The following is a 110,398-nucleotide window of genomic DNA, read 5'->3' on the forward strand; positions in this document are numbered from 1 at the left end:
CCGAAGGTATTGAAGACAAGTACGGCTAGCGCATAGTGCTTCCATGACATTTCAGCGGCCGGGTCCACGCCGGCGAGCTTGTACAGCACGGTCTCGATCGGCCGTCCGATGCGACGAACCACAACCGATGAACCGTCCACCACCGCTGTCATGTAACGGCCGAGCGGAATGGCGAGCGCGATCAGGACGACGATATACAGGCCGGTCTGAAACAGGTTATTGAAGTTCATTCGAGGGCCTCCGCGCGCAGCAACGCATACACGAGGTAGGCGAACAGAATCAGCGTCGAGGCCGCCGCGAGCCACGTCATCCAGGTAGTCATGGCCGGCCCCCTGGGGCACGGCGCAGCTTGTCGCAACCAATCACGAACGCGGCAACAATACCGCCGAACGTTGCGATTGCGATGAGGTAGAGCAGATCCATGGCTTCGTCTCCCACAGCGGACTCCCGCACCATGGAATTTAGGAAAGGCCGCGTAAACGCAGCGTTAAGACTTGGTGGAGTTTTGTAAAAAATGAGGGTGTGGTCCGCGAGATCGCTGGACCGTGTTCGTCATGGCAGCTCCGTCAAAAGATCATATGTGACGCCCATCACAATAACCCGCGCGCCCACTCAACCCAAACTTTGACTTCCCCCCTCGCATACACTAGATTCGAACCACGCTACTCGTCGCGGAGCACAAGGAGAACAACCATGACTCCATGGGAAATCCAAGGCACCGAACTGTTCAACTGCAATTGCTCGTACGGTTGCCCGTGCCAGTTCAGCGCACTGCCGAACAACGGCTTCTGCGAAGCGCTGGGCGCCATCTCGATCAGCAACGGCTACTACGGCGACGTGCGACTCGACGACCTCAACATCGCGGTCGTGTTTCAGTGGCCGGGACCGATCCACGAAGGCAAGGGCAAGTGCCAGCCGATCGTCGACGAACGGGCCAGCCCGGAGCAACGCGAAGCCATTCTGAAAATCATGACGGGGCAGGACACCGAGCCGTTCGCCACGGTGTTCTCCGTATTCGCATCGACGCTCGAGCAGGCATTCGATCCGATCTTTACGAAGATCGACTTCGATGTCGATGTCGATGCCAGACTCGGTCGGATTCATGTCGAGGGTGTATTCGACGTCGTCGGCGAACCGATCCGCAATCCGGTGACGGGCGACGAGCATCGCGTTCGAATCGACTTGCCGCACGGCTTCGAATACGAGCTTGCCGAGATCGGCTCCGGCACCAGCCGCTCGCACGGAAATATCGCACTGGATCTCAAGGGGACTTACGCGCAGTTCGCGCGACTGCACATGAATAACAAAGGACTGATCCGGCATCGCGCTGCCGCATGAGTAGCGTCGAAAACATCCTCGGACGTGAGCGCGTCATCACCGCGCTCGGCATCGTCGCCGTCATCGCGTTGTCGTGGGCCTACTTGTGGACGGGCGCCGAAATCGGCATGTCCGCGTTCGAGATGACGGCCGTCGCGCTGTTCCCGCATCGACTGGCGGACGGCGGCGGGGGAATGGATCCGTCGCTGCCGACCGTGATCCTCATGTGGTGGGTGATGATGATCGCGATGATGACGCCCAGCGCGGCGCCGCTCGTCCTGTTGTATCGACGCGTATTGCGGCACCACGACGCGATCGAGGCCAGGTCGGCCATCCCGTCGTTGTTTCTCCTGGCCGGTTACCTGAGCGCATGGCTGGCATTCTCGATCTGCGCGGCATCGCTGCAGAAGGTGCTGCAACCGACCGGCCTCATTTCGGAAATGATGTTGTGGTCGAAGAGCGCGCCCCTTTCCGCGATCGTTCTGGCCGCGGCGGGCGCCTATCAGTTCTCGCCGCTCAAGCGCGCCTGCCTGACGCAGTGCCGTTCACCAGTGAATTTCCTCACCGCGCACTGGCGCCCTGGCGTCGCAGGCAGTTTCCTGCTCGGAATGCGTCATGGCATTTACTGCGTGGGCTGCTGTTGGCTGCTGATGGCGTTGTTGTTCGTGGGCGGCATCATGAATCTCGTCTGGATAGCCGCGCTGTCGCTAATCGTTTTCGTGGAAAAAATCCTGCCCGGCGGTGAACGTGTCGGCCGCGTGCTGGGCGTCGTGCTGATCGCCTGGGCAGGCGTCACCCTGCTGGTGTGATCGGCTTTTCTCTTCTCACTCGGTCATTCAAATGACCGAACGAAGCCTCACTCAGCTTTTCAACTCTCTCGCTTCGATCATGGAGCAACCCGCACGCTTCGCGGCATGCGGTATTTTTCCGCTATCGCGAGCAACCAACGGTGCCACTGACCTCTCATTCGCCGCCAGAGTCGTGCCGGAGCCCCTTACCGCGCGAGCGGTTTAGTCCATTCGGCCAGAGCTGCCGCTGGCGCGACCATCGGGCAACGGCGGCTATGGTCAGCTTTGCTGACGTCAGACCCGCGACTGGTTCGAACGGTGGCTTTACTCCAGTTGGGAGGACAGCAAGTGACCCAAACCCGTCCTTCGAGTCATCACCCGCAGAGTGGCCGCTCGCGACCATAAAGCGGCCACCCGGTCTACTGCCGGGGCCGGTATCTCGCCGGCACAAGGCACCCATTCTAAATCGCCGATCTCGTTGCTCTTGTTGCCAGTCCACCCACCATGTCGGTTTGCACTAGTACACCGCCGTCATCATCGGAAGTATTTCGTATCGCATACCAATGTCCGCCACCATCGCCGGATCGGCGTCGCGCATCGCTTCGACACTGGCCTCGTCCTTGGCGCGCACGATACCCACACCCCAGACGCCCCTTGGGTCAAGCACCGGCCCGAATGCGACGACAATGCCCTCCTGAAGCTTCCCAGCCCAGTACTTGGCATGTTCGCTCATCGCCGACTTCTCCAGCGCATTTATCGTCTGGGCGAAGTCTGGCCGCGGGGGGATCAGCCGGCACAGGAAATGAGAGAGCTTACCCTCTTCCGATGCGTACGCCGTGAGCCACCCGAACACGCGCTCCCAGCCATGTGCGTGTCCGGCACAGGATTGTGGACGGCCGGCGAATCCTTCGTGCCACAGCGTCAGTCGCGTGCCGCCATCGATCGGACTGAGTTCGTAGGTGAGCGTCGTGGTGTTGCCGCCGTCCCAATCCGCCACCCAGGTCTGCACAAGTCGCGTTGGCGGCGACACTTCCAGGTACTCTCCCCGCACGCTGAAGGAGCGGCCGTCTGCACTCACGCCACCCGCGCGCCATTTGCCGCCTGGTCGAACCTCGGCCTGCCACTCGGTGGTCTGATAAGTATCAGGCGACCCCCACCAACGGGTGACTTCGCTGGAAGTCAAGGCGTCGAAAATCTTCTGCGCGGCAGCCGCGATTTCCACGACGGCCAATATCGTGCCGCGGTTGACATCGGCAACAGCGCGGGCTCTGCTATTGGGCGAAGCGCTCATGATTTCTCCATCAGTTCCTTGAGATTGTCCAAACTGAGCTGCCAGTGCGTTCGGTAGGCGTCAATCCAGCCCGCCACTTGTTGCAGCGGCGCGCCTTGCAGGCGATACACCCGTTCGCGCCCCGCTGGCTCCGCAATGACAAGTTCCGCGTCGCATAACAGCTTCAGGTGCTTCGAGATGGCCGGACGGCTTTGCTCAAAGCCTGCAGCGAGGTCTTTGACCCTCACGGGGCCCTGGCGCAGCCGATCGAGAATCGTACGTCGAGTGGGATCGGCGATCGCGTGAAACACGTCGGCTTTCCCTGCGCTTCGCGGCATCATGTCGAGAGTATTGGTAACCGTATGGTTACCAATATAGGCTCAACAGGTCGGCGCGTCAAATGAAGGCGCGCATGGGTGCACGCATCATAACGACAAGGCCATGCGGCAATTCAGAGGACTCGAACGGTACGCCGCTGAACGAGTTCCCGTGATCGATTGACGATCTCGCTCTGCCGGACTTCCTCGACGACGAACTCGACGAACGCCGCGACGCGCGGCGGTAAGTGCTTCCTCGCTGCGTAGTAGATGCAGATGTCGCTGCGCCGTGACACGAACTTCGTCAGTACGCACTTCAGCTTGCCGGCGGCAATCAGCGCGGCCGCATGATGTGCACCAAGCAGCGCGATGCCGCACCCGCCTAGGGCAAGCTCTGTCAACGCTTCCGTATCGGATACGATGAGGTGCGAGCCTGGCTGGAATACGACTTCCTTGTTCCGCGCCTGCAACTTCCACGTCTGGATTCTTCCCGAACTGGGAGAACGGAACGCGATAAGTTCGTGATGCTCGAGGTCTTCGATCGACTGCGGTTCGCCGTGCTGCTCCAGGTACGCGGGCGCCGCGCACAGAATGAGCGTCAAAGGAGAGAGCGTACGCGCGACCACACTGGAATCCGTATCGTGCAATTGTCCGATCGCGCAGTCATATCCTTCCGAAATCAGGTCCACGTGGCGATTTTCGAATCGCAGGTCGAGAGTGACCTGGGGGTAGCGCTCGCGGAACCGGCTCAACACCGGCAGCAACGCGACGCGGCTGAAGGCGATCGGCAAAGATACCTTCACCGTGCCGCTCAATTGGGTTTCGTCAGACGACAGCGCCGCGATCGCATCTTTGATCTGTTGCGCCGGCTCGTGCACCATCGTGTACAGGCGCCGCCCCTCGTCCGTCACCGACAGGTGACGTGTCGTGCGCTGGAATAGCCGGCACCCGAGCAACGTCTCCAGCATGCCGATCTGTTTGCTCACCGCGCCAGGTGTGACGCCAAGTTGACGGCCGGCCGCCGAGAAATTTGTCGACTCGACGGTTGCGGCGAACGTTTTCAGGGCCCTGAACAGGTCAATCGATCCGCCTGCGTTCGTTTTCATCTTGCACCGTCGCTCACAACTGTTTCACTGCTCCGTAGCATAGACCGGTCGCGAAAGCGCGCCGAGAATCGACGTCACCGTATGAACCAAGAGGAGCGCGACCATGAATCAGGAACCGGTGCGAATGCCGCAGCGCAAACCATTGGCGAGCGGACAGCTTCTGATCGACGGTAAATGGCGTGACGCGTCGGACGGCGCAACCCTACCGACGGTCGATCCCACCACCGAGAAAACCATCACGGAGGTTGCGAAGGCGACCCCCGAGGACGCCGATGCGGCGGTTGCCTCGGCGCGCAGAGCATTCGAAGCGGGCGACTGGTCGCGCCTGCATCACGAAGCTCGCGCAAGAATCCTGTTTCGCGTGGCCGATCTGCTCGACGAGCGGGCGGAAGACTTCGCGCTGCGCGAAGCAATGGATATGGGCATGCCTTATCGCGACTTTCTCGACGTCATCATGCCGCACTGTTCCGGGCTATTCCGCTTTTTCGGCGGGCTTGCCATGCATGCGATGGACGGCGCCTATCGCACGTCCTACGAACCGCATACCCGGATCCTCACGTGTCGCGAGCCGCTCGGCGTGGTGGCCGCGATTACGCCCTTCAATTTTCCGCTGGCGCTCACCTGCTCCAAGGTCGCCCCAGCATTGGCCGCCGGCAACACTATCGTGCACAAGCCGGCCTCCGACACGCCGCTGACGGCGCTGGCCCTCGCCCAGGTGATGCTCGATGCCGGTGTGCCAGACGGCGTATACAACCTCGTCACGGGCCCCGGCGGCACGCTGGGCGACGCGCTGGTGAAACATCCTGCCGTCGACAAGATTGCCTTTACCGGTTCCACGGGCGTGGGGCAGAACATCGTTCGCAACGGCGCGGCAACGCTCAAGCACACGACGATGGAGTTGGGCGGCAAATCGCCGAACATCATCTTCGCCGACGCCGATCTTGATGCAGCGATACAGACGGCGTTCTGGGGCATCTTCTGGAACAAGGGCGAAGTCTGCGTCGCGGGCTCGCGGTTGCTCGTCGAACGGCCGGTCTACGATGAAGTCGTCGAGCAGGTCGCCGCAATGGCCAAGGCCGCGGTGCTGGGTGATCCACTCGACCCGCGTACCCAGGTGGGGCCTCTCGCTTCGAAGGCCGAGTTCGACAAGGTGCGGCAATACGTCGAATCCGGCAAGGCATCGAGCGCGCGCCTTGTCGCTGGCGGCGATGTGCGCAAGATTGATGGCAAGGGCCTCTTCGTCGAACCCACCGTCTTCGCGGACGCGACCAACGAACTGAAAATCAGCCGCGAGGAGATTTTTGGGCCGGTCCTGCCGATCATTCCGTTCGATGGCGACGAAGAAGCCGTGCGCATCGCAAATGACACGCCATACGGCCTCGCTGCGGGCATCCAGACCCGCGATCTGGGCCGAGCGCTGCGTCTCGCGGACCACATCGCGGCCGGCACAGTCTGGATCAACACCTGGCATAAGTACCACCCCAACGGGCCCTTCGGCGGCTACAAGATGTCCGGCTACGGGCGCGAACAAGGTGCGGAGGCGCTCGAAAGCTACACGCAGTACAAGTCCATCTGGGCAAACATTGCGTGAGCTCGAGTTCATGGAAGGAGACCCGATCGTGAACATTGGAATAATCGGAGCAGGTAACGTCGGAACCGGCCTCGCGAAACATCTCATCCCGAACGGCCATGCCGTGATGCTGAGCTTCAGTCTCGACATGGACAAGCTCAATGCGACCGCCGCCGAGCTCGGCGCGCGCGTCGGCACGGTCGCCGAAGCGGTGCAGTTCGCCGACATGGTGGTCCTGGCCACGCCTTGGACTTTCACCTCCGACGCGCTCGGACAGACCGGCAGCGTGCAGGGTAAAAAGATCATGTGGGATTGCACGAACGCGCTCAAACCCGACCTGAGCGGTCTTGCCATCGGGACAACTACATCCGGCGCGGAAGAGATCGCGAAACTCGCGCCGTGGGCGACCGTGGTCAAGGCAATCCCGCCATTCGCGCAGATGCTGCACGCGCCCAGCATGCTCATCGGCGAGCACCGACCAAACGTGTTTGTCTGCAGCGACGACGTCGATGCGCGGGCGGTCATCGCGAGGCTCGTCGACGAGATTGGCGCCCAACCGGTCGACGCGGGGCCGCTTGCCCTTGCGCGTTACGCCGAACCTGCGGCGATGCTGTTGGTGCAGCTCGCCTATCAACAGGGGTTCGGCGCCCGGATCGGGCTGTCGTTGCTGCACGAGCCGCGGCGCAGCGCTTCTGAAGGCTCCCGTTCCTGAGCATGGGCATCGCCGCGGCTGCATGACGTAGAGGAGGTTGAAATGAAAGTGGGCGTATTGGGATCAGGAGTGGTCGGCCGGGCGCTTGGCGCGGGCTTTGTCAAGCACGGCCATGACACGATGCTGGGCACGCGGGATCCGCAAAAGAGCGACGTGCAGGACTGGGTGCGTGACACAGCCGGAGCGCGAGCCGGGACATTCGAGCAGGCTGCGCAGTTTGGCGAACTCATCGTGTTGGCCGTGCTTGGCCGCATCGCCGGGAGCGTGATCGCGCTTGCAGGTGCGGAGAACCTTTCCGGCAAGACTGTCATCGATGCGACCAACCCGCTCGCTGACGAGCCGCCGGTCAGTGGGATCCTGAAATACACGACGGGGCCAAACGAGTCGCTCGGTGAGTGGATTCAGGGACAGCTCCCGCAGGCGCACGTGGTCAAGGCTTTCAATAGCGTCGGCAATGCCTTGATGGTGAATCCGCACTTTTCGCAGGGCACGCCGACCATGTTCCTGTGTGGCAACGATGATAATGCAAAGGCTCGGGTCAGCGCGATCGCACGGCAATTCGGCTGGGAACCCTATGACTGTGGGAGCATCGTTTCAGCGCGGGCGCTCGAGCCCTTATGCATGCTGTGGTGCCTGCCGGGGTTTCTTCGCAACGACTGGAATCACGCGTTCAAGATGCTGACTGAGTAGAGGCCGCTATGGAAGCTTACCGAGCACCGCCCGACGGCGACCCGGGATTCACTCTGGAAGAGATGAAGCAGTTCGTTACGAAACACTTCGACGAATTCGTGAACCGCAAGAATCCGGAGGTCGCACGGGAGAACTTCAGCGCGGATTTCCTCAACCATGACGAACCGTCGGGGCCCCAGGTCGGCGCGGAAGCGGCGATAACCATGATGAAGGCGGCTTATCAAAAATGGCCGGACCTTCACGTCACGATCGAAGACATGCTCGCTGAGCGTGACAAGGTGATGGTGAGAAACACGTGGCGCGCGACCGACGCGGCGACCGGACATAAGATCGAATTCCACGGCTTTGTGCTATGGCGATTTGCGAATCGCAAGATCGTCGAGAGATGGGCCACTCTAACGGCACCACGCAAAGCAGACGACTGAACTCAACGCAAGCGTGCCCCTTCTGCCGGATGGCCCCGCGCTCCCGGGCCGTGTCCGGAGTGTGTCAAGACCGCCCGCATCGCGTGGTCCGGCCGCGCCGGCTCGGCAGATCCCAAGTCGAAGGTCCGCGGTCGACCCTGAACTGCCGTTTAAGATCGCGCCACCGCGATGGCTGCTTCGAAGGTGCAACCGCCATTCGACCAATCAAGCTGGCCGGCGAGCAACCGGTCCCTTTACGGCCACTCGAGCCCCCGCCATATCACTGCTGAATGACCGGTATCCTGAGAGATCGAGGAGAAACATGCGTGAAGTCAATCAACGCTGAGTAAATCTGCGAGCGGCTTCCTGATCAGCCGCCAGTGTGGCCGGCATCGTATCCCTCAGATAGTCCACCCAGGTGCGAATCTTCGCGTCCACGTATTGTCGCGATGGATACATCGCGTACAGACCCATCTCCTGCGACCTGTATTCGGGTAGTACCCAGGCAAGTTCACGGTTGCGCAATCCGCTGATCGCCGAGTAGATCGGAATCAGGCCGATTCCTAGTCCTTCCCGTACTCCAGTGGCAAGAGCCTCCGGTGTGTTGACTTCCAGCAACGCTGGCCGGAATCGAACGGACTCCTTTCCGTTTGGCCCATCGAAGGTCCACACGTTCATTGGAAATTCGGGTGTGTTCAGGTGGATGCACGAATGCGCTTCGAGGTCGTCTGGCGTGTGTGGGACGCCATGGGCCTCGATGTAAGTACGTGATGCGCAAACAATGCTGAATGCACTACCGACTTTCTGTGAAATGAGCTCAGAATCCAATAATGCCAACGCCCCGACAATTGCAACGTCGCAGCCGTCTTCGATGAAATCCGGCGTGCCATTGGCGAGCGTCAGCTGGACTTTCACTTCCGGATATAGCTTTTGATACGCGCCGATCCCCTTGATGAGGTAGTGCTGTCCAAACCCGACGGGAGTGCGGACCCTCAGTTTCCCAAACGGACGTGCATGTGCGTCGCCCGCTTCCGCCTCAGCCTCTTCGATCAGGGCGAGGATCTGCATGCAATGCTCGTAATATCCCTCACCCGCTTCGGTCAGCGCGATGCGTCGTGTGGTCCTGTTGAGCAGTCGGGTTCGAAGATGTCCCTCCAGATCCGAAACGGCGCGTGAGACCTGGTCAGGTGCGATGTCCATGCCGTTCGCCGCCGCAGTGAAGCTCCCGGCTTCGACGACGCGCACAAAGATGCGCATGCTTTGAAGTATGTCCATGCAGAGCTCCAGATGCGAGTCGGAACGGCGAAGCGCGATAAATGACGTTTCGCTACATCCCTTTGCAGGCGCAACAGTGTGCGCCGGCCGACCGGCGCTTACGTTAAATCATCTCGATGGCCATGGCAGTGGCTTCGCCACCGCCGATGCAAAGGCTGGCAATTCCGCGGCGTCCGCCCGTCAATCTGAGGGCCGCAAGCAAGGTGACCAGAATGCGCGCTCCGGAAGCGCCGATCGGGTGACCGAGGGCGCAGGCGCCGCCGTGTATGTTGACCTTGTCGTGATCGAGAGCCATGTCCCGCATGGCGGCCATGACAGCGACCGCAAACGCCTCGTTGATTTCCCACAAATCTACGCTGGACGTCGCCCATCCAATCCTGGACAACAGTTTCTCCATCGCGCCCGCGGGCGCGGTGGTAAACAGTCTCGGCTCTTGAGCGTGGGTGGCGTGCCCGACGATAGCGGCCAGAGGCTTGATCCCAAGTCTGTCGGCGCTTGAACGACGCATCAGCACCAGCGCGGCGGCACCGTCGGAAATCGAACTGGAGTTGGCCGCAGTCACCGTGCCATCGGTCTTGAAAGCGGGTTTCAAGCTACCGATCTTGTCGAGTTTGGCCCTGGACGGTTGCTCGTCGTGCTCCACGAGGACTTCGCCTTTTTTGCTGGAGGTCATCACGGGGGCGACTTCCCATGCGAAGGCCATGGCCCGAATAGCGGTCTGGGCACGGGTGGTGGATTTGATTGCATAGGCATCCTGATCGCCTCGGGAGAAACCGTAAGCCTCGGCGCACTCTTCGGCGAAGGTCCCCATGGGACGGCCATTATCGAAATAAGCATCTTCCAGGCCGTCGAAGGACATATGGTCGAGGATCTGTCCGTGACCCAGGCGGAAGCCGCCGCGCGCCTTCGGGATGAAGTATGGAGCGTTAGTCATGGACTCCATGCCGCCCGCGACAATAACCTCGTTGCTGTTGGCCATGAGTAGATCATGAGCCAGCATGGTGGCTTTCATGCCGGAACCGCACACTTTGTTGACAGTGGAGCAGCCCACCGACAGGGGCAGTCCGGCGGTGATTGCCACCTGGCGCGCCGGGGCCTGGCCGAGGCCGGCAGGCAGCACACATCCCAAGATGAGTTCCTGCACCTTGTCGGCGCTAACGCTGGCTCGCTGGATAGCGGCCTTTACGGCAACGGCGCCGAGCTGCGGCGCTGTGCAGCTGGAGAGATCCCCCTGGAAGCTGCCAATAGGGGTACGGGCGACAGATACGATAACTACGGGATCTTTGGACATGGTTTATTCGCTGAAAAGATGGTTGCGGTTTATTTGGCGGCCATACGGATGGCGCCGTCGAGGCGGATGACCTCGCCGTTCAGGTATTCGTTCAAGAGGATGTGCTCCACCAGAGCGGCGTATTCCGCTGGCTTGCCCATTCTGGCTGGAAACGGCACCGTTTTGCCCAGCGCCTCCTGTACTTCAGCGGGCATGCCGAGCAGCATTGGGGTTTCCATGATGCCTGGCGCAACTGTCATGACCCGGATGCCGTAGCGGGAGAGTTCCCGCGCGAGTGGCAACGTCATTGCGACGACGCCACCTTTGGAAGCGGCGTAGGCTGCCTGCCCCACCTGTCCCTCAAACGCGGCCACCGACGCTGTACAGATGATGACGCCGCGCTCGCCGGAGGTCTCTGGCGGGCAGGCGCTCATCATCTCCGCCGCAATGCGGATCATGTTGAAACTGCCAACCAGGTTGATATTGATCGTTCGAGCGAACGAGTCCAGCTTGTGGGTTCCTTCACGGCCGATGACCTTTTCGGCGGGAGCAACGCCTGCGCAATTGACGAGTCCCCGGAGGACCCCCATTTCCACGGCCGCTGCAAAAGCTGCCCTGGCGCTGTACTCGCTGGCGACGTCTGTGGCAACGAATCGGGCATCCGGTCCTAGCTGTGCGGCGATGGCCTCACCCGCTTCGTGGTTGACGTCCGCCAGGACCACCTTGCCGCCCCGCTCGACGATCAGGTTCGCCGTGGCCGCCCCCAACCCGGAACCGGCCCCGGTCACTACAAATACGTTGTCTCTGATCTGCATGTCCGTTTTCCTTTCATGTGACGCTGCGCTGATGCATTCGGTACGCGGGCCGCTGACTCGCGTCTGGATTCGCTTCCGATGCGCGCCGCTACTCCGAATAGAACGTGGTGAACGAGCCAACCTCCGCTCTTTCCGTAACGAGGCTGTTCTCGATGCGTGAGGCATCCGCAAATCCGAGACTCATGCCGACAACAAACCTCTCACTCGTCTCCAGGCGAAGTTGATCGGCAATGACCTTGTGGTACTTCATAAATGCGGCTTGAGGGCATGTGCTCAAGCCATGGGCACGAGCGGCGATCATGATGTTTTGCAGGAACATGCCGTAGTCGAGCAGGCTTCCCTGCTGCATGACGCGGTCGATCGTGAAAAACAGGCCGACGGGCGCGTCAAAGAATTGATAGTTGCGGCTGTGTTGGCCTTGCATCCGTTGCCTGTCGCCCTTTTCGATTCCAAGCAACCCGTATAGCTTCCAACCCACAGCTCGTTTTCTTTCCAGGTATGGCGATATCCACTCGCGCGGGTAGTAGTCCCACTCGTCCGTGCATGTCTCGTCTAGTGCCGAATCGTCATTAGCCCGCTGGATCGCGGCGCAGATTCGGTCTTTGGCGTGCCCCGTGACGACATGTACGCGCCAGGGCTGGATATTGACGCCCGTGGCCGCGAACCGCGCCACGTCCAGTATCGATTCCACCGTCTGTCGAGGAATCGGCGTGGGCAGAAACGCCCTGATGCTGCGACGCGACAGGATGGCCCATTCGATGGCCTTGCGCAGCACATCGGCATCCATCGCCGGGGGTGTGTCACTTCTCTTCATCTGCCACTCCATCTGTCTCTAATGCCAGCAAACCCGCGCAACTCCGTTGCACGGCAGCATTGCCTGATGAGCAAGATTAGCGGGGCAGAAAAGGACCGGTTGTCTCGAACATGACAATTGACACCGGTAACCCGTCGTCCCCTACGAACCGCAGGAGTGTCTTGTTCGGGACAGTTTCGGGCCAGCGCAACGTTTAGATTCGGTGTAGTACAGCAAGGTTTGAGCGTGCCGATTCAGAGGTCGTACCCTGGCACCGCTTGTACCCGGACAGTTTTCACATCAGACGAGGAGACATAACATGCCCACCCAAATCTACGAGCACGGACTCGATCGAAACGAAGCTAACCATGTTCCGCTGACACCGCTGCACTCACTGGATCGATGCGCCGAATTGTTTCCGGAGCGGATCGCTATCGTGCATGGCGCGATGCGCCAGACCTGGGCGGAGACGCGCAGCCGCTGCCGCCGGCTGGCCAGCGCGCTCGTCCGGCGGGGTGTCACGCGCGGCGACACCGTATCGATCCTTGCGCCTAATACGCCCGCGCTGGTGGAGGCGCATTTCGGGGTGCCACTGAGTGGCACTGTGCTCAACACGATCAATTGCAGGCTGGATGCCGACGGCATTCGGTTCATTCTGCTTCACGGGGAATGCAAGGTTCTTTTTGTCGATCGTGAATTCGCGGCCCTTGCCGCGGACGCGCTCGAGCACGTTCCCAATAGGCCACTCGTGATTGACATTGCCGATCTCGAAGCACCGCCGGGGGCATCGATAGGTGACCTCAACTATGAGCAGTTGCTCGGAGAAGGCGACCCAGACTTCGAAGGCGTGTGGCCCGCGGACGAATGGGACGCCATCGCGTTGAACTATACGTCCGGAACGACTTCCGACCCGAAAGGGGTCGTGGTCAGTCACCGTGGGGTTCACCTGATGAGCATGCTCCAGTTGATTGACTGGGGCGTGCCGCGCGGGCCGGTGTATCTCTGGACCCTCCCAATGTTCCATGCCAACGGATGGTGCTTCGCCTGGGCGGTCACAGCAGCGGGCGGCACCCATGTCTGCCTGCGCAAAGTCAATGCCGCAGGAATATTTAGAGCCATCCGCGAATACGGCGTCGATCATTTTTGTGCGGCGCCAATCGTCCTGGCCGCATTGGCCGACGCGCCTGCCAGCGAGCGCAGCCCGTTACCTCGCGCCGTTCGCGTGCGCACGGCGGGTTCACCACCCCCGGCCACCGTGTTGAAATCGGTAAGCGAGCTGGGATTCGAGGTCGAGCACGTATACGGCATCACCGAAGCCTCCGGCACGCCGGTCAGTTGCCTCATCCAGGCAGACTGGCGCGCACTGGCCAACGAGGAGCAGGCGCGCCTGAAGGCGCGGCAAGGTCAGCGGGCCGCCGGACTTGAAGCCATGCGAGTCGCAAATCCCGCCACGCTCGAGTCAGTTCCTGCGGACGGCAAGACCGAGGGAGAGATACTGCTGCGCGGCAATGTCATGATGAAAGGCTATCTGAAGAACGAGGACGCAACCCGAAACGCCTTCGAGGGTGGCTGGTTCCACACTGGCGATATTGCCGTGGTGCACCCGGACGGATACATTCAGATCACAGATCGTTCCAAAGACGTCATCATTTCAGGTGGAGAGAACATTTCATCGGTAGAGGTGGAGGGCGTATTGCACCAACACCCGGCAGTCCTCATCGCGGCAGTGGTGGCGCAGCCCGATGACAAGTGGGGCGAAGTGCCTTGCGCATTTGTCGAATTGAGACAGGGTATCGATGCACCTTCTGAACGGGAGCTAGTTACGTTCTGCCGAGAGCGGCTCGCTCACTACAAGTGTCCTGTGAGGATCGTGTACGGCACACTGCCAAAGACAGGCACAGGAAAAATTCAGAAGTTTCGACTTCGAGAGCAGGCTGGCAGCCGGGAAGCCATTACGAAGCTGTCTGACGCATAGTCACGTCTCGCGGGTGTATCGACGCTTACTATTGCGACACGATTTGCACCCACTGCACAATCAATCTTCGGCGTGTGCAAAATCGCGAAGCCCTGCCAGGTCAAGAATGCGGACTGAGCCATACTCGATCATCAGAAGCCCCGCATCGGCGAGCTCGCGAAGCGCCCGGTTGGTGTTCTGCCTGGAAAGGCCGGACAAACGTCCGATTTCTTCTTGTGAAAGACCCAGCGTTAGGTCAGTAACACTAAAGAGTTGCGGATTGAACAGTTCAGCGAGACAGAAAGCGACTCTTGCAGATGCTTTGTGCAAACGGAGGTTTCCAACCAGACCGACGTAGTATCCACACCGTGCATTGAGTTGATCGATGACAAATCGACTGAACGAATGGCTATTGTCAAGCAGCCACTCAAATGTGCTGTGCGGAATAAACCCGACTTCGCTGTCGCGCAGCGCTACCACCGAGTATGGGCGAGGCTCATCTTTTAATAGGGCTCCCTCACCAAACCAGGAACCCGCCGGCACGCCGGCGAAGGTCGTGGCCCGCCCACCTTTCGAGACCGTATCGACTTTGACTAACCCTTCGATCACGCCTATCCAATGATCCGCAGGGGCTCCGCGATGACAGACCAGGGCGCCGGCAGAATACGACCGTTGAAAGGCATCTTTCTGGACGCGAGCGAGTTGTTCCTGTGTCAAATTAGCCGACCAGGCGGAGCGCGATATGAAGCACTGCAACTCAACTGACAGGGGCATAGCCAAGTTTGGTTCGAAGGGTCCAGAGGCTCTAGTTTAACCATTTGCCGGCCGACGTTGCCCAATGACCGACCGGCTGATATCTGCTCGAAGGTCCGGTCCGGAGCAGCAGCCGACGTTCGACCGAGCACTTGATGGCGTGGGCCAACGTCCGTAGATGGCCGGGTGCCGTCTCATGCAATTGGCATACGCGGTCTGAACCTCGCACGGCGGCGATCGGCAGCACGCGACCCGTAAGAGTCGATCGATACCAGCGCTGCTATGTCCGCTACCGAACGACAATCGGACAACGTCCGGCGTCCCGGCGAGGGCAGGACACGTATTCGCCAGGCACGAGGGCACTACGTCGGGCTTTTCCTCATGAGGATCGTGTAGTGAACGGTGCCGAGAGTTCTTCCGCTCTCGAAAGAAAGAGCTTCAGGACTGGAGAGGTGTTCGACCTGCTGTAGCCAATGACGAGATCAACCGTCGGTGCATCGCCTTCAAGGGGCCGGCTGACGACCGACCATGGCAGCAGATTGTTCGCGTACTCCGGCATCAACGCGAGCCCACGCGTGGACGCAACGAGCGACATCGCCATCGCGAGATTGTCGACGCCGTGTCCGGGTGTGATATTGACGCCGCTCCGTTGCAGATACCGCTCAATGACGTCGTGGAGCACCCTGGCTTTGTTCGACGCCATGATGAACGTCTCGCCCACGAGATCCGCCGGGCGGATCGCGGTTCGTGCGGTCAGCCGGTGGTCGCTCGGCATCAGCACAATGAGCTTCTCCCTGCTGACGACGCGATAGTCGAGATCGAATCCCGGTTCGGCCCGCAGAAACGCGAGGTCGAGCCGGCCACGCGCTAGCGCATCGGCGAGGTCCGGCGAATAGCTGCTCGATACGGTGACGTCGATATTCGGCAATTCATCGCGCAGAACCTGCATGGCGCGCGGCAGCCAGGTGATTTCCTCGCCGGTCTGAAAGCCGAGCGCGAAGACCTGCTTCGCCGGCCGCACGGCGCGGCGCGCAGCCTCGGTCGCGGCGTCGACCTGCGCGAGCGCCAGCAGTGCATGGTCGAGGAACGCCTTGCCCGATGCAGTCAGCTCGACACCGCGCGCACTGCGGCTGAACAGTTCCGCGCGGACCTCGTCTTCCAGATCGCGAATCTGTCGGCTAAGAGATGGCTGCGACGTATGCAGGCGCTGTTCGGCCGCAACCGTGAGGCTACCCGTCTCCGCGACGGCAATGAAATACCGCAGATGTCGAAGTTCCATATGCTCCTCGCCCGCATCCCATGCCTCACAGGCATGCCCACCAGCCTACAAAGTCTTTTTGCTTTTCGCAATCGACCACTAGATTAGCAATCAGGCAGCCGCATAGCATCTACCAGCAACCCCCAACGGACTGACACCCGCCTTCGCCCCATACCTCTCATCTATATCACCCGGAGAGTCTGAATGGACATCCCAGTTGTTGTAATTACCGGTGCGCTTACAGGCATCGGCCGCGCCACGGCACTGGCGTTCGCGGACAGCGGCGCGCATCTCGTCGTTTCCGGCCGCCGCGAAGCCGAAGGCAAAGCGCTCGAAGCCGAACTTCGCGAACTCGGCGCAGACGCCGTCTTTGTCCGTGCCGACGTCCGTGATGACGATGATCTACGCGGCCTCGTCGATCAGGCCGTCGCCCGCTTCGGCCGCATCGATGTTGCTGTCAACAATGCCGGCACGGAGGGAGAACCCGGCTCCGTCGTTGACCAGACGGCGGAAAGCTACGCCGCGACCTTTGACACCAACGTGCTCGGCACGCTGCTCAGCATGAAGCACGAACTACGCGTGATGCAGGCACAGGGGCACGGCAGCATCGTCAACGTGTCGTCGAGCTACGGCCATGAAGGCGCCGCTTACGCGTCGGTCTACGCCGGCAGCAAGCATGCGGTCGAAGGCATGACCAAGTCCGCCGCGCTCGAAGTCGCCGCGTCAGGCGTGCGCGTCAACGCAGTAGCGCCGGGACCGACCGAAACCGGCATGCTCGACCGCTTCACCGGCACGGCGGAGCGCAAGAGGGCGCTTGTCTCGACGGTGCCGCTGGGCCGCATCGGCCAGCCTGACGATATCGCCCGCGCGATCCTGTTTCTCGCATCGGATGCCGCGTCGTTCGTGACGGGCCAGATCGTCTCCGTCGACGGCGGCAAAACGGCGGGCTGATGACGAACCTACAGCGATCAGGAGCACTGTCATGAGTCACCTCGCCGGAAAGACCGCGCTCGTCACGGGCGCCTCACGCGGCATCGGCCGCGCCAGTGCGCTCGCACTCGCGAAAGCAGGCGCACAGGTGCTCGTTCACTACAGCAGCGGGGAAAAGGCGGCGGATGCTGTCGTCGCCGAAATCCGCGCGGCCGGCGGCAACGCCCAGAAAATCGCCGCGGATCTGCGCGACGCAGACGGCCCGCATACGCTCGCAAAACGCGTTCGCACTGTCGTCGGCCATCGTCTGGACATTCTGGTGGCGAACGCCGGCATTTCAAAGGCCGCAAGCATTGAGGAAACGACCGTCGAAGATTTCGACGACTTGTTCGCCGTGAATGTGCGTGCGCCTTATTTCCTCGTGCAGCAGTTACTGCCCGTGATGTGCAAAGGCAGCAGCGTTGTCCTGCTCTCGTCGCTCGCGGCGCATGCCGCGGTCGGCAAGTTCCCCGCATACGCGGCTACCAAGGGGGCGGTCGATACACTCGTCAGACATTTCGCTTCGGCACTTGGTGAACGCGAGATTCGCGTGAATGCAGTTGCGCCCGGCGTCGTCGAAACCGACATGTCGAACTTCACGAAGACCGCCGCGGGACGCGAGGTCACGCTCGGCATGCAGGCGTTAAAGCGCGTCGCGCAACCTGATGACATCGGCGGTGCGGTTGCGTTTCTCGCCTCGGACGCAGCGCGCTGGATTACCGGTGAAACGCTGCGTGTCGACGGCGGCTCGAAACTCTAGATCAACCCGATTCACACCCGTTTCCAGTGTCTTCGAGAAGCCCGATTAATCAGATATCCATATTTATACGAAACATCAAAGAGCACGATTCAAATGACAACCGCTACACCCATCCTGTACGAATCGAAAGGCTCTCCGAACGCACGCCGCGTGCGCATCTTCATTGCGGAGAAGGGAATCGACATCCCGACGAAGCCTGTCGACCTGGGCGCCAAAGAACAGTTTTCCGATGCCTACCGCGCAATCAACCCGCGCAGCCAGGTGCCGGCGTTGGCCCTCGCCGACGGCCCCGTCATCGCAGAAGTGCTCGCCATCTGGCGTTATCTGGAAGAAGCGTATCCGCAGACCCCATTGCTGGGCACCACGGCAAAGTCGAAGGCCCTCGTCACGATGTGGGAACGCCGCGCAGAACTGGACGGCTTCGCGCCGGTCATGGAAGGCGTGCGTAACGCGGTCGCGGGCCTGAAAGGCCGTGCGCTGTCAGGTCCGCATGCCTATGAGCAGATTCCCGAACTGATCGCGCGAAGCAAACAGCGCGTAGCCAACTTCTTCGCCGACTTCAACGAGCGGCTCGATACAGTCCGGTTCGTCGCCGGCGATGATTTCTCCGCGGCGGACATCACGACGCTCGTGACGGCCGACTTCGCCGCCAACGCGCTGAAGATGCCGATTCCAGTCGAACACACCGCGTTTCAGCGATGGTACGACGAGGTATCTGCCCGGTCGAGCGCCGCCGCATAACGCATTGCACCGGCGCTGACTGGCTGGCGGGAACGAACGCCCCTGAAGCGCCAACTCAAGGAGAAACCCATGGTCAGCAACACCACTCCCGCCGCCCGGCCAGTGAAGACTCCGGGCAAGGACCATCCGATCACCATCGAACGCAATCCGTCGCGGGTGGTGGTCACGGTGGCCGGCAAGGTCATCGTCGATACGCAGGATGCGTTGACGCTGCGCGAAGCCCATTACCCGGCAGTCGTCTACGTCCCGCGAAAGGATATTGACATGACGTTGCTCGAGCGCACCGACCACGCGACGTACTGCCCATATAAGGGCGATTGCGCGTACTTCTCGATTCTGGCTGGCGGCGAGCGCGCGGTCAACGCCGCTTGGACCTACGAGAACCCGTACGAAGCCGTCGCACGGATCCGCAATCACCTCGCGTTCTATCCGGACCGCGTGGATGCGATCGACGAGCGGCCGGCCGCCTCGACCAACAACTGAGCGCCCGCAGTCGCTCACCATCGCACGCACGACGCTCGACCTTTCACGGAGATTGACATGACTGTCACCTAGCCCGAACAGCACAAGGCCCTCAGCCAGAGGGCATGAACCGTTGCCCCCACGCGCCAATAGCTCTTTGGAAAATGGTCCGGACAGCGACAACAGTCAATCATTAACTGGATTAGTGACGCGGTGAACCGCTCACGGAAACCTTAGGAAACCACATGTCTAAGTTAGCTCAAAAAGTGGCACTTGTTACCGGCGGTTCACGCGGCATCGGTGCGGCAATCGCGAAGCGTCTCGCCGCGGATGGAGCGCGGGTGGCCTTTACATATGCGAAGGACGCCAGCGCGGCTTCGGCCGTAGTCAAAGAGATTGAACTCAATGGCGGAAAGGCTATCGCGATCCAGGCGGACGCTACTGACGTCAAAGCTGTCGAGGCTGCGGTCGAGAAAACTTTTGCGACCTTCGGCCGGCTGGATGTGCTGGTGAACAATGCCGGCACGGCCATTCCGAAACCGTTCGAAGACACGACACTGGAGGAGATGGATCGAGTGATCGACATCAACATCCGCGGCGTGTTCGCTACGACCAAGGCTGCGCTGAAGCACCTGGATGATGGTGGCCGCATCATCATGATCGGTTCGGCGGTGGGCGAGCGTGCCATTGCGCCCGGGCTGGTGCCCTACGCGGCCACGAAGGCAGCCGTCAGGATGTTCACCCAGGCGCTGTCTCGAGAGTTGGGAGGCCGGGGCATCACGGTTAACAACGTCCAGCCGGGTCCGATCGATACAGACCTGAATCCCGCCTCAGGCGATTGGGCGGTGCCGCAGAAGGCGGCCACAGTACTCGGTCGCTATGGGCGCGTTGAGGAGATCGCCGCAATGGTAGCTTTCGTCGCCGGCCCGGAGGCCTCTTACATTACCGGCGCGAATCTTACGGTGGATGGTGGGATGAATGCCTGAGCCTGGGCACATGTTCGGCCTACGGATTTGAAGAAGGGCGACGTCCGTGCGGGCGCGACGGGGAGTCGATGAGTTAACGGGGTCGACTCTCCATTAACGACTTTGCACAGTCACCTGGCCGCCCCACGCGGTTCGCAGGCGCGGCCAGTGTCTGGCTCGCTAATCGCGAGATATGATTGGCCAACGCCCAGGAATATCAATTTGGTGTGCGGGATTGCGCGCTTGCCCCTCCAATGGATTTGTCGTCGCCCGATTGTCGACGATCGAAGCGGCGCAGTCGAATGGCTCCTGTTGGGCCGGCCTCTGCCGGACGCCACGGGCTCCTGTTGACCCCACGACCGCCGTTGGGGCCGGTGCCACGTCAGCGGCAGCTTCGAGGTACAAGGGTCATTCATTCCTTTGAGTCTATCGACAAATCCTCGGTCGGAGCGGATCTTCGAGCCTGGGCCGTTACCTCTGTTCAGAGGAGTAGTGGCCAATCTTCATTTGCATAGAAAAGAAATGGTGACGAGTTCCCTTGTTCCAGGCCGGCCAGGACCTGGTATCCTGCACCTAGTCTCCGACTTTCAGAAGAACTTTTCCGCCTCGCTCCTGATGGGAGATTGCGGCGCCGATTTCCTCAAGCCGATAGGTCGCTGCCACTGGAATTGCAACTTCGCCTGCGGCCACCATTTTTGACGCCTGCATGATGGCGCCAGGAATTTGTCCGGCAAAGTCCGGATTGCCTAAAGAAAAGCCACGAATGGTCAGGTCATTGAAGATGACCTCGAAAGGGCTAACTGCTATGGCCGCAAAGCTCGGAGCAGCGTACGACACGAGGGTGCCACGCGGGCCCAGCAGCGTGGCCAGACGGCCAGCAGCCTCTCCGCTGATAGCATCCAGCGCAAGCCGCACGCGCTTTCCGCCCAGCGCCTCTGTCATCTTCGTCGGCGCGTCATCATCGTCCAACAAGACCAGCTCGCATCCCGCTTCTCGCGCGGCATTCATAGCCTCGGCGCGGCGCACCAGTCCGAGAGTCTTGACACCTTTTTGCCTGGCGAAGCCGACTATCCAGTGCGCTATGGCCGAGTTGGCCGCGTTGATTGCAATCCAGTCGTCCGACTGAAGGTGCACGTATGTCTCGAGCAGCAAATGCGCGGTGGGCGGATTGATAGTAAGCATCGCCAACTGATGAGGGTCGGCATCGGCAGGAAGCGCAACCAGGCCTTCCGCGTTGACGACCATCCGCTCGCGCCAGGTAAAGCTGCCCATTGGGAGAGTCACGCGATCGCCGACCCTGACGTTGCCAACTCCGGCACCAACCTCCAGCACGCGCCCCGCACCCTCGTTGCCGATAACAGATGGCAACTCGGGATGCAGCGGATACAAGCCCCGCGCGACGAGAGTGTCGCTGAAGTTGATCGGGGCATACTCGACACCGACCATCACCTGGCCCGCGCCCGGACTGGCGGGCTCGGGCAACTCACGGAATTCAAGTCCCGTCGCAGGTTCGCCATATGCGGTGAGCACAATACCTTTCATGATGAAACTCCTCTTCGATGGACGCCTGAGTAGACACGGCGCCCGGGCATGCCTTATGGGGCATCGGATTGCGGAATGTCGTGTATTGCCGCTGCATGCCGGGGCCCCGTCAGATTCGGAAGCTCGACAACCCCATCTTCAGCGAACAAGGCAGCGGCGTCCTTCGGAGCGAATCAAGCGACGATCAGATCTGCGCTCTACCGCCGTCCACGAAGAGCTCGATACCCGTGACGAAACTGGAGTCATCCGAAGCGAGAAACAGGGCCGCTTTGGCAACTTCGTCGGCTTCCCCCATGCGTCCCATCGGGATGGTCGACAAGATTCTCGCTATAGCGTCTGGAGGCTGCTGATCAACGATCGGGGTATCGATTGGGCCCGGGCTAAGGACATTTGAACGGATGCGACGGTCCTTCAGCTCCACGGTCCATCCTCGCACGAAATTGCGGATGGCCGCTTTGGTCGCGCCGTATACCCAGAAGGCGGGTGTCCCTTTGGCGCTCGCGACGGAGCCCGTGAGAATGATCGAACCGCCGTCATTCAAGAGCGGCAGAGCCTTCTGGACGGTGAAGAGCACTCCCTTCACGTTGGTATTGAACAGTTTGTCGAAATGCGCTTCAGTGATGTTGCCCAAGGCGGCGAACTCAGCGATGCCAGCGTTGGCGAAGACGATGTCGATTCTTCGCCCTGTCGCGTTGACGTTCTCATAGAGACGATCAAGATCATCCAGATTGGCGACGTCTCCCTGGATGCCGGTCACATTGTCTCGGATGGCCCTCACGGCTTCGTCGAGCTCCTTCTGGTGACGGCCGGTGATAAAGACGTAGGCGCCCTCGGCGACGAAAAGCTTCGCGGCGGCGAAGCCGATCCCCGACGAGCCGCCGGTAATGACGGCCACCTTTCCCTGCAACTTATCCATAGCGACTACTCCGTTGATTGCTAATTGCGATTGGCAGCGCCTCCGGGCTGGCGGTCAGCTGCCAAAAAAAAGCCGAGCGCCCATGCGCGGCTGCATTCGAGGGTGGTTTGCGCGTACCAACCAACGCCGGTCAGTCAGCCGATCATCTCCCTGGTCGTCCGGCGGCTAGACCTCGAGCCGGAACGCCGCCCCGTCGCGCTTCACATGTCCAGCTGTCGGCGCGGCATAGTGGGTGCCGATGACCAGGATCGGCTGGTCGGCCCATTCGGCGAACATCTTCGCGCGGGTGGCCGTCGCGGCCTGGGTGTCGCTGTCGAGGCTCGTGGCCCAATCAGGGTGCGCCATCTGGCAGGGATGGTGGGCAATGTCGCCGGTGATCACCGCGCTCTGCCCTTCCGATTCGATCACCACGCTGACATGACCCGGCGTGTGCCCAGGTGTTGGCCTCAGGTGGACCTCAGGCGAGACGCGGTGGTCCATCTCCACCAGTTCGACCAGGCCGGCGTCGAAGATCGGCCGTACGCTGTCTCCCATGATCGCCTGCTGCTCCTCGTCGCCCTCGTTGCTCCAATGCTCGAATTCGCGCTTGCCAATCAGGTAACGTGCCTTGGGGAAGGTTGGGACCCACTTGCCGTCCACCAACATGGTGTTCCAGCCCACGTGGTCTAGGTGCAGGTGAGTGCAGATCACGGCGTCGACACTGTCGCGGCTCCAGCCCGCACCCGCCAGGTGTTGCAGGAACGGCGTCGCGAGCGGGTTTCCGCCCATCAAATGACGCGGCTTGTCGTTGCCGATGCACGTGTCGACCATCAGCCTCAGCCCCGGCGCCTCCACTAACAGGGCGTGGACCGACACGTTGAGCGAACCATCTTCGTTGACGAAGTGCGGATAGAGCCAGGGGCTGGCCTTCAGCACCTCCGGCGTCGCGTCCCGCAGGAAGAAGCCCTCCGGATCGTGGGGCAACGAAAACAGCATCTCGACCACGCATGTGATCTTCACCGAGCCCACCTGCCAATTCAACATAACGACCTCCTCATGGTTGCATCGCGTCGAGGAAACCTCGTCCGCTCATCGCCTGACCTGCTTCGTCAAAGGCACAGGGATCGCACCACAGGAACAGGCGCGCGTGGGAGCTGTGAATATCCGCTTGTCATGCCGGTCACATCGTTAAAATGACTTTGCCAAACGGCCGATCCTCTATCAGGTGACGCAGGGCTTCGCCTGCTTCGGCAAGAGGGTAGATGCTCTCGACGATCGGCTTGACTGATCCGCTTACGATTAACGGGATGATGTCCTGCCACGCAGTGGCGATCGTGGCCGGTGACTGGGCGAACAGGGAGAAGCCAGCCATCCGCGCCCGCTTCCAGATCAGGTCCGTGACATCGATCGTGGTTCTGCGGCCAGCGGAGTAGCCCAACGTGATCAGGACACCGCCGGGAGCCAGGCTGCTCAACGCCTCACTCGTCACAGTGTTGCCGATGCTTTCGATGACGATATCGACGCCCTTGCCGGCCGTTATCCGACGAACGCCGTCGGCGAGACCTTCCGCGGTGAGGTCAATCACGTCCTCGAAGCCAAGTTCGCGCGCTCTCGCGGCTTTCGCCGCGCTGCCAGCCGTAGAGATCACCTTGCCGGCGCCCTGCGCCCGTGCGAGCTGATAGGTCGCGTTGCCGACCGACCCGCCGATTCCCGGAGCCAGCACCGTCATGCCCGGCTTGAACCCGGCGTCGGTGAGGCTGACCTGTGCCGTCAGCCAGGCCACCGGAATGCTGGCCGCGATAACGTCCCCGATCGCGTCAGGCACCAACGCCAGATGTTCCGGCCTCACCAGCAGCCATTCCTGCCATGTGCCATTCTCACCAACGCCGTAGGGTCCCGTGAACATCACGCGGCTCCCCACCGCGAGTCCGGAATCGCCTGCGTCCTCGATGACACCGACACCCTCGTTGCCGAGCACCAGCGGCGACTTGGCTCGAGGATGTCCACCCGACAGGACCGTGTATTCGAGCGGCGTGACGCCGGCGGCAGTCACGCGAACCAGCACCCGGTCCTTCGCCCGTTGCGGCTTGGGTAGTTCGATCTGCCGCAACCCGTCATAGCCCGAAAAGGTTTCCGCTTCGATCACACGCATTGGTATATCCTGTAAAGTAACAAACCTGTACGTAACTTTCATAGTAGGTACCGATCTGTTACTTTGTCAACCTAAAAATTCGAATCAAGGAGTTTGCGGATATGAAGGCAGGAGCCCGACCCCGGCGGGGAGCCCCGCCAAAGGGCGAAGTGAGCGCGCGCGAGCGTATCCTCGCGACGGCAAGCGATCTGTTCTACCGCGAGGGCATCCGTGCCATCGGCGTCGACACGGTCGTCGAGCGATCCGGGGTGTCGAAGACAAGCCTCTATCGCGTATTCGACTCCAAGGACGCTTTGATCTCTGCTTTCGCCGCCGAGAAAGATCGGTTGTTCTGGGCGTGGTGGGATGACGTTGAAGAGAAGCACGCTGAGGACCCGCGCGCTTTGCTGGACGCGCTGCTATCTGGAATCGCGAAGCGGATTGCGCACCCTGCCTTTCGGGGCTGCCCCTTTCTTAACCTGATGACGGAGTTTCCCGACGACAACCATCCTGGCCGGGTTATCGCCCGAGACAACAAGGAGGAAATGCGGGCGAGGCTCGCAACGATCGTTGCCAGGCTGGGCGTCGGTGATCCCAACCGTACCGCGTCTCAGATTGCGCTGCTCATCAACGGCGCGTACGTCACCGGCCTAATGGCAGAATCGGCCGATCTGAAGGACGACCTTGTCGATGCCGTCATGAAGTTGTTGGCTTAGTGGTTCGGCGAAGCACCTCACCAACGCGAAAGTGCCGAGCGCTGGCAGCGCCAGGTTGAAAGAGAGTGCGCGAGGCAGGTCGATTGCCTCATCGCGTATCAGGCTAAGGAGCACTGCCGCCCAGCCTGGCGCTGTCACGGCAAATAGGGGAGGAGTACGAACGCGATCATTTGCCGGAATCGGTTCTTGCCTCGAGTGCGTGGACGACGGCCGCGATGTCGGACTGTCCGTGCCCCAACGCCAGCCTCTCACCGAATAGCGCATAGCAGACATCCAGTAGCGGTGACGCGACCCCGGCTTCCCTAGCCGCTTCCGCAATCAATCGATTGACCTTCTGCGCATTGGTGATCGACCCCCGGACATCGAAGTCACGCATCACCAGTTTGAGAATTTTCACGCGTGAGATCTCGCTCGCCATCTGACCGGCGTCCACGACGGCGCGGAACTGCTGCATGTCCAGACCATGCCGCTCGGCAAAATGGGCCGCTTCCGCAAGGCCGGTGACCGTCGTCATCAGAAACAGGTTCACCGCGAGCTTCATGAGAAGCCCCCTCGGAACCGGGCCGCACACAATCGTCTGATGGCACATTGGCTCGAGCAGAGGGCGGACGCTTTCGACGGCCGCGTCTTCGCCCGCCAGCATCGCCACGAGCTGGCCCGCCTCGGCGGGCTTGCGCGAGCCCGAGACGGGTGCTTCCACGTAACTGCCACCGGCGTTGCGAATGTCGGCTTCGAGTCCGCGCGAGTAGTCGGGCGAGGTCGTCCCCATGTGGACGATCGTGTGGTGAGCAACGTTCGCGCTGAACTGCGGCGTGCCGCGGCCGAGAACCGCGTCGACTGCGTCGCCATCGACCAGCATCAGGAATACCACGCGGGTCCGTTTGAATATCTCGGCAGGATTCGTCGCGACGGTTGCGCCCGCCGCTCGCAAAGACTCACTCCTGTCAGCGGTGCGATTCCAGACAATGAGTTGTGTACCCGCGCCGGCCAGATTGAGGGCCATGGGTTGTCCCATGACACCTAAGCCGATGAAACCGATGTCCATGTTCACCTCCATCCCAAGACGGTTGGCGCTTGTGGCGACACGGTCGGATATGTTGCCGCGAATACCAGGAGCTGGTTTCGAATGCGGAGCATGCGGATATGAAGGCAGTTTATGATCGACTTTTACTGCGTGACCTCGCCTTGGATGACATCCCGTTGCTCGCTTGCTGCGGCAAAGAGCTGACATAGCATGGCGGCAAGCGCGCTTTCGGCGCCCCCCGCGACGAAGGCAGCTAGCGCGCTCGAAGTCCTTTCGGGGTCCACAATTTCCATCATGAGCATTCTTCTCCGGCAATCCCGCTTCGCGTTGTCAACACGAATGTTGTTGACGGCGCGGCACGACCATGTTCACGACATGCACCAGTACGGCCTCGTCGTCCTGGTTCAGCGTAGTCGTTCGGAGCTTGATCAGGCCCTGCTCCGGACGGGACTTTGACGGTCGCACCTCAATCACCTCGCACTCGACGCGCAACTCGTCACCGGGGCGCACTGGCCGGGGCCAGCGACACTCGTCGAGCCCAGCACCGACGAAGCCGCCAGCCGGCTTGAGTTCGGTCTCAGTCATCAACCGCATCGTCACGGCAGCGGTGTGCCAGCCGCTGGCGGCCAGTCCACCGAAAATCGAGCGGCGCGCCGCCGCCTCATCGAGGTGAAAGGGCTGTGGATCGAACTCGGCAGCGAAGGCAAGGACCCGCTCCTTGTCGATGCGCAACCGCCCTGAGCCGAACGTCTGCCCCACTGCAAAATCTTCTAGATAGTGCTCGTTCAACTGATTCATGATCCCGTCCCAGCCTTATGCAATGGTATCGAGCACGAGCCCAATGTCTTCCCCGCCGCTGACGCAAAAGGTGACGATGCTCCGCTCGAAACCATCACGGCGCATCGAACGGATGAGGCGGGTGGTGAGCGCGGCCTCTGTTGCGCCGATCGGGTGGCCAACGACGATGGCGCCACCTTCGACATTGACGATGTCTTGGGACAGCCTGAGAAAGTCTCTGCTCCTATCACGCGCATCGCTGCTCACCACAAAGTGACTAACCTGTAACTACCTTTGATAGTACGGACAGGTCTGTTACTTTGTCAAGCGAGAAATCGGAACGGGAGGAGCATGCAGCCGAGCTTGGAAGTTTCCAGCGCCGCTACGATTTGCACTTGTGGAAATATTCGTCCAATCCGGTCTTCGTTTCGCAATTGCGGATGCTAAGAAGTCTCGCATACGACCGTGAGCAGCCATTCGCGATCCAGCGCGGAATGACTGAAGCTGGCCGTACCCTGCCGGATGCGGTCGGCCGAGTTCAGACTCGAAGCGGCCCCGGGGGGCTGCTTTGGCGCGCGGGTACCCAGGTCGACGCGAGACAGATAATCAGCGCATGCTTCTGCGCACCACCGCTTCAGATAGCAGGAGCGAATCATGGCGCCCCGGCTCGCGAACTTTCTCGTCCTGGCGATATTGCTGGTGGGGGTGCTCGACGCGTTGACCGGCTGTGGGGGGAACGCGGTCGCGCCCCCGCCTTCCGTAGACACGCCTCCGCCTGGGATGATCCCCGCCGGCGGGGCCCCCCGCTGGATTCTTCCAGATCTGTAAGGGGCAGACGCACGCGCTCTGCGCGACCGCCAGCTGCACGGTGCTGAACAAGGTGGCGTACTGCAAATGCGACGTTAAGGAGGGGGAGAGCATCAGCTAGCCGCTGCGCATCGATGGCGAGGACGTCTGCTCGATAAACGCCAACGGTGCCGACAATGGGTACATGGTGAGCACGTTCAGTTTGCCGGAGTCCATAGTCGCGCCGAACGGCCATCGCGCGCTCTATACCTGCCCCGCAGGGTCCACCGGCGGCTACGGGCAATGCGACGGCGGCATCTGCTTCACCAGCAGCAACGGCAGCTCGTTTCCTGGCTTCGAGAAGCCGCTCGGCAGCGCCGACATCATCTGCGCGTGCCCGATAACCCAGACCCCGGGCTCACCCGTCGGGTTCCAGATCGCCGGGCCTTATCCTTGCGACGATTCGTATTTCCGCTACTGCGACAGCCAGACCGCCAATACCAGCACGGGCTCGACGGTCAAGGTCGGCGCGCCGACAGGAACGGCCAAGTTCCTCACCCGGCAGTTTACCGGAAGCGTGCCGCCATTGAACGAGTGCTTTGCTCCCTCCCGATAGGCGTGAGCGGCCCTTCGCCGCAGCGCCCTCCAACTGCCTGTTACGGTACAGGTCGCGATGACCGTTCGCGATCTCCGGCACCATGGACGAGACAGCCAACAAACTGCCCCGGGGATACGTCAAGACGAACGATTTGCGTCCGGCGCCAGCCTGGGCTGACGTCCTCCGCTATAGCCAGCGCGCCGCCGTTCAGCGTGAGGCTGCAGACGCGATTGCGTCCCGCCGCTTTCGCGGCGTTCAGCTGCCCGTCAGCGGCTTCCATTAGTTCATCTGCGCGGAGAGCGCAGGGTGGCTCGCATGTGACGCATCCGGCGCTGACCGTCAGGGTGCCGTGTCCGAGTCCATGCGTCTGGATCCGCATGTCCTCGACCCCACGCCGGATGGCCCACGCCAGGCGTTCCGCACGCGCGGGCGAGACGTTGCCGAGCACGACACCGAATTCGTCGCCACCGTATCGCGCGACAAATCCACCCGCTCCCGCAACGACAGCGGAAATACCTTTCGCAACCGTTCTCAGCACCTCGCCGCCCACCTCGTGGCCCAGCGTGTCGTTGAAGCGCTTGAAGGAGTCGATGTCTATGAACAGGACGGGCAGCGGGACGCGTTTTCGTTGTGCCGCGCGCCATTGCGCGTCAGTCGTGGCAAGGCTACGCAGTCGACGATGGCTAACAATTTCTTCGCGATGGGCGAGCCAGGCGAGGCACGCCGCGGCACCAGCAAGCGCAACGACGGTAACGCCAAACCCGGTGATCACGGCGTTGGTGACGCCCTGACGGATCGCTTCGAACGTGAGAAAGGCGAAGACCAGTGCGACTGCCATTCCCGCGACGCCGGCGAGAACAGGGTGTTCGCTGAACGCGCGCCTACGCCACGAAAGAGCGAACACGCAAGTGCGGGGGTGGTCCAGGCATCCGGCTCGCAAAGGGCCGAATTGCCGGCCAAGTCCAGTGTTTTTCGAAGCTTCGCTTCGACGAATTGCGGCCTAAGCTTTGACTCAATTTTCTGCACCGAAACAACGAGAAAACAGCGATGTCCACACGACTTCACCGGGTGTCTCGCGCGGTCGGTTTTGCCCTTGCCGCCGCGACATTCGTTATATCTGGCACGGTGCTAGCCAGACATCCCACGCGGTTTTCCTCGTTTTCCGCCGACGATCAGATTTTCATCAAGTTGCATGACGCCGCCCGCGACAACGATCCCGCGCGTGCCGCGCAACTGGCGAGCCTGATCCCGAATTATCCGGCGCCGGCTTATCTCAGCTATTTCCAGATCAAGCCGCGTCTGTTCAACGGCGCGGGGCATGCGAATCTCGACGCGCCGGACGCACCGGTGCTGTCGTTTCTGCAACGCTACGACGGACAGGCGATTGCCGACCGTCTACGCAACGACTACCTGCGCGTGCTGGGGGCGCGCCACGACTGGCACGATTTCGATTCGCAATATTCACAGTTCGTCCTGGACGACGACACGCAGGTGAAGTGCTATGCGCTCGAGTCGCGCGCCGCGCGGGGTGAGAACGTGGCCGACGCGGCGCGCGCGCTGCTCGTCGAGCCGAAGTGGTACGGCGACGGCTGCGTCGATCTGATCACCGCGCTCGACCGTAACCAGCAGTTCACTTCGGAGGATGTCTGGCAGCAGATTCGCCTAGCCTATGAACAGGGCGCGACGACGACGGGCGGCAGACTAGTCGATGCGCTGGGCGCGGCGCGCCCGGATCCGCTGCTCTTCGATCAGGCGACGAACCAGCCGCGTCTGCTGCTCGCGAAAGGCGTCCAGATGGATGCGGCGTCCCATCAACTCGCCCTGCTCGCCATCACGCAGGTGGCGGCCAGCGATCCGGCGGCGGCCCCGGCCATCTTCACCGCGATCGCACCGTCGCTTACCCTGGCGGAACGCGCTATAGGCTGGGGCACGATTGCCTATCAGGCGGCGACCCGGCAGCTGTCAGGCGCGGTGGACTGGTACCGGCTATCGGCGAACGCTCCCCTGTCGAGCCAGGCCTATGAGTGGCGCACGCGCAGTGCGCTGCTGGCAGGAGACTGGACGATGGTGCGCCAGTCGATTGAGCAGATGCCGGCCGCGCTGCGCGCGCAACCCGCATGGGTCTACTGGTGCGCGCGCGCCTTGAAGCAGAGCGGCGAGGTGGCGGCAGCCGACCAGGAATTCGGAAAGATCGCGGGAACCTACACCTTCTATGGCCAGTTGGCCTCCGAAGCGCTCGGCCAGCAGATCGTAATTCCGCCACAGACCAAAGTGACCGACGAGGAAGTTGAGAAGGCCGGCCAGACACCGGGCTTCGAGCTGGCAAAACGTTTTTATGCGCTGCACCTGCGCACGGAAGGCAACCGTGAGTGGAACTGGCAGTTGCGCGGCATGACCGACCGGCAACTGCTCGCAGTCGCCGAGTACGCACGCCGCATCGAGCTCTATGACCGGGCTGTGAGCACCGCCGACAGGACGCAGACCGAGCATGATTTTTCGCTGCGCTACCTGGCGCCGTTCCGCGCGATTGTCGAGCGCGATGCGCAGTCCACCGGGTTCGCTGTCGAATGGGCGTATGGCCTCATTCGCCAGGAGTCGCGCTTCATCATCAATGCGCGCTCGGACGTTGGCGCAGGCGGCCTGATGCAGGTGATGCCGAGCACCGCGGAGATGGTCGCGAGGAAGATCGGGCTCGGTACCATCTCGCAGGCGAGAATGAATGACATCGACACGAACATCCTGCTTGGCACGTATTATCTGTCGATGATTTACAATCAGCTTGACCGTTCTGCCGTGCTCGCGACCGCCGGCTACAATGCCGGCCCTGGGCGCCCGCGTAAATGGCAGGCCAACCTGCCACGTCCGGTGGAAGGCGCGATTTTCGCGGAGACGATTCCGTTCAACGAAACCCGCGACTACGTCAAGAATGTGTTGTCGAACACGGTCTACTACGCGGCGCTGTTTGATGGCCGCCCGCAATCGCTGACGGAGCGGCTTGGCCATATCGAGCCCCGATGACATCGTGCCCAACGCTGCTGCGCTGACCGCACGGGCGCGGTGGTCGCGGGTACATATGCGACACTGAACCACGATCCATCTATATCTGGATGGCCTATCAACGGGGAACCGAGAAAGTGAAGGTGAATTCCGCGAGCCGCGACGTTGCGATATTACCGACATCATGTGCAAGTTTGCCGGCGGGTGTTATGTCAAAACGGACCCATCCGACCCGCGTTACTGCCCTCACCGGCGCCGCCCGATACGCCCGCTGATCGGCCAATCCCGTCATGCGCGACCGGTCAGATCTGTCGGTCGCGAATGGCCGCTATCGAGAAAATCGAATGCTCCTTGCCGACCCACTTCGGCCATTCGACGCAACTAGAACTCAATGACGGCTTCTGAGTGTCGAGCGGTCATCCGGGCATTCATAGCCCCGCCGGCTGTTCAGGCGGATCTTGCCAGCCGCCACCGAGCGCGCGATAGAGCGAAACGGCGCTCAGTGCGGCGTCGGTCTGGGCCTGAACCAGGTCGCGCTGCGTGTCGAGCAGTTGGGTGTGGGCGTCGAGGACGGACAGAAAGTCTGCCTCGCCTGCCTCGTACAAGGCCTGCGCGAGCGTCGACGAACGCCGCGCCGAGTCGACAGCAAGCGTCAGGCGCGCACCGCGCTCCCGTTGTGCACGCACATCGGTGTAGGCTGATTCGACGTCCTGCAAAGCATTGAGCAGCGCCTGATCGAACGCGTATTCCGCCTCGTGCAGTGCTGCGTCGTGTGCGGCGATGTTCGCGTGAATGCGCCCTGCGTTGAACAGCGGCCAAAATATCCCCAGCCCGAGATTGAAGAGGTGGTCCGTTACCGGCGGCATGCCGCGATAGGCGAGGCGATCGATCGATCCGCCGAAGGACAGCGTGAATTTGGGCAGCAGATCGGTTTTCGCGGCGCCCAGATTGGCCGCGGCCGCGTCGATGCGGCGCGCGGCCCCGCGCAGATCGGGACGTCGTTCCAGCACATCGCCCGGCGCGCTGCGCGGCAGCGAGGGCGACACCGGCGGGATCGCCGCCGCGTCGAGCAGCGTGCGCTCGATCGATTCCGGCGTGTCCCCGCTGAGCACGGCCAGCGTGCCCAGATGATCGTCGATCTGCTGCTGCACCCCAGGCACTGCGGCCTGGGCCTGCTGCAGCTGTGTTTGCGCCCGGGCCACGTCGAGGTCCGTGGCCAATCCGGCCCGATAGCGCACTTGCGTCAAATGTAGTGTGTCTGCGCGCACCGCGATGTTTTCGTCGAGGATTGCGCGCTGGCGTTGCAATCCGCGCAACTGCATATAGGCAGTGGCGACGTTCGCCATCAGCGCGACTTCGAAATCGCGCCGCGCCTCATCCGTCGCTTCGGCCTGCGCGGTCGCAGCGAGCGCGGCGAGCTGGTTACCGCCAAAGATGTCGACGACCCACGTTCCACTCACGCCGACACCCACATCGGACGCGATCCCTACGGGCGGGGGCAGGTGCGATCGTTGTCGGCTCGCGTTAGCGCCGACGTCCAGTTCGGGGAACAGGCTGCTGCGGGCGATGGTGCTCTGCGCGCGCGCCTCGCGCGTGCGCTCGATGGCGGCTTTCAGATCGTAGTTGTGCGCCAGCGCCTTGTCGAGGAGCGCGCGCAGCGGCGCGTCCGCAAAGTTGTCCCACCACTGGGCGAGGGCGGCGGTATCGTCGCCGGCGTTCGACGCACGCCAGGCGGACGGCAAACGCGACGCTGCGGCAGCGACGGATTCATTCTTCGGCATGCTGACGCAACCACAGAGCGCAAGCAGCGCGAAAGCGGCTACGAGCCTTGGCGAAATCACGGCGCGCTCCCCTGGTCAATTAAAGGCGCGGTCCCCCGCGGACGCCGTGGAGGTGCCGGTACCCGTCGGACGGATCGGCATCGCCGGCGCATCGATATACACGTCCATCAGTTCGCCGTCGTAGACGATCTCGGTGCCGGCGATGCGGTAAATCACCTGCAGCACTCGCGTGTCAATCCGTTCGGCGGTATCGCCAGACAGGTTGCGTTTCGGTATCAGGCGCGGCTCGACCCGGACGAATTCCAGCGGGATGCGGCGGGTGGCGTCGCCACGCGGCGACGCATAAGCGCTCCGGTCCGGCGCGAAACGGGGCGCGTCCTCTTCGGCCACGTCGACTCGCACGTGCATGGCCGATGTGTCCCCCATCACCACGAGCGGAGATGGGGCTGGCACTGTCGCGTATTCGCCAGGACGAATGTTGACCTTGAGGATCTGACCGTCGATCGGCGCAACCACTACCCGCCGCGTGAGGTCGCTGCGGGTCTCGGCCACCGCCGCTGTGGCGCGCGCCAGTGTGGCGCGGCTTGCCGCGAGCAGTGCTTTGGCGGTATCCACTGCGATTCGGCGGCGCTGCAGGTCCTCCTCGCGGATCGCGCGGCGGTCGCTGACGCTTTCGATCAATGTCAGCTGGACGCGTGCATCCGCCAGCGCCGCGTCGCCGACCGCCACCGCGGCGCGCGCGTTGGTCACCTCGGCCTCGCGCACCGGGATTTGCGCGGCAAGCTCGCGGCTGTCCTGCTCCCACAGCACGTCTCCGGCGCGAACATGCTGTTGCGCCTTGACTCGTACCGCGATCACTTGTCCGGGCACGACTGGCGCCACGCCGATGTCCTCAGACTTCGGTTCGACCAGGCCCTCGGCGCCGATCGAGCGCGCGAAGCTGCTCGCCGGGGGCGCGGCCGGTGGCGCGGCGTGCTGTTTTCCGTGAATGTTCTTTGCCACGAGAATGCCGCCGACGACGAACGACGCGATCGCCACACTGGAAAGAATCATTTTCAGGCTGGGTATGCGCAGGGACATGGCGAGCTCCTGACGGGCTTCACTGCATGGAGTCGGGAATCCCCGGCGGCCGGCCGCCGGTGGTCCCGTTGCCGTTAGCGCGGCGTACGATGCGACCGTCTTCCATGTAGGTGATCGAGTGTGCGAACTCGAAAATACGGTTGTCGTGGGTGACGATCACCACGGCCCGGTCGGGTGAGATCGCCACGCCGTGCAGCAGCTCCATGACGGCGCGGCCGGATTCGGCGTCGAGTGACGCGGTGGGCTCGTCGCACACGATCACGCGCGGTTCGTTGATCAGCGCCCGCGCGATGGCGACACGCTGCAACTGACCGCCCGACAGCTCGACCGGCATCGCGTCGGCGCGCGCGCCGAGCCCAAGCTTCTCCAGCAATGCACGGCCGCGCCCGGTGGCGGCACGGCGCGGCACCCCTGCAGCGAAGAGCGGCACCGCGGCGTTCTCCGCGGCGGTCAACGCCGGCAGCAGGTTGTACTGCTGAAATATGAAGCCGATGTTTTGCAGCCTGAACGAATTGGCCCGCGCCCCGCGCAGCGCATGCAACGCTTCACCGAGGATCTCCACGGTGCCGGCAGTCGCGTCAAGGAGTCCCGTGAGGACCATCAGCAGCGTGGTCTTGCCGCAGCCGCTCTGTCCAACCAGCATGCTGATCTCGCCAAGCGGTACATCCCAGTCGACGCCGCGCAGCGCACGCACGGACGTCTCGCCAGCGCCAAACACCTTCTCGAGCTGGCGACAACGCACCGCGTATTCGGTAGCACTCATGGATTCAGGCCCGGAACACGATGGCAGGCTCGAGCAGCAGCACCTTGCGGATGCTAAGCAGGCTCGCGAGGATGACGACCACGAAGATGACCACACCGACGCCCACCGCGCTCTGCCACATCAGAATGATTCCGCGCGTCGCGGTCTGGTGCAGGGTCACTTCGAAAAACGCCGCACACAACCCCAGGCCCAGCCCGTACCCGATGGCCGCCACGATCAGTGCCTGCAGGACGATCAGCCCGACCAGGCGCCGGTTGGACACGCCGATCGCCTTGAGCGCTCCGAATTGGCGCAGGTTTTCGATCGTGAAAATGTAAAACGTCTGGCCGGCGACGACCGTGCCCACGATGAGCGCAATGGCAATCGTGATGCCGAAGTTGACAGGTATGCCGGTATTTCTCAGGTAGTAATGCATTGTCTGCCAGAAGAAGCCGTCTTGTGTCGCGGCTCTCAGGCCGGTCGCCCGGCTGATGCGCTCGGCGAGCTGCTCGGGGCTGACGCCCGGCTTCGGTGCGGCCAACACGACGGACAGATATCGGCTCTCGCGCCCGATCAGCTGAACCGCGAGGCTATAGCGCGCGTAGATGACAGGGAAGGTGGTAAAGGGTGCGCCCGCATCGGAAATCGCGCCGATGATCACGCGATGGTCATTCATCTCGAGCGTGCGACCAAGCTGCAGCGGCTGCCCGGGAAAGAAGAAGCCATAACCGGCCTTGTCGAGCACGATCGTGTCGGGCTGCCGTAGCGCCTCTATCGAGCCGAGCACGATTTTGCGCACCGCCCCGGTCAGCGTCGCATCGTCCACGCCCAACAGCACGCACTGCCGAAACGTACCGTCGGCCGCCTTGGCACGGGCCGAGCCTTTGTACAGGGGCACCGCCCAGCTGACGGCGTCGACACCGCGCACCCGGAACAGCTGGTTGTCGGTCATCGGCGCAATCTCGTCGGCGTACGGCGTCTTCGGGTCCATGACCCAGACCGGGGCGTCGACGACATCCAGGATCTGGCTGCCGGTGCGCGCCATGATGCCGGCAAAGATCGAGGTCTGGTTCATCAGCAGAAACGACGCGAACGCGAGCGAAAAGACGAGCCCGAATAGCTTCGCGCGATCTCCGAACAGCATTTGCACGGCGACGTACTTCATGATGGCGTAATCTAAAATATGACAAATGTCATAATCTGCATCAACAAAGGCCGCTACGGGTGAATGGGTCAGTCCCGGGAAAAATTCGCGGAGAAAAAATTGCGGGCTGCCGCGAGCAAAGCGTCGCTTCTGGTCCGGTTGACGAGCACGCGGGACATCATTAGCACTCCAGACATCGCGGAGAGCATCAAGCCCGCTTTCTGCCATTGCTCACTGGCGCTCTGGCCTGGCAGGTAAGGTGCAATCCGGTCAATCAACCGGGTCGCACTTGCGGTGAAATCCTGACGGGTCTTCCGGTCTCGACGTGCGACCTCGCTTGCCAGCGCAGCCATCATGCAGCCCGCTTCGGGATGATCGCGATGCCAGGGGCTGAGGTACGCGTCGATGAACGTCTGCAACCGCTCTTCCGGCGCAGCGGCGTCTACATGCTCGAGGAGCCACCGGGTCATGGTTTCGAACCCGTCGCGACTGGCTTCTGCGAGCAGCGCGTCCTTGTCGGAAAAGTGGAAATAGAAGCCGCCTTGCGTCAGCCCAGCGCGCTGCATGATGTCACGCATGCCGACGCCGTTGATGCCGTGTTCGCGATAAGCCGCAGCGGCCGCGCTGATAATCTTGCGGCGCGTCCTTTCGCTCTTGCCTTCCGGAATTTCGCGCCGGTTCTTCACGACAATGCCCCGCTGTGCGTCGCTTCAATTCTAGGACAAGAGAAAAATATTACAAGCGACCGATTTTAATCACCGGCAGGTTGTACCAGGTCGTGGCACCGCTTGTGCCGCGACGGCGCGAGATAACCCGATCGGTCGCCAATAAGAACCGAAGTGAAGACGTTGCTCGCCGGGAAAAAGTGCCAGCCGTAGCGGGCAACCGGGTGCTCTACCGCGACGGCGTGCGCAATCGGGTTGTCGCTGCTCCTTCACCTGCCACTTCTTGCCGGCATGGTGGTGACGGGCATCGTCACCTACGCCATCGTCACTGCCGAACGGCAGGGATTCCGCCCGCTCGAACTGATCATCGGCGGCCTCATCGGGGCGATCGCGCTCGCGTACGTGGCCGAACTGCTGATTGTGCCCGTCAACTTCGGCTCTGCCGCGAAGGGCTCACTCGTACCTCATCTGTCCGATTCGGGTGCGCTCGCCGTCGCGGTAGGCATACTCGGCGCCACCGTGATGCCGCACGCGATCTATCTGCACTCGGGCCTCACGCAAAAGCGCGCCCCGGCGCGTACCGATGCCGCCCGCCGCAAGCTGGTACGTTTTTCCAACGGCGAGGTCATCATTGCGCTGTCGCTTGCCGGCCTCGTCAACATGGCGATGGTCATCATCGCCTCCGGCGCGTTCCACGCGGGGCACCAGGACGTAGCCGAGATCGAGACCGCGTTTCATACGCTTACCCCGCTCTTCGGCGTTGGCGCGGCGGGTATCTTTCTCGTCTCGCTGCTCGCTTCGGGCGTGTCGAGCTCGGTGGTCGGCACGATGGCCGGGCAGATGATCATGCAGGGCTTCACGGGCTTTCGCATCCCCGTCTGGGTGCGCCGCCTCGTGACGATGGTGCCTGCCTTCGTGGTCGTGGCGCTCGGCGTCAACGCAACGGATGCGCTGCTCTATAGCCAGGTGGTGTTGAGCTTCGCGCTGCCGATGCCGATGATCGCGCTCGTGATCCTCACCAGCCGGCGCGACATCATGGGGCCGTTCGTGAACAACCGCCTCATGACGGCCGTAGCTGTGCTCGGCACCGCCGTGATACTCGTGCTCAACGTGGTCCTGCTGTTGCAGACCATCGGCGTCTCGTTACCGGGGCTGCCCGCTGCGTGAGGTGAGCAGGCGAAGGTTTCCGCTGTCATCGAGCAGCTCACCCACAGGTGGCTTTCCAGTGTCCATGTACACCAGTACCAGCCGGCCGGCACTAACAGCATGTCGCTCGGGTCAACTGTCACGTCTGCGAACGCTGCCTGCGCGAACCGCGCAAGGCGCTGGAGGTTGGGCGCCGAGGCATTCACGTGACAAGGCTGCACGGTGTTGAAGGCGTCCGACGCGTAGAGCAATACTTGCTGTGCGGGCGCGAAGAGTCGCATCTGCAGGTGCCCCGTGAGCGGTGTGACGAATTCGTCCGTCATCGCCGCGTACAACGGTTGGGCCGGTATTGAACGATCCACGCGTACAGCATAGCTGTGCAGAGCCGAATGGTGCGTCGGGCAAATGCGGTAACGGGAGCAAGGCGGCGGGCGTGGCGGGAAGCCGCCATGTACTCGCGCCAGGCAGCGTGCTCATGTCGGGATGCCGCGTGTATATCCGCGCTCCGCCTTGAACGCTGCCGCCACTTGCATGAGCACAGTCAACGCCTTCGCCCCGCGTTTGTAGGACCTCCAGCATCTCGCCCAGCCGCGCCGACGTTCGATCGACGGTGCCTTGCGCAAGCATGTCGCCATAGCGGCCCTTCCATAAAACGAGGTCTCATTGCAGCGCGGATCAGTTCAGCACGCGACGCAGATGAAGTGGCACGCAAGCGCGCAACACGTGCGCAAATGAATAACCGTTTCCAGGCAAGGCGACAGGCGCTTGACGACCCGTTGCTGCCAGTCACTCGCTCATTCCGAGGGGCCGAAGACAAGCGGCAAGCGGCCGGTCAGAGCTCTTCTTCAGTCGGGCAGGGTTTGCTTAACAAATGTCAGCGTTCTGCTTTGTTCGGTAGCGGTGCGTCGCCGGGACTGACGCACCGTCCCCCTCGCAAGCTAGCAGACGACTCCTTTCACACGCAGGCGGAGCTATGTCCGCCGTGCCGCTGCGTCTGGATGACACCGTGGGCTCATCCAAGCCAGCCCTTGATGGTATCGGCCATGACGTTGGTCGAGATGCCATAGCGATCGTGCAAGGTCGGCAGCGCGCCCGCACCGAGAAACTCATCGGGCAGTGCGATTTGACGATACATCGGCGTGACGCCTGCCGTGAGCAGCGTGGTCGCGACCGCTTCGCCAAGCCCACCGATCACCGAGTGATTCTCGGCGACCACGACCATGCGACCCGTGCGCCTGGCTTCGCGCAAGATCGTCTCGGTGTCGAGCGGCTTGATGGTCGGCACGTGCAATACGCCAACTCCCACGTTGTCCGCTTCCAGTAACTTCGCCACCTCCAGCGAGCGCATGGTCATGATGCCGGACGAGATGATTAGAACTTCGGCGCCGTCGCGCAGCAGCTTGGCCTTGCCGAGCTCGAACTGGTAATCGTATTCGTCGAGTACGGCCGGAACGTTGCCACGCAGCAGGCGCGCATACACCGGGCCGTTATGCGCGGCAATCGCGGCCACCATTTGCTCAGTGTCGAGCGCGTCGCACGGATCGATGACTGTCATGTTCGGCATCGCGCGCATCAGGGCAAGATCCTCGGCCGCCTGATGGCTTGGGCCGTAGCCGGTCGTCAGGCCAGGCAGTGCGCAGATGATCTTCACATCGAGGTTGTCCTCGGCGATGGCCTGGTGCATGAAGTCATACGCACGGCGGGTCGCGAACACTGCATACGTCGTGACGAACGGCTGGGCGCCTTCATGCGCCATGCCCGCGGCCGCCCCCATCAGCAACTGCTCGGCCATGCCCATCTGATAGTAGCGGTCTGGAAACTCCTTCCCGAAGATATGCAGGTCGGTGTACTTGCCGAGGTCGGCGGTCATGCCGATCACGTTCTTCTTCTCCCGGGCCAGTTGGGCCAATGCATGGCCGAACGGCGCGGAACGCGTGACTTGTCCTTCGCCGGCAATAGAAGCGATCATCGCCGAGGTCTTCAGGCGCGGCTTCTGGGTGAGAGTGGTGTCGCTCATGCTTGTCTCCCTGCTTCGAGTGCTGCGAGCGCCAGTTGCCACTCATGGGCATCGACGCGGATGAAATGGTTCTTTTCCCGTTCTTCGAGAAACGGCACGCCGCAGCCCATGCGGGTATCGCAAACGATAATCCGTGGCTGCTCCTTCGGATGATTGCGTGCAGCATCGAAGGCCGCCTTCACTGCGTCAATATCGTTGCCGTCCACGCGCTGCGTGAACCAGCCAAATGCTTCGAGCTTCTCGACGAGCGGCTCGAACGCCATGATCTTCGAGGAGGGACCGTCGGCTTGCTGGTTGTTGACGTCGACCATGGCGATCAGGTTGTCCAGCTTCCAGTGAGCGGCCGACATCAGGCCCTCCCAGATCGCGCCTTCATCGAGTTCACCGTCGGAGAAGAGCGTGTAGACGAAGGCGTTTGAGCCCTTACGCTTCAGTCCCAGGCAGTGGCCCACCGCGATCGTGAGACCGTGGCCGAGCGAGCCACCGGACATCTCCATGCCGGGCGTGTAGCTCGCCATGCCGGACATCGGCAGCCGGCTGTCGTCGCTGCCGTAGGTTTCGAGTTCTTCCGGTGGCAGGAAGCCGGCTTCGAAAAGCGCGGCGTAAAGCGCGATCGCGTAGTGGCCGTTGGACAGCAGGAAGCGGTCGCGGCCTTCCCAGTCGGGGTTGTCGGGTTGGTAGCGCATCGCGCCGAAGTAGGCAACCGCGAGTACATCGGCGATATCGAGTGCCTGGCCGATATAACCCTGGCCCTGCACTTCGCCCATCAGCAAGGCGTTTCTGCGGATCCGGTAGGCGCGCTCGGCAAGCGTCACTCCATCTGATGACGGACTGTTCATGATGTCTCCTTGATTTAAAAAGTGAGTCTTTGCAGCGAACGGTGTCAGCGATTGACGGTTTTGGCTGGCACGAGGAAAACAAGCCCAGCGCCGATGACGATAGCGACGGAGATAAAGATGAGCCCAGCCGTCGACTTACCGGTCAGGTCGTTCAACCAGCCGACGATGGCCGGCGAGAAGAAGCCAGCGAGATTGGCGAAACAGTTCACTGCGGCGATACCCGCTGCCGCGGACATGCCCCCGAGGAGTGCGGTCGGCAGTGACCAGAACTGCGACGACGAAGCAAGGATGCCGGCGGCGGCCACGCTGACACACACCAGCGATGCCCCGACTCCGCCCAGCATCGGCAGCGTTGCAAAGCCTGCCGCCGATACGAGCATGGGGATTGCAAGATGCAGGCGACGTTCGCGATGGCGGTCAGCGCTTGCTCCCACCAGCGGCAGCGCAATGATGGCGCACAGGTACGGGACGGCCGTAAAGATACCTACCCACAGCGGGTCGGCCACGCCGGACTTGCGGATGATCGTCGGCAGCCAGAACGTCAGCCCATACTGACCGAGCACGACGCAGAAGTAGATGGCAGCCATCAACCACAGACGACGATCGCCGATGAAAGACCTGATCGACACATGGGCGATCTTGTGGGCGTTGTCGTTCGCCACGTTGCGTGCGAGGAGCGCCTTCTCCGGATCAGTGAGCCATTTGGCGGCAGCGATACCGTTGTCGAGATAGAGCAGGATGGCGACGCCAAGGAGCAAGGACGGCAGCGCTTCGAGGATGAATAGCCACTTCCAGCCGGCGAGACCCTGTACGCCCTGGAACGCATGCAGGATGTAACCGGACAGAGGCCCCCCCACAATGCCGGCAAGCGGAATCGCCATGAAGAAAAGGGAGAGAGCCTTGGCGCGCCGCGCCGACGGAAACCAGTAAGTCAGATACAGGATGACGCCTGGCGCGAACCCTGCCTCGGCCACGCCCAATAGAAAGCGGAGAACATAGAACGTTGTGGGCGATTTGACGAAGACCAAGCAGGCCGAGATCACAGCCCACGTCAGCATGATGCGAGCGAGCCAGTTTCGTGCGCCAACTTTGTGCAGCATGAGATTACTCGGTACTTCGAAAAGGAAATAACCGAGGAAGAAAATACCGGCGCCGAAGCCATACACGGTTTCGCTGAATCGCAGGTCGTTGAGCATCTGCAGTTTCGCGAAGCCCACGTTGACACGATCGAGATAAGCGCCCAGATAGCACAGCATCAGGAACGGGATCAGGCGTCGTCCGACTTTCGCATACGTTTTTGATTCGAAGCTCGCCGGATCGGCGAGCGATGTAACATCGCCCGTCATTGACGGCGCGGTGGCCTTCGTTTTCATGGTTGTCTCCTGCCATATCGCCCCGGGTTTTACCGCCGGGTGCATTGACCCATCCGCCGCAATCGCGACAGATGTCGTGCTTAGTGGATCAACATGCCGCCGTTGACGTCGAGCGTGATGCCGGTGAGGTAGGCCGACAGGTCGCTCGAGAGGAACAGGCAGGCGTTCGCGACGTCGGCGGCATCGCCGAGCCGGCCGAGCGGAATGCCCTTGATGATGTCGGCGCGCATCTCCGTCGTGAGCTTGTCGCCGGTGATATCGGTCTGGATCAGGCCCGGTGTGATCGAGTTGACGCGGATGTTGTCCGCCCCGAGTTCACGCGCCATCGCACGAGCGAGACCGAGTACGCCCGCTTTTGCAGCGCTGTAGTGAGGACCACCGAAGATGCCGCCTCCGCGTTGCGCGGAAACGGATGACATGCAGACGATGCTGCCGCTCTTTTGCTCTCTCATTTGCGGAATGACCGCTTGCGACATGTAGAGCGTACCGCGCAGGTTCACGTCGATGACCGCATCGAAGTTGTCGGCTCCGATGTCCATCGTCTTCAACGGCTGGGTGATACCGGCGTTGTTGATCAATCCGTCGACACGACTGTACTTCTCGATGACCGCCTTGGCGGCAGCCATGCATGCGGCCTTGTCGGTCACATCGCAGGCGAGGCCGAGGTGTTCTTCGCCGAGGTCACGCGAGGCACTCTCGGCGTCCTCCTTGCGAAGATCCAGAATCACCACCCGCGCGCCTTGGGCGGCAAGCGCTTTTGCGGTTGCCTTGCCAATGCCACGCGGCGAGGCTGCACCGGTTACGATTACGACTTTGCTGTCGAGCAACATGTTTGTCTCCATCGATTACGTTAGTTGGTAGACGCAGTTTCAGCGCTTCAACCATCTCGATCAATGCAGTCTGGCTCAACTATTGCTGAAGAATTTTCAGGTGTCGTCGCACCGTGGAGTCACAGGCATCAGAAAACAGCCCTTTCGCATAAGGCAGGGTGCCGGCGTCCCGCCTGGCGAGGCCTGGCGCTACACGGCGTCACGGCTGATCTCTTGCTCGACCCAAGCCAAAAACTTGGCCACGCGCGGCAAGTCCGCGTTCTGGGAAGGGTAAACGAGGTGATGGGCGCCGACCTCGACCGCATACGCGCGATCGAAGACCGGTACGAGCGAACCTCGTTTGAGATGGACCGATGCGAGCATCGTGCTTTCGAGCGCGATGCCGTGTCCCAATGCCGCGGCCTCGAGCGACATGTACGAGCGATCGAATGCGAAATCGAATGCCTTACGCGACACCGGGACGCCGAACTTGCCGAACCATTGCTTCCACTGCACGAGAGGCGTCTCCGAGAAGATCAGGCGGCGCTCGAGCAGATCCTCGGGGGTACGCACCGGATGTCTTTCAAGGTATTCCTCCGACGCAAGTGGCGCGATGAACTCATTGCGTAGCGTTTTGATCTCGCCATCGGTCCAATGTGCGTAGCCATGCCGTACGTCGATGTCGTAGTAGCCAGAGGTGAACGACACGTCCTCATACGAGCACGCGAGATTCAACTGAATGTCGCCGTTCGCTTCCTGGAACAAAGCCAGCCGCGGCAGCAGCCACATCAATCCAAAGCTGGGACTCGAGTGAATGCGAAGAATCTCGACACCCGACTGGCTCGATGCGCGCTCCGTCGCGCGGCTCAGATCGGCGAGCGATCCGGTGACATCGGCCAGATATTGCTGACCCGTCGGCGTCAGCACCAGGCCCCGCCCCAGTCTCGTGAACAAGGACCTTCCCACCATGGATTCGAGGTTGGCAATTTGGTGGCTGACCGCCGATGGCGTTAACCCTAATTCGTCAGCCGCCCGATTGACGCTCTTTGTCCGGGCGACACTCTCGAACGCGACGATGGCTTTGAGTGGAGGGATGCGCATTGTTCCTGGGTGCAGAAGTTACGAGCCGTCCTGGATCAGGGTGTTCTGCTTCGCTACTGTCAGCGAGGTGGTTCCAGAAATGTCGCGTATCCGGGAGGTAAAGGCAAGCCGGGGTTCGGCCGATACGCAATCAGCTCACAGGGGCGCGAGACGGTGTGCGAATGCGAGGGCGAGCCCGACTACCGAACGCCTCCGGTAGTCGGGAAGTGGCAGACATGTGTCTGTTGGCGAAGCGCCACAAAACGAATCGGTGCGTACTCTCATTCCTTTACAGAAGTGACTTCAACTTGAAGTTCAAATCGGAGAGCGTTTCGGGTGCCGGTGTTGCGCCTCGATCGACCAGCATGCGTGCGAGTTTCATCTCTTTCACAAAACCGCTTACGGGCCCGAAACCACTCGCTCCAACGAGCCGACCGTTAGCATCCAGATTGAAGTGAATCTCCGCCGCACCGGGAAGTGCCCTGGTCACGCATTGCTCTCCAAGCACCGGCTCGCCAGCCACCTGTAGTTGATGATCGTATTGGTCGGACCAGAACCACGGAAGGTCCTGATACTTTTCCCGGGCGCCCAACATGTTGCGAGCTGCAATACGCGCTTGCGTCTCCGCGTTGTGCCATGTTTCTTGCCGGATCAGTTGACCTGAGAGGCGGCTAGGAAAGATGGCGACGTCACCCGCCGCGTAGATCCCAGGCGCCGACGTCTCGAGCTCAGCATTGACGACTACACCGCGTTGCACCTTAAGTCCGGCCTCTCGCGCCAACTCGTCCGCCGGATCAATGCCGATACCGATGATGACTGTGTCTGCTATCAACACGTCGCCATTTGCGAGCGAAACAGCCAACGCTCCTTCCGGGGTATGCTCGATCGTCGTCGGTGCCGTGTTGACGCGAACCTCGACGCCCTTGCTCTCATGCAATGCGTGCACCCGCGCGGCAATGGTTGCAGGCACTGCACGTCCAAGCAAACGCGGCGCGCCTTCGAGCACGCAAACATGGCAGCCACGCTGACGCGCCGAAGCCGCGACCTCGAGGCCGATAAATCCACCGCCAATTATCACCACGCGAGCATCAGGCACCAGCCTTGGTTCGATCGCTGCCGCATCGTCGAGTGTGCGCAGGGTCGATACACCATCGAGACCGGCACCCGGGATCGCGAGACGTCGGACGTGACCTCCCGTGGCAAGCAGCAACGCCTCGTAGGGAATGGTCCTGCCATCCACAAGCTGAATTTCGCGGGTATCCGGCGCGATTGCTTTCACCGTAGCGACGATGTGTTCGACGTTGTCCTGCTGCCATGCGTCGCGTGTTCGTAGCTGACATTGCGCCGGCTCCCGCTCGCCCGTCAGCAATCCCTTCGACAGGGGCGGCCGCTCGTACGGCAAGTGTGGCTCGGCGCCGATGAGCGCGATGACGCCCCGCCAGCCGGATTCGCGCAGCGTCTGGGCAGCGCGGCCACCGACGTGACCCGCGCCGACGATCGCCATGACACGAACAGTTGTCATCGCGTCAGACCTCGATCAGGATGCGGCCGGCTTCGATCTTCGCCGGGTAGGTCTTGAGCTTTTCGCACACGGGTGCGCAAAGCGGGCGGCCATCACGGATGTCAAAGCGGCCATTGTGCTTCGGACATTCGATCACATGGTCCATCACGAGCCCATCGCTCAGGTGCACATGTTCGTGCGTGCACAATCCGTCGCTCGCATAGACGTTATCGTTGACGCGATAAATTGCGTAGGTATGTCCCGCGTGATCGAAACGCATCACGTCTTCGTCTTCGATATCGCCCAGCGCGGCAGCTTCGACCCATTGTGACATGGCGGTCGTCTCCAGGTTTTGTATTGATTTCTCTCAGGCCTGCTTGACGGCTGGAACCGGACGCACGATGTGGTACGACGGATCGCGCGTCTGTCGTACGAGTGCCGGAATGATCTCAGCGTAGGCGGCAAGGCTGCTGCGATACGGCGGCGGCATATCACCCTTCACCGTATCGTGTAGCTGCGGCAATGCATGGAACGGAACCATCGGGAACATGTGATGCTCGGCGTGGTAATTCATGTTCCAGTACAGGAACCGGAAAACCGGATTCATCAAAACGGTACGGCAGTTCTGACGGTGGTCCAACACGTTTTCCGGCATCCCCGCATGCTGGGTAAGACCAAAGTACAGGTAGAGCCAGCCCCCGTACAGGCTCGGAAGTCCAATATAGAGGAGCGGCAGGATCGTGCGGAAGTAGACGCTTGCACCAATCACTACGACGTAAATGGCCAGAGAGATTCGGGCCTCACGGAACACTTTCGGCCATTCCGACGCCGGCACGAAAGTCCGGTCTTCCTCATTGATCCGGCCAAACGCCGCAGCAATCATCTTTGGCAGTTCATTCCACACGTGCTTTAGCGCGAAGATACTCAGTGCCAGGCCCAGCCAATCGGTTGGCCGTGGCGCTGCGATCTCGGGATCACGTCCGACCACGAGGGTGTCCGTGTGATGACGGGCGTGACTCCAACGCCATACCGTCGCACGACGGAACACCTGAAACGACGCCGCCTGATACAGCGCGTTATTCATCCAGCGCGTCTTGAATGCCGTTCCATGCCCCGATTCATGCCAGCGCGAATCGGCCGGGCTGCAGTAGAGTGTGCCGTAGAGAAAAAAGGCTGGAATCGCCCACAGCGAGTGGGCGTGCCAGGCGAACCCGGCAAGCACGCCGCTGCCAATTATGGCCGCGTACCAGATGAGCGTGTCGCGAATCGCGCGGGCATCACTGCGCTGCATCAACTGCTTCATCACCGGGCGGGGTACCGAACATTTGTACCACTGCGCATTGACTAGACCGGCAGCCTGCGCGCGCTCACCCGCTCCGCCGACAAGCCGATACTCCTCGTGTCGTGCGGACGAGGAAGCTTCGCGCGCACGGTCGGTCATGTTTGCCACGTCTGTCTCCGTTATGTCCTTCTCTGCATGATGCAGAGAGTCTATGAATCAAAAATAAGCCCTATTCGTGCATCGCTCAACGGAAAGGTTGACGATTTATCGTCAACCTTCTAGCGTAGGAAAACGGCGATGAAAATAATGAACAGCACAAGGAGACAAGCGTGGCAAATAGCGCAGCACCCCCTCGGCGTAAGCGCTCTGCGCGGTTCATCGAGATCGCACAACTTGCCGGCGTCAGTCCGTCTACCGTTGACCGTGTCCTGAACGAGCGCGGCAGCGTATCGGATGCAGCACGCAAGCGCGTCGTGGCGGCCGCTCGGGAGTTGGCCGTGCCGCGCCTGTTGCCTGAGACCCGTCACGGACTTATCCATGTCGACGTGCTGCTGCCCGACAGCGAGGCGCCGTTCTTCAGCCGTCTGAATCAGGCGCTGCAACGCGCCATGCAGATGCTGGATCGCCGCGTTGTCGTGCATCGCATGGTACTGTCGGCCGCCGACGACGACGTGATCACGAAGGCGATCGGCCCGTCCCGTCGTCAACGCGCGGCGCTCATCATCACGACGCACGATACGACGCCGGTGCGCGACGCACTCAGATCGGCGATCGCGCGCGGGGAACAGGTGGTCACCATGGTCACGGACATTCCCGATACCGGAAGACTTCACTACGCCGGCATCGACAACGTGTGCGCGGGCCGCACCGCCGGCTATTACATCGGTCGGCTGGCGAGGCAACCGGGCCGGGTGTTGCTGCTGTGCGGCCGTATGGACTACCGGGCGCATCTCGATCGCATTGGTGGCTGCCGTGCGCAGATCGACGAAGCATTCGCGCATCTGACATGTCAATATGAGCCGATCGAGACGCAGGACGAGGACGACCGCTGCTATTACGCCGTGGCTAAAGCGCTCGAGCGAGGCGGTCTCAGCGCGATCTACAACAGCGGCTACGGCTCGGCGGGTGTCGAAGCGGCGTTGCGCAAGTTCGGCGCGGCAAATAAGGTGGTGTGGGTCGGCCATGAAATGCTCGATCTGCATCGCGATTTCATCAAGGCGGGCAGCATGGATATCGCGATTGACCAGGATCCGGACGGACAGGTCATCGCGGCATTGCAGCATGCCCTCTATGCGTGCGGTATCGTCGATACGGCACCCCGGGCCGAACCGGTCGAGTTTCGCGTGTTCTGCTCGGCCAACGTCAGACACAGTCCTTACCTCAGCGAATGAACAATGAAGCGGGGCGCCATTTCGAGAGTGACCGCCTTCGCCTAGTAAAGAACGACCGAGCGGATCGACTCACCCTTCTTCATCAGGTCGAAGCCTTCGTTGATGCGCTCGAGCGGCAGATGGTGCGTGATCAGGTCGTCGATATTGATCTTGCCTTCCATGTACCAGTCGACGATCTTCGGCACATCCGTGCGGCCGCGTGCGCCGCCGAACGCCGAGCCCTTCCACTCACGGCCCGTCACCAGCTGGAACGGACGCGTGCTGATCTCTTCGCCCGCCGCCGCGACGCCGATGATGAACGACTGACCCCAGCCCTTGTGCGTGCATTCCAGTGCCTGACGCATCACCTTCGTGTTGCCGATGCATTCGAACGAATAGTCCGCGCCACCGTCGGTGAGTTGCACGATATGGTCGACCACATTCTCGACTTCGTTCGGGTTGACGAAGTGGGTCATGCCGAATTTCTTCGCCAGCTCAATGCGGCCCGGGTTGATATCGACGCCGATGATCTTGTCCGCACCAACCATCTTCGCGCCCTGAATCACATTCAGGCCGATGCCGCCGAGACCGAACACCACCACGTTCGCGCCCGCCTCGACCTTCGCCGAATACACCACAGCGCCGACACCCGTCGTCACGCCGCAGCCGATGTAGCAGATCTTGTCGAACGGCGCGTCTTCGCGCACCTTCGCGACCGCGATTTCCGGCACCACGATGTAGTTCGAAAACGTGGACGTGCCCATGTAGTGAAACAGCGGCTTGCCGTCCAGCGAGAAGCGCGACGTGGCATCGGGCATCAGGCCCTTGCCTTGCGTCGAACGGATCGCCTGGCAAAGATTGGTCTTGCGCGACAGACAGAATTTGCACTGACGGCATTCCGGCGTGTAAAGCGGAATGACGTGATCGCCCTTCTTCAACGTGCCGACACCTGGACCCACGTCGACGATCACGCCAGCACCTTCATGGCCGAGAATCGCCGGGAAGATGCCTTCCGGGTCTGCGCCCGACAACGTGTAGTAGTCGGTGTGGCAGATTCCTGTCGCTTTCACTTCAATCAGCACTTCACCGGCGCGCGGACCTTCCAGATCGACTTCTTCAATCGTCAGCGGTGCACCTGCTTTCCATGCGATGGCTGCTTTGGTTTTCATACTGCCGTCCTCTGCTGAAGCGGTTGTTATTCGGGAATTGCGCTGCCCGTGAGCGTTGCAGCGAGCTGCAATTCTTCCCATACCTCGCGTATCCAGTCGCGCAGCAGCAGTGACTCTGCCCACCGGTCGGTCGTGTCGTTGCCATCGCGCCCGATAATCGCGTACGGTTTGGGGCCGAGCTCACAGGTGAACGCCAGCGTGTCGTCAGGACCCGCTCGCCGGCGCCACGATGCAAAGCCATAGCGCCACCAGTCGAGAAACAGGTCGACCCACATCCGATGCGGTTCGAACGACAGCTCGATCTGCACCTGCTCACGGCTCGCGACGCGTCCGTGAAATGCCCATGAGTGGTCGAGGATGCGGTGCATCAGCGCGTGGTTTTCGTCGGACACGGGCCATGCAAATTCACGCCCCACGAGGTAATGCGAAATGTCACCCAGCAACTTAAGATCGGGCCGCGCGTCGAGCAGATCGAGCGTGAAATGCAGGTCCGTGGTCATCCGGTCGCGGTGCGTTTCAATGTAGACCGGGAAGTTGACCTGTTCCGCCAGCCGCTGCCACCCATCGAGCAGTGTCACGCATTCTGCGACTGTGCGAGGACGCACGTCGGGCTGCAGATCAATGTGGTGGACCCCAAACTCAGCGGCATTTTCGAGCACAGGCTGCAAGTCGTCCACCGTCCGTGGGAAGCACTGGCCTTCTGCATGCAGTCCATGCGGCCCGCGCAACTGCGCCAGCCGCTGAACAGACGCCCGGTCGGTATAGTGCGCACTCACGCCATCGAAGCCCGCATCGGCAATCATCCGCAGGTTCTCTTCAAGCGTGCGTTCGCAGCCGTCGGTATGGCGACGCTCCATCGCCCACACTGACTGAAACACCAGCAGGCGTTGACTCATTGGACCTCCTCGGCAAGCAACTGGGCTTAACGGTAGCTGCCAGCCAGCGCCGACACCTTCTCAATGTTCTGCGGCGTAATGAAGCCCGGTCCCGAGCTGATATTGCGCGCCTCGTAGACCGGCTTGAGTCCATAAGACTCCAGGCGCTTCATGAACTTCGGATCCTTTTCCAGCTCCGTGCGGGCGGCTACGACATCCGTGTTGTGATTCTTGTGCATGATCGCCAGCATTGCGATGGGAATGTAGCCCTGCAGATAGGGTTGCTGATCGGTGCAGAATTTGATGGTGCCGTCCTTGATCGCCTTGGCAACGTCAGGATCAATGTCGAACGTCGCAAACCAGATCTTGCCGGCGAGCCCCATTTTGGTCACCGCACGAATGGTGGGGTCGGCGGACGTCGGTCCCAGCGTCAACACGGCCTGCGTATCCGGGTGAGCACGCAAATAGGCACTCACTTTGGCTTCGATACCGGTTGGATCGGTGCCGACATCAAGCGAAGATGCCTTCGTGTCCGCACCGATGGCTTCTCCGAATCCGCGGCAGCGCTCGAACGAGAGCGGATTAGTCGCATAGTGGTTCACACACAGAAACGTCTTGATGCCGGCCGCCTTCGCACGCAGCCCCGCTTCCTTGCCTGCCAGGTATTCCGGCTGACCCACATGCATGATGGCGCCGAGGTCGGCACTCTGCTGCTCCGTACCGGTATTGGAGGTAATGAACGGAATATTCTTCGCCTTCAGCTTCGTGACGGCCCCTTTGAGAAGGTCGTAGTCGGCAATCGTCAACACCACGCCATCGTAGTTGCGTGCGGCCGCCTGGTTGACCAGTTGCACCATGTCGGCGATGTCCCCGTTTGGCGGATTCCGGTAGTCGGTCTGTACGTTGAAATCCTGATCGGCCTGTCTGATGCCATTCTTGACCGTGTTCCACCACGCATCCGAATCCGGCGCGTGCGTGATGAAATCAAAATGAGCGACGGGGTCCGCGAAAGCACCGGTACATAGTCCCAGGCTCAACACTGTGGCGGTCAGGCAAAACGCCTTCCCTATGGTGGATTGCATAGCTGTCTCCGTAAATATCGTTCTGTTGGCCGGTATGACGACACGGGCCAGGTGGAGCCGCGCCTCTCAATCGAGGCGCGGCAGTCAATCGCTTGCTAACCCGATGAAGACCTTGTTGTCCTCGATCTTCACTGGATGAGTAAGCAGATTCACGCAAACGGGCGCACCTTTCGCCGCGCCCGACGGAATGTGAAAACGGCCCATGTGCATCGGACATTCGATGATCTCGCCGAACACAAGACCTTCAGTGAGGCGCGCCGTCTCGTGGGTACAGAGACCGGCGGTTGCGTAAAAGCCGCTCGACGTGTGATAGATCGCATACAGCTTGTCGCCGTGACGAAACTCGATGACGTCCTCTTCGTCGATGTCATCACACGCGCAGACCTGATGCCATTGCAGGATATTCATTGCATCTGTCCCCGGTTAGCGTACCTGGGCCGCAAGCGGCGCGGCGGTGTCGTGTTCTGCCGCGACGTACGGCGACTTGCCCGGTACGCACGGCGTAATCATGTAGTCCGGATCGTGTCGTTGCATCCGGAAGACGTGGAAGATTTCGCCCCAAGCGTTGAAGAGCCCTTCGTATGCCGGCGGCAGATCGGCCTCGATCGCTTTGCGCAGTTTCGGCAGCGCGTGGAAAGGCACGTTGGGGAACATGTGATGCTCGACGTGGTAGTTCATGTTCCAGTAGAGGAACTGCAGAGCGCGATTGAGTTTGATCGTTCGTGTCGAGAAGCGGTGGTCGAGTTCGTTCTCACGTAATCCCGTGTGCTGCGTAATGGCCAGCAGTTCGTGGAGCCAGGCACCATAGGAGCGAGGCAGCAGCAGGAAAATGACCGGCAACCAGCTGTGGGCCACGATCGCCCATGCGGCGACGGCAATGTACAGCGCCAGAATCACACGCGAATTGCGGAACATTGCACGAAATTCGGTGGGCGGAACAACGGCCCTGGCGCTCTTCGATACGATGCCGAAGCTATGCAGGACGATGTTGCCCAGGTGATGAATGCCGTGCGAAACACGCAGAAAATCTGTGGCGAGCTTCAGGTAATTCGGTGGCCGCTTGACCGCAATTTCAACGTCGGCGGGGAGAGTTGCGGTGAGATGCGTGTAAGTGTGATGTTGCGCATGCGACCAGCGGCTATAAATCTGCTCACGCCAAGTCATGAAGCAGATCAGCCAATGCACCGACTCGTTCAGCCATTCGCTTTTGAATGGCGTGCGATGGCGCAGTTCGTGTTCCATCGCCTCGGCGAATGCATACAGCGTGCCGTAGAGAAGAAGCGCCGGTATGCACCAGAGCGAACCGAGCGAGAACCATGCGAGCGCGCCGCTTGCCACCACCAGCCCAATGAATCCGCCAAAACGAAGAAGCGCGGCGGAGTCGTTGCGCCGCGTGACTTCCTTGAGCACCTTTCTGTCGAGCCGGCATTTATACCAGTCGTCCATGGTGATCGTTTTCCTGCTGTCTTGCTGGTCGGACATGAGTCGCACCCTGTACGAGAAATCGGTTTGACGATGAGATGTGAGATGAAGCATTGATCACAATTGAGCTCATTTAAGGCTCTTTATGAGCCATCGTCAAAGACTAATATGCCTCATATTGAGCTATTCAGGGTATTCCATGACCCCCGTCCTGCCGTCTGCATTCCTCTGGTTGCCCGATTGCGTGGTGTTGCCTCACGCCATGTCTCATGAAGACTCATTTTTTGAGGCAAAATGCCAACCATGCGCTGGTTCCGCACTTCGACCCATGGGAATGCACGATGAAAGGCAAGCCGACCCTCAAGCAATTGATGGAGATGACGCAGCTCAGCCGGGCGACGATCGATCGCGCGCTGAACAACCGACCGGGGGTGCACCCACGTACGCGCAGCGCCGTCGACGCCGCGCTGCGACAACTCGATGCGGGAGCTCCGGCACATTCGACGGTTCCTGTCGCGCAGCGGAATTACGCGTTCAGATTGCTCGCGCAGGCTGGGGACGCTTTCACAGAGGAACTGATGCGATGCGCGGCCGAACTCGAAGATGACTTCGCTGCGGCAGGAACGCGGCTTGAGGTCGTGAACTGCGTGGGTGTTTCCGACCACGACGTGGCAGCGCAAGTGAGCGTTGCAGCTGACGAGGCGGACGGTATTGCAATCATCTGCACGAACACGGCGGCCACAACCGCAGCCCTGCGCAAATGTATGGCCGTTGGCAAGTCGGTCGTGACGCTTGTTACGGATGTCGATGCCGATGCCCGTCACACCTACGTAGGTGTCAATAACCGCGCTGCAGGGCAATCCGCGGCGTTTCTCATCGGCCGGCATTTGCAGGCGCACCCATCGCCCGACGTCGCGGTGGTCGTCGCAACGTTTTCCTATACCTGCCACGAGGACCGCGAGATCGGTTTCCGTTCTCTGATCAGGCAGCGGTTCCCGAACGTGAACCTCGTGGAGGTCATCAAGGGCGCTGATTCGGGCGCTGCGACTTATGAGGCAACCCGGCGCTTTCTGGACGAGCACGGCAAGCTCGATGGAATCTACAACGTCGCGGGTGGCAACGAAGGGCTGGCGGCCGCGCTGCGGGAATACAGCCTGGCGGGCCAGACGGTCTACGTGACTCACGAAGTTAACCGCATCACGGAGCCGCTCTTGCGGGCCGACGCGATTGACTATTTGCTGACCCAGGACCTTCGACTCATGCTGCGAACAGCTGTCGAGCACTTGATAAGTGCTTGTGAAGCCCGACCGGTTCCTGCCCAAGCGATCATCCCGATAGAGACGTATTCGCGTTACTCGTTGTACTAACTATGTTTTCAGGCTTCTATCGCACACTTCCGGACGGGACGTAACACAGATTCCATGCGGGCATCGTTACGGAAGCGGGTCAAGCCGTTGAAGCCCGATGACTCTTGTCAGCCGGAGAGCGGACGTTCGACCGAATTTGCCGAATGTCAGTACCTGGGCGATCCCGGAAGTACGTGGCGGCTCCCGGCGCGTTTTCCCGGCCTATGACAGGCTGGCCGCGGTCCGGCAGCAGTGCGGGACCGGTGTTGGCCTCCGGTCGGTCGTACGGGCCTTGGGTGGTTCCGGTGGCGTCAGGATCGCAGCCCCCCTCCCCGCCTGCCCTCCTCTTGGGTGGCTCGTTTTGATGCAGTTGGCCGCAGGCCGGCGCAGCGCCAGTCTACGCGGGATTCGGGGCGATTTCAGGGCCGGCCGAGCGATGCAGTGTGATACGCGCGGCCGGTATTTTTTCGCGTCGCCGGAGCGGCTTGAATGCTTTTCGCTGTGTATCGCTCATCTCGCCGCTCTCAGGATTGACTTATGGTTTTGAGTCTTTTTGCACGAGCTTCTGGTGCAACTCGGCGGTCAGCGTTTCGACACGCTCGATTAGTTTCTGGGTAAGTTCGGTCAGATCCGTATTCCTCTGCAACAACTCCAGCAATTGAGCCGCGTTTTGGGCGGCAATTGCCTGCCGCTGCTCGTTAGCGACGGCAAGAGCCTCCCTGTGTTGCGCGTCAGCTTCGGCGTGTGCGTTGTCTCGTGCTGCCTGTCGCGTCTGAGCAAGCAAAATAAGCGGCGCGGCATAAGCTGCCTGGAGACTGAACGCCAGATTAAGGAGAATGAATGGGTAAACGTCGAATTTCGTGAAACCGAGGGCGTTCACCCCAATCCAGATGGCGACGATTACCGTCTGTGCCCCTAAAAATAGAGGCGTCCCAAAAAACCGCGCGAAGGCTTCGGCCTTGAGCGCGAACCTGTCATTGCCAAACGCCGTGGCAAGGTGTGCGTGAGGCCGGTGGAAGCGAAGGTGATCCACGTTCGGAACGTCGAACGGAGCGGCGGCGGAGCCGGAATTCGGTGTTTTCATACATTCCCCAAGTACGTAATCATTCGAAACCAGACTGCAACGACGTCTGCGGCATCATATCGAGGGAGATACGACGCAATGAACAACGGAGGCCTATCGCCAGACGATTCCTCACGGCAGGCAGTGCGACGTGGGAACAAGCAGAGTGTAGTGCCCGTTCGGGGTTGCGTGAATGCCCGCTGCTTGTTGGTTTCTGCCTGGCATGTCTGGCCCTAGTCGACCAAAGGAGCCGGTCAAACAGCATTTTCGATCGGCGGCTGTAGAGCAAATATGAGCCGTTCGATCCCTAGGCGCGCGCGAACCCCCAGGGCCTGATCCGGGCAGCTCAAGCAGCATCCTGTTCACGGCGACGGGCGATCGAGGGATGGAGGAAAGCGGAGCGTTCCGTGGAGTTTCTTACTTGCGCACAGGCATCTCGCTCATAGCGGGCATAGCCCTTCTGAGGACACGCCCGAAGGTCGTTCCTTGCACGAGTATGGAAAAAATGACGATCACGTAGGTCGCGGTGAGGATCAGCTCACGCTCCGGACCCGCCGGCAGCAATAGCGCCAGCGCGATCGACAGGGCGCCTCGAAGCCCGCCCCAGATCAGCAGCGGGATCGTGCCTGCCGGAAACTCGAAACGCGCGCGGATCGTCCAGATTGGAATCGCCACACTGATCGCACGACCAAGCAGCACGCATCCGATACCGATCAGTCCGAGCAGCAGATATGAGCCAGCGACCTTGATCGCGATCATCTCCAGGCCGATCAGGACAAAGAGCACGCCATCCAGAATATCGTCGATCACCTCCCAAAACACTGTCAGGTACTGGCGAGTCTGTTCCGGGAATGCCGTCTTCCATCCTTCATTGCCCAGAAACAGCCCGGCAACCACAACGGCAATGGGCCCTGAGAAGTGAAGCAGCTCTGCCAGCGCGTATGAGCCCATGCATAAGGCAATCGAGAGCAGGACCTCGACATGATGATTGTCGCCAGCAAAACTGCAATGGCCGCCCCTTTAGCCTCGCGCCGACTCATACCAGCCCCGGCCGCTTTCAACGCATTTATAGGCCGCTCCAGGTGAGGCTAGGTCGATTCTGGCTACAGTCGGATGCGCTCATGGCTCCAGCCCCCCCGACGCGACAGCGTTAGGGGGAGACGCCGATTCAGCGACTGCAGCCGGAGTAATGCGCAACCACTTGCCCTGGCGCCCATCACAGAGCGTCGTCCTTCAGATCTGGTTGAACCCGACGCGGGATAGCAGTTCAGAGAATCTGGGATCGATGCGAGCGCTGTCGAAGGTAGGTTCTGTCCTGAGCTCAATGAAGTCAGGACTGTGCTCTTCGTAGGCTTTTTCCAGCCAGCCGAAGGTCTGCTCTTTGTCCCCGAGCGAACCAAACACTTTCGCCATGTGGTAGGGGTGGACGTAGTGCTTTTCGGATTCCGTCTCCAGCGCATCCACGATCTGCTGCATGGCCGCTCTCATGTCGGCGGCAGCGTAGGTCTGGGCCAGCCCCGTCAGCGCCTCCGTGCTCCTCCCGGAAAGCGTTACAGCCTTCTGCATCTCCTCGATTGCGTCATCGAACAACTTCTGTTGCTGGTAAACCAATCCCAGCCTGAAGTGAAGCAGAAAGTGGTTTGGATCGATTTCCAGGGCTTTACGGAGTTCTTCCCGTGCCTGGTCGTATCGCCGAGCAAGGTACAAGATCATGGCAACAGATGAATTCAGCATTGAATTCAACGGATCCATCTGTTGGGGCTGCCTGACCCTGGCAATGGCTTCTTCGGCTCTGCCTGCCATCATGAGATATTCCGCGTACCAATAATAGGCGATCGCGTGTCCTGGATTCAGTTCAATGGCGCGCAGAAAATCCTGTTCCAGATCGACCCAATCCCAATCGTGCAAACGCACATGGGCCAGTGACGCATAAGCCTGACCCAAATCAGGTTCAATCTGCAGCGCTTTCCTGGCTGCCATTCTTGCTTTATGAAACGTTTCGCGCGCAGGGCTCACACCGCGACATGCAAGCATCGTGTAAGCATCGGCCACTCCATCATAGGCGGCCGCAAAGTTCGGCTGGTGTCCAATAGCGAGCTGAAAATACTCAATGCTCTTTCGCATTCCTTCTTCGGTGCGCGTGGACCAGAAGTGACGCCCCTTGAGATACGCTTCGTGCGCCTGCGCATCAATGGCAGGAGTACGGTCTAAACGCCCTTGCTCGTGCGGCGTGAGCTTGATCTCAATTTCGCGGGCAATTGCCTTGGCCACCTCGATCTGGAGTGCCAGGATGTCATGTCGGTTCCCCTCGTAGGTCTCGGCCCAAAGGTGCGTTTCGTCGCTTACCCGGATGAGCTGCGCCGCAACCCGTACCCGATCTCCGGCACGCCGGACGCTTCCCTCAAGCACGTGGGAAACCCTGAGGTCTTGGCCGATCTGATGAATGGTCTTGGTCGTGGATTTGTAGCGCATCGCCGAAGTCCGGGCGATTACACCCAGGCGCTCCGGGCTGAGCCGGGCAAGTTGGGTGATCATATCCTCAGTTAAGCCCTCACTGAAGTAATCATATTTGTCGCCGCCACCGAGACTTTCGAACGGAAGCACGACCAGTATCACTCGCCCCTCCGATAGCGATGGATTATTTGGGAGCGGTAATGCTTCCGGTTCACTCGGTTCGCTTTCCACCAGCGCCCTGCCGTTAGGTTGCAAACGCCCCGCTCCATCCTCAGTGAGCGGCGGCCTTCCTGGGACAGCAGTGACCGGTCGGTGCCGGTTCCGATACAGCGCATCAGCCACAATGATTGCGATTCCAACAAAGACAATCACCGGCCGGGCATCGAGCGCCAAGCGCGACAAATGCTCCACCCTCTCTGGCGCCGCAATATAGCGGAATAGTCGAGCGATGAATTCCTGCGGCGCGAAGCCGGTGATTGCCACGAGGACGCCCCCAATGAACCATTCGCTAACCTGCGCTCGCAACATCGCCCACAGGTGCCTCGGTATTCGCTGTGGGGTTCGTCCGTCTTTTTCATCTTCCATGGCGTCCCCGCATAGAGTCGTGTCGACCAGGCGTTACGGTCCCTGACGCGGCACAGGAAGTTGGGAGGTGGGCTAAGGCGTACACGCCGTCGCAATCTTCGCGCGGCATTCTCTAGCCTACACAAACAGCGCTCATTGTTTCTGTGGCGAGAGGTAGCGCAGCGCTGCGGTCCGCTAATAGCCTTCAAGTGACTCGAACGATTCGTGCGCGCGGGAGGATCAAGAAGATTGCAATTCGTACCACGCCAACATAGCTACATTAATAACTATCTGCTTTTCTCAGAAGAAAATCTACGCACCACCGCGCAGACCACCCAGCCCCTCCAGTGGATTCGCCCCCTCGGAGGGGAGGCGTCGCGGAGAAAGGAATTTCTTTCGAATGTAAGAATCGGGGCTACCTGAACAAAGGCGCAAAGCAATAGCCGACGCCGTGCTCACGGAAAGTGACCCGTCTATGCGCCACCGGTCAGCATCGAATACCAGAACGTCCACTTCTGGCCGACTCCTGGCCGACTGCCGCCGAACGCGGCCGGCCGTAGCCGACCCTGAGCGGACCCTGAGCGGACCAAGACTCGCTGCAAACGAACGTCCGAATAGCGGCTATTTGCGGCCACCGTCGTCGGACCAGCGCCGGCGGCCCGCCGCGCCGGCACTGCACGGTAATGACCGGTGGTCACCTAAAAATTGAAATAAACCGGCTATTTTCAGAGACCGCCTGAAAGCCTGATCTTGCTCCCGCCGCGCGCAACATCGCGCATCATCCCCAACTCAGGAGCTCATCATGCAACAACGACTCGACTTCTATAACGCAAACCCTAACGCGGTTATGGCCCTTCTGGCCGTTGAAGAGCAAATCGCCGAGTCGCCCCTCGAAAAATCGCTGACGGAACTGGTGCGCCTGCGCGCAGCAGTCTCTCGGGCCTCACCGCGCTGGTTCGCTCGGGGCAGGCTTACGCCGTCCTCACGCAGACTGCCGTTCCCGCGGATCTACAGGTACTCAATGCCGACCCTGAACTGCCATCGTTACCCAGCGTCGGCAACTTCCTGAAATTCGCGCAGGCGCATCCATCTCTTTTGACCGTCTCATTTGCGGAGCACATCAGGCTCAGTCTGCCTTTGCTGTGATCGACGTGTCGTGTTCTGGCTGAACTCGCTGAGACGCCGCATTGCCACCATCAACTTGAGGCGCTTGGACTGCGTAAGTCGAGTCCCAGCCGCCGCCGAGCGCCTTGCAGAGCGTGATCAGATTCGCGGCAGCGATCGCCTCGCTTTGCTCGAGGTTGCTCTGGCCTTCGAGCAGTTGCTTCTGAACGTTCAGCACGTCGAGATAGTCCAATGCCCCAGCCTTGTAGCGCTGCTGCGCCACGGCGAGTGCTCGCTGGTTCAGCGCCACCACCTCCTTCAGCTTGCCGCGGCGCAGCTGCTCGGCATCGTAGGCAACCAGCGCATCATCCACCTCGCGCCACGCCTCGAGCACGCTTCGCTTGTAGATGATCGCGGCCTCCTGTTGTTGCGCCTCGCGTAACTGCAGGGTGCCCTTGAGCCGCCCGCCTTCGAAGATCGGCATCGTGATGGAGGGGCCGAGAATAAACTGCCCCGACGCCCAGCTGGCGAGGCTGGAGAGCTGAAGACTCTGAAAACCCGCACTGCCATTGAGTGAGATGTGCGGATAAAAGTCGGCTTTTGCCACACCGATCGACGCCGTGGCCGCATGCAATTGCGCTTCCGCTCGCCGGATATCGGGTCGGCGTTGCGCGAGCTCCGACGGAAAGCCGATGGGCACCTGTGCAGGCAGCTCGGGCACGTCATGCGGCTCGGCGAGCGTTTGCTTGAGCGCTCCCGGCTCCTCGCCGAGCAAGACGCCAATCGCGTTGATCTTGGTCTCGCATTGCGATTCGAGTGTCGGAATCAGACTTTCGATCGACGCTGCCTGCGCGGAAGCGTTGGCCACGTCGAGATCCGTCGTCACGCCGTCACGCTCGCGGATCTGCGTGAGCTTCGTGGTATCGCGGGCAATCTCGAGGTTTTGTTTCGCGATGGCCAGCAGCGATTGGCTGTCGCGCAACTCGATGTAGTCTCGCGCGAGTTCGGCGCGGGCTGACAACAACGCGGCGTTTCTGTCTTCGTAAGAAGCATCCGACAAGGCGGACGCCTCTTCGACGCCGCGTCGCACCCCGCCCCAGATATCGAGTTCCCAAGAGGCGTCGAAGCCCATTTGATAGAGGTTGTAGGCCGGCGCCCCCTTGGAGCCCGGTACCGGCGCCACGCCGAGCGGCGATTTCCCCGAAGCGGATTGCGATTGGGGGGCGAGCGACGGGACGCCGAGCAGCGACAGAATGCCGTTCGGGCTGCCGCGCTCGCGGTCGTAGGACGCAGCGCCGCCCAGCGTGGGTAATTCCGCTGCCCCCGCAATGCGCTGTCCGGCGCGGCTTTGCCGCAGGCGCGCCGACGCCGCGGCCACATCGAGGTTCGCATCGGCCAGTTGCTTTTCGAGCGCGGTCAACGTGGGATCGTTGAACAGCGTCCACCATTCGGAATCGAATCCGGCTTCGACGGCCTTGCTCGGCGCTTGCGCCGCTTCGGTACGTTCAAAGACTTGCGGCGGCGCGGACGTCGTGGGCGGCACGAAATTCGGTCCGACCGTGCAGCCCGCGATCACGAGGCATGCCAGGATTTCCAACGCCAACGCGCGGATCGCGCGCAATGTAAAGTCGTGCGTCCTCATTTTTGCTCTCCCGTTTCGGCCCGCGCATCGCCATGCCGGCCGGTGGCCACTTCGGTTTCGACAGACAGCCCCACGCTCAACGCGGACGCTGCCTCTTGACCTTTGTCAATGTCGATCTTGATCGGCACGCGTTGGACGATCTTCGTGAAGTTGCCCGTCGCGTTGTCGGGTGCGATAGGCGCAAAGCTCACACCGGTTGCGGGCGCGAGACTATCGATCCGGCCGTGAATCACCACGCTGGGAAGGCTGTCCACCTTGATGCGCACGCTTTCGCCGGGCCGCATCCTGGTGATTTGGTTTTCCTGGAAGTTGGCGACGACATAGGCTTCGGACAGCGGTACGATCGCGAGCACCGGCGCGCCGGGCGTCACGTATGCGCCAACCCGCGCGGAACGCCGCCCGACCTTGCCGTCGATCGGCGCGCGAATCTCCGTGTAGGACAGGTTGAGCTGCGCCTGCTCGAGCACCGCCTCGGCGCGTTCGAGCGCGCCGGCCGCCTTGTCGCGCTGGGTATTCAGTACGTTCAGGTTCTGCTCGGTTGCCTCCAGCGCGGCTTGGTCGTGAGCCTGCTGCGCGAGCTGCTCGGCGAGCGCGCTCGAGGCGTGCTGCTGCTCCTGAGCCGTGCCTGCGCCGGTTTGCGAGAGATCCTGGTACCGCGTGGCGTTGTCGCGCGCAAACGCGATCGCCGCATCGTCGGATTTGAGCGTCGCGCGCACCTGATCGACGAGCGCGGGCTGCCGCGCGATTTCGGCGTCGAAGTTCGCGACGGCCGCCTTTGCCGCAGCGACGTCCGCTTGAGCGCTCATCAAGGCGGCCTTGTAGTCGCGGTCGTCGATACGCACCAGCAATTGCCCGGCTTTGACCGACTGGTTGTCGTCGACCGGGACTTCGGAGATCTGGCCGGGGATGCGCGGCGCCACGAGGGTGAAATCGGCCTCGACGTAGGCGTCGTTGGTGGACTCGGTAGTCGAGCCGCCTGACAGGCTTGCATAAGCCCATGCGCCTATACCGACTGCGACGGCGATAGCGGCCGCGGGAATGAGTTTGCGGGGAGATCGAAGAGCGGTTGACATGATTGCGTTCCCTTAATGCTTGAATGACTAATGCGAAGAGGGCGGCGTCGTGCTCCACGGCGGGTAAATGCGCACGGGTAACACTGGCACGAGGAGAAGAAGCGCGATGGCGACGCCCGCCATCACGAGATAGAGATCCGCCGATGTCAGTACCACTGCTTGCTCGTGGATCCGGTGTGCAAGTTCGCCGAGGCCGTGGGCCGCGTCGATGCTCTGGCTCGTGACCAGCGCGTGATTGCCTAATTGGTCGACGAGCATGTTCGAATGAAGACGTTCGCGATCGGTGCCCAACCCTTCGATGAGACCCGTCGCCACAGCCGCCGAAAATGTCTTGAGCGAGTTGAACATCGCTGAAGCAAAGGGACCTTCCGTCGGGGGCAAGCCCGTCGTCACACCCATCAGGATCGCGAGGATCACCATCGGCTGCGCGACGATCTGTATCGATTGAAGCCAGTAGAAGTTGTCGCGGACCCACTCGGACGTGATGAAGCTCCCCATCACGCACGTGGTGATCATGAGGCTCAAGCCGATGGCCATGACCCACCGGTGGTCGACGCGCCGCAGATTCAGGAGTGCGGCCGTCAAAGGCAACGTGATCAAGAGCGGCAGCGCAACCAGCAGCGACAGGGGCGCGGTTTGCAGCGGCCGGTAGGTGTGAACGTTGGCGAGAAATTGGCCGGGAATCGCCGCCACGCCAACCAGCAAGATCACCGCGCCCGCCAGTGTCGTGAGCCCGTGCGCAAAGTTTCTGCGCGCCAGCAGCTGCAGCTTAAAAAAAGGATGCGGGTGAAACCACTCGTTGAGAAGGAACGTCACCAACATCAGCCCGCCGCCGATCAGCATCACGCGAATGAACGCGGAATCGAGCCAGTCGAGACGATCGCCTTGCAGAAGGCCGATCACGAGCATGGCGACGGCCGGAAAGCCGGTCAGAAACCCGGTCCAGTTGAAGGCCGCGAGCCGTTCGAGTTTGAGCGGATCGGCCGGCAGCCCCCACTGGATCGCCGCGCAGCTCGCGATGCCCAGCGGCACGATTTGCCAAAAGGCCATTTGCCAGCCGACGTACTCGGTCCACAACGCGGCGAGCGGTGTGCCGAGCGCCGGCCCGAAGGTCGCCGTGAGTGCGTACCCTGCGAGTCCGTAGAGCTTCACTTTGGGCGGGAGATAGCGCAGCGCCACGATGATCAGCATCGGGGGAAGGCATCCGCCGGCCATCCCCTGCAGCACGCGCAGCCCATCGAGCGTGAGCAGGTTCGGCGCGAAGGGGCAAAGGAACCCGAGGATCATCGTCGCGGTCACGGCGCCGATCGTGAATCGCTTGAGCGTGAAGGTGATCCCGAACCACGGGGCAAACACCATCGTCGCCACATTGGCCGCCTCGAACAGCGCGGTCAGCCAGGTTCCATCGTCATGACCAATCGAGAGCGCGCCCTGGATGTCCGCCATGGCCTGCGCCGTGACCTGCTCGTTGAGAATGGCCAGGAGAGACGCCAGCAGCATCCCGACGAGGCCGGCGGCGAGGCGCAGCGTCAGGCTGGACTGCGGGGGCGTCGGCTGTGCGGGAGCCTCCTCCCTCGGTGCAGGAGCGGGTGCCGGCGCCTTCGCGACGCTCAATCGTTCCGCTCCGGTGGTGAAAGGGTCGATGGTGGTCATGGGAACCTCGTTGCTACTCGCGTTAGATAGGAAATCTAGCTATTTCCTATCGAGCCATATCTATGACTGAGCGCAGCTGAACTACTGCGTGCGTCGTGCCTCTGCAAAATATTGCGGTGCTTCGCGGCGATCGAACATGCCGTACGCGCGGATGATGCGGACGTTTCGCCGGCGCGAGCCATCCGCTGCCGCTGCATCGCGTTCGAACGCTTCAGCCGCCGCCTGGTCGCGCCACGTCACCACCGCGATCACCTCGCCCGGCGTCATCAGTGCGTCGAACACGTCCCAGGCAACGAGGTCAGGCGCGTTCATATCGACGCCAAGCGATTTCGTCACCGCTTGCGCGCCAGCTTGCTTGACCCAGTCCGGCGCGAAAGTCCCTTCATGCAGCGTCACTGCCGTGCCGCTGCCCGTCTCGGTGACGTCCAGGCGTTGCTCGATCAGGACCTGTCCCGCAGGCAACTGGTTGTCGCTGACGACTTGGCCAATACGCAGGCGATAGTCGGAGAACACCCGGTCACGCGCGGCTTGCATGATCTTGTGGTGGGCTGCCTGGCTGCGCCAGCGCACGAGCGCCTTCTCGTCGCGCCAGCTCGACAGCGACAGAAGCCATCCTTCGCGCGTGAGGCTTGCGTAGCGATTGTTATGGATGAACCCGTCGATCTTCTCGAGTTCGGGGCGCAGCATCTTGGCCATGCCGAGATACGCGTTGAACTGTTCGGGCTTCGGATTGACTTCAAGCATTGCGGCAAACATGTGCACCTCTTTCGGTTGGTTGGTGATACGACGTGCAGTGATTGTCGGGGAAAGCCCCAATTCATAGGGGCCCAAGCTAGTTGCTATTGGGCCAATGAGTTTGCAATTTTTGCCAACCGGGCAATCGACGTTCCGATAACCATCGCAGGCTGAAAGAGTCCTTTGAGTACTGATCGAATAGAATCACCGCGAGTGGACGCGGCGATCAGGGTGGGAGGCGGAATGGACAAATTGCGCGAGATGGAGATCTTCGTCGCCATCGTTGACCGAGGCAGTTTTACCGGCGCGGCCGACAAACTCGACATGTCGGCCGGCGGGGTCTCGCGAGCGGTCAATTCGCTCGAATCCCGTCTCGGCACGCAACTGCTCGCCCGGACAACCCGAACGGTTCGTCCGACGGATGCAGGCATGGCTTATCTCGAAGCCTGCAGGAAGGTGTTGGACACCATCACGGACGCGGAAGCGAGCATTGCGGCCGATCCACTCAATCCCGTAGGGACGTTGACCGTTTCCGCACCGGTCCTGTTCGGCCAGCGATATGTGGCGCCGCTGATCAACGCCTTCGCGCTGCGTTATCCGGACGTCACCATCAACGCGGTATACGCTGATCGAACCACGCGGCTCCTAGAGGAAGGGGTGGATGTGGCGCTCCGTATCGGCCACCTCGGAGACTCTTCGACATACGCCATTCCGTTGGGTTTTGTGCGGCGCCGGACCTACGCCGCGCCCTCCTATCTGGCCGAGCGTGGAGAACCCGTTCACCCCAGGGATCTGATCAATCACCACTGCGTGTCTTTCACCGGCGTCTCGCACCCACTCGAGTGGGTGTTCAGCGAAAACGGTTCGAGGCTGCCTGTCAGAGTGCGGCCGCGGATGGTGGTCGACCTCGGCCCCGCTGCCATTCTCGCCGCCGCCGAAGGTGTGGGCATCACTCAGCTGCTGTCGTACCAGGCGGCGCCGGAGGTGGCCGACGGCAAACTCCAACCGGTCCTGACGTCATTCGAGCCCGAGTCGGTGCCGGTGAGCCTGCTGCATGTCGAGCGGCGCAGCACCAGCGGCAAGATTCGCGCTTTCGTGGAATACGTGACCGAGACGCTACGCCGGAACCCGCACCTTCAGGCTGCGGACGCTACCGCAACGCGAACTTCGCGGTAAGCGGTCACCAGCGCATCGAGGTCGAACGCCCTATTCAGTCCGCTTGGATTGGGGACGACCCACATGCGTGCGCCGCCGAATGGCTCTGTTTGTCGACCCCAGTCGATATCGCGCGTACTGGAGATCGCCGAAAGTGCCATCTTTCCGAGGAAAACGATATGCCGCGGCGCGTATCGCTCGATCTTTCGGCGGAAAGCATTCCCGGCCAGTTCAATCTCCGATCGCGAGAGCTCGGCGGCTTGCGCAGTTGGTCGAGGGACCACGGTAGTGAGACCGCAGCCATATCGAAGAATCGTGTAATCGTCTTCGGGCCGAATGTGTTCGGGGGTAAACCCGGCGAGATGCACGACCCGCCAGAATCGATTGCCTCGGCCCGCAAAGTGGTGACCTGTCGATGCCGCACGGATACCTGGATTAATTCCGCAAAATACCACCGACAAGTTCGGTTCTAGGAGATCGGGAAGCGATTGAAGCGAATCGGCGTCAGTCACGAATGAGCGAGTGCTTGAAAAGAGACCTGCGTGCCTGCATCGCCGCGGAATCGTTGTCGATATTGTTTCGGCGTGACTTCCAGCCGCCGGGAGAACGTCGTGCGCATATGCGTGGCGCTGCGGAAGCCGCATTTATACGCAACGGTCTTCAGCGGCGCATCGGAGTCTTCCAGCAACTTCCTCGCGCTGTCGACGCGAACCTGCTCCACAAACGCGGACGGTGTCACTTTCGCGTACTTTGCAAAGACTCGCGAGAACGTCCGCCGGCTCACGCCCACTGCGTCCGCGAGCTGCTCGATCGAAAGCGCGTCGGTTATATGCTCGGTCACGTACCGGTGCACCTTGCCGATAATCGGATCTTCGTCCCTGCCTGTTCCCATATACGGGCTGTACTGCGATTGACCGCCTTCCCTTTGGATATACACCACGAGACGTTTTGCGACACGCACCGCCAACTCGTGTCCAAAGTCTTCGGCGACCAGCGACAGGCACAGATCGATGCCGGCCGTCACGCCCGCCGACGTAATGAGGCGCCCGTCGCGAACGAAGATCTTGTCGGGCTGCAAACGCGCCTGCGGAAATTCGTGGGCCAGACGGCCCGCGTCCGCCCAGTGAGTCGTCACTTCCTTGCCATCGAGCAGTCCGGCATGGGCAAGCACGAATGCCCCATTGCAAATGGAGCCGAACCGTTTCGTGTCTCGTGCCTGAAGTTGCAGCCACGTCAGAAATTCATTTGACGGTTGAACGTCGGGCAATTGCGGGCCGCCTGCGATCAGCAGCAGGTCCCATTGCGTGTTGAGATCCGCGTAGCTATACGGCACGGAAAGCCCCATCCCGTTCGAGCAGGTCACGGTGCCGGCCTGAGGGCCTACGAGCGTGACTTCATATTTCTGCTGCTCTGTAAGGTTCGCGCTGGCTTCCGCGAACACATCGAGGGGGCCCGCAACATCGAGCGCTTGGACACCATCGAATATGACAATGGCGACTTTCATGCCGTGACCTTCTTGGAGTGAATCGTCCCGTTTCCGATACCGGCGACCCGATTGGCTTGACCCGAACGGCCGGACCCAACCTGCGAACCTGCAACGACGGTTGGCGAGTGAGCTTACCGCAATGGCTCGAAAACAGGGACGTACTAGGCTGAAACTGTCTTTTGAGTGCGAGTCATCAATGGATTGGACTGGGGAGATGTCGAACGCACGTTGGCCCAAATCTCAAGTTGATTGGCCCAGCATGACGACAACCGCGTGTTTCCTCGCCCGTGCCGGCTGAATAGACTGGGTCTCGTGGATTCCATTCGCGGAGTGGGGGGTATGCAAGTAGCGATGATGCTGTATAAGGGATTCCGGCTGCTCGAGGTGACGGGCCCGATGGACGTGTTCCACGAAGCGAATCGTCTGAGCGGCGCCACGCTGTACGAGCAGCATCTCGTAGGGCCGTCTCCGGGGCCCGTCGCGTGCTCGAATGGCGTAGCGGTGGGGACGACGGAGTCTCTGTTGGATGTGCGTATTTCATTCGACATCGTCGTCGTGCCGGGCTCCCCGGCCGTCGGCCCGGGGTCTGAGCATCGCGAACTGGTGGACTGGCTTCGTGATGCCGGAAGCAGGGTGCGAAGGCTCGCGTCGGTGTCCAACGGGGCGTTTTTAATCGCGCGCGCCGGCCTTGCCGATCATCGCGCGTTGACGACGCATAGGCGCGACGCACAACGTCTGTCCACCGAGTTCCCCCTGGTACACGTCATCAGCCATCAAAGCTATTTGAAGGATGGCAACCTGTACTCGTCGCGCGGTGTGAGCGACGGTATCCGGGTGGCCTTGGCTCTCGTCCGAGAGGACCTTGGAGAAGCGTTCGCCAGAAGCGTGACAAAGTCATTGTCGAGGCAGCGCTCGTGGCCCAAATGTAGCTAAGTTTGGCCCGTGCGCCATCACAACGAAGGGACCGCGCGGTTCCGATCGTTGGCAGAATCGTGGTGTCTTTTCTCGCCGTTGTTCGAGCAGCTTATTTCAGCTGCGAGTGCCCCTCATGTTCGACCGCAAGCCAGCCATGACTCAATACCCAAACATTGCAACACCCGCCGATCCGACGCCAACGCATACGAGCGAGATGCTGTCGGGCGCCGACATCATTCTGCGCGTACTTGCCGAGCAGGGCGTCGACACGATGTTCGGGTATAGCGGTGGCGCGATTTTGCCGACCTACGACGCCGTGTTTCGTCATAACGAAATGAACGCGGCGCATGCCAAGCGTCAGATCAAGTTCGTCGTCCCCGCCAATGAACAAGCCGCGGGCTTCATGGCCGCCGGTTATGCGCGGGCCAGCGGAAAAGTCGGCGTCTTCATGGTGACGTCCGGCCCGGGCGCGACGAATGCCGTGACGCCGATCGCCGACTGCAATGGCGATTCGATACCGGTTGTTCTCATCTGCGGGCAGGTGCCACGCGCCGCGATCGGCAGCGACGCGTTTCAGGAGGCGCCCGTCTTCAACATCATGTCGGCGTGCGCGAAGCAGGTGTTCCTGGTAACCGACCCGGCGAAGCTCGAGCAAACCCTGCGAACCGCATTCGAAATTGCCCGCACCGGCCGGCCGGGCCCGGTCGTCGTGGACGTGCCCAAAGACATCCAGAACTGGAGGGGTCCCTATCATGGGCGGGGCACGCTGCATTCCCGCGGCTACGCCGATCGTCTGCGAATGGTGGCGCAAGGCGCGCGTCTTGAACGAGAAAAGGCCCACGCCTTCTTCGAGCTTCTGCGCGAGAGTCAGCGGCCGCTGCTCTATATCGGCGGCGGCGTGATCACGGCTCGCGCGGCGGCTGAGCTACGCGCGTTTGCCGAGCGCAACCGCATTCCGATCGTGACGACGCTCATGGGTCTTGGCGCCATCCCTGCCGATCACGAGCTGTATCTCGGAATGCTCGGCATGCATGGCACTGCAAGCGCGAACTACGCCGTTGAAGACTGTGACTTTCTCATCGCGGTGGGCGCCCGGTTCGACGATCGGGTTGCCGGTGGGCGGCCTGAATCATTCGCCGCCGGTGCTCGCCATGTCGCTCATATCGATATCGACGAGGCGGAGATCAACAAGGTCAAACGCGCGCACTGGGCTCACGTGGGCGACGCGAAAGACGCGCTGCTGTCTTTGATCGAGCACAGTCCGGCGACGCCATCGCCTTCGACATGGCTCGAACGCGTCGCGGAGTTGAAGCGCACGTTCGGGCAGAACTACGACCGCAACAACCCCGCGATTCAGCCGCAGTGGGTGGTCGAGAAACTCAGCGAAATCACGTGCGGACGAGCGATCATCACCACGGGCGTCGGCCAGCATCAGATGTGGGCCGCGCAGTTCTTCGGGTTTGGCGAGCCTCGCAGCTTTCTGACATCGGGAAGCATGGGAACGATGGGTTTCGGACTGCCCGCCGCAATCGGCGCGCAATTGGCGCGACCGGACGCCCTCGTGATCGACATCGACGGCGACGGAAGCATCCGGATGAATCTCGGCGAACTGGAGACGGCAACCACTTATGGCGTCCCCGTTAAGGTGTTGCTGCTCAACAATCGCGGTGACGGCATGATCCGGCAGTGGCAGCGCCTCTTTTATGAAGGACGGATGTTCGTCAGCGACAAGTCGTTGCATAGCAAGGACTTCGTGATGACGGCCAAGGCCGATGGCTTTAAATTTGCGCGCTGCGTTCAAGCGGTGGATGAACTCGAGGGCGCGCTGAGGGCGTTCGTGGAATTCGACGGGCCTGCCTTTCTCGAGGTGATGATCGACGAGAACGCCGATGTATTTCCGATGGTAGGCCCGGGACAAAGCTACGCGAACATGATCACAGGTCCCTTCATTCCGTCTCGCACCAGGCAGGAAACACACATTCAGGGCGTGGGACGCCAGAGCGCCACGGACATGTTCTAGCCGTTCAACTGCTATTGAGGCGCTTGTCGAAGTCCATGATTGACGAGAACTTGATTCATAAGGCACTGGCGAACCCGTTCCGGCGCGAAGTCTTGAGGTGGTTGAAGGCCCCTAAAGAGCACTTTGCGCAAGGCCACATCGATCTGGCTCGCGGGGTGCCGTCGAATGCCATCCTCGCGCGCAGCGGGCTGGCGCAATCGACCGTATCGGCACACCTCGCGGCATTGGTCGGCGCGGGACTGCTTGATTCGACACGAGCGGGTCAGTGGATGTTTCTATCGCGAAACGAAGACGTCATTCGCGCCTTTGCGGAACAGATCAAATCGCATTTGTAGCCGCGGGTACTATCGATAGATGTGTGGGCGCTGTCTCGCATACCGACTGCCGGAATCGCATTGCGATTTCCTTCCGCAGGATACCGGGTTGAGGGTCGAGCAGCATAACCGTTCTCGTTCAACCGCCTTGGGGCGCTTGGCCTTGGCGCATCATTCAAAGCCCGGCTCGGGCGGCGACAATGGAGTCGGAAGCTGCCGCTCGTCCCGCCGGGCTGAACGTCAGCAACTGGCCGGACGGAGTCGGATGACGACCGGCTCAGGTCGACCCGTTGCCGCCTTCCGGATCACTGCCAAGTCAACGGCGGCTTTCGGGCCACCTACGGTCGTTCGATCACGTGGTGGGACAGACGCCCTGAGAGCGTCTTCACTCGCATAACGGATCCTTTGCAAACCGGCCATGACCCTCGCGTACCGACCACAGCGTCAACTGTCAATCCAGTCTCGTGACGGCAGCACCAGTCTCACTCATTCCGCCTCCCTGCAAGGCGGTCGGCGGGTCGGTTGGCACAATTGGTGAAACGTCCACCCGGATATTCAGCCTCCGAAAAAGCGCCGTAGTCTCACTAACTCCGTTTCCCGGCAGCAGGTGCGGGGAGCCGGAATTCGTTGGAACGTTAGAACGCACCGCCTGGACAATCAACAGCTTGCGATCGTTTTTCGGTCCACGGCGGCGCTACATCCCACCGAAATAGTTCAACTGTATTCGATAGAATGAGTACACGCGATGGCATTGCGGAGTTCCAGGTGAAGCGATGCGCCGCGCAACACTGTGCCGTAACCCTGCAGACCTGACTGGAAATGAGTACGGGCAAGATTCTGTCCGGCATCGCGATGGCCGCGCTGTCCACGGCATGCGCCGCTGCGGGGGTGGCCGGTGCTTGTTTGCCGTCGTTCTCCGAGGTCGACGTCAAGGATGGACTCGAAGTGCGGACCCGCTGCGCTGTCTCCGCGCCCGCGCTCGCGCGCCTCACTGAACGCCTGAACCGCGCGGTGAAGAGCGACGGGCTCTCCGCCACGCAACGGGTTGCGCTGGCGACAGCGGCCAACGTGATGCTGCACGCGGTCTTCTCGCAGACAGACCACGGCGAACCCACAAACGACGCCGCGTTCGTCAACCTCGAACCGCTCTTCGAAAACCTCGCATCGCAGATCAGGACGCGCACCGATATCGACCTCGCAGCCGAAGCGTCGAAATGGAACGCACGCTATGAAGATCTGCTGCGCAGGATGTCGATCACACGCAGCGCGGATCGCACCGAACTGCAGATCTACGAAGCAGCGAGGCGCCTCGATCTGGATAACGCATCCGCGCTGCTGATGCGGCTCGTTGCTAACGCACCTGGCACCGCCCAGCTATCCGCGGCGCGCAACTACGAAGCGGCGAGCATCGAACTGCTTCGCTTCATGCCATGGAACGCGCTGCCGTACCTAGAGAAGGCCCATGCACTGCAACCCAACGATATGGACATCGCCACCGCATTCGCCGACACACTGCTCGTGCAGCACGAGCCCGAGCGCGCGGAGCCGGTGTATCGCGCGCTGCTGACCCAGTATCGGACGCTTGCGCAACAGAAGCCCGCCGCGTGGCAGCCCGCCATCGCGCGTACGCTCGGCAAGCTTGGCAGTCTGTATGTGATGCGGCAGCAGCAGAAGGAAGCCGAAGCCGCATGGCTGCACGCGCTCGAAATCTACTGGGCGCTCGCGCGCGTGAACCCTTCGGGCTACGGTCCCGCAGTGGCTAACACCTTTGACAGCCTCGCAGCCTTGTACCGCGACACGCGACGTCTGCAGGAAGCAGCAGACGCGTGGCGCGAAGCCCTCGCCGTCGACCGCGCGCTGGCCCGACAGGACCCGGCCATGTACCGGCCCGCGGTCGCGACGACGCTCAACGACCTCGGCATCCTCTACAGCGCGACACAGCGCGCGCACGACGCGGAACTCGCCTATCGCGAAGCGCTCGGCATCCAGCGCGCACTCGCACACGACAATCCCGCCGCCTGGCGTCCGGCGCTTGCGCGCACGCTGAATAACCTCGGGAACTTCTACATTGCAAGCGAGCGGCTGCCGGAAGCGGAGCACGCCTACCGGGAAGCTCTGAAGATCCGCCAACAGCTCGCCCGCGAAAGCCCCGCGCTTTACCAGCCCGACTTGGCGCGTACGCTCGGCAATCTGGGTGTGCTTTACCGCGCCGAACAGCGGCCGGCCAAGGCACTGCAGGCGTATCAGCAGGCGCTGCAGATCGTTCACGCCCTCTCGCGCAATGCGCCTGGCGCGTACCAGCCTGACGAGGCGCGGATACTGAACAATCTGGGCGTGCTCTACAGCCGCACGGGCAGGCCGCGCGAAGCGGAAGACGCGTGGCGCCGTGCGCTGGATCTTTACCGCAAACTCGCACACGACGATCCGTTGACCTGGCGGCAGGATGAAGCACGCACCTTGCGGAATCTGGGCACGCTGCTCAGCCGCACGCAACGTTCGGCTGAAGCCGACGAAATGAAACGCGAGGCGGATGAACTGACCGATTCGACGCGGGCGCAATAGAGCGCGGACAAGACGATTGTTAGCGCTCGATGCTCGCAAGTGCAGTCGATTTAATCTGATCAACGCGCGAAGGTCGGTTGTCTAAGCGAAGCGGTCGCCCAGATGTCCGAATGCCGGCAGAGGCGAACGACGCTTCATGGCCGACTGCTGTCTGTCGTGAGCAACATGACGGCACTATGACGGGCGGAATACGCGGCAAGGGGATATTTAGAGGCAACGCATGCAACCGGAGCTACCTGTCGCTTGGCCATGCCGTTTCGTCGACAAACGCCGTCGCCGGCGCGCGATGAGCGACGCGCCAGCCCGCTCGAGAGGCCACATTGATGCGCCGCTTCTTGTGGCTGTCGCGACAAAACGATTAGCATCGCTTTAGAGGAGCAACGCGTTTGTGCACCTTTAGGCGCCAAACCTTTAGGCGCCAATTTATAAGGGCGGGTCATGCCCTCAAGCAAATGACCATCGGGATCGTCGAAATACACTCTCCGGCCATCGTTGTGCAGATAGGTGCCGGCCCGTTGTTTACCGGAAACGGGCCGCATCCTTACGGTTGCGACCCAGCAGTCTGAGCCCATCGGAGCGCCGCCGCAAGGTGGTTGGCTCCTATCGGTTGCCGTCATGCGCTCCAGTCGAACTCGGTAATCTCCGCGTGCCCCAGGCTGTCCCATTGCCGCATGTCGGGATCGCGCCAGTAAGTGCCTTTGCCGTTGGCAAGTCCAATGTCGTTGCGGAAGGCGGCTGCGCCGTGCAGCAGGCGCGTGAGCTCGCCGGTGGCACCGCGCAGCGGTTTGGCGAACGCCACGCCGATTTTACCTACCGTGATGCGCGTCTCGTCCGAACCGCTCTGGATGTCGATCGGCGCCTCCTGGGTCGGCAGCCATTGCTTGACGAGTTGCCCGACGACTTCGTAGACGCCACCCCGCTGGCCCTTGAACAGCGGCTCGAGCGTGGCCCGCTGCGCCGCCGAAACGGCGGGGTCGAAGTAGATGCGCCCGACGCCCTCCCCGCCCAGGAAGCCTTTGGGCCAGTCAGCAACCCACGCCAGCTTGGCGCCGCCCACGTCGACGCCGTCGACATCGCCGCTACCAATATGGACCCACTGGCCGCCCGAGCACCAGACCTGATCGCCTTCCATCTCACCCAGCATGCAAGGGCAGCCGACCTTGCAACTGCATGGTGCATAGTAGGTTCCCACGATATGCCAAGCCATAGCATGCCTCCTTAGGTTCGCTTGTTGTCGAACGCGACACGGCTCTCGCTCGCGAGCCGTGTCGCCGCCTTCCCTTCCGGCTACGGGATGCCGCCGAGCCAAGGCATCGCCAGCATCGCGAGCCCGCCCGCGATCAGCGCTGCTCCCAGGGGCGGAGCGACGCGGTGGCCGCCGGGCAAGGTTTTCTCGATGAAAATGATGACCGCCGCCGTGAGCATCCACACCATATTCATTGCACCGAGCGCGACCAGCGCGACCATCAGGCCGGCACAGCAACCGATGCAGTCGGCCGCATGCAGCACGCCGAGACGCAAAGCGCCGCGCGCGCCCGGCCGCCAGTGCTGCATCAGGAAAAACAGCGGGTTGCTGCACCGCGTGTGGCAACTGCGTTTGAGCCGCGTGAACTGATAGACGCCCCCCGCGATCAGCAGCAGGCCAGGGACAATGGCCCCCCCTTCACTCATGTGGTCGATGATCCACGGATACGCGTACACCGGCAGCCCGGCAGCGGTCCAAAGCACCACATAGCCCATGAGCAGCGCGGCCATTCCTGGCCACGCACCGGGGCGTCCTGGGCGCTCGCGAGTGGTGGCCCGATAAAGCAGCATCAGAGGCAGCGCGGCGGGGAGCATCATCGCGACCATCATCACTGCCCAGGCCACGAGAAAGAACACGATGCGGCTGTCCATTTGTCCGGCCATGCCCATCTCGTCCATGGCGCGGCCTTGCCGGACCGTGTAGGCCCAACTCGCCGCCGTCAGCAGCAGGAGCACGGTGCCCGGAAGAAGGTTCTCCCGCTTAGCCAGGACTGCCCATCCGACGGCAACCGGTCGGCCGGACGCCTCCGAAGCGCGAGGGTGGGACATGGCGTTCTCTTTGCGATGCGCTTACGCGGGCATCGACAGCCCGGGCGTGGGGAAAGATAGGTACGGCGCCTCATGGTCGGCGCGAACTGGGCGGGAGGTGCGTTACAGCAACTACGTCACGTACCGATGCCCGACTCGAAATCGGTCAAGCGAAGGACTATAGACAAAGATATATGCAAAGAACCCGGGAAAGTCCATGCGTATTTCATCTGGGCCGGGATCGCGCCGGTTTTGCCGCCTTGGGAGTCCATTAGATTTTCGCGCGAATACCAGGGTAGCAGATTCCAGAGCTCGGGCCCTATGCGGGCTTGCGAATCGACCTTAATTAACTATCGAGCTACAGCAAACATTTTATGTTTGGGGCATTTCCCCGTGGCGCCGCGCGATCCGAACGCGGAAGTGGCCGGGCAGGGCTTTTGAATCCGAACCTCAGTGACAAGTCCGGATAGTTCGGGAGGATAACGAACTACGTTGATTGGACCAACCGCCCGGACCTCGACAATGTGCTCCCCTGTTATGAAGCTATCGATTCGGATCTGAACCGAATCCCATTGCCGGAAATTTTTATTCGCATGCAAGAACCGATCGACGCGCCATTTCCTGTCGGAGCAGCTCTCGCTTGTGAACATCGCGGAGAGCGCACGTCGGAGGATCGGACCGCATCCCGTCGGCGCAGCTCTCCCGTCCCTCTAACTCATGCCTTGACGAGCTGCAGGCCGCCGAAATTCTGGATGGTGGGAATATCGACCTTCGTGTACGTGTCGGTCTGGGTGACCGGCGCCACCACGACGGCCGGGCTGGCGAAGCCGCCACCATACGCAGCGTTGACGTTTGCGACGTTGTAGTTGCTGCCGCCGCGTACAGCGGAGAGGGCCTTGACGGACAGTTCTTCGGCGTGTGCGAGGTCTTTGATCATCAGCGAGGTCATGGTAAATCTCCTGGGTTTGCTTCGGTTTGGGAAAGAGCACTATTCGTTGCGCTCACAGGCACAAACGCATAGGGTGTGCCACTCTCAGATCGCGGGCCGCGAAGAATCGCCTAACCGCATGAAAACAAAGAAAATAAATATTTGGCATGAGCTATTGCGAAGCATTCCGAAGGGCTGGAGAAAAAAAGATGTCCTGCTATGACAAACATATCTCCCAGTGACTGTTTGTTTTCGAACAACAGGTCTGCCCAGGTAAATCTCAGATGACATGACGGCCGTTCCCGGTCCGCCCGGCCAGCGTCGCGCACACGTCAATTGCCGATGCGTGTCGGGCATGCGGCCCGCCGCGCGGCGGCGTCATGAACGCGGTTCATGTCGCCCATTTTTGTCCTGAATTTGACCGTCTTTTGTCGCGCTCATATTGTTCCGACATGCCTGCCTGGTTCGCATGCCGCACCTGCCGATCTGTGTTGTCGAGCGGCTGGACCTCCAACTTCGTGCCCTGCCAAATGCCATGAATCCTGACGCGACAGCTACCCTTGCTCCCCTATCCGACTTGCGTCCGACCAGCACAGTTCGCCGCGCGGTAACGACTGCAGTGCTCGGCCAAATCCTCGAGTGGTACGACTTTTTTCTCTATGGAACTGCCGCCGCACTGGTGTTCGGCCGGCTGTTCTTCCCCGTAGGCAGCGATCCGCTGACGGGGACAATTGCGGCGTTCGGCGGCTTTACGGTCGGCTTCATCGCCCGTCCTATTGGTGGGGTGCTCTGCGGCCATATCGGGGACCGGTACGGCCGCAAGGCGGTCATGATGCTGACGCTGTTGATGATGGGCAGCGCGACCGTCTGCATGGGTCTCCTGCCGACCTATCAGCAGATCGGCATCGCCGCCCCAATCATGCTGGTCCTGCTGCGCATCGTGCAGGGTCTTGCAGCGGGCGGAGAATGGAGTGGCAGTATTTTGCTGATCCATGAAAACGCGCCCGCATCGAAACGCGGCGCACTGGCTGCATGGAGTCCGTGCGGCGCGGCATTCGGTTTCGTTCTTTCCACCGTTGCGTTCCTGCTCGTCCAGACGCTGTCGTCTTCCGACTTTCAAAGTTGGGGCTGGCGCGTGCCGTTCGTGTGCAGCGCCGTGTTAGTCGCGCTCGGACTGTGGATGCGCCGCTCCGTGGACGAAAGTGCCGAGTTCGCCGAGATCAAGGCCACGCGCCGGGACAGTCGCATGCCGATTATCGAAGTGCTTCGCCAATGCCCGCGTCAGGTGCTGACTGTTTTCGGCCTGCGCTTTGGCGAAGGCGCTGCGTCGTACATCTTCTTCGCCTTCTCGATTGCATACGGCCAGTTTATCGGCCTGAAATCGAGCTGGATGCTGGGTGGATTGACTGTGTCGATGCTGCTGATGATCCCCGTTTCGCTCGTGATGGGCCACGTGACGGACAAAATCGGCAGGAAGCCGGTTTATCTCGCCGGAGCAATCGCCATGGTTCTGGTCGCCTACCCCTACTTCCTGTTGCTCGGCTCGGGCGTGCTGTGGAAAGTCATCGTGGCCCTCCTCCTCGCCAACAGCATCACGCTGGGTATCCTCGAAGGCGCTCAGCCTGCTTTCATCAGCGAATTGTTGCCCGTTCATCTACGTTTCTCCGGTCTTGGCATCGGCCGCGAGATTTCGTCGGTACTCGGCGGCGGCCTGTCGCCGATGATCGCTACCGCGCTGCTCGCTCACTACCGTAGCGCGACGCCAGTCGCCATTTACCTCGTTGTTCTCGGACTGATCACCGTGCTGGCGACCTGTCTTGCACCCGAGACTTTCCCGAAGGCTTTGAGACTTCAGGCGAAAGAAAACGCTTAACACCGTCGAGCGGCAGCGCAGAGGCGCCGCCGCGCCAGACGGATCGATTAATTGATTCCTACACCTTATCATCATGCAAAACCTCCAAAGTGCCAGCCTTTCCACGTACGCCTATGAACCTCGCGTCGTCGGTCAGGCCGATCTGTATCCGGAGTACGCGGGTCCCATAACGCTCGATGTCCTGATCGAGGAAATAGAGCGTCGCAGGGATGAGTTCGATCAGCTGTCGCATGTTCCGCGCGACATGATTGCGAAGATGAAGCGCGCGGGCATTTTTCGGGCGAGTACTCCTCGCCGCTTTGGTGGAGACGCGCTGCCGCCGCCGCGGTTTCTGCACATGCTCGAGCGCATCGCAATCGCCGACGGCTCGACCGCCTGGGTCGCCGCATTCGGGTCGGCGAATACCTATCTCGCGTCACTCTCAATCGAAACGCAGCAGCATATCTATGCAACAGGACCGGATCAGGTCTTTGCCGGGGGCCTCTATCCGCTGCAGCCTGCAGCCAAAGTGCCGGGTGGTTTTATGGTAAGCGGACAATGGCGATTTGCAAGCGGCTGCAAGGGAGCGGACTGGATTGGCGTAGGGATCGGCGGCACGCCCGCCAATTCGGGTGACACTGGGGCAGGAAGGCCGTTCACCGCTGTATTCCCCGCGCACGAGGTCGAGATCGTCGAGAACTGGAACGTCGTCGGTATGCAAGGCACCGGCAGCCATGATCTGCGACTTCGCGACAAATTCGTCGATGCGCAATGGACGTTCGTTCGCGGTGGGCAAGCGCTGATCGACGAACCGCTGTACCGCTATCCCGCCGTCGCGTACCAGGCGCAAGTGCACGCCGCCGTCAACATCGGCCTCGCGCGCGCAGCGCTCGACCTGCTCACCGGCATGTCCGGCTCGACCAGAACGACCACCGGCGCCCCGCGTCTCGCGGACCGCGGTTACTACCGCTCCGGTCTCGCGAAAGCAGAGGCCAACTGGCGCGGCGCTCGCGCGTTCTTCTACGAGTCCGCGGAGTCGGCGTGGCAGACGATCGTCGCCGGCGATTCTGTTACACAGGATCAGGCCAATCTGATGCGGCTCAGTGCGACGCACGCCGCCCAGCTGTGTGCAGAGGTCGTCATGCACGCGTATCAGTTGGCCGGCATCGCAGCGATCTACCGCGAGAGCCGGTTGCAGCGATTGGTGCGCGACTCGATTGTCGTGACACAGCACGCGTTCCTTGGAGAAGGCACATACGATGCATCGGGTGCGCTATTTGCGGGCATCGCCCCGGTTACGCCGTACCCCTGATGCCGTTCACGCCCTATGAAAGCGACGGGACAGACATGACTATCGAAGACACTAAAGAAGACTTTAAGCGGCGTTTCCGTGACGCTATGGCGTGCCTGCCGGCGGCCGTCAACATCATCACCACCGACGGACCGCGCGGACGCTGCGGAATTACCGCAAGCGCCGTCTGTTCCGTGACGGATGCTCCGCCGACGATGCTCGTATGTATCAACCAGGCCAGTTACGTACACGATGTTCTTCATCACAACCGGAACGTGTGCATCAATGTGCTGACTGCGGAATGCCAGGACCTCGCGCGCGATTTTGCCGGAATGACAGCCTGTCCGATGGACGAGCGGTTTGCACGTCATGCGTGGACGATCGGGCATCACGCGGCACCCGTCCTCTCGCATGCGATTGCAAGTCTCGAAGGAGAGATTGTCGACCTCAAGAGTGTCGGATCGCATTCGGTCATGTTCGCGGAAATCAGACACGTTTCGATCAGATCGGGCGGCGACGGACTCATCTACTTCGGCCGGCGGTTCCACCGCCTTGCGCGGCCAGAAGTAGCGGCGCAGTCCGTCGCCGCAAGTGCTGCGAGGTGAACGTGGAAGTTTGCCTGTTTCTTATCGGCCACCGCAATGACACGCATCGGGAGCGGCGCGACATTGATCTATCGCTGATCCATGCGGCGTCCCAGAACGTGGAAGGACTGCGGCGCTTCGTGATCCATCGCCCCGTCGAGTCAGCGAAGCCGGCGCAGTCGGCGCAGTCGGCAAATAGCGATCCTCCATCAACAGAACATGCTTTGAGCCCATGCTGTGTGCTGCAGTGGTATTTCGATGATCTCGATCGCGTTGAAACGGTGCTGCAACGCGGCGGTGCGATACACGGGATCGTGGACCAAACGATAAATGCCGCCCACGACCACCTTGCGTTCGAGCAGCAACTCATGGCGGTGAGAAAGTTCGCCATACCGAATGTCCACGAGTCCAGCAATCAGTCTGAAAAATGCACGTATCTCGTCGGTTATGAAGGAGAAGCGCAAGATTTCGATGCATGGTTGACGCACTACATGACGCATCATCCGCCGCTCATGGCACAGCTCCCCGGCATTCGCGAGCTGGAAATCTATACGCGGGTCGACTATCGAACCGGCTTAAACATTCCGCGGGCGGTAGCAATGCAGCGGAACAAGGTCGTATTCGACGATCCCGCGGCGCTGGCCGCGGCATTGGCCTCGCCGGTACGTGCGCTGATGAAGAAGGATTTTGACGCATTTCCGCCGTACAGCGGGCCGGCCTCGCATTTCCCTATGCGCAGCATTTACGGTAACCTGAAGTGGACGTAAAAGCCGGACGCAGATACTCCTAACCGCCCCGATGCTGCGACATCCTGCTCCGCGAACCGGATGTTGTCGCGGCGAGTGTCGCGTGTCCGTTTTAACAGCCAGACAGGTCTGACGCAACGCGATCGTCAGACGCCTTCACTGCCGCGATCCGAACGTCATGACAACGTCGCACTCTGGCATTACGGATTTGAATCTGCTGCGCGTGTTTCTGGCCATCTCGGATCTGCGCAGCCTAACCGCCGCGGGCGAACGCCTCGGACTCACGCAACCTGCAGTCAGCCATGCGCTCCGCCGGCTGCGTGTGTTATTCGACGACCCGCTCTTCGTCCGCACACCCAGCGGCATGGTACCCACGGATGCGGCACAGCGTTTGCATGCGCCGCTCATGCAGGCGTTCGGCATCATCAACGTGGCGGTACAGCAGCTCGCGAAATTCGACCCCGCGACGGCCACGCGTGTATTTCGCGTGTCGATGTCGGACATGTCGGAGTTTTATTTCCTGCCTCCGCTTCTCGCGATGCTCGACCGTACTGCACGCGGCATCCGGATCGAGATTGCCAATGTCTCCGTCGACTCAGTCAGTGCCGCAATGCGCAGCGGCAAAATCGATCTCGCGCTCGGCTACGTTCCGGGTCTGGATTCGGGTTGCGTGAGCAAGACGCTATTCGTCGACGAACACGTCTGCGTCGTGCGAGCAGGTCACCCTTTACGTAAGCTGAAACCGACCAGAGAAGACCTCGCGGGTTTGCGCTACATCTACGCAAGCACAAACGCAACCGGACACCGGATGGTCGAGCAATGGCTGGAGGAATTGAATCTGCGCCGGGATATCGTGCTGCGCCTGCCTCATTTTGTGGTAGCGCCCGAGATCGTTCAGAACACCGACCTCGCCGTCATTTTCCCCAGGAGCATCGCGCAACGCTTCAACCGCAACAAGTCTTTCCGCATCCTCCCGTTGCCTTTCTCGTTGCCACCTATCGAAATTCAGGTGCATTCCCACAGCCAATTCTCGGCAGATCCGGGAATCGCATGGTTGCTCGACTCCATCTACGATATGTTCCATAAACCTGCCGATGACGGTCAGGTTCGGCGTCGGACCTTTGGCTGAGCGGCAACGCCGCCGTCTGTCGGCTTCATTTGCTTGCGCCCGAATCGCCGACGAGTTGCCCTTTCAACAGCGTCTCGATACGGTAGGCAAGGTGTTGAAGAAGCCGTTCGTGGACATCACGGAGGCTGAGTACGATAAAATGACGGCGGTAAATTCCAAGTCTGCATGCTTCTTCCTCAAAGAAGCAGGCAAGCACGTCAATGACAACGGCAAGATCGTCACGCTCGTCACGTCGCTGCTCGGCGCGTTCACACCGTTCTATGCCGCCTATGCGGGCACCAAGGCGCCGGTCGAGCATTTCACACGCGCGGCGGCCAAGGAATTCGGCGCGCGCGGCATCTCGGTGACAGCCATCGGACCCGGCCCCATGGATACGCCGTTTTTCTATCCCGCCGAAGGCGCGGACGCGGTGGCTTATCACAAGACCGCCGCCGCACTTTCACCGTTCTCCACGACTGGTTTGACCGACCCAGGGGATGTGGTGCCCTTCATCCGCCATCTGGTCAGCGACGGGTGGTGGATTACCGGGCAGACCATTCTGATCAACGGCGGTTATACGACTAAATAAGCGATCAGGTTAGTAAGCGACTGGAGCGGCATTCTTCTAATGGAAGCGTGGCTCCCACAACGAACGTTGGCGCAGGTAGTGAGGTGTCAGGTAATGGCCGGCAAGCATCGCGTTGCTTGCCCGGCTCTCACTTCATACAACAAGAACGTGTATTGATCGTCAACCGCGTTTCAAGCTCGATCGATGGACCCGCTGCCGTTGAACCATTCGCATCTGTCATATACGCACCTATTGCCTCAGAAGTGGCGTGACAACGCGCTGCAAGCGCTCAGGTGTCCAAACGGGATATTTGTCATCCCACCCGTTGTCCACCAGGAGGCCCGTTCGCCCGATCGTGAAGCTCACGGGAATACGCCACATGCGCCCATAGTCGCCTGCCCAGGCGCTGCCCAGCAGGCCCACCGGAAAGCTCAGGCCGGCGGCAACCTCGCGGACCGCAGACAGATCGTCGGCTCCATCCAGACTGAACCCAAGCACTTGCAGACCCCGATCTGCGTTGCGCGCGGCGTAGGCGGACAACAGAGGCAGTTCGTCACGGCACGGTTCGCACCAGGTGGCCCAGAACGTCAGAATAACCACTTTGCCAAGCAGATCAGTCGTGCTTATGCTCCGGCCATCGAGCGTATGAAGGACGAGGGGCGGAGCAGATTGACCAACGGCCAGCGTGGCAGCGCGGGTCGCCAAGGGACAGCTCAGGCCGCCCGCACCCAGAGACAATGCAAGCACCGCACGCAACCACGTGCGCCGCGCAGTCGATGTTGCGGATGCGAGGTCTGCATGCACCAGTGGCGCTCGCGATACGTCAGAACGCATAGCTCATCCCCACATTACCGGTCCAGCGTGGAAACAACTGATAACCGTCGAGCTTGCTGTATATCGCGCGCTGCACGAAGCCATACACCTCCAGGTTTTTCCATACGTTAACCGTGATGCCTGGGCTGAGATAAACGACCGTTCCCGCTGTGTTCGCCGTATCCGCGAGCGTGCCCTGGTCATGGCTCTTGCGGGTAACGTTGATTTGCAACTGCGGAACCCACTTCGGATTCGCCTCGTAGCGCAGGCCGACGCTCATACTGGCCAGATTTCCGGGGCGGTAGGTCGCGCCTGCATGATCGAGATTTTCGACGATTGCGGACTGGAATTGGCCGTTAATGAACGCGTCGAAGTTCTGGCTGATCGCCTGGTAATAGTAGGCGCCTACGATCAGGTCAGTACTGTCGGTGCCGGGCTGCAAGCTGGTGTCGAGCGCCTGGCCTGCGGTCGCATTGGGGCCGCTCGAGAAGAACACCGGGTTGTGTCCAACAGTTGCGCCGGTGTCGACGTTCTGACCGCCATATCGCCCCGTGGGTAACTTGACACCAACCTGCAATCCAAGATTGTGCGTAGGCAGAAAACCCTGATAGCTGGCGATGAGCTTGATGTCTCCCAGGCCTTTACTGGTTGCGCCGCTCACGTTGTCAGGAGTGAGCTGGTCCGTCGTCGCGTTGCCATATGTCGTGTGGCTACGGTAAATGTAGGGAATGAGAGCACTGAAGTTCCAGCTCGCGCTGGGGCTATAGCTGATGCCGAGATTGATGTATCGATTGATCGTCTGGCGCTCCACCTCCTGGCTACCACCGGCGCTATTGATACTGGCGGGTTGTGTGTTCGACACTGAACCGGTACCGCTGCGCAACTGGTTCTGGTTGATGAAGTCGTATTCGATGTTGATTCGCCAGCCCGGGGTGGCGGAATAGCCCATTGCTGCATCGGTGCTCAAGGAGCAGCCGCAAGTGGCACATGCATGGGCCGCAGCGGGCAAGATCACGCCCATGACAAAAGGCAGCGTGTAGCGCAATAGCGCGTTCTGGTTAGTAGACATGGTTTCCTCTCCGCTTGATACGGATGCGCGCCGCCCCCCTTCTCGGGTGGAAGGACGTGCGTGTTTTCCTGAGACGAGACAGACTGCCGCGACGGCCTGATCACGAAGCAAGCTGAAGCAGCGGTCGGCAAGAACGACGACTAGGAAAGGACGGGAGGATCGCGAGGCCGGCCAGCTGGAAACGCGGCGGCGTGAGGGACAAACGGGGGCGGCGCCGATACTTGCGCATCCGCCAGCAGTATCGTTGCAAAAAGGCCAGCCGGAGGGACGCTCAGAGCCGGTACATGATGAGCGAGGAGATCGCAGTACCCACACGCCGCGAGCTTGTCCGGAGACGCATGGTGTGCAGCAGGCGCGTCACTGTCGACTGCCGAACAAATGGCACTGACCGGCTCATCGGCGCGGGACGCAACGAGCAGCTGACTCACGAGCGGCGCGAAAACGACGAGCCACATGGCGATGAGGCCAAGCCATGCGACTGAGTGTTTATGGGCGCGGAGCTTCATGGGTCGTCAAAAATTTTTCAGGATTCTATCCATCGGAAAGCGGGCCTGTATAGCACTTTCCTTATGCGGGCCATCAGATGGAAGGGGGCGGATCGGCTGGGCAGGTACTTCGTCGGGTAACTGAAAGGCAGGACCGTTTCGCGCGGAACAGAAAGCGCCCGCGCTCAGATCCACACGTTGATCGGCCGAAAGGGTTTGCGAGACCGGCGGTGCGAGCATTGCCATCGGGATTGCAAGCAATCTGAGAATGCCGCCAATCTTCGAATAGAAAAGGCTAGGCATGACCTTGACGGCGTTGCCGACCGGCTAGTGTGTTATACGCGATTATCGCGCGCGCCTTTGGCGGCTCAGATGGGTAGATGCCCTACAAAAGAGTAGGGAAAGAACGGGTATGCTGCGCTCTCGGATATGCAGCACCCAGGAATGCCAAATGTTTTGTTAGCGGGTCCAACCGGCCCTGAGTTCGTGGATCGGACTCAGCTCCGCGACAGCTTATCCTCGATCGCCGGCGCAGCGACAGCCAGGCAATCCCACACGCTCATAACGCTTTTAAGCCCGCCCGCAAGAACAGGAGCAGTTCGTCGAACTGGGTGATCAGTTCAAAACACAAAAGAAACGCCAACGTGTAACCTGGCCCGGGAGACCTGTTCATCCATTGCAGGATTGGCGCCGCATAACGCGCCCTGACGGCATCCCGGGTCGCTATATAGGTGATGGCTATGCCGAGTGCCGCGCCCGCGAGTACATCGGTCGGATAGTGCAACCCTAGATAGACGCGCGGCAGGCATATGAAGACGGCCGTGTAAAGCAGCGCGAGCGCGCCGACACGGCGGCTGATGAGAAAAATGCCCGTCGCAATCGACATCCACAGCAGCGCATGGTCGCTCGGAAAGGAGCTCCATGTGCGTACTGCGGCTTCCTGCAAACCGACTGACGGAAAGTTCAAGTGCAGTTCGGCGTTATAGAGTGGCCGCACCCGAAACGGCAAGTAGTACGCAAGAACCCTTCCGCCGGCAAGCGACAGAAGACCACTCACGATCGTTGCGACGATCATTTCACGCTCCCATTCAGTACGCTGACTGGGTCTGAACCACAACCAGCACAAGATGGGTATGAGTATGAGGCCCTTGAACATAATCTGGCCCGCGACCACCCTGATTGCGTGATTCATCGCCGCCGAGTGAAGAGCGTGGTCCGTCAGGAAAACCTGGATCCATGTATCGAAACTGTTCATTTCAACACCTCCGTTTCGATGTGCAACAGTCAGTCCGCCGGGGAAACCGACTTGAATCGAACTGCTCGATGTGTGTCACGATCCACTGGCGTGGATCGCCTACTTTGATGCATCGCCATCAGGCAATGTTTATGATTAGAACAACTACAAGTTCCATCGCGACTCTCGCGTCCTGAGTGACGAGACGGAACGCAGAGACGCGACGCCGGGTTAGCCGTCGCCTGATTTCGATCAGATTTATACGAGCGCGCGATCTTGGCGCGGGCACACGCCAATCAGCGAGTATGCAGACGCGTGCAACTCACAGTGCTCCGGGGGGCAGGAAATACTGGACAGCGCATGCGGCGTCGGAACGACTGGCCCGCCAATGGAAAAACTCAGCGCAGCACAGAAACCTGCCATACCGCCATGCAGGTCGATCAGGAACGGTCCAGCCGGTTACCGTCAATCCGCACGCGGTCGCCCGGACGGAGATCGCCGGGGTTGGACACGTCGAAGGAGCGCGACGATCCGTCATTGAGTTGAACAACGATTCGGTAAGCGCTCGCGTTCGAACTACCGTACTGCTGCGCGATCTGATTTCCGGCCACCGCGCCGCCAAGCGCGCCCACTACCGTCGCAACGTCGCGGCCATGTCCGCCGCCAAACTGATTGCCGACCACACCACCGACGACCGCGCCGACCACGGTGCCCATTACGCTTCCCGGGCTCAGCGAATTGGCGGAGGCAAGAGGCTGAATTGCCGAAATGACGCCGTACTGAACGCCGTAACCGGAGTTCGCAGGCCCATAGGCGTTTGAACTATCGACTGGCTGCGAATAGGCGGGCTGCGCATAAGCCGGCTGGGAGTACACAGGTTGCGCGTAGGCTGGCTGCGCGGGATTCGAACCGTACTGCATGTTGGGTCCAGGAACCACGCACCCACTCAAAGGCAAAGCTGCGCACAGCGCGATGTAGAAGATGGGTTTGGCAAATTGAGTGTTGTACATGATGCTCTCGACGTCCTGACGCCGCATGTCAGCTGGCGAAGTTGAGGTTCGGCATGGAGTATAAGCAAGTGTTGCCGAATATTTTCACCGCGCCTCGTAACAGTGTGTAAATTGTTCCGCTGCGAGCGCTCAACGCAGTGGGCGCTGTGGCGGATGCTGCAGCCCGATACGTTGTGCAAGGACCAAGACCAGAAGCGAAGTCGCCTCGACAGCCGACCCATACGGTCGACTCACCTGATGATAAGGATTCCTTCTGTAATAAGGCAGGCCTGGGTGCGTGACGAATGGACGCCGGCTGCGTCGGCATGCTTTTGCAGTTGCTGGTAGTCCGGTTTCATCATGAACCACCCGCCTTTGAAACCGGCCGGCGTACGCGCGGTGGACGGACTTACGTCATTCCTCGCGGCTGCATTCCGAAACGCAGCTTAGCACTCGCCCTTTTTCGCGTGCCCCGGCGGACAGTGATCGGGCCCATGCCCGTGATGGTGACGATGCTCTTCCCATTCGTCGCGATCCCAGTAGCGGCGACCGTCCCAGTAACGGTCGCCATGCCAACCCGGCGACACGACGACCACCGGCGCAGGTGCGACCACGACGGGCGGCGGTACGCCAATGTTGATGCCAACCCCTACGTCGACAGCATTCGCAAGTCCTGACGCTCCGATTCCGAAACCCGCGAACGCGGCGACAATAAAGAAACGTTTCATGTTATCCCCCTAGACAAAGCAGCAATACGCTGCATGCTGACCACGTTACGCGTAGCCGTCGTTTGTTGATCGAACTCAGTGTGGATCATTGCCACGCCTGCTTCAACGCGAACTTGTAACAAATACACCACCCCCGTGGGTTATGCCGGGCAATAGCGCCGTATCGACCTAACCCAATGTCCGAATCGAATTGCTGATCCCACGAGCGCAATCGATCACCGCCGGCGCCAGGCGTTGCTCCGCATCGGCAAGCGTCCAGCGGCTGGTCGGCGCGACCACATGCACCGAGGCTACCGGCCTTCTCTCGCCATCCAGCACCGGTGCGGCGATCGTCATGTCGCCGATGAACAGTTCCTCGCGATTCGACGTATAGCCATTGCGCCGCCCCTGCGCAAGCAGCGCCTCGATTTCTCCAATGTCCGTCACCGTGTACTGCGTATGCACCACGCGTTCACTTGCTTCGAGCAGCGCGCGCGCTTCGTCGTCGGCAAGCGCGCCGAGATAGGCACGGCCGGAAGCGGTGCAATACATGGGAATGCGGCTGCCGATGGGCATGTGGATCGGCACGAATTTCGTACAGACGAAGCGCGCGACATACAGCATCTCGACGCCGTCCGGTTCGGTGAGACTCGTGGTCTCGCCAGTCAGGTTCGTGAGTTCGGATAGAAACGGATTGGCGACGTCGATCAGGGTATCCGCGGCGACATAGTTAAAGCCGATCTGCATCACACGAGGCGTGAGTTGATAGCGCTTCGTGCGCGGATGCTTGCGCACATAACCCAGCTTTTCGAGCGTGTAGATCATCCGCTGCGCCGAGCTCTTCGTGATCGAAGTCGCCTCGGCCACTTCCGGCAGGCTCATCGTCCGGCGTTGCGCGCTGAAAGCGCGCAGTACGGCAATGCCCTTTTCCAGCGACTGGTTGAAAAGCGCGTCCGGCGCTTCCAGCGCTGCCGCCTCATTCGCGTGTTCCGCGCCTTTGCCGCTCATGGAAATACCCAATTGTGAATAGTTATATTCGACACTAGCATATCGAATATCGATACGCAAATAATGTTATTCGATATTTTTGACTCGAATATGATTCCTGCACGCTGTCTACCGATACCTCAACTGTTGTCTCTTACCGTCGCGGAGAGTCTCATGATCCAGTTTGTCAAGCGTATTGCCGGCGCCGCCATTGCCGGATTGGTCATCGCAGCAACGCCGGCGCTGGCGCAAGCCGCGCCGTCGTATACGGTCGGCGCCACCGCCACCGGCGTGCCGTTCACCTTCCTCGACGTGAAGAGCAATTCGATCCAGGGCCTGCTCGTCGATGCGATCACGGCCACCGGCAAGGCCGCCGGTTTCGACGTGAAGGTGGAACAGACAACCTTCGCCGCGCTTATCCCGTCGCTCACCACGAAGAAAATCGACGTGATCTCCGCCGCGATGCTGAAGACGCCGGCCCGTCAGCAGATCGTCGACTTCTCGGACACGGTCTATTCGTATGGCGAGGGGCTCATCGTGCGGGCCGACGACAAGAACACCTACACGTCGATGGACGATCTCAAGGGCGAAGTCGTCGGCGCGCAAGTGGGCACGGCGTTCGTCGACGCGCTGAACAAGAAAGGCATCTTCAAGGAAGTGCGCACCTACGACTCAGTCGCGGACATCATGCGAGACGTCGCACTCGGGCGCATCAAGGCGGGTTTCGGCGACCATCCGATCATCGCGTACCAGTTGCAGAAGAATCCGAATCCGCAGTTGCGTCTCGTCGATGGCTATCAGCCGTCCGTGAAAGGCCAATTGTGCTTCGTCGTGAGAAAGGGCGACAACGAGACGCTCGAGAAGCTGAACGCCGGCATCCGGAAGATCAAATCGGACGGCACGCTCACGCAGATCATCAAGAAATGGCAGGTGGAATGACACGGTCACCTGTTTAAGGGGGACACGTCATGTTCATCCAGAACGCGCTCGACTTTCTGCCGATCCTGCTCAAGGGCGCGGTTATCACAGTCGAGATCACCTTCTGCTCCTTTCTTCTGAGCACGATCCTCGGCCTCGCGCTCGCGCTGATGCGCGTGTCGGAGAACAAGGTGCTCTCGCATGCCGCGGCCACCGTCATCAACGTGATCCGCGGCCTGCCGATCATCGTGCAGCTGTTCTACATCTACTTCGTGCTGCCCGATCTCGGCATTCAATTGAGCGCGTTTCAGGCGGGTTTCATCGGACTCGGCATCGCGTATTCGGCGTATCAGGCGGAGAACTTCCGCGCCGGGATCGAGGCGATCGATCACGGGCAGATCGAAGCCGCGCAATCCATCGGCATGCGCGGCGCGTTGATCATGCGCCGCGTGATCCTGCCGCAAGCATTTCGCATCGCGCTGCCGCCCTACGGCAACACGCTCGTGATGATGCTGAAGGACTCGTCGCTCGCGTCGACGATCACCGTCGCGGAAATGACGCGTGCAGGTCAATTGATCGCGTCGTCGACCTTCCAGAACATGACGGTATTCACGCTCGTCGCCCTGCTCTATCTCGCGCTCAGCCTGCCGCTCGTCTATGGCTTGCGGCGTCTCGAACGACGCCTCGGTCTCAAGGGAAGACGATGATCGAAGTTCAATCCATTCACAAGCGCTTCCACGATCAGGAAGTGCTCAAGGGCGTGAGCCTCAGTGTCGACGCGGGCCAGGTGGTGTGTCTGATCGGGCCGTCGGGGTCCGGCAAGTCGACACTCCTGCGCTGCATCAACGGCCTCGAAACCTACGATGCGGGCACGATCACCGTCGAAGGCGAGCGCGTCGACGCGAAGTCGAAGCTGATTCACGAATTGCGCACGCAGGTCGGCATGGTGTTCCAGCGCTTCAATCTGTTTCCGCATCGCACGGCACTCGAAAACGTCTGCGAAGGACCGCTCTACGTGAAGAAGGAATCGCGCGACGCGGCACGCGAAAAGGCGCGACACCTGCTGGACAAAGTCGGCCTCTCGCACCGGATCGATGCGTATCCGGCGGAGCTGTCGGGTGGCCAGCAACAGCGCGTCGCCATCGCGCGCGCGCTCGCCATGGAGCCGAAGGCGATTCTGTTCGACGAACCCACCTCGGCGCTCGACCCGGAACTCGTCGGCGAGGTCCTGAGCGTGATGCGGCAATTGGCCGACGACGGCATGACGATGATCGTCGTCACGCACGAGATGGGTTTCGCCCGCGAAGTCGCGGATCGCGTGTGCTTCCTCTACGACGGCACGATCTGCGAACAAGGCCCTGCCGCCGACCTGCTCGAGCGCCCCGATCACCCGCGCACGCGAGATTTTCTGCGCCGCATGCTTGCCCCTGCCAACGCAGCCGCGTCGAACTGAACAGCACGATGAAAATAGTCGAAGCCAGCAAGCCGTTGCCGCCCTCGCTCTGGGCCGCGACCGCCGAACCCGCCGTGGAGACGCCGCCGCTTGGGGCGTCGAAGTGTGTCGATGTCGCGATCGTCGGCGCGGGTTATACGGGCCTATCCACCGCGCTGCATCTCAGCGAACTCGGGATCGATGTCTGCGTCATCGACGCGAACGAGCCCGGCTGGGGTGCATCGGGCCGCAACGGCGGACAGGTGATCCCCGGCCTGAAATACGATCCCGCCGAACTCGTTCGGCGCTTCGGTCCGCGTGACGGTGAGACGCTCCTGGACATGGCTGGCGGCGCCGCCGGCACGGTGTTCGGTCTGATCGAGCGCCACGGCATTGCGTGCGATGCCACACGCGCCGGCTGGATCCAGCCCACCCATTCGACAAAGCTGCTGGACACGCTGCATGCGCGGGCACGCCAGTGGGAATCGCGGGGCGCGCATGTCGAATTGCTCGACCGCGCGCAAATCACGCAGCGGCTCGGCACGGAGGCATTCGTCGGCGGATGGGTGGACCGGCGGGCGGGCAGCGTGCAGCCGCTCAGTTACGCCCGCGGTCTCGCACGCGCAGCGATTGCGCGCGGCGTGTCGATCCATCGCGGCACGTGCGCGCGCAAGCTTGAACAAAGCGCGAACGGATGGCGCATCCACACCGCAAACGGGCCGGTCATCGACGCGCGGCAGGTACTCGTCGCGACCAATGGCTACAGCGATTCGCTCTGGCCCGGCCTCGCGCAGTCGATGATCGCGGCGAACAGTTTTATCGTTGCGACCCGGCCTCTCCCCGCCGATATCAGCGCGAGCATTCTGCCGGGTGGCGAAGTGGCGTCCGATTCGCGGCGTCTCTTGCTGTACTTCCGGCGAGACGCCGAAGGCCGTCTGCTGATCGGTGGTCGCGGCCCGTTTCGCGAACCGCGCGGCACGTCGGACTGGGCGCACCTCGAACGCGCGGCGCAACTTCTCTACCCGCAATTGAAAGAGGTCGAATACGAGTATCGATGGGCGGGGCGCATCAGCATCACGCGCGATTTTCTGCCCCATGTGCATCTTCCGGCGCCGGGACTGACGATTGCACTCGGCTACAACGGCCGCGGCATTGCCATGGCGACGACGCTCGGCAAACATCTCGCCGCGCACCTGGCGGGCACGGCGCGGGGATTGCCGCTGCCGCCGACCTCCATCAAGCCGATTCCGCTTCACGCGCTGCAGCGCTTTTACATCAGCGCAGGCGTAGCGTGGTACGGACTGCTCGACGCACTCTCCTGAAACAGATCGCGCGAAGCGGCTTATATAGCGCCGCGCGGCCGGTTATCGTCCGCATCCACACAGCACACCAATACTTCGGCATCCTCTTTACTCAGGCTCAAATACACATGCCCAAGCGAGCTGTCGAAGTAGAGACTGTCGCCAGGCATCAGCTTGAACGCTTTGCCATTCTCAAAGCGCAGCTCCAGTTTTCCACTCAGGAGAAAAACGAATTCCTCGCCTGAATGCCGGATGAATTCCGGAAAATCGGATACCGCGCGTGCGCGGATGTGAGCGCGCATAGGCACCATCCGCTTGCCGGTCAGATTGTTCGCCAGCATGCCGTACTCGTAGTTCGGCGTGTCATAGATCGCCTGCTTGCCGGATGCCGTGAACGTTGGCTTCAGCGGCCCTGCAGCCGCTTTCCTGCTCCGGCCGAAAATCGCGTCGAAGTCCAGCTCCAGTGAATGCGCAAGCGCCGCGAACTTGTCGTAGGTCAGCGCGATATCGCCGCGCTCCGCTTTCGATATGGTCGACACAGCAATGCCCGAGCGCTCCGACAATTCCGTAAGCGTCAGCCCGCGCTTCTTGCGCGCCTGGCGAATGTGCGCGCCGACTGTTTTGTGATCGAGCGCCGGCGGCGCGGCCTGTACGCCCGCCGCCACTTCCGCTACCGCTGCTTTTGCCATCGCGCCTGCTTCCAAAGTTCGATTTTTGTCGGATACGAGAATTTTATTTTTTCTCGTATATGATAATTTACATCGATCCCACCCTTTTCGACGGGGGCATATTGTGTCTACGCTCGTACTCGGCAAGTCCGGTCTGACGAAGAAGTACGTCATCGCGGCCACGACCATCGGCACGGCCCTCGAATTCTACGACTTCACTATCTACAGCTTCTTTGCGATTCAGATTGGACAGTTGTTCTTTCCGGGCGCATCGCCGGTGAATCAATTCCTGCTGTCCATCGGCGTATTCGGCGTGGGGTTCGTCGTGAGACCGCTCGGGGGAATCGTGATCGGCGCCTACGCGGATCGCGTCGGACGCAAGAAGGCGATGGTGCTCACCATCATGCTGATGGCGCTCAGTTGCGCGATGATCGCCTGCGCGCCGACTTATGCCGTCGCCGGCCTTGCGGCACCGTTCATCGTTTTGACCGCGCGGCTGATCCAGGGATTCGCGGCAGGCGGCGAGTTCGGTCCAGGCACCACGCTACTGATCGAATACGCGTCGAACCACACGCGCGCCTTTTTCGCCAGTTGGAACTTTGCGGCCACCGCCGCGGGTCTCGCACTCGGCGCGGCCGTCGCGACGCTCGTCAACGTGTCGCTGCCCAAAGAGGCCGTGCTCGAATGGGGCTGGCGCATTCCATTCCTGCTCGGCATTGTCGCTGCGCCCGCCGGCATGCTGATTCGCAAGCGGCTCGAGGAAACACTCGTCAGTCATGCCACCGATGCAACGCGGCCACAAGGCGCGCTGAAAGCGGCGCTGACCACTCACCTCAAGCTGACGATTCTCGGCACGTTCGCCGAACTGGGCGGTTCCGTCTCGGTGTACATCGTCGCGTTTTTCCTGCCGAGCCATGCGGTCCGCGCACTGCATTTATCGCCCACCACGGCCGTGACTTCGGGTATTGTCAGTTCACTCGCGTTATTCGTCGCGGCGCCTCTCGCGGGCATCCTTGCCGACCGGTTCAGCCGAAAGCGCGTGCTGGTCACGTCGCGGGTAGCGATGCTGCTGCTCGTCTATCCGGCGTTCACGTTCCTCGGCACGCATCCGTCGGCTATGTCATTGTGCGTTGTTTCCGGCGTACTTGCGGCGCTCGTGGCTGGACAGATCGTACCGGTGCTCGTGATGATCCCCGAACTGTTCCCCAAGCACGTTCGCGCGACGGGAATCGCGTTGACTTATGTGGTCAGCGCATCGTTTTTCGGCGGCTTCTCGCCGTTTATCGCAAGCTGGCTGGTCGCGCAGACGGGCAATCCGCTGGCCCCAGCGTGGTATGTCGCCGCCGCCTGCCTCGTGTCGCTTGTCCCGGTGATCTGGCTCAAGGACCGCACGGGCGAAGCGCTCGGCTAACACGGAGATGATGCAATGAGTCGTAACGACGAACTTGTCGGCCAAAGCGCTATGGAATTGCGGCGGATGATCGGCGCCAAGGAGATCTCGCCGGTCGAGCTGCTGGATGCGTGCATCGAACGGATCGAGGCGATCAATCCCGCCGTGAATGCCGTGACGGCAACGGCTTACCCCGAAGCCAGGAAAGCCGCGAAGGAAGCGGAAAGGCAGGTTCTCGACGGCGCGCCGCTCGGCTTGCTGCATGGCTTGCCGCTCGGCGTGAAGGATCTCGAAGATACAGCGGGTCTGCTCACCACCTATGGCTCGCCGATGTCGCGCGGCAACGTGCCCACGCGAGACGTCGTACTGGTCGAGCGCCTGCGTGCAGCAGGCGCGATCCTGACCGCCAAGACCAATGTTCCTGAACTGGGTGCGGGCGCGAACACGCGCAACCCGGTGTGGGGCGCGACCGGCAATCCGTTCAATCCGGAACTGAATGCGGGCGGGTCGTCAGGTGGCTCAGCGGCGGCGCTCGCGTGCGACATGCTGCCCGTCTGCACCGGATCCGACACGGGCGGCTCGCTGCGGATACCTGCATCGAAGTGCGGCGTGGTCGGGTTCCGGCCATCACCCGGACTGGTGCCGAACTCACGCAGATTGCTGGGATGGACGCCGATCTCGGTAGTGGGTCCGATGGGCCGAACCGTCGCCGAGGCCTGCTTGCAGCTTGCCGCGACAGCCGGTGTTTCGGCGGGCGATCCGCTGACCTGGCCGCTCGATCCGTTGAGTTTTGCGTTGCCTGCCGCCATCGATCTGAGCACGCTGCGCGTGGGCTGGACCGAAGACTTCGACAGTTGCGACGTCGATCAGGACATCAGGCAAGTCTTTCGCGAGCGCATGGCGGCACTCAAGCCGATGTTCCATACCTGCGAGGAAGTGAGCTTCGATCTGGGCGACGTGCACCGCTGCTTCGACGTCATTCGCGCCGAGAGTTTTGTCGCGGGATTGCGCGATGCCTACATGCGCGATCCGAGCCGGCTCGGACCGAATACACGAGCCAACTATGAACTTGGCGCAAGCATGAGCCTTGCGGACAGCGCATGGGCGCAGGCCGAGCAGACGCGCATCTTCAAGAAATTTCAGCGCGCGTTCGAACACTACGATGTGATTCTTTCACCAACCACGCCGGTCTCGCCGTTTCCGTGGCAGCAACTCTACGCCGAGCGGATCGACGGACGCGAGCAGGAAAATTACTATCGATGGCTCGCGCTGACTTATGTGGTCACGCTGACCACGCACCCGGCGATTTCACTGCCGTGTGGCGTCGATCGCGCCGGCATGCCGTTCGGATTGCAGATTATCGGGCCGTTTCAAGGCGACCGGAAAACGCTCGCCGTCGCGCATGCTCTGGAACAGGCCTTCGAACCCTCTCCCGTGTTGCGTCGGCCACGGCCGGATTTGTCGAAGCTCACTCACGCGAATCCTTCGCTGACCTCCATTGTTACGGCGCCGCCTCTCTTCAATCAAGCCGGCGACAGCCATGCTGGCACCTCAACGGTCTAGGAACGTGACCGGGAGCCCAATGAAATTCGATACCGTCGTACTCGGCGCGGGTATTGTGGGTGTGTCAGTCGCCGTGCATCTTCAGAAACGCGGCCGCAAGGTGGCCCTCGTGGACCGCAAGCTGCCAGGCAACGAGACCTCGTTTGGCAACGCCGGGTTGATTCAGCGTGAAGGCGTCTATCCGTATGCATTTCCGCGCGACCTCGGCACCTTGCTACGCTATGCGCGTAACGAATCGCCCGACGTCCGCTATCACGCCAATGCCGTGCTCAAGGTAGCGCCATTCCTGTGGCAATACTGGCGCAATTCACACCCGGCGAAGCATGCGGCTATCGCACGGTCTTACTCGACGTTGATCGAGCACTGTGTGAGCGAGCACCGGGCGCTGGCGGCCGAGGCAGGCGCCGGCGAATTGTTGCGTCCCATCGGATGGATGAAAGTCTTTCGCACCGCGGCGAAGCAGGACGCGGAAACAAGGCTCGCCGAACAATGGCGTCAGGAATATGGTGTGGCGTTCGAGTCGCTCGATGCAACCCGCTTGCGGCAGGCCGAACCCGACCTCGATACCGCTTTGCTGGGCGGATTGCGCTATACCGAATCGGACTCCGTCAGCGATCCCAATGCGCTCGTCACTGCTTACGCGAAGTATTTCGAGCAGCTTGGCGGACGCTTTTTTTTCGGCGATGCCAACTCGCTTCGTCCTCTTTGGGAAGTCGATACGGACGAGGGGACGATCACGGCTTCGGAGGCGGTGATCGCTTTGGGGCCGTGGTCGGATCAAGCGAGTTCGCGACTCGGGTATCGTCTGCCGCTTTCCGTCAAACGCGGCTATCACATGCACTACGCCCCGCGAGGGGAGGCGCGCCTGAATCATCCCGTGCTGGATGTCGAAAATGGCTACCTGCTCGCACCCATGAGGCAAGGAATCCGGCTGACCACGGGCGCTGAAATCGCCGAGTGCGATGCACCCAAGACACCTACGCAACTCGCTGCTGTGGAACCGATCGCGCGCAAGCTGTTTCCATTGGGCGAGCGTCTCGACGACGAACCGTGGATGGGCCGTCGTCCCTGTACGTCCGACATGATGCCGATTATCGGACCGGCGGGGAATCACAAGAATCTGTGGTTTGCTTTCGGGCACGCTCATCACGGACTGACGCTCGGCCCCGTGACGGGCCGGCTGATCGCCGAAATGATGACCGGCGAGCAGACGATTGTTGACGCTCACCCGTTCAGGGTGGATCGGTTTTAGCGGCCTTTTCCAGCGGCGCTCTGCAAAGCAGATAACGCAGCGGCACATGCAAGGTCGGCACTTCCTTTTATCCCGCCGACTTGCCGAAGAGGGAAAAATGTTTGGACGGTTTGCGCGGCACGTCATCGCCGATCTGACCGAACTCGATCGGAAAACGCACGTAGAAAACGTGCACGTTTTCCGCGCGCACAAGGTCCAGTAGCCGCTCGGCCTCCTCTTCGGTCACGGCAAGAATGATCTGCAACGGCTGGTCGGCAAGCTTGAACATATGCGCCGCGTGATGCACGCCCGCGTGACCGATGCCTTCGGCGCAGTTGATAACTGTCGCGCCTTGAATGCCCAACTGGCGAACCTCATGCAACAACCATTCGCATACGGTCTGATGGCCGTGCTTCCGGTTCTGCTCGGTATAGAACGTCAGTTGATAGCCTTGCATCGCCCGCCCCCACCTTCGCGGCGCCTCGCGGCGCAGTCATCGCCCCACCTGATTGATTCTAGTTCACGGAGGACCGCGAAGCGCGATTGTGCGGCGCAATACGATCGGTACGAGTGCTTCAGTGCAGCCGGATGCCGTTGAGGTCCACTACTTCGCCCCCTCCGCTCCAAGCATTTCGTATTCGACGGGACAGCGCGTATAGAAGAGTTGAATACCTCCGCGCTTGAGGCTGCCGAGCAGCGCATCGATGTGCGCGTCGTCGGCGGCAATCATGACCGCAACCGGCTGGTCGACCAGTTCAAAGAAGCGCGCCGCGTGATACTTGCCGCGTGCGTCAATGGCTTCGGCCGCTTCAATGACCGTCGCACCCTGAATGCCGGCCTTCTTCGCCTCGTCCACGATCCAGTCGGCCACCGACATATGATTTTTCCGGTGGCTCTGGTTGGCCGCAAACACCGTCAGATGACTGCCTTTCATGAGGACCTCCGCCTGGCCCGGGAAAAACGCCAGGTATCGCTCGCTGTGCGTTCTGGCCAAAGTGTACGGGCCAGCGCACGAGGGGGCGATATGCAGCTTAATTGGCCCACCCAGTCAAATCAAGTTCCATAAATATGGTTCCTGCGACCGGGTTGAACGTGTAGGCAGCAACAGCCTTGAAACCCAGTGACACGTAGAGCTGCTGCGCCGCTTGCATGCTGGGAAGGGTATCGAGAACGATACGCGCATAGCCGGCCTCTTTCGCGATTCGACAGATGGATTCACCTAACCGCCGTCCAAGCTGTTGGCCACGTCCGGCGGGTCGTACATAGAGGCGCTTCATTTCGCAAGTCGTTGCATCTAGCGGGCGCATCGCCACACAGCCGACGACGTGCCCATTGCTCGAAGCGAGAAGAATTCGACCTTGGGGCTCGGCGTACCTTCCGGGCAGATCGGCCAGTTCTGCCTCAAAATTCTGGAAACATAGATCGATACCGAGGCCGTCCGCGTATTCGCGGAAGATCTCCCGAACAATGTCAAGGTGCTGCGGGAATCCGGCTGTTTCAATTTCAATCATGTTGAAAATATCCGCTAATGTACAAACGAGTCGAAGCACGAGGTGAACATGAACGACACATGGCTATTCCAGATCAGGATCAGCGTCTCGGCCGAGCTTGCAGCCAGCTTGCGCGACGACCCAACGTGTACGGTACACGACCCGCTTCACGATGTTATGCGAAGACACAATGCATCCGTGAAGTGCCAGTTCGACGCTTTCGCCGACTACGTTAGCGAAGCTCAACGACTCGGCACGGAAAAGTATCCGCTGTATCAATGGACCAAAGACACGATTGAGAACCCGGAGAAAAAGGCCAAGTACCTGCAGTCCTTCACTGTCTATGTAGACGGCAAGGAAGTCTACGGCAAAGACATTGCCGACTTACTGCAAGCGGAGCTATCCGCGCTAATCGGCAACGCTGGAATCAGAAGCGTCATCAGGTTCGACACTAACCCGGCGAACAACCCGCAACCACCTGCGCGCGGGCAGTAACACACGTAGTCCCCCGGTTCGCGAAATCAGAGACGGTCAGCCGGCAGAGCGGCACGTCGTACGTGGAACGTCGCAAAGCGTTGGGCTATCGGGCCGTCGTCGCCAGGCCGATTTCGCACGCTTGCCACGACTTCCCATGTGGATCAAGATCAAGTCGCCTCATCAGCAATCAGCTATCCCCATGACAGACAACCCCAACCCCGATTCCGACCCCGACAAACTGAAAGGTCCAAGCGGCCTGACGATGCGCGAGATCCACGAACAGGTGCAAAAGAGCGTCGAGCGCGACCGGGAAGCACAGGCTGCGCGCCGTTCACTCGCTCCGCCGCAGAGCCGGTGGCAACGTTGGGTGCGCTACGTGTGGGGCCGCAGCGGACGTCGCTAGTGTCGGCTGACCAGCGACATCATCATTCGACGCCGCAGCGCGCTCGCGCAGCCGACTACCCGTTCGGGTGGTGTGCACCTATCTTCGTTCTGTCATTCTGAGTTCGTTCGTCACCGCTTGACTTGCCCAAGATTCGTGCGCAACGGGCGGCGTGAGGCACGAGTGGTTCGTGTCGCGAACGACCGGAGCAGGCAGGAGAAATCACATGGAAACCTCAACATCCAGCGGCAATCCGTTACAGGATCTCTCCGACAATCTGGCGGCAATCGTCGAGCGGGTCGGGCAGAGCGTGGTTGCGGTACACGGACGGCATCGCATTCCGTCAAGCGGGGTAATCTGGCGGCATGGTGTTGTCGTCACGGCTGCACACACGCTCAGACGCGCGGAAGGAATCGACGTCACGCTGGCCGACGGCCGTACGGTCCCCGCAGTCCTCGCGGGCCGGGATACCGGCACCGACGTTGCCGTGCTGAAACTGGACGGCGTGGACCTGGACCCAGTCGAGTCCGGCGATGCCCGCTCGCTCAAGGCAGGCCATTTTGTACTCGCGGTCGCGCGAGGAGACGGATTTGGCACCAGTGCCGATTTTGGCGTGATCGGCAATGCAGGCGGTCCCTGGCGCACCTGGAGGGGCGGTCAGCTCGATGCGTTCGTGCGGCTCGATGGCGGCCTGCGTCCGGGTTTCTCCGGCGCCGCCCTCGCGGATGTGCGCGGGCAGGTCATGGGCATTTGCACGTCGGCGCTTGCACGTGGCGCGGGCATGGTGATCCCCGGGGTGACCGTGGAGCGCGTCACCGAGGAATTACTGGCTAAAGGGCGCGTCTCGCGAGGCTACCTCGGCATCGGCACGCAGCAAGTGAACCTGTCGGATGCGTGGGTCGAGAAAATGAGCCTGTCTTCCAACCATGGATTGCTGGTCAATTCACTCGCGCCGGGCGGTCCTGCGGAGCAAGCGGGCGTGCTGCTGGGCGATGTGCTGATCGAACTGGACGGCAAGCCTTGCCGCGATGTGGACGACGTGCACACTGCGCTTGGTTCCGGGAGCATCGGACAACAGTTGAAGATCGCGCTGATCCGGGGCGGCGAACGCGCCGAGTGTTCGGTCACCGTGGGTGAACGCCCGCAACGGGATTCGTGCCGGTGAAGTCCAGGAACCGGTCAAATGTCGGATGGACAGATGGCACAGATGGGCTCAGTCCGGGTCGCGATCATTGCTGATTCGCCGCAGGTGCGCGCAAACCTGCAAGCGCTCGTCGAGGCGAGTCCGGCACTCACATTCTCCGGCAGCGCAGCCGACGCCAGCATGCTCGCCGACAATCTTGCCGGTTCAGTCCCGGATGTGATCGTGATCGATGTGGAACCCGGAGCAAGCGACGCACCCAAAGCCGGATTCGACTTAGAGCACACGTCATCGGCGCTCGTCATGCTGACCGACGAGGCGGACAGCGAGTGGATCCTTGAAGCTTTGCCGGGCGATGCGGCGGCGATTCTGCCGCGGAACGCGTTGCCTGGCGAGATCGTCGCCTCCATCGAAGCGGTGGCCGCGGGCCTTTACGTACTCTCGCCGGATATCCTCGGGCGATTGCTCGGTGCACGGACACCGCCGCGGCAGGCGGCGTCCGGTGCGCCCTTCGAAACCCTGACGTCACGCGAGATCGAAGTACTGACGATGCTCGCCGAGGGGCTCGGCAACAAGGATATCGCGCGGCAGCTCGATATCTCGGACAACACCGTGAAATTCCACCTTGCCTCCATTTTCGGCAAGCTGGGCGCGACCAACCGCACCGAAGCGGTGATGCTCGGCATGCGGCACGGATTCATCATGGTGTAGCGCGTCGTTTATTTGCCCAGCCACTTCGCGCTCAATTGCGCATATTCGCCATTGGCTTTGCTCAAGTGCAGCCACGGGTCGACAAAGCGTTTGAATTTTTCCCAGGAATTCCCAGAATACCGCGCGACTGTCCCGAGCACGTACACTCACCGTTCTTCCCTGCGCTGAGAGAAACCGTGCCCGCCATCACCTGCATCGAGGATTTACGCGTGCTTGCCCAACGGCGCGTGCCGCGCATGTTCTACGACTATGCCGACAGCGGCTCGTGGACCGAGAGTACCTACCGCGCGAATGAAAGCGACTTCCAGCGCCTGAAGCTGCGCCAGCGAGTGGCGGTCAACATGGCGGGCCGCAGCACGCGCACGGAGATGGCCGGTCAGGAGGTCGCCATGCCCGTGGCGCTCGCGCCGACGGGGTTGACCGGCATGCAACATGCCGACGGCGAAATTCTCGCGGCGCGCGCGGCCGAGAAGTTCGGCGTCCCGTTCACCTTGTCCACGATGAGCATCTGCTCGATCGAGGACGTTGCCGCCGCGACCAGCAAACCGTTCTGGTTCCAGCTTTATATGATGCGCGACCGCGATTTCATTGTGCGGTTGATCGAGCGGGCGCGCGCGGCTCGGTGCAGCGCGCTGATGCTGACGCTGGACCTGCAGATCCTCGGTCAACGCCATAAGGACATCAAGAACGGGCTATCTGCGCCGCCCAAACTGACGCCCGCGAACCTCGTCAATCTGGCGACCAGGCCGCGCTGGTGCCTCGGCATGCTCGGCACCCGGCGGCACACGTTCGGCAACATCGTCGGTCATGCGAAGGGGGTGGGCGATCTGTCCTCACTGAGCTCGTGGACCGCCGAGCAGTTCGATCCTGCGCTGAGCTGGGCCGACGTCGAGTGGGTCAAGAAGCTGTGGGGCGGCAAACTCATTCTGAAAGGCATCATGGATGTCGACGATGCGCGCCTTGCCGCCGACAGCGGCGCCGACGCGTTGATCGTCTCCAATCACGGCGGCCGTCAACTCGACGGTGCGCCCTCTTCGATCTCGGCGCTCCCCGAGATCGCACGCGAGGTCGGCTCGCGCATCGAGGTGTGGATGGACGGCGGGATCCGCAGCGGACAGGACGTGCTGAAAGCCGTTGCGCTCGGCGCCAAGGGCACGCTGATCGGCCGCAGCTTCCTTTATGGCCTGGGTGCGATGGGAGAGGCGGGTGTCACACAGTGCCTGCAGATCATCCACAAGGAACTGGACATCACCATGGCCTTTTGCGGCCACACCGACATCCGTCAGGTAGACGAACGGATCCTGTTGCCTGACAGGCGTTGAAGACCAACGCGGGGTGCCACGCCTCGCGCGGTGGATGGTGTTCAGCCAGATGTTCGGCGGATGCCGTTCGCCGCCTCTTCTTGCGGGCCGCAGTCTTCCAAGGCCTGCAGAAACGTCGAACTCCACCAGTGCACGTCGAACTTGCGGATCCGCTGAAGAAGCGCCTCATGCCGGTTGATCCGCTCGTCGAGCGACATCGTTAGCGCCCGCTGAATGGCCTGCGCCGTACCTTGCGTGTCGTAGGGATTGACCAGCAGCGCTTCCTTCAATTGCTCCGCGGCTCCGGCAAAACGCGAGAGCACCAGCATGCCTGGGTCGGCGGGATCCTGTGCGGCGATGAATTCCTTCGCGACCAGATTCATGCCGTCCCGCAAGGGCGTGACGAGCGCCACCCGACTCGCGCGATAGAGGCCCGGCAGACGCTTGCGGGCCACGTTGCGATGAATGTAGCGCAGCGGCATCCAGTCCAGTTCACCGAAGTCGCCGTTGATCGCACCACACAGGCTATCCATCTGGCGCCGCAGATCGTCGTAGGCGCCGACGTCCTCGCGGCTAGGAGACGCAATCTGGATCAGCGTCGCGCTATCGCGGTTTTCCGGGTAGTAGGTCAGCAGTTCGCGGAAAGCATGAATGCGCTGCGGGAGCCCCTTTGAGTAGTCCAACCGGTCGACACCCACCAGCAAGCGCCGCCGCGAATATTCGTCGCGCATCCGGACAAACATGTCCTGTCCTTCCTTCGAATTGGCAAGACGCATGAAGTCGTCGACGTCGATGCCGATGGGATAGGCTCCGACGCGCAGCGTGCGATTGAATGCCCGAAGGCGATCCGGACTTAACCGTTGCGCCTGCGCTTCCGATTCGACGTAGTGAGAAAAATGCGTCAGGTCCGCTTCGCTCTGGAAGCCCACAAGATCGTACGCGAAGAGCGAGCGCATCAGCCATTCGTGTTCCGGAATCGCTGCCATGATCAGTGGCGGCGGCATCGGAATATGCAGAAAGAAGCCGATGCGGTTGGTACATCCCATTGCGCGCAATTCCGCGGCGAGCGGGATCAGCTGGTAATCGTGAACCCAGATGAGATCGTCCGGCTTCAGCAGCGGCAGCAACTTGTGCGCGAATAACTGGTTGACCCTGCGATAGCCCGCTGCGAATCGCGTGTCGAAATTGGCCAGGTCCAGCCGGTAGTGGAATACCGGCCACAAGACGTCGTTGGCATAGCCCAGGTAATACGTGTCGTGATCTTCCCGGCTCAGATCAAGTGTCGCGAGCGTGACGTTGCCAGCCGTTTGGACGTGAACGTCACCATGACCGGCTTGTGCGGCATCCGCTGCTTCCCGGATCTTGCCGCTCCAGCCGAACCAGAGCCCGCCGGTTTGTTGCAGGCTTTCTCGTAACGCTACGGCGAGTCCGCCGGCTGCAGGCTTGCGAGGATCGGCGGTGCGATTCGAAACGACGACGAGACGACTCATGAGGTCCTTGTGCTGTTGCGTTCACATTGCGATACCGGCACGGCAAAGGGCGACATCACGTCCCCTGCCGGCGCACGACGAACGTGCCCGGCTTTTGCCGAGATCAGCGCAGTGGGGCCGCTCGTTCCTGAAGCCTCGAACTCGCGGAGCGACCGGCCATGCCGGACAAGGGTCACATTCTGAATGAGTCAGTTTACTATGTCGTTAACACATGCTCACGCCTGCGCTTAGCCTGCACGCTTCATCTGCGGAAATGAAGCGCCGTCACTGAAACGAGGCAGGGCCTCAGCTCTTTTTTGTGGTCATGGCGACAAACGGTGTCGGTACATGCTGACACGCCTCGCTTCCACACTTCGGGCAACGCGGATGGGCATCCGCGTGTTCAGCGAGATGTTCCGCGTGCTCGAACACCTCACCACACTTCTCGCAACGATATTGGTACGTCGGCATTGTGTTCCTCCAATACGAATCCCACCGGTGCCGGCCAGATACCACTCGCCGACAGTGTGAAAATCCATTCTAGTGCAGGAAATACGCGGCCATGCGCCTCATCTCAGCCAGTGCGCACTGGATACGACGACGGCGCGCAAGCAACACGCGCGCCACCTGCGGGTGGGCGGTTTCACATCGCCGCGCTATCGGCGGATCCGCGCTTCCGCTAATGGCCGTTTGTACTAGGCTTGATTAACGAAGAAAGGCCGTCGCCGTCCGGCGAACCCGACGAACCGACATCCGCTGACGAATGCAGCCTCTCCCCCAGTACTTCTGGTGCCAAAGAGCGAGGTCAGATATGCAACTGCTTACGGTAACAATCGTCAAACCCGAGGCGACGAACTTCATCCTGGGGCAAAGCCACTTCATCAAGTCCGTCGAGGATCTGCACGAGGCCATGGTCGGCACCGTTCCGGGTATCAAGTTCGGTTTGGCCTTTTGCGAAGCGTCGGGTAAACGCCTCGTGCGCCAGTCCGGTACGGACCCCGACATGATCGAGTTGGCGTGCCAGAACGCCATGGCCATCGCGGCAGGCCACTGCTTCGTGATCTTTCTCGGCGATGGCTTTTATCCGGTCAACGTTCTGAACGCGGTAAAAACTGTGCCGGAGGTATGCCGGATCTTCTGCGCAACGGCGAATCCCGCACAGATTCTGGTTGCTGAGACAGACCAGGGGCGCGCTATTCTCGGCGTGGTCGACGGGTTCACGCCGCTCGGCGTGGAGAACGAAGAGGACGTTCAGTGGCGCAAGAATCTGCTGCGTGCCATCGGTTACAAAGCGTAGGCACAGTTGCTCTCATTTGGCGACATGCGCGTAGGCGAAGTGCGTGATTGCGACACGCGCGTAGGCGACGTGCGCACCGGTCCGGCTGATCCATGAAACATCTATGTCTCCAGCCCGGCACCTTGTGGCCGGCCATTCTGCGCCAGACCGAGCATGCGCTGCATCGTGGTGCACTGCGACCGATCGAGACAACCCAGGCGCTGATCGAAGATCGTGGCATACGCTTCCTTGTCCGGCAGGTCTCAAGTCTCACGCGCAAGGAGGAAACCCGACACGCGCCCACGGTCAAGGCCGGGGCATCCAGCGTGGTCAATCCGTTCCTTCCTTATGACCCTGACCTCTTTGTGGCCGATCTCTCGGACACTCACGTCGCCTTGCTCAACAAATTCAACGTCATCGACCATCATCTCCTGCTCGTCACCCGTTGCTTCAAATCGCAGGACACGCTGCTCGATCTCGCGGATTTTGCTGCGTTGCTCGCCTGCATGGCCGAGTTCGACGGACTGGGTTTCTACAACGGCGGCGCAGACGCCGGCGCGAGTCAGCACCACAAGCATCTGCAGATCGTGCCGCTGCCGCTCGGAGAATCAGGTCCGCCGCTCCCCATTGAATCCATGCTTGCGTCCGCGTGCATGGAAGGTCCAATCGGCACCATACCCGGCCTGGCTTTCCGGCACGCGTTCGCTCATCTGGAACTGGCTCCTGCCGCCTCGCGGCGCGCAGCACACGCCGCTTTCGATTGCTACCACGCGTTGCTCGAAGCGGCTGGCCTGCGAGAGATCGAAATGAATGGCGAACTGCACCAGTCGGCGCCGTACAACCTGCTGGTCGCCCCTCAATGGATGCTGCTCGTGCCAAGGTCTGTGGAACGTGTCGAGGGAATTTCGGTGAATGCGCTGGGGTTTGCGGGATCGCTCTTCGTGCGCGACGCAGCACAGATGCAAGTCATCAAGAGCCTCGGCCCGATGAGCGTGCTGGAACGAGTCGCGGTCCCCGCGGTCATGGGGCAATAGCGCTTATCTGCAAAGAGAAAAGCCAGCTGAAAGCAAAGACCAGATCGGCTGGGACGCTCGCGATCCCTGCATCGATAATGCCAGGCGGGCCGACGATGCGCCGGATCAGTCGCGGCAGCAGTGACCGCTGCCCGCGCTTCAACGCCTGGGACCCCTCATAGCCTCCGCTTCGATGGCGGCGTGCCGTTCCTCTTCGGCCTCAATAGGGTCCATAGTCTCATCGACGAAAGCAGTCGCGCGTTCTGTGGCCGCCATCGCTTCATCGACGGCAGCGTCGAGTTCGGCATCGTCGTCGCTCGGGGGTTCCAGCATGTCCCGAAGCATGGCATCCAGCTCCGGTGTATCCCACGGCTCGCCATGCTGCTTTCTTTTCTTTATGTAGTGCCTGACTTCTGCGTCTTGCTCCGGCGTCAAGGGCAGACCGCGAAAGGTGCTTTGGGGAGTAGCGTCAGCCATGGTATCTCTCCAGGGTTGGACTCGTTTCGAGTGTACCTCTGCTGTGCTCAAAGGGCCTCAATTATCGTTCTGCGCAGCGGCCCCAAAACCGGTGGCGGTAAACGGGAATGCTGTCGCTATTTCTCCGGTCACCTAAAATATAAAGATGGTTCTGACCTCAAAGGAGGTTGCCATGACTGAGTCAATGGTCAGTTTTGTAGTGGGAATCGCGGTGCTGCTATGCGTCGTGATATTTACGGCGGCGCGCTACAGGCGGGAACACAAGGACCAGCCGGCTGCCCGTTGGCTGGACACGCATCCGATCAAGGACTGGCTGCGTCATAAACACTGAATGGCGCCAAGTGATTTCTGGAAGTGCCGGGGTGCGCAAGCGTTATTTCTCTACGACGTCATCGTCTGCTGTCAATCGAGAACGACGCTTCTACGCTACCCCGGTTCGCTCGGAGATTTCGAATCCGGCTAGTCCAGTGCCCCCAATGCCGGAGAGGAAGCACCACACGGAAATGGATTTTGTCCATTTTCGGCCGGCGCCGCCCCTTTGGCTGTCATACATCCACGATGACTTCGAAGCCGCCGTAGATCAGCCGCTTGCCGTCGAAAGGCATCGGATTGACGTCAGGCTGCAGCCGCGGATCGGCCATCACCGCTTTCATGCCTTTATCCCGCACCTGACGCGATGGCCAGACAACCCAGGAGAACACCACGGTTTCGTCCTCCTTGCGTTTGACGGCCATCGGAAACGACGTCAGCTTGCCCTCCGGGACGTCATCGCCCCAGCACTCGACCACCTGCAACGCGCCGTTCTCCTTAAAAACGCCCGCGGCCATTTTGGCCTGTTTTATATATTTTTCGCGGTCGATCCTGGCTACCGGCACGACAAATCCATCGACGTAAGTCATGAGCGCGCTCCTTTCGGATTAAAAATCGAATAGGGGACGGAAAGCGACGATATTCGAACCCGCGTCGCCATACTGCGCCCCTATGAGCACGACGAACGACACGCCACGAAATCGACAGAGATATTGTCGCCCTTCAACCCTAGGGAAAGAACCAGTGGACGGGCCAACCTCATGGTGTAACATCCGATCGTTACATTATTCAATGTAACAATAATAAATGTCATCATGACGGCGGCCACAGGCCCGCCGGACAGCATATTTGGGAGGCAGGTATGGGTGGCAAGGACATTCCACACGTCAACGTGGACGAACTGGCGCAGTTCCGCGAAGTCCAGCAACTGGCTTATCGGTGCGTCGAAAACGTCGGCGACATGCTCCGGCTGGGCATGACGGAAAAAGATGCCGCCCGGCTGCTGACCGAATGGTTGCAGGACCACGGCGTGCGTGACTGGCTGCACAAACCCTTCGCCTGGTTTGGCGACCGTACCGCCTTTGAGGGCTTTTCAGGGCTGTCGCACATGGCCGGCTTTAACCTGGCTTTCTTCCCGGGTTCGCGGCGGCTGGAAGAGAACATGCCGGTGATTCTCGACGTGGCGCCGGTGCTGAACGGTGTGATCGCCGATGTCGGCTACGCCACCTGCATCGGTACGAATCCCATTCTCGAACACCTGAAAGACGACCTGGCAGAACACCGCGAACTGATCGTCAGCATGGTGAAGCAACGGCACACGCTTGCCGATGTCGCGCGCGCGGTCGACCAGTTGTGCAGGAAACAGGGCGTGGAGCCGCGCCACAAGGCTTATCCGTTCAAGGTACTCGCGCATCGTGTCGCGAAGCTGCACAACCCCGCCAAGCCGCGCTTCGTCGCGCGGTTCGGCCTGAACGCCACACGCAATCTGATCCTCGACCAGGCGGGCGCAGGCAGGAAAGAAGGCTGGTCGCCGCTGTGGTCGGTCGATCGCCGCTCCGATCACGCGCCGACGCCCGGCCTGTGGGCCGTCGAGCCGCATCTCGGCTTTCAGGGTGTGGGCGCCAAGTTCGAAGAGTTGCTGGTCATCACCGATGACGACGCCTACTGGCTCGACGACGACCTCCCCCATGTGCGCCGCTGGGCAGAGCGCGGGCGGGCGTTGGTCGCTGCATGACCGAGGCGCACGTGCAGCTTTTGACCGAACCCGCAGCGCCCGCGCCAGACGAGACGCCACCGGCCGTCCAGCACACCGAAGGCGGCGCCGATATCGTGTTCAACAACGCCCGCATCGGCATGGTGCCGCGCTGATATCGCCAACCAACCGGACGCCGGAGACCCTCATGACCGAAGAACAAACGCCGTACAAGATCAAGGCACGCCATGTGAAGTTCGACTGGAGTCGAACGCCTATCCAGTGGATTCCCGGCGACCCGTCGAGCACGCACGTCATCAATGTGCTGAACCTGCTGTTCCCCGCCGGCGAACTATGGTTCTGCCGCGTCTACAACAAGGCGCTGCCGCAGATCACCAACCCCGCGTTGCACGACGACGCACAGGGGTTCCTCAGGCAGGAAGCGGTGCATTCGCGCTCGCACGGCGGCGTGCTCACGCACTACTACAAGGCCCACGGCATCGACACGCAGCCCTTCACCAGGAAACTCGACTGGTTGTTCGGCAAGCTGCTCGGCGAACAACCGCTTGGGCTGAAGATCGGTAAAACGCGCTTCTGGCTGCGCCAGCAGCTCGGCATCATCGCCGCGCTGGAACACTTTTTCGGTTACCTCGGCAATTGGGTGCTCAATGCCGACGGGCTCGATGCCGCCCATGCCGACCCCACCATGCTCGACCTGCTGCGTTGGCACGGTGCCGAAGAAGTGGAGCATCGCACCGTGGCTTTCGACATCTTCCGGCATATGGGCGGCACCTACTTCGAACGCTGCTTCCACATGCTGTCGACCATCGTGCTTCTGCTGTACTTTCTCACGCACGGTGCACGCTTCATGCATCGGCGCGATCCCGACGCCGGTGCGTACCGAGGCTTTATCCTCGCGTGGCGCGCCGGGGCGCGGCGCGGTTGTCTGCCGTCGTTCTGGAAAATGATCGCCGCAGCGCTACGCTATTTCAATCCGCGCTACACGCCGCATCACGAAGGCTCCACCGAGCAGGCGCTCGCCTACCTTGCAACCTCGCCCGCTGCGCAGGCCGCGGCGCACGGCGGCAACTGGGTGCGCGACGCGAATTGATACGGCGAGACGCTCGCCGAAACCGGAACTGTCTGGCATGATTCAGGGCGCCTTCGCGCGGCCAATCTTCGTCCGACACACACTGCACTTCATGCTTCGATTCGAGAATCTTTGCAAACGCTACGGCGAGCGCATCATTTTTCAGGGACTGCGTTACAGCACCGGCGCAGGATGCGTGGCGCTCAACGATGAAACCGGCAGCGGCAAGTCCACCTTGCTCGGCATCCTCGCCGGTACGATCGAGGCCGATGAAGGCGAGGTGTGGCTCGATGGGCATTCGCAGCGCACCGCGCCGCTCGAGGCAAAATCGACAGTCGCGTATATCCCCGACGATTGCATGGCGTATCCGCTTCAAACCGGTCGCGAGTTTCTCGAACAGGTAGCATCAACCAGAAAGACGGCAGTCGACAGTGGCACGCTCGACCTCGCGCACCGCTTCGGGCTCACGCCGCATCTCGAGAAACGCTTCGAGCAAATGTCGTTTGGCACCCGCAAGAAGATGTTCCTGACAGCG

At 61.2% G+C, this 110,398-nt stretch carries 113 protein-coding genes and 5 pseudogenes (2 of these 118 running past the window's edge); 50 read left to right on the top strand and 68 right to left on the bottom strand.

Annotation, left to right across the window (positions count from 1 at the left end):
* The 3 genes in view from kdpA to WN982_RS34640 are tightly spaced (each overlapping or abutting the next) and all read right to left on the bottom strand, a layout consistent with a single transcriptional unit that may run on beyond the window.
* Window positions 1–230, bottom strand: partial view of a potassium-transporting ATPase subunit KdpA gene (gene kdpA / locus WN982_RS34630; protein ID WP_341316508.1) — the beginning only. Its footprint begins 1,579 nt before the window's first position; the window shows 230 of its 1,809 coding nt (coding positions 1–230); its start codon is at window positions 228–230; its stop codon lies beyond the left edge, outside the window.
* A complete protein-coding gene (gene kdpF / locus WN982_RS34635) occupies window positions 227–322 on the bottom strand; it encodes a K(+)-transporting ATPase subunit F (protein ID WP_028193906.1) in 96 nt (31 codons plus the stop codon). Before kdpF ends, kdpA begins: the two co-directional genes overlap by 4 nt.
* Window positions 319–423 carry a potassium ABC transporter ATPase gene (locus tag WN982_RS34640; protein ID WP_341316509.1) on the bottom strand — a complete coding sequence of 35 codons (105 nt, stop codon included), beginning with the start codon at window positions 421–423 and terminating at the stop codon, window positions 319–321. Before WN982_RS34640 ends, kdpF begins: the two co-directional genes overlap by 4 nt.
* A 270-nt stretch (window positions 424–693) precedes the next feature.
* Between WN982_RS34640 and WN982_RS34645 the strand changes: the two genes are divergently transcribed.
* Together WN982_RS34645 and WN982_RS34650 are read left to right on the top strand one after the other, a co-directional pair.
* On the top strand, window positions 694–1,338 hold the full coding sequence (locus WN982_RS34645; protein WP_341316510.1) for a DUF1326 domain-containing protein: 645 nt from the start codon (window positions 694–696) through the stop codon (window positions 1,336–1,338).
* Window positions 1,335–2,126 (top strand): DUF2182 domain-containing protein, encoded by a 792-nt coding sequence (locus tag WN982_RS34650; protein ID WP_341316511.1) that lies wholly within the window; start codon window positions 1,335–1,337, stop codon window positions 2,124–2,126. Before WN982_RS34645 ends, WN982_RS34650 begins: the two co-directional genes overlap by 4 nt.
* A gap of 496 nt (window positions 2,127–2,622) precedes the next feature.
* Here WN982_RS34650 and WN982_RS34655 read toward each other — a convergent pair whose 3' ends face one another.
* From WN982_RS34655 to WN982_RS34665, 3 genes are all read right to left on the bottom strand, one after another.
* Window positions 2,623–3,396, bottom strand: a complete 774-nt coding sequence (locus WN982_RS34655) for an SRPBCC domain-containing protein (protein WP_341316512.1) — start codon at window positions 3,394–3,396, stop codon at window positions 2,623–2,625.
* The gene (locus tag WN982_RS34660) at window positions 3,393–3,686 is read right to left on the bottom strand and encodes a metalloregulator ArsR/SmtB family transcription factor (RefSeq protein ID WP_341316513.1); all 294 of its coding nucleotides are present in this window, start codon (window positions 3,684–3,686) and stop codon (window positions 3,393–3,395) included. Before WN982_RS34660 ends, WN982_RS34655 begins: the two co-directional genes overlap by 4 nt.
* A 140-nt stretch (window positions 3,687–3,826) precedes the next feature.
* Entirely contained in the window at window positions 3,827–4,798 is a 972-nt protein-coding gene (locus tag WN982_RS34665) for a LysR family transcriptional regulator (protein WP_341316514.1), read from the bottom strand.
* A 103-nt stretch (window positions 4,799–4,901) separates the two neighbouring features.
* On the opposite strand from WN982_RS34665, the gene WN982_RS34670 reads away from it, so the two are divergent.
* Genes WN982_RS34670 through WN982_RS34685 form a run of 4 tightly spaced genes read left to right on the top strand, consistent with a single transcriptional unit; the run spans window position 4,902 to window position 8,195 of the window.
* Window positions 4,902–6,389: an aldehyde dehydrogenase family protein gene (locus WN982_RS34670; RefSeq protein ID WP_341316515.1), complete on the top strand. Its 1,488-nt coding sequence runs from the start codon at window positions 4,902–4,904 to the stop codon at window positions 6,387–6,389.
* Window positions 6,390–6,399: 10 nt separating this feature from the next.
* On the top strand, window positions 6,400–7,080 hold the full coding sequence (locus WN982_RS34675; RefSeq protein ID WP_341316516.1) for an NAD(P)-binding domain-containing protein: 681 nt from the start codon (window positions 6,400–6,402) through the stop codon (window positions 7,078–7,080).
* Window positions 7,081–7,122: 42 nt separating this feature from the next.
* Window positions 7,123–7,770, top strand: coding sequence for an NAD(P)-binding domain-containing protein (locus WN982_RS34680; RefSeq protein ID WP_341316517.1), 648 nt, complete (start codon window positions 7,123–7,125; stop codon window positions 7,768–7,770).
* An 8-nt stretch (window positions 7,771–7,778) separates the two neighbouring features.
* Window positions 7,779–8,195: an ester cyclase gene (locus WN982_RS34685; protein WP_341316518.1), complete on the top strand. Its 417-nt coding sequence runs from the start codon at window positions 7,779–7,781 to the stop codon at window positions 8,193–8,195.
* A gap of 315 nt (window positions 8,196–8,510) precedes the next feature.
* Here WN982_RS34685 and WN982_RS34690 read toward each other — a convergent pair whose 3' ends face one another.
* The 4 genes from WN982_RS34690 to WN982_RS34705 form a co-directional block, all read right to left on the bottom strand.
* Window positions 8,511–9,449 (bottom strand): LysR family transcriptional regulator, encoded by a 939-nt coding sequence (locus WN982_RS34690; protein WP_341316519.1) that lies wholly within the window; start codon window positions 9,447–9,449, stop codon window positions 8,511–8,513.
* 103 nt (window positions 9,450–9,552) lie between these two features.
* Window positions 9,553–10,740 (bottom strand): acetyl-CoA C-acyltransferase, encoded by a 1,188-nt coding sequence (locus WN982_RS34695; RefSeq protein ID WP_341316520.1) that lies wholly within the window; start codon window positions 10,738–10,740, stop codon window positions 9,553–9,555.
* A gap of 29 nt (window positions 10,741–10,769) precedes the next feature.
* Complete coding sequence (locus WN982_RS34700; RefSeq protein ID WP_341316521.1) at window positions 10,770–11,534, bottom strand: SDR family NAD(P)-dependent oxidoreductase; 765 nt, start codon at window positions 11,532–11,534, stop codon at window positions 10,770–10,772.
* Window positions 11,535–11,622: 88 nt separating this feature from the next.
* Window positions 11,623–12,348, bottom strand: coding sequence for a nitroreductase (locus WN982_RS34705; RefSeq protein ID WP_341316522.1), 726 nt, complete (start codon window positions 12,346–12,348; stop codon window positions 11,623–11,625).
* Between the two features lie 298 nt (window positions 12,349–12,646).
* Here WN982_RS34705 and WN982_RS34710 point away from each other — a divergent pair, with 298 nt between their 5' ends.
* A complete protein-coding gene (locus tag WN982_RS34710; RefSeq protein WP_341316523.1) occupies window positions 12,647–14,302 on the top strand; it encodes an AMP-binding protein in 1,656 nt (551 codons plus the stop codon).
* A gap of 60 nt (window positions 14,303–14,362) precedes the next feature.
* Here WN982_RS34710 and WN982_RS34715 read toward each other — a convergent pair whose 3' ends face one another.
* Both WN982_RS34715 and WN982_RS34720 read right to left on the bottom strand, forming a co-directional pair.
* Window positions 14,363–15,055, bottom strand: a complete 693-nt coding sequence (locus tag WN982_RS34715; RefSeq protein ID WP_341319517.1) for a Crp/Fnr family transcriptional regulator — start codon at window positions 15,053–15,055, stop codon at window positions 14,363–14,365.
* Window positions 15,056–15,413: 358 nt separating this feature from the next.
* Window positions 15,414–16,313 (bottom strand): LysR substrate-binding domain-containing protein, encoded by a 900-nt coding sequence (locus tag WN982_RS34720; RefSeq protein WP_341316524.1) that lies wholly within the window; start codon window positions 16,311–16,313, stop codon window positions 15,414–15,416.
* 183 nt (window positions 16,314–16,496) lie between these two features.
* Here WN982_RS34720 and WN982_RS34725 point away from each other — a divergent pair, with 183 nt between their 5' ends.
* From WN982_RS34725 to WN982_RS34745, 5 genes are all read left to right on the top strand, one after another.
* Entirely contained in the window at window positions 16,497–17,243 is a 747-nt protein-coding gene (locus tag WN982_RS34725; RefSeq protein ID WP_341316525.1) for a glucose 1-dehydrogenase, read from the top strand.
* Window positions 17,244–17,274: 31 nt separating this feature from the next.
* Complete coding sequence (locus tag WN982_RS34730; protein WP_341316526.1) at window positions 17,275–18,021, top strand: SDR family oxidoreductase; 747 nt, start codon at window positions 17,275–17,277, stop codon at window positions 18,019–18,021.
* A 93-nt stretch (window positions 18,022–18,114) separates the two neighbouring features.
* Window positions 18,115–18,762, top strand: coding sequence for a glutathione S-transferase (locus WN982_RS34735; protein WP_341316527.1), 648 nt, complete (start codon window positions 18,115–18,117; stop codon window positions 18,760–18,762).
* Between the two features lie 69 nt (window positions 18,763–18,831).
* Entirely contained in the window at window positions 18,832–19,245 is a 414-nt protein-coding gene (locus WN982_RS34740) for a DUF427 domain-containing protein (protein WP_341316528.1), read from the top strand.
* A gap of 245 nt (window positions 19,246–19,490) precedes the next feature.
* Window positions 19,491–20,210, top strand: coding sequence for a 3-oxoacyl-ACP reductase family protein (locus WN982_RS34745; RefSeq protein WP_341316529.1), 720 nt, complete (start codon window positions 19,491–19,493; stop codon window positions 20,208–20,210).
* 552 nt (window positions 20,211–20,762) lie between these two features.
* On the opposite strand, the gene WN982_RS34750 is transcribed toward WN982_RS34745, so the two are convergent.
* The 4 genes from WN982_RS34750 to WN982_RS34765 all read right to left on the bottom strand — a co-directional run bounded on the left by WN982_RS34750 (window position 20,763) and on the right by WN982_RS34765 (window position 24,778).
* Window positions 20,763–21,731, bottom strand: coding sequence for a zinc-dependent alcohol dehydrogenase family protein (locus tag WN982_RS34750; protein ID WP_341316530.1), 969 nt, complete (start codon window positions 21,729–21,731; stop codon window positions 20,763–20,765).
* Window positions 21,732–21,915: 184 nt separating this feature from the next.
* A complete protein-coding gene (locus WN982_RS34755) occupies window positions 21,916–22,647 on the bottom strand; it encodes an SDR family oxidoreductase (protein WP_341316531.1) in 732 nt (243 codons plus the stop codon).
* Between the two features lie 165 nt (window positions 22,648–22,812).
* Window positions 22,813–23,670: an MBL fold metallo-hydrolase gene (locus WN982_RS34760; RefSeq protein ID WP_341316532.1), complete on the bottom strand. Its 858-nt coding sequence runs from the start codon at window positions 23,668–23,670 to the stop codon at window positions 22,813–22,815.
* Window positions 23,671–23,806: 136 nt separating this feature from the next.
* Window positions 23,807–24,778, bottom strand: a complete 972-nt coding sequence (locus tag WN982_RS34765) for a zinc-binding alcohol dehydrogenase family protein (RefSeq protein ID WP_341316533.1) — start codon at window positions 24,776–24,778, stop codon at window positions 23,807–23,809.
* 101 nt (window positions 24,779–24,879) lie between these two features.
* On the opposite strand from WN982_RS34765, the gene WN982_RS34770 reads away from it, so the two are divergent.
* Window positions 24,880–25,473: a TetR/AcrR family transcriptional regulator gene (locus tag WN982_RS34770; protein WP_341316534.1), complete on the top strand. Its 594-nt coding sequence runs from the start codon at window positions 24,880–24,882 to the stop codon at window positions 25,471–25,473.
* Between the two features lie 166 nt (window positions 25,474–25,639).
* Here WN982_RS34770 and WN982_RS34775 read toward each other — a convergent pair whose 3' ends face one another.
* The 4 genes from WN982_RS34775 to WN982_RS34790 form a co-directional block, all read right to left on the bottom strand.
* The gene (locus tag WN982_RS34775) at window positions 25,640–26,530 is read right to left on the bottom strand and encodes an NAD(P)-dependent oxidoreductase (RefSeq protein ID WP_341316535.1); all 891 of its coding nucleotides are present in this window, start codon (window positions 26,528–26,530) and stop codon (window positions 25,640–25,642) included.
* A 110-nt stretch (window positions 26,531–26,640) separates the two neighbouring features.
* Window positions 26,641–26,793 (bottom strand): hypothetical protein, encoded by a 153-nt coding sequence (locus tag WN982_RS34780; protein WP_341316536.1) that lies wholly within the window; start codon window positions 26,791–26,793, stop codon window positions 26,641–26,643.
* A gap of 34 nt (window positions 26,794–26,827) precedes the next feature.
* Window positions 26,828–27,286 carry a MaoC family dehydratase gene (locus tag WN982_RS34785; RefSeq protein ID WP_341319518.1) on the bottom strand — a complete coding sequence of 153 codons (459 nt, stop codon included), beginning with the start codon at window positions 27,284–27,286 and terminating at the stop codon, window positions 26,828–26,830.
* A 24-nt stretch (window positions 27,287–27,310) separates the two neighbouring features.
* Window positions 27,311–27,541 carry a hypothetical protein gene (locus WN982_RS34790; protein WP_341316537.1) on the bottom strand — a complete coding sequence of 77 codons (231 nt, stop codon included), beginning with the start codon at window positions 27,539–27,541 and terminating at the stop codon, window positions 27,311–27,313.
* 724 nt (window positions 27,542–28,265) lie between these two features.
* On the opposite strand from WN982_RS34790, the gene WN982_RS34795 reads away from it, so the two are divergent.
* Window positions 28,266–28,676 carry a hypothetical protein gene (locus WN982_RS34795; protein WP_341316538.1) on the top strand — a complete coding sequence of 137 codons (411 nt, stop codon included), beginning with the start codon at window positions 28,266–28,268 and terminating at the stop codon, window positions 28,674–28,676.
* 40 nt (window positions 28,677–28,716) lie between these two features.
* Here WN982_RS34795 and WN982_RS34800 read toward each other — a convergent pair whose 3' ends face one another.
* Complete coding sequence (locus tag WN982_RS34800; protein WP_341316539.1) at window positions 28,717–29,496, bottom strand: diguanylate cyclase; 780 nt, start codon at window positions 29,494–29,496, stop codon at window positions 28,717–28,719.
* A 209-nt stretch (window positions 29,497–29,705) separates the two neighbouring features.
* Between WN982_RS34800 and WN982_RS34805 the strand changes: the two genes are divergently transcribed.
* Entirely contained in the window at window positions 29,706–31,676 is a 1,971-nt protein-coding gene (locus WN982_RS34805) for a transglycosylase SLT domain-containing protein (RefSeq protein ID WP_341316540.1), read from the top strand.
* Between the two features lie 407 nt (window positions 31,677–32,083).
* Here WN982_RS34805 and WN982_RS34810 read toward each other — a convergent pair whose 3' ends face one another.
* From WN982_RS34810 to WN982_RS34830, 5 genes are all read right to left on the bottom strand, one after another.
* Window positions 32,084–33,436, bottom strand: a complete 1,353-nt coding sequence (locus WN982_RS34810; protein WP_341316541.1) for a TolC family protein — start codon at window positions 33,434–33,436, stop codon at window positions 32,084–32,086.
* A gap of 75 nt (window positions 33,437–33,511) precedes the next feature.
* Window positions 33,512–34,516, bottom strand: a complete 1,005-nt coding sequence (locus tag WN982_RS34815; RefSeq protein ID WP_341316542.1) for an HlyD family efflux transporter periplasmic adaptor subunit — start codon at window positions 34,514–34,516, stop codon at window positions 33,512–33,514.
* A gap of 19 nt (window positions 34,517–34,535) precedes the next feature.
* Window positions 34,536–35,279, bottom strand: coding sequence for an ABC transporter ATP-binding protein (locus tag WN982_RS34820; protein WP_341316543.1), 744 nt, complete (start codon window positions 35,277–35,279; stop codon window positions 34,536–34,538).
* Window positions 35,280–35,283: 4 nt separating this feature from the next.
* Window positions 35,284–36,423 (bottom strand): ABC transporter permease, encoded by a 1,140-nt coding sequence (locus WN982_RS34825; RefSeq protein WP_341316544.1) that lies wholly within the window; start codon window positions 36,421–36,423, stop codon window positions 35,284–35,286.
* 68 nt (window positions 36,424–36,491) lie between these two features.
* Window positions 36,492–36,980, bottom strand: a complete 489-nt coding sequence (locus tag WN982_RS34830; RefSeq protein WP_341316545.1) for a TetR/AcrR family transcriptional regulator — start codon at window positions 36,978–36,980, stop codon at window positions 36,492–36,494.
* A 333-nt stretch (window positions 36,981–37,313) separates the two neighbouring features.
* Between WN982_RS34830 and WN982_RS34835 the strand changes: the two are divergent.
* Window positions 37,314–38,234 (top strand): annotated as a pseudogene (locus tag WN982_RS34835) (Nramp family divalent metal transporter); the annotation flags it as partial.
* Window positions 38,235–39,225: 991 nt separating this feature from the next.
* On the opposite strand, the gene WN982_RS34840 reads toward WN982_RS34835, so the two are convergent.
* The 8 genes from WN982_RS34840 to WN982_RS34875 all read right to left on the bottom strand — a co-directional run bounded on the left by WN982_RS34840 (window position 39,226) and on the right by WN982_RS34875 (window position 47,282).
* The gene (locus tag WN982_RS34840) at window positions 39,226–40,230 is read right to left on the bottom strand and encodes a transketolase family protein (RefSeq protein WP_341316546.1); all 1,005 of its coding nucleotides are present in this window, start codon (window positions 40,228–40,230) and stop codon (window positions 39,226–39,228) included.
* The gene (locus WN982_RS34845) at window positions 40,227–41,069 is read right to left on the bottom strand and encodes a transketolase (RefSeq protein WP_341316547.1); all 843 of its coding nucleotides are present in this window, start codon (window positions 41,067–41,069) and stop codon (window positions 40,227–40,229) included. Before WN982_RS34845 ends, WN982_RS34840 begins: the two co-directional genes overlap by 4 nt.
* Before the next feature lie 44 nt (window positions 41,070–41,113).
* The gene (locus WN982_RS34850) at window positions 41,114–42,442 is read right to left on the bottom strand and encodes an MFS transporter (RefSeq protein WP_341316548.1); all 1,329 of its coding nucleotides are present in this window, start codon (window positions 42,440–42,442) and stop codon (window positions 41,114–41,116) included.
* A gap of 80 nt (window positions 42,443–42,522) precedes the next feature.
* Window positions 42,523–43,272: a glucose 1-dehydrogenase gene (locus WN982_RS34855; protein WP_341316549.1), complete on the bottom strand. Its 750-nt coding sequence runs from the start codon at window positions 43,270–43,272 to the stop codon at window positions 42,523–42,525.
* A gap of 189 nt (window positions 43,273–43,461) precedes the next feature.
* The gene (locus WN982_RS34860; RefSeq protein WP_341316550.1) at window positions 43,462–44,352 is read right to left on the bottom strand and encodes a LysR substrate-binding domain-containing protein; all 891 of its coding nucleotides are present in this window, start codon (window positions 44,350–44,352) and stop codon (window positions 43,462–43,464) included.
* Between the two features lie 268 nt (window positions 44,353–44,620).
* Window positions 44,621–45,853, bottom strand: coding sequence for an FAD-dependent oxidoreductase (locus WN982_RS34865; RefSeq protein ID WP_341316551.1), 1,233 nt, complete (start codon window positions 45,851–45,853; stop codon window positions 44,621–44,623).
* Between the two features lie 4 nt (window positions 45,854–45,857).
* The gene (locus tag WN982_RS34870) at window positions 45,858–46,166 is read right to left on the bottom strand and encodes a non-heme iron oxygenase ferredoxin subunit (RefSeq protein WP_211699980.1); all 309 of its coding nucleotides are present in this window, start codon (window positions 46,164–46,166) and stop codon (window positions 45,858–45,860) included.
* 33 nt (window positions 46,167–46,199) lie between these two features.
* Complete coding sequence (locus WN982_RS34875; protein WP_341316552.1) at window positions 46,200–47,282, bottom strand: fatty acid desaturase family protein; 1,083 nt, start codon at window positions 47,280–47,282, stop codon at window positions 46,200–46,202.
* A gap of 161 nt (window positions 47,283–47,443) precedes the next feature.
* Here WN982_RS34875 and WN982_RS34880 point away from each other — a divergent pair, with 161 nt between their 5' ends.
* Entirely contained in the window at window positions 47,444–48,505 is a 1,062-nt protein-coding gene (locus WN982_RS34880; RefSeq protein WP_341316553.1) for a LacI family DNA-binding transcriptional regulator, read from the top strand.
* A gap of 41 nt (window positions 48,506–48,546) precedes the next feature.
* Here the strand turns inward: WN982_RS34880 and WN982_RS34885 are convergent, their stop codons facing one another.
* The 5 genes from WN982_RS34885 to WN982_RS34905 all read right to left on the bottom strand — a co-directional run bounded on the left by WN982_RS34885 (window position 48,547) and on the right by WN982_RS34905 (window position 53,092).
* A complete protein-coding gene (locus tag WN982_RS34885) occupies window positions 48,547–49,653 on the bottom strand; it encodes an S-(hydroxymethyl)glutathione dehydrogenase/class III alcohol dehydrogenase (RefSeq protein ID WP_341316554.1) in 1,107 nt (368 codons plus the stop codon).
* Between the two features lie 26 nt (window positions 49,654–49,679).
* The gene (locus WN982_RS34890) at window positions 49,680–50,549 is read right to left on the bottom strand and encodes a sugar phosphate isomerase/epimerase (RefSeq protein WP_341316555.1); all 870 of its coding nucleotides are present in this window, start codon (window positions 50,547–50,549) and stop codon (window positions 49,680–49,682) included.
* Between the two features lie 26 nt (window positions 50,550–50,575).
* On the bottom strand, window positions 50,576–51,610 hold the full coding sequence (locus WN982_RS34895; RefSeq protein ID WP_341316556.1) for a sugar ABC transporter substrate-binding protein: 1,035 nt from the start codon (window positions 51,608–51,610) through the stop codon (window positions 50,576–50,578).
* A gap of 84 nt (window positions 51,611–51,694) precedes the next feature.
* Window positions 51,695–52,018 carry a non-heme iron oxygenase ferredoxin subunit gene (locus WN982_RS34900; RefSeq protein WP_341316557.1) on the bottom strand — a complete coding sequence of 108 codons (324 nt, stop codon included), beginning with the start codon at window positions 52,016–52,018 and terminating at the stop codon, window positions 51,695–51,697.
* 15 nt (window positions 52,019–52,033) lie between these two features.
* On the bottom strand, window positions 52,034–53,092 hold the full coding sequence (locus WN982_RS34905; RefSeq protein WP_341316558.1) for a fatty acid desaturase: 1,059 nt from the start codon (window positions 53,090–53,092) through the stop codon (window positions 52,034–52,036).
* 281 nt (window positions 53,093–53,373) lie between these two features.
* Here WN982_RS34905 and WN982_RS34910 point away from each other — a divergent pair, with 281 nt between their 5' ends.
* On the top strand, window positions 53,374–54,399 hold the full coding sequence (locus tag WN982_RS34910) for a LacI family DNA-binding transcriptional regulator (RefSeq protein ID WP_341316559.1): 1,026 nt from the start codon (window positions 53,374–53,376) through the stop codon (window positions 54,397–54,399).
* A 514-nt stretch (window positions 54,400–54,913) separates the two neighbouring features.
* Here the strand turns inward: WN982_RS34910 and WN982_RS34915 are convergent.
* The 3 genes from WN982_RS34915 to WN982_RS34925 form a co-directional block, all read right to left on the bottom strand.
* Entirely contained in the window at window positions 54,914–55,462 is a 549-nt protein-coding gene (locus WN982_RS34915) for a DUF1003 domain-containing protein (protein ID WP_341316560.1), read from the bottom strand.
* Between the two features lie 396 nt (window positions 55,463–55,858).
* Window positions 55,859–56,392 (bottom strand): cation:proton antiporter, encoded by a 534-nt coding sequence (locus WN982_RS34920; protein ID WP_341316561.1) that lies wholly within the window; start codon window positions 56,390–56,392, stop codon window positions 55,859–55,861.
* Window positions 56,393–56,674: 282 nt separating this feature from the next.
* On the bottom strand, window positions 56,675–58,480 hold the full coding sequence (locus WN982_RS34925) for a tetratricopeptide repeat protein (protein WP_341316562.1): 1,806 nt from the start codon (window positions 58,478–58,480) through the stop codon (window positions 56,675–56,677).
* A gap of 781 nt (window positions 58,481–59,261) precedes the next feature.
* On the opposite strand from WN982_RS34925, the pseudogene WN982_RS34930 reads away from it, so the two are divergent.
* Together WN982_RS34930 and WN982_RS34935 are read left to right on the top strand one after the other, a co-directional pair.
* A pseudogene (locus WN982_RS34930) lies at window positions 59,262–59,390 on the top strand (carboxymuconolactone decarboxylase family protein); the annotation flags it as partial.
* Window positions 59,375–59,605 (top strand): annotated as a pseudogene (locus WN982_RS34935) (LysR family transcriptional regulator); the annotation flags it as partial. The pseudogenes WN982_RS34930 and WN982_RS34935, both read left to right, overlap by 16 nt.
* Here WN982_RS34935 and WN982_RS34940 read toward each other — a convergent pair.
* The 4 genes from WN982_RS34940 to WN982_RS34955 all read right to left on the bottom strand — a co-directional run bounded on the left by WN982_RS34940 (window position 59,586) and on the right by WN982_RS34955 (window position 64,687).
* The gene (locus tag WN982_RS34940) at window positions 59,586–61,205 is read right to left on the bottom strand and encodes an efflux transporter outer membrane subunit (RefSeq protein WP_341316563.1); all 1,620 of its coding nucleotides are present in this window, start codon (window positions 61,203–61,205) and stop codon (window positions 59,586–59,588) included. The pseudogene WN982_RS34935 and the gene WN982_RS34940 sit on opposite strands and share 20 nt — an antisense overlap.
* A complete protein-coding gene (locus WN982_RS34945) occupies window positions 61,202–62,278 on the bottom strand; it encodes an HlyD family secretion protein (RefSeq protein WP_341316564.1) in 1,077 nt (358 codons plus the stop codon). Before WN982_RS34945 ends, WN982_RS34940 begins: the two co-directional genes overlap by 4 nt.
* Window positions 62,279–62,305: 27 nt before the next feature.
* Window positions 62,306–63,931, bottom strand: a complete 1,626-nt coding sequence (locus WN982_RS34950) for an MFS transporter (protein ID WP_341316565.1) — start codon at window positions 63,929–63,931, stop codon at window positions 62,306–62,308.
* Window positions 63,932–64,012: 81 nt separating this feature from the next.
* Complete coding sequence (locus tag WN982_RS34955; RefSeq protein ID WP_341316566.1) at window positions 64,013–64,687, bottom strand: antibiotic biosynthesis monooxygenase; 675 nt, start codon at window positions 64,685–64,687, stop codon at window positions 64,013–64,015.
* 222 nt (window positions 64,688–64,909) lie between these two features.
* Between WN982_RS34955 and WN982_RS34960 the strand changes: the two genes are divergently transcribed.
* Window positions 64,910–65,842, top strand: a complete 933-nt coding sequence (locus tag WN982_RS34960; RefSeq protein ID WP_341316567.1) for a LysR family transcriptional regulator — start codon at window positions 64,910–64,912, stop codon at window positions 65,840–65,842.
* On the opposite strand, the gene mug is transcribed toward WN982_RS34960, so the two are convergent.
* Window positions 65,803–66,333, bottom strand: coding sequence for a G/U mismatch-specific DNA glycosylase (mug, locus tag WN982_RS34965; RefSeq protein WP_341316568.1), 531 nt, complete (start codon window positions 66,331–66,333; stop codon window positions 65,803–65,805). The genes WN982_RS34960 and mug overlap by 40 nt on opposite strands.
* A complete protein-coding gene (locus tag WN982_RS34970) occupies window positions 66,330–67,325 on the bottom strand; it encodes a GlxA family transcriptional regulator (RefSeq protein ID WP_341319519.1) in 996 nt (331 codons plus the stop codon). The genes mug and WN982_RS34970 overlap by 4 nt, the downstream gene beginning before the upstream one ends.
* Before the next feature lie 321 nt (window positions 67,326–67,646).
* Between WN982_RS34970 and WN982_RS34975 the strand changes: the two genes are divergently transcribed.
* From WN982_RS34975 to WN982_RS34990, 4 genes are all read left to right on the top strand, one after another.
* Window positions 67,647–68,240, top strand: a complete 594-nt coding sequence (locus tag WN982_RS34975; RefSeq protein WP_341316569.1) for an AraC family transcriptional regulator — start codon at window positions 67,647–67,649, stop codon at window positions 68,238–68,240.
* Between the two features lie 136 nt (window positions 68,241–68,376).
* Window positions 68,377–70,242: a biosynthetic-type acetolactate synthase large subunit gene (ilvB, locus tag WN982_RS34980; RefSeq protein ID WP_341316570.1), complete on the top strand. Its 1,866-nt coding sequence runs from the start codon at window positions 68,377–68,379 to the stop codon at window positions 70,240–70,242.
* A 35-nt stretch (window positions 70,243–70,277) separates the two neighbouring features.
* Window positions 70,278–70,577, top strand: coding sequence for a helix-turn-helix domain-containing protein (locus WN982_RS34985; RefSeq protein ID WP_341316571.1), 300 nt, complete (start codon window positions 70,278–70,280; stop codon window positions 70,575–70,577).
* Window positions 70,578–71,375: 798 nt separating this feature from the next.
* Complete coding sequence (locus WN982_RS34990) at window positions 71,376–73,118, top strand: tetratricopeptide repeat protein (RefSeq protein ID WP_341316572.1); 1,743 nt, start codon at window positions 71,376–71,378, stop codon at window positions 73,116–73,118.
* Between the two features lie 419 nt (window positions 73,119–73,537).
* Here WN982_RS34990 and WN982_RS34995 read toward each other — a convergent pair.
* The 4 genes and pseudogenes from WN982_RS34995 to WN982_RS35010 form a co-directional block, all read right to left on the bottom strand.
* Window positions 73,538–73,639, bottom strand: a pseudogene (locus tag WN982_RS34995) (VOC family protein); the annotation flags it as partial.
* A 92-nt stretch (window positions 73,640–73,731) separates the two neighbouring features.
* Window positions 73,732–74,325: a DUF1326 domain-containing protein gene (locus WN982_RS35000; protein ID WP_341316573.1), complete on the bottom strand. Its 594-nt coding sequence runs from the start codon at window positions 74,323–74,325 to the stop codon at window positions 73,732–73,734.
* A gap of 80 nt (window positions 74,326–74,405) precedes the next feature.
* A complete protein-coding gene (locus WN982_RS35005) occupies window positions 74,406–75,191 on the bottom strand; it encodes a DUF2182 domain-containing protein (protein WP_341316574.1) in 786 nt (261 codons plus the stop codon).
* Window positions 75,192–75,885: 694 nt separating this feature from the next.
* Window positions 75,886–76,119 (bottom strand): hypothetical protein, encoded by a 234-nt coding sequence (locus WN982_RS35010; protein WP_341316575.1) that lies wholly within the window; start codon window positions 76,117–76,119, stop codon window positions 75,886–75,888.
* 514 nt (window positions 76,120–76,633) lie between these two features.
* On the opposite strand from WN982_RS35010, the gene WN982_RS35015 reads away from it, so the two are divergent.
* From WN982_RS35015 to WN982_RS35040, 6 genes and pseudogenes are all read left to right on the top strand, one after another.
* Window positions 76,634–77,971, top strand: coding sequence for an MFS transporter (locus tag WN982_RS35015; protein WP_341316576.1), 1,338 nt, complete (start codon window positions 76,634–76,636; stop codon window positions 77,969–77,971).
* 73 nt (window positions 77,972–78,044) lie between these two features.
* Window positions 78,045–79,262 (top strand): acyl-CoA dehydrogenase family protein, encoded by a 1,218-nt coding sequence (locus WN982_RS35020; RefSeq protein WP_341316577.1) that lies wholly within the window; start codon window positions 78,045–78,047, stop codon window positions 79,260–79,262.
* A 35-nt stretch (window positions 79,263–79,297) separates the two neighbouring features.
* Window positions 79,298–79,846 (top strand): flavin reductase, encoded by a 549-nt coding sequence (locus WN982_RS35025; protein WP_341319520.1) that lies wholly within the window; start codon window positions 79,298–79,300, stop codon window positions 79,844–79,846.
* Complete coding sequence (locus tag WN982_RS35030; RefSeq protein ID WP_341316578.1) at window positions 79,843–80,592, top strand: EthD family reductase; 750 nt, start codon at window positions 79,843–79,845, stop codon at window positions 80,590–80,592. The genes WN982_RS35025 and WN982_RS35030 overlap by 4 nt, the downstream gene beginning before the upstream one ends.
* A gap of 157 nt (window positions 80,593–80,749) precedes the next feature.
* Window positions 80,750–81,700 carry a LysR family transcriptional regulator gene (locus WN982_RS35035; RefSeq protein WP_341316579.1) on the top strand — a complete coding sequence of 317 codons (951 nt, stop codon included), beginning with the start codon at window positions 80,750–80,752 and terminating at the stop codon, window positions 81,698–81,700.
* A gap of 73 nt (window positions 81,701–81,773) precedes the next feature.
* Window positions 81,774–82,268 (top strand): annotated as a pseudogene (locus tag WN982_RS35040) (SDR family oxidoreductase); the annotation flags it as partial.
* Window positions 82,269–82,496: 228 nt separating this feature from the next.
* Here the strand turns inward: WN982_RS35040 and WN982_RS35045 are convergent.
* The 8 genes from WN982_RS35045 to WN982_RS35080 all read right to left on the bottom strand — a co-directional run bounded on the left by WN982_RS35045 (window position 82,497) and on the right by WN982_RS35080 (window position 88,552).
* Entirely contained in the window at window positions 82,497–83,081 is a 585-nt protein-coding gene (locus WN982_RS35045; RefSeq protein WP_341316580.1) for a TlpA disulfide reductase family protein, read from the bottom strand.
* On the bottom strand, window positions 83,071–84,129 hold the full coding sequence (locus WN982_RS35050; protein WP_341316581.1) for a transporter: 1,059 nt from the start codon (window positions 84,127–84,129) through the stop codon (window positions 83,071–83,073). Before WN982_RS35050 ends, WN982_RS35045 begins: the two co-directional genes overlap by 11 nt.
* A 140-nt stretch (window positions 84,130–84,269) precedes the next feature.
* Window positions 84,270–84,635 carry a DUF2946 domain-containing protein gene (locus WN982_RS35055; RefSeq protein WP_341316582.1) on the bottom strand — a complete coding sequence of 122 codons (366 nt, stop codon included), beginning with the start codon at window positions 84,633–84,635 and terminating at the stop codon, window positions 84,270–84,272.
* A gap of 6 nt (window positions 84,636–84,641) precedes the next feature.
* Window positions 84,642–84,917 (bottom strand): DUF2946 family protein, encoded by a 276-nt coding sequence (locus WN982_RS35060; RefSeq protein WP_341316583.1) that lies wholly within the window; start codon window positions 84,915–84,917, stop codon window positions 84,642–84,644.
* A gap of 256 nt (window positions 84,918–85,173) precedes the next feature.
* Window positions 85,174–85,869: a phosphatase PAP2 family protein gene (locus WN982_RS35065; protein ID WP_341316584.1), complete on the bottom strand. Its 696-nt coding sequence runs from the start codon at window positions 85,867–85,869 to the stop codon at window positions 85,174–85,176.
* A gap of 419 nt (window positions 85,870–86,288) precedes the next feature.
* A complete protein-coding gene (locus WN982_RS35070) occupies window positions 86,289–86,858 on the bottom strand; it encodes a glycine zipper 2TM domain-containing protein (RefSeq protein ID WP_341316585.1) in 570 nt (189 codons plus the stop codon).
* A gap of 425 nt (window positions 86,859–87,283) precedes the next feature.
* A complete protein-coding gene (locus tag WN982_RS35075) occupies window positions 87,284–87,565 on the bottom strand; it encodes a hypothetical protein (RefSeq protein WP_341316586.1) in 282 nt (93 codons plus the stop codon).
* A gap of 168 nt (window positions 87,566–87,733) precedes the next feature.
* Window positions 87,734–88,552 (bottom strand): IclR family transcriptional regulator, encoded by an 819-nt coding sequence (locus tag WN982_RS35080; protein WP_341316587.1) that lies wholly within the window; start codon window positions 88,550–88,552, stop codon window positions 87,734–87,736.
* A 153-nt stretch (window positions 88,553–88,705) separates the two neighbouring features.
* Here WN982_RS35080 and WN982_RS35085 point away from each other — a divergent pair, with 153 nt between their 5' ends.
* Genes WN982_RS35085 through WN982_RS35100 form a run of 4 tightly spaced genes read left to right on the top strand, consistent with a single transcriptional unit; the run spans window position 88,706 to window position 92,203 of the window.
* Window positions 88,706–89,470, top strand: coding sequence for an ABC transporter substrate-binding protein (locus tag WN982_RS35085; protein ID WP_341316588.1), 765 nt, complete (start codon window positions 88,706–88,708; stop codon window positions 89,468–89,470).
* 29 nt (window positions 89,471–89,499) lie between these two features.
* A complete protein-coding gene (locus tag WN982_RS35090; protein ID WP_341316589.1) occupies window positions 89,500–90,156 on the top strand; it encodes an amino acid ABC transporter permease in 657 nt (218 codons plus the stop codon).
* Window positions 90,153–90,902, top strand: a complete 750-nt coding sequence (locus WN982_RS35095) for an amino acid ABC transporter ATP-binding protein (RefSeq protein WP_341316590.1) — start codon at window positions 90,153–90,155, stop codon at window positions 90,900–90,902. Before WN982_RS35090 ends, WN982_RS35095 begins: the two co-directional genes overlap by 4 nt.
* Before the next feature lie 8 nt (window positions 90,903–90,910).
* Window positions 90,911–92,203: an FAD-binding oxidoreductase gene (locus tag WN982_RS35100; protein WP_341316591.1), complete on the top strand. Its 1,293-nt coding sequence runs from the start codon at window positions 90,911–90,913 to the stop codon at window positions 92,201–92,203.
* Window positions 92,204–92,223: 20 nt separating this feature from the next.
* On the opposite strand, the gene WN982_RS35105 is transcribed toward WN982_RS35100, so the two are convergent.
* Window positions 92,224–92,871, bottom strand: a complete 648-nt coding sequence (locus WN982_RS35105; RefSeq protein WP_341319521.1) for an XRE family transcriptional regulator — start codon at window positions 92,869–92,871, stop codon at window positions 92,224–92,226.
* Between the two features lie 103 nt (window positions 92,872–92,974).
* Between WN982_RS35105 and WN982_RS35110 the strand changes: the two genes are divergently transcribed.
* Genes WN982_RS35110 through WN982_RS35120 form a run of 3 tightly spaced genes read left to right on the top strand, consistent with a single transcriptional unit; the run spans window position 92,975 to window position 97,055 of the window.
* Window positions 92,975–94,261: an MFS transporter gene (locus WN982_RS35110; RefSeq protein ID WP_341316592.1), complete on the top strand. Its 1,287-nt coding sequence runs from the start codon at window positions 92,975–92,977 to the stop codon at window positions 94,259–94,261.
* Between the two features lie 15 nt (window positions 94,262–94,276).
* On the top strand, window positions 94,277–95,803 hold the full coding sequence (locus WN982_RS35115; RefSeq protein ID WP_341316593.1) for an amidase family protein: 1,527 nt from the start codon (window positions 94,277–94,279) through the stop codon (window positions 95,801–95,803).
* 19 nt (window positions 95,804–95,822) lie between these two features.
* Entirely contained in the window at window positions 95,823–97,055 is a 1,233-nt protein-coding gene (locus WN982_RS35120; RefSeq protein ID WP_341316594.1) for an FAD-binding oxidoreductase, read from the top strand.
* Window positions 97,056–97,122: 67 nt separating this feature from the next.
* On the opposite strand, the gene WN982_RS35125 is transcribed toward WN982_RS35120, so the two are convergent.
* The 3 genes from WN982_RS35125 to WN982_RS35135 all read right to left on the bottom strand — a co-directional run bounded on the left by WN982_RS35125 (window position 97,123) and on the right by WN982_RS35135 (window position 98,545).
* The gene (locus WN982_RS35125) at window positions 97,123–97,491 is read right to left on the bottom strand and encodes a DUF190 domain-containing protein (protein WP_341316595.1); all 369 of its coding nucleotides are present in this window, start codon (window positions 97,489–97,491) and stop codon (window positions 97,123–97,125) included.
* A 147-nt stretch (window positions 97,492–97,638) separates the two neighbouring features.
* On the bottom strand, window positions 97,639–97,968 hold the full coding sequence (locus WN982_RS35130) for a DUF190 domain-containing protein (RefSeq protein WP_341316596.1): 330 nt from the start codon (window positions 97,966–97,968) through the stop codon (window positions 97,639–97,641).
* 97 nt (window positions 97,969–98,065) lie between these two features.
* A complete protein-coding gene (locus tag WN982_RS35135; RefSeq protein ID WP_341316597.1) occupies window positions 98,066–98,545 on the bottom strand; it encodes a GNAT family N-acetyltransferase in 480 nt (159 codons plus the stop codon).
* A 48-nt stretch (window positions 98,546–98,593) separates the two neighbouring features.
* Here WN982_RS35135 and WN982_RS35140 point away from each other — a divergent pair, with 48 nt between their 5' ends.
* The 5 genes from WN982_RS35140 to WN982_RS35160 all read left to right on the top strand — a co-directional run bounded on the left by WN982_RS35140 (window position 98,594) and on the right by WN982_RS35160 (window position 102,557).
* A complete protein-coding gene (locus tag WN982_RS35140; protein ID WP_341316598.1) occupies window positions 98,594–99,019 on the top strand; it encodes a hypothetical protein in 426 nt (141 codons plus the stop codon).
* Window positions 99,020–99,155: 136 nt separating this feature from the next.
* Complete coding sequence (locus WN982_RS35145) at window positions 99,156–99,404, top strand: hypothetical protein (RefSeq protein WP_341316599.1); 249 nt, start codon at window positions 99,156–99,158, stop codon at window positions 99,402–99,404.
* Between the two features lie 205 nt (window positions 99,405–99,609).
* Entirely contained in the window at window positions 99,610–100,548 is a 939-nt protein-coding gene (locus tag WN982_RS35150; RefSeq protein ID WP_341316600.1) for a S1C family serine protease, read from the top strand.
* 159 nt (window positions 100,549–100,707) lie between these two features.
* Window positions 100,708–101,235: a response regulator transcription factor gene (locus tag WN982_RS35155; protein ID WP_341316601.1), complete on the top strand. Its 528-nt coding sequence runs from the start codon at window positions 100,708–100,710 to the stop codon at window positions 101,233–101,235.
* A 236-nt stretch (window positions 101,236–101,471) separates the two neighbouring features.
* A complete protein-coding gene (locus WN982_RS35160; protein WP_341319522.1) occupies window positions 101,472–102,557 on the top strand; it encodes an alpha-hydroxy acid oxidase in 1,086 nt (361 codons plus the stop codon).
* Between the two features lie 41 nt (window positions 102,558–102,598).
* On the opposite strand, the gene otsA is transcribed toward WN982_RS35160, so the two are convergent.
* Together otsA and WN982_RS35170 are read right to left on the bottom strand one after the other, a co-directional pair.
* Window positions 102,599–104,026, bottom strand: a complete 1,428-nt coding sequence (otsA, locus tag WN982_RS35165) for an alpha,alpha-trehalose-phosphate synthase (UDP-forming) (protein WP_341316602.1) — start codon at window positions 104,024–104,026, stop codon at window positions 102,599–102,601.
* Window positions 104,027–104,311: 285 nt separating this feature from the next.
* Window positions 104,312–104,476 (bottom strand): zinc ribbon domain-containing protein, encoded by a 165-nt coding sequence (locus WN982_RS35170; protein WP_341316603.1) that lies wholly within the window; start codon window positions 104,474–104,476, stop codon window positions 104,312–104,314.
* Window positions 104,477–104,816: 340 nt separating this feature from the next.
* Between WN982_RS35170 and WN982_RS35175 the strand changes: the two genes are divergently transcribed.
* Both WN982_RS35175 and WN982_RS35180 read left to right on the top strand, forming a co-directional pair.
* The gene (locus WN982_RS35175; protein WP_341316604.1) at window positions 104,817–105,302 is read left to right on the top strand and encodes an adenosine-specific kinase; all 486 of its coding nucleotides are present in this window, start codon (window positions 104,817–104,819) and stop codon (window positions 105,300–105,302) included.
* Between the two features lie 92 nt (window positions 105,303–105,394).
* Window positions 105,395–106,315 carry a phosphorylase gene (locus WN982_RS35180; protein WP_341316605.1) on the top strand — a complete coding sequence of 307 codons (921 nt, stop codon included), beginning with the start codon at window positions 105,395–105,397 and terminating at the stop codon, window positions 106,313–106,315.
* 138 nt (window positions 106,316–106,453) lie between these two features.
* Here the strand turns inward: WN982_RS35180 and WN982_RS35185 are convergent, their stop codons facing one another.
* Entirely contained in the window at window positions 106,454–106,771 is a 318-nt protein-coding gene (locus tag WN982_RS35185; protein ID WP_341316606.1) for a hypothetical protein, read from the bottom strand.
* Window positions 106,772–106,943: 172 nt separating this feature from the next.
* Between WN982_RS35185 and WN982_RS35190 the strand changes: the two genes are divergently transcribed.
* Entirely contained in the window at window positions 106,944–107,102 is a 159-nt protein-coding gene (locus WN982_RS35190; protein WP_341316607.1) for a hypothetical protein, read from the top strand.
* A 214-nt stretch (window positions 107,103–107,316) separates the two neighbouring features.
* Here WN982_RS35190 and WN982_RS35195 read toward each other — a convergent pair whose 3' ends face one another.
* The gene (locus WN982_RS35195; protein ID WP_341316608.1) at window positions 107,317–107,670 is read right to left on the bottom strand and encodes a DUF1428 domain-containing protein; all 354 of its coding nucleotides are present in this window, start codon (window positions 107,668–107,670) and stop codon (window positions 107,317–107,319) included.
* Window positions 107,671–107,942: 272 nt separating this feature from the next.
* Here WN982_RS35195 and WN982_RS35200 point away from each other — a divergent pair, with 272 nt between their 5' ends.
* The 4 genes from WN982_RS35200 to WN982_RS35215 form a co-directional block, all read left to right on the top strand.
* On the top strand, window positions 107,943–108,815 hold the full coding sequence (locus tag WN982_RS35200; protein ID WP_341316609.1) for a M24 family metallopeptidase: 873 nt from the start codon (window positions 107,943–107,945) through the stop codon (window positions 108,813–108,815).
* The gene (locus tag WN982_RS35205; protein ID WP_341316610.1) at window positions 108,812–108,949 is read left to right on the top strand and encodes a hypothetical protein; all 138 of its coding nucleotides are present in this window, start codon (window positions 108,812–108,814) and stop codon (window positions 108,947–108,949) included. Before WN982_RS35200 ends, WN982_RS35205 begins: the two co-directional genes overlap by 4 nt.
* A gap of 32 nt (window positions 108,950–108,981) precedes the next feature.
* Window positions 108,982–109,884 carry a metal-dependent hydrolase gene (locus tag WN982_RS35210; protein WP_341316611.1) on the top strand — a complete coding sequence of 301 codons (903 nt, stop codon included), beginning with the start codon at window positions 108,982–108,984 and terminating at the stop codon, window positions 109,882–109,884.
* A 91-nt stretch (window positions 109,885–109,975) separates the two neighbouring features.
* Window positions 109,976–110,398, top strand: the 5' portion of a protein-coding gene (locus tag WN982_RS35215) for an ATP-binding cassette domain-containing protein (RefSeq protein ID WP_341319523.1). Its footprint extends 204 nt past the window's final position; only the first 423 of its 627 coding nucleotides appear in the window; its start codon is at window positions 109,976–109,978; its stop codon lies off the right edge, out of view.

This window comes from Paraburkholderia sp. IMGN_8, from assembly GCF_038050405.1.
Taxonomy (GTDB): domain Bacteria; phylum Pseudomonadota; class Gammaproteobacteria; order Burkholderiales; family Burkholderiaceae; genus Paraburkholderia.

Excerpts from the sequence above, each read along its gene's own strand:
- WN982_RS34670 (WP_341316515.1), top strand. The coding sequence starts at position 4,902 with ATGAATCAGGAACCGGTGCGAATGCCGCAGCGCAAACCATTGGCGAGC.
- WN982_RS35005 (WP_341316574.1), bottom strand. The coding sequence starts at position 75,191 with ATGTCCCACCCTCGCGCTTCGGAGGCGTCCGGCCGACCGGTTGCCGTC.
- ilvB (WP_341316570.1), top strand. The coding sequence starts at position 68,377 with ATGACTCAATACCCAAACATTGCAACACCCGCCGATCCGACGCCAACG.
- WN982_RS35000 (WP_341316573.1), bottom strand. The coding sequence starts at position 74,325 with ATGGCTTGGCATATCGTGGGAACCTACTATGCACCATGCAGTTGCAAG.
- WN982_RS34685 (WP_341316518.1), top strand. The coding sequence starts at position 7,779 with ATGGAAGCTTACCGAGCACCGCCCGACGGCGACCCGGGATTCACTCTG.
- WN982_RS35105 (WP_341319521.1), bottom strand. The coding sequence starts at position 92,871 with ATGGCAAAAGCAGCGGTAGCGGAAGTGGCGGCGGGCGTACAGGCCGCG.
- WN982_RS34695 (WP_341316520.1), bottom strand. The coding sequence starts at position 10,740 with ATGTCCAAAGATCCCGTAGTTATCGTATCTGTCGCCCGTACCCCTATT.
- WN982_RS34805 (WP_341316540.1), top strand. The coding sequence starts at position 29,706 with ATGTCCACACGACTTCACCGGGTGTCTCGCGCGGTCGGTTTTGCCCTT.
- WN982_RS35115 (WP_341316593.1), top strand. The coding sequence starts at position 94,277 with ATGAGTCGTAACGACGAACTTGTCGGCCAAAGCGCTATGGAATTGCGG.
- WN982_RS35170 (WP_341316603.1), bottom strand. The coding sequence starts at position 104,476 with ATGCCGACGTACCAATATCGTTGCGAGAAGTGTGGTGAGGTGTTCGAG.
- WN982_RS34755 (WP_341316531.1), bottom strand. The coding sequence starts at position 22,647 with ATGGATAAGTTGCAGGGAAAGGTGGCCGTCATTACCGGCGGCTCGTCG.
- WN982_RS35015 (WP_341316576.1), top strand. The coding sequence starts at position 76,634 with ATGAATCCTGACGCGACAGCTACCCTTGCTCCCCTATCCGACTTGCGT.
- WN982_RS35090 (WP_341316589.1), top strand. The coding sequence starts at position 89,500 with ATGTTCATCCAGAACGCGCTCGACTTTCTGCCGATCCTGCTCAAGGGC.
- WN982_RS34850 (WP_341316548.1), bottom strand. The coding sequence starts at position 42,442 with ATGAAAACGAAGGCCACCGCGCCGTCAATGACGGGCGATGTTACATCG.
- WN982_RS35130 (WP_341316596.1), bottom strand. The coding sequence starts at position 97,968 with ATGAAAGGCAGTCATCTGACGGTGTTTGCGGCCAACCAGAGCCACCGG.
- WN982_RS35025 (WP_341319520.1), top strand. The coding sequence starts at position 79,298 with ATGACTATCGAAGACACTAAAGAAGACTTTAAGCGGCGTTTCCGTGAC.
- WN982_RS34910 (WP_341316559.1), top strand. The coding sequence starts at position 53,374 with ATGAAAGGCAAGCCGACCCTCAAGCAATTGATGGAGATGACGCAGCTC.
- WN982_RS34860 (WP_341316550.1), bottom strand. The coding sequence starts at position 44,352 with ATGCGCATCCCTCCACTCAAAGCCATCGTCGCGTTCGAGAGTGTCGCC.
- WN982_RS35010 (WP_341316575.1), bottom strand. The coding sequence starts at position 76,119 with ATGACCTCGCTGATGATCAAAGACCTCGCACACGCCGAAGAACTGTCC.
- WN982_RS35140 (WP_341316598.1), top strand. The coding sequence starts at position 98,594 with ATGAACGACACATGGCTATTCCAGATCAGGATCAGCGTCTCGGCCGAG.
- WN982_RS35095 (WP_341316590.1), top strand. The coding sequence starts at position 90,153 with ATGATCGAAGTTCAATCCATTCACAAGCGCTTCCACGATCAGGAAGTG.
- WN982_RS34815 (WP_341316542.1), bottom strand. The coding sequence starts at position 34,516 with ATGTCCCTGCGCATACCCAGCCTGAAAATGATTCTTTCCAGTGTGGCG.
- WN982_RS34970 (WP_341319519.1), bottom strand. The coding sequence starts at position 67,325 with ATGAAAGTCGCCATTGTCATATTCGATGGTGTCCAAGCGCTCGATGTT.
- WN982_RS34760 (WP_341316532.1), bottom strand. The coding sequence starts at position 23,670 with ATGTTGAATTGGCAGGTGGGCTCGGTGAAGATCACATGCGTGGTCGAG.
- WN982_RS35125 (WP_341316595.1), bottom strand. The coding sequence starts at position 97,491 with ATGCAAGGCTATCAACTGACGTTCTATACCGAGCAGAACCGGAAGCAC.
- WN982_RS34725 (WP_341316525.1), top strand. The coding sequence starts at position 16,497 with ATGGACATCCCAGTTGTTGTAATTACCGGTGCGCTTACAGGCATCGGC.
- WN982_RS34810 (WP_341316541.1), bottom strand. The coding sequence starts at position 33,436 with ATGCCGAAGAATGAATCCGTCGCTGCCGCAGCGTCGCGTTTGCCGTCC.
- WN982_RS34765 (WP_341316533.1), bottom strand. The coding sequence starts at position 24,778 with ATGCGTGTGATCGAAGCGGAAACCTTTTCGGGCTATGACGGGTTGCGG.
- WN982_RS35190 (WP_341316607.1), top strand. The coding sequence starts at position 106,944 with ATGACTGAGTCAATGGTCAGTTTTGTAGTGGGAATCGCGGTGCTGCTA.
- WN982_RS34945 (WP_341316564.1), bottom strand. The coding sequence starts at position 62,278 with ATGTCAACCGCTCTTCGATCTCCCCGCAAACTCATTCCCGCGGCCGCT.
- WN982_RS35200 (WP_341316609.1), top strand. The coding sequence starts at position 107,943 with ATGGGTGGCAAGGACATTCCACACGTCAACGTGGACGAACTGGCGCAG.
- WN982_RS34770 (WP_341316534.1), top strand. The coding sequence starts at position 24,880 with ATGAAGGCAGGAGCCCGACCCCGGCGGGGAGCCCCGCCAAAGGGCGAA.
- WN982_RS34830 (WP_341316545.1), bottom strand. The coding sequence starts at position 36,980 with ATGCGTGACATCATGCAGCGCGCTGGGCTGACGCAAGGCGGCTTCTAT.
- WN982_RS34920 (WP_341316561.1), bottom strand. The coding sequence starts at position 56,392 with ATGGGCTCATACGCGCTGGCAGAGCTGCTTCACTTCTCAGGGCCCATT.
- WN982_RS34740 (WP_341316528.1), top strand. The coding sequence starts at position 18,832 with ATGGTCAGCAACACCACTCCCGCCGCCCGGCCAGTGAAGACTCCGGGC.
- WN982_RS34885 (WP_341316554.1), bottom strand. The coding sequence starts at position 49,653 with ATGAAAACCAAAGCAGCCATCGCATGGAAAGCAGGTGCACCGCTGACG.
- WN982_RS34975 (WP_341316569.1), top strand. The coding sequence starts at position 67,647 with ATGCAAGTAGCGATGATGCTGTATAAGGGATTCCGGCTGCTCGAGGTG.
- WN982_RS35150 (WP_341316600.1), top strand. The coding sequence starts at position 99,610 with ATGGAAACCTCAACATCCAGCGGCAATCCGTTACAGGATCTCTCCGAC.
- WN982_RS35065 (WP_341316584.1), bottom strand. The coding sequence starts at position 85,869 with ATGAACAGTTTCGATACATGGATCCAGGTTTTCCTGACGGACCACGCT.
- WN982_RS34990 (WP_341316572.1), top strand. The coding sequence starts at position 71,376 with ATGAGTACGGGCAAGATTCTGTCCGGCATCGCGATGGCCGCGCTGTCC.
- WN982_RS35205 (WP_341316610.1), top strand. The coding sequence starts at position 108,812 with ATGACCGAGGCGCACGTGCAGCTTTTGACCGAACCCGCAGCGCCCGCG.
- WN982_RS34665 (WP_341316514.1), bottom strand. The coding sequence starts at position 4,798 with ATGAAAACGAACGCAGGCGGATCGATTGACCTGTTCAGGGCCCTGAAA.
- WN982_RS35055 (WP_341316582.1), bottom strand. The coding sequence starts at position 84,635 with ATGAAGCTCCGCGCCCATAAACACTCAGTCGCATGGCTTGGCCTCATC.
- WN982_RS34640 (WP_341316509.1), bottom strand. The coding sequence starts at position 423 with ATGGATCTGCTCTACCTCATCGCAATCGCAACGTTCGGCGGTATTGTT.
- WN982_RS34655 (WP_341316512.1), bottom strand. The coding sequence starts at position 3,396 with ATGAGCGCTTCGCCCAATAGCAGAGCCCGCGCTGTTGCCGATGTCAAC.
- WN982_RS34985 (WP_341316571.1), top strand. The coding sequence starts at position 70,278 with ATGATTGACGAGAACTTGATTCATAAGGCACTGGCGAACCCGTTCCGG.
- WN982_RS35075 (WP_341316586.1), bottom strand. The coding sequence starts at position 87,565 with ATGAAACGTTTCTTTATTGTCGCCGCGTTCGCGGGTTTCGGAATCGGA.
- WN982_RS35145 (WP_341316599.1), top strand. The coding sequence starts at position 99,156 with ATGTGGATCAAGATCAAGTCGCCTCATCAGCAATCAGCTATCCCCATG.
- WN982_RS34925 (WP_341316562.1), bottom strand. The coding sequence starts at position 58,480 with ATGGAAGATGAAAAAGACGGACGAACCCCACAGCGAATACCGAGGCAC.
- WN982_RS34780 (WP_341316536.1), bottom strand. The coding sequence starts at position 26,793 with ATGATGGAAATTGTGGACCCCGAAAGGACTTCGAGCGCGCTAGCTGCC.
- WN982_RS34890 (WP_341316555.1), bottom strand. The coding sequence starts at position 50,549 with ATGAGTCAACGCCTGCTGGTGTTTCAGTCAGTGTGGGCGATGGAGCGT.
- WN982_RS34825 (WP_341316544.1), bottom strand. The coding sequence starts at position 36,423 with ATGAAGTACGTCGCCGTGCAAATGCTGTTCGGAGATCGCGCGAAGCTA.
- otsA (WP_341316602.1), bottom strand. The coding sequence starts at position 104,026 with ATGAGTCGTCTCGTCGTCGTTTCGAATCGCACCGCCGATCCTCGCAAG.
- WN982_RS34705 (WP_341316522.1), bottom strand. The coding sequence starts at position 12,348 with ATGAAGAGAAGTGACACACCCCCGGCGATGGATGCCGATGTGCTGCGC.
- WN982_RS35195 (WP_341316608.1), bottom strand. The coding sequence starts at position 107,670 with ATGACTTACGTCGATGGATTTGTCGTGCCGGTAGCCAGGATCGACCGC.
- WN982_RS34915 (WP_341316560.1), bottom strand. The coding sequence starts at position 55,462 with ATGAAAACACCGAATTCCGGCTCCGCCGCCGCTCCGTTCGACGTTCCG.
- WN982_RS34650 (WP_341316511.1), top strand. The coding sequence starts at position 1,335 with ATGAGTAGCGTCGAAAACATCCTCGGACGTGAGCGCGTCATCACCGCG.
- WN982_RS34845 (WP_341316547.1), bottom strand. The coding sequence starts at position 41,069 with ATGAACAGTCCGTCATCAGATGGAGTGACGCTTGCCGAGCGCGCCTAC.
- WN982_RS35100 (WP_341316591.1), top strand. The coding sequence starts at position 90,911 with ATGAAAATAGTCGAAGCCAGCAAGCCGTTGCCGCCCTCGCTCTGGGCC.
- WN982_RS34750 (WP_341316530.1), bottom strand. The coding sequence starts at position 21,731 with ATGAAAGGTATTGTGCTCACCGCATATGGCGAACCTGCGACGGGACTT.
- WN982_RS35135 (WP_341316597.1), bottom strand. The coding sequence starts at position 98,545 with ATGATTGAAATTGAAACAGCCGGATTCCCGCAGCACCTTGACATTGTT.
- WN982_RS35185 (WP_341316606.1), bottom strand. The coding sequence starts at position 106,771 with ATGGCTGACGCTACTCCCCAAAGCACCTTTCGCGGTCTGCCCTTGACG.
- WN982_RS34905 (WP_341316558.1), bottom strand. The coding sequence starts at position 53,092 with ATGTCCGACCAGCAAGACAGCAGGAAAACGATCACCATGGACGACTGG.
- WN982_RS34675 (WP_341316516.1), top strand. The coding sequence starts at position 6,400 with ATGGAAGGAGACCCGATCGTGAACATTGGAATAATCGGAGCAGGTAAC.
- WN982_RS34820 (WP_341316543.1), bottom strand. The coding sequence starts at position 35,279 with ATGAGTGCTACCGAATACGCGGTGCGTTGTCGCCAGCTCGAGAAGGTG.
- WN982_RS35035 (WP_341316579.1), top strand. The coding sequence starts at position 80,750 with ATGACAACGTCGCACTCTGGCATTACGGATTTGAATCTGCTGCGCGTG.
- WN982_RS34715 (WP_341319517.1), bottom strand. The coding sequence starts at position 15,055 with ATGCCCCTGTCAGTTGAGTTGCAGTGCTTCATATCGCGCTCCGCCTGG.
- WN982_RS34840 (WP_341316546.1), bottom strand. The coding sequence starts at position 40,230 with ATGAGCGACACCACTCTCACCCAGAAGCCGCGCCTGAAGACCTCGGCG.
- WN982_RS34800 (WP_341316539.1), bottom strand. The coding sequence starts at position 29,496 with ATGGCAGTCGCACTGGTCTTCGCCTTTCTCACGTTCGAAGCGATCCGT.
- WN982_RS35180 (WP_341316605.1), top strand. The coding sequence starts at position 105,395 with ATGAAACATCTATGTCTCCAGCCCGGCACCTTGTGGCCGGCCATTCTG.
- WN982_RS35045 (WP_341316580.1), bottom strand. The coding sequence starts at position 83,081 with ATGCGTTCTGACGTATCGCGAGCGCCACTGGTGCATGCAGACCTCGCA.
- WN982_RS34690 (WP_341316519.1), bottom strand. The coding sequence starts at position 9,449 with ATGGACATACTTCAAAGCATGCGCATCTTTGTGCGCGTCGTCGAAGCC.
- WN982_RS34730 (WP_341316526.1), top strand. The coding sequence starts at position 17,275 with ATGAGTCACCTCGCCGGAAAGACCGCGCTCGTCACGGGCGCCTCACGC.
- WN982_RS34865 (WP_341316551.1), bottom strand. The coding sequence starts at position 45,853 with ATGACAACTGTTCGTGTCATGGCGATCGTCGGCGCGGGTCACGTCGGT.
- WN982_RS35050 (WP_341316581.1), bottom strand. The coding sequence starts at position 84,129 with ATGTCTACTAACCAGAACGCGCTATTGCGCTACACGCTGCCTTTTGTC.
- WN982_RS34900 (WP_341316557.1), bottom strand. The coding sequence starts at position 52,018 with ATGAATATCCTGCAATGGCATCAGGTCTGCGCGTGTGATGACATCGAC.
- WN982_RS34775 (WP_341316535.1), bottom strand. The coding sequence starts at position 26,530 with ATGGAGGTGAACATGGACATCGGTTTCATCGGCTTAGGTGTCATGGGA.
- WN982_RS35120 (WP_341316594.1), top strand. The coding sequence starts at position 95,823 with ATGAAATTCGATACCGTCGTACTCGGCGCGGGTATTGTGGGTGTGTCA.
- WN982_RS35155 (WP_341316601.1), top strand. The coding sequence starts at position 100,708 with ATGCTCGCCGACAATCTTGCCGGTTCAGTCCCGGATGTGATCGTGATC.
- WN982_RS35070 (WP_341316585.1), bottom strand. The coding sequence starts at position 86,858 with ATGTACAACACTCAATTTGCCAAACCCATCTTCTACATCGCGCTGTGC.
- WN982_RS34680 (WP_341316517.1), top strand. The coding sequence starts at position 7,123 with ATGAAAGTGGGCGTATTGGGATCAGGAGTGGTCGGCCGGGCGCTTGGC.
- WN982_RS34895 (WP_341316556.1), bottom strand. The coding sequence starts at position 51,610 with ATGCAATCCACCATAGGGAAGGCGTTTTGCCTGACCGCCACAGTGTTG.
- WN982_RS34870 (WP_211699980.1), bottom strand. The coding sequence starts at position 46,166 with ATGTCACAATGGGTCGAAGCTGCCGCGCTGGGCGATATCGAAGACGAA.
- WN982_RS35060 (WP_341316583.1), bottom strand. The coding sequence starts at position 84,917 with ATGCCTAGCCTTTTCTATTCGAAGATTGGCGGCATTCTCAGATTGCTT.
- WN982_RS34795 (WP_341316538.1), top strand. The coding sequence starts at position 28,266 with ATGGTGAGCACGTTCAGTTTGCCGGAGTCCATAGTCGCGCCGAACGGC.
- WN982_RS34855 (WP_341316549.1), bottom strand. The coding sequence starts at position 43,272 with ATGTTGCTCGACAGCAAAGTCGTAATCGTAACCGGTGCAGCCTCGCCG.
- WN982_RS34950 (WP_341316565.1), bottom strand. The coding sequence starts at position 63,931 with ATGACCACCATCGACCCTTTCACCACCGGAGCGGAACGATTGAGCGTC.
- WN982_RS35210 (WP_341316611.1), top strand. The coding sequence starts at position 108,982 with ATGACCGAAGAACAAACGCCGTACAAGATCAAGGCACGCCATGTGAAG.
- WN982_RS34960 (WP_341316567.1), top strand. The coding sequence starts at position 64,910 with ATGGACAAATTGCGCGAGATGGAGATCTTCGTCGCCATCGTTGACCGA.
- WN982_RS35085 (WP_341316588.1), top strand. The coding sequence starts at position 88,706 with ATGATCCAGTTTGTCAAGCGTATTGCCGGCGCCGCCATTGCCGGATTG.
- WN982_RS35160 (WP_341319522.1), top strand. The coding sequence starts at position 101,472 with ATGTTCTACGACTATGCCGACAGCGGCTCGTGGACCGAGAGTACCTAC.
- kdpF (WP_028193906.1), bottom strand. The coding sequence starts at position 322 with ATGACTACCTGGATGACGTGGCTCGCGGCGGCCTCGACGCTGATTCTG.
- WN982_RS34940 (WP_341316563.1), bottom strand. The coding sequence starts at position 61,205 with ATGAGGACGCACGACTTTACATTGCGCGCGATCCGCGCGTTGGCGTTG.
- WN982_RS34700 (WP_341316521.1), bottom strand. The coding sequence starts at position 11,534 with ATGCAGATCAGAGACAACGTATTTGTAGTGACCGGGGCCGGTTCCGGG.
- WN982_RS34735 (WP_341316527.1), top strand. The coding sequence starts at position 18,115 with ATGACAACCGCTACACCCATCCTGTACGAATCGAAAGGCTCTCCGAAC.
- WN982_RS34710 (WP_341316523.1), top strand. The coding sequence starts at position 12,647 with ATGCCCACCCAAATCTACGAGCACGGACTCGATCGAAACGAAGCTAAC.
- WN982_RS35020 (WP_341316577.1), top strand. The coding sequence starts at position 78,045 with ATGCAAAACCTCCAAAGTGCCAGCCTTTCCACGTACGCCTATGAACCT.
- WN982_RS34645 (WP_341316510.1), top strand. The coding sequence starts at position 694 with ATGACTCCATGGGAAATCCAAGGCACCGAACTGTTCAACTGCAATTGC.
- WN982_RS34720 (WP_341316524.1), bottom strand. The coding sequence starts at position 16,313 with ATGGAACTTCGACATCTGCGGTATTTCATTGCCGTCGCGGAGACGGGT.
- WN982_RS35080 (WP_341316587.1), bottom strand. The coding sequence starts at position 88,552 with ATGAGCGGCAAAGGCGCGGAACACGCGAATGAGGCGGCAGCGCTGGAA.
- WN982_RS35175 (WP_341316604.1), top strand. The coding sequence starts at position 104,817 with ATGCAACTGCTTACGGTAACAATCGTCAAACCCGAGGCGACGAACTTC.
- WN982_RS34955 (WP_341316566.1), bottom strand. The coding sequence starts at position 64,687 with ATGTTTGCCGCAATGCTTGAAGTCAATCCGAAGCCCGAACAGTTCAAC.